The sequence below is a fragment of the Actinoplanes sp. NPDC051405 genome (assembly GCF_055586185.1).
Map to the genome: position 1 here is coordinate 1 of NZ_JBVJIR010000007.1, position 110,455 is coordinate 110,455.

The window sequence follows — 110,455 nt, forward strand, 5'->3', positions numbered from 1 at the left end:
CAGAAGATCCTCACCCTGCGCTTCTACGGCAACCTGACCCAGTCGCAGATCGCCGACCAGGTGGGCATCTCCCAGATGCACGTCAGCCGCCTGCTGGCCCGGGCGCTGACCAAGCTCCGCGGCGAGCTCGAGCCGATGCTGTAGCCGCGGGCGGACACGAAAAAGCGCCGTCCCACCGGGACGGCGCTTCTTCTGTGCCTCAGGAAGCACTGGCTCAGGAAGCGCCGCTGGTCTGCCAGTTGAGCCGGGTCAGCAGCTGGCGGGCGCCGTCGGCGACGTCCGCCTCCACGACCACCGCGTACTGGCCGGCCTGCAGCGAGCTGCGCGAGGTGAAGTCCCGGCGCCCGCCGGTCATGGCCTGGGCGATGGCGCCGAAGATCGCGCCCCAGGCCGCGCCGATGAGCAGGCCGACGAAGATCAGCCCGAACCAGTTGGAGTCGCTGAAGATGCCGAGGAACAGGCCGATGAACAGGCCGAACCAGGCACCGCTGGCCGCGCCCGCGAGCGCCGCCCGCACGGTGGTCATCCGGCCCAGCACGTTCTCCACCAGGCGCAGGTCGGTGCCCACGATGCTGGTCTTCTCGACCGGGAACTGGTTGTCGGACAGGTAGTCGACGGCCTGCTGGGCCAGCGCGTAGTCCGGGTAGGTGGCCACCGACACGGTCGGTACGGCGGTCGCGCCGGCGGTCGGATCGGCGGCCGGCATGGCCGGGACGCCGGCCGGACCCGGCGGAACAGCGCCGCCGGTGGCGGGTGGGGTGGTGTGCGGGTTCTCAGGGGCGGTCATGGCTGGATACCTCCTCAGTCGGCGGCCGGCGCGGAGTGCGCGGACGCCAGGGTGGGCGGGGCTCCCACCGGCCGGTCACCGGCGGCGAGCCGCACCCAGATCGCGAAGACCCCGGCGACCGCGGCCGTGATGGCCGCCGAGCCGGCGAAGAACGCGAACCGGCCGGAGACCAGATCCGGCACGACCCGCTCGGAGAGCAGGACGGCGCCGATGCCGAGCAGGCCGGCCGTCGCGGAGAGTGCGCCGATGCCACCGAAGAGCAGCATCGCGAGCCTGTTCGGCCGGGCCGTCACGCCGGTGATCCGCGCCCGGCGGGCCCGGACCAGCGCGGACGCGCCCGCGCCCCAGGCCAGCACGACCAGCAGCGCCGCGACGGTGTCGCTCGGCCGGTGCCATTCGGCCCAGACGGTGGCGATCGCGATGATCGTCACGTAGGCGGCACCGATCAGCGCCACCGTGCCGCGGATGGCGAACGGCAGCACCAGGATCAGGGCGAACGCCACCGAGGCGGCCGCGGTGGTGTGGCCGCTCGGGAACGAGTTCGGCGCCGGGAAGCCGTCCAGGTCGGGGCGGGGCAGGCGGTTCTTGAACAGCCGGGTGCTGGCGTTGGCCCCGATCACCAGCAGGCCGGCCGCCAGCGCCAGGTCGACCCGGCGGCGGATGAAGCCGATCGCGGCCGCGGCCACGCAGACCAGTACGAGGCTGGCCAGAGTCGTGCCGTTCAGGGCGCGCTCCAGCACCTGCACCACGCGCTCGTGCCGGACGTCGGCGCCCCGCATCATCATCGTGTCCACGGTCTGCCCGAGCGGGGTGCGCACGCAGGCCAGATAGACCCCGGCCACGCCGGCCGCGGCGAGCAGCGCGACGAACGCGTGCCCGACCACGTGCCAGAAACCCCGGCCCGGCCGGCCGGCCGGTGCGGGTTCCGCGCTCTCTGCGGGGCGGGATGCCAGGGCCGTCATCGGCGGTGTCCTCCAGTACGTCACGAGTGGGCGGTTCCGCTTTGCCCAGACGAGTCACATCTCAAGCACGTCCGCGCCGCGGATCATAGTCCCCCCCTGTCACATCCGCCCCACCCAGCACATTCCCGCCCCCGGCAACCCGGATGCACCCGCCCGTAGCCCGGACCCGCAACGCCGCCCCGCGACCTTCAGACCAACGCCGAAACACCGACGCCGGCTGCGATGAAGGGGATGTTCATGCTGCACACCGCCCGCCGACTGCTCACCGCGCCGCTGCTGCTGGCCGCGCTCGGAGCGGGGCTGATCGTGGCGCCCGGCGCCGCCGAAGCGGCCGGGGTGTCCGCCACCATCCACGTCGGGAGCACGCTCAAGGTGCGCTCAGGGCCCTCGCTGACCGCCAAGGTGGTCGGCACGGTCCGCAACAAGCAGAAGGTCACCGTCGCCTGCTACGTGCCCGGCCAGAAGGTCAAGGGCTCGCTGCGGACCACCACCTCATGGGACCGGCTGGGCGCGGGCCGCTACGTCTCGCACGGCTACGTGAAGGCTGCCCGCTCGCTGCCGCGCTGCGCCGTGAGCTCGCCCTCGGCCGTACCGACCAAGACCAAGACCTCCGGCACCTCCCGGTACGTCATCGGCACGGTCAAGAGCACCGACGGAAGCGTGAACCTGCGCTCCGGCTCGGCCACCACCGAGTCCGTCACCGGTACGATCGCCAGCGGCGCGAAGATCGACCTGTCCTGCGCCGTCACCGGTCAGTACGTGGCCGGCACGGTCCGCTCGACGAACCAGTGGGACCGCACGCCGACCGGCTCGTACATCTCCCACGCCTACGTCTACTCCGGCACGTTGCCGGTGTGCGCGGGCTCCCCGGCCCCGGCGCCGTCGGTGACACTGACCCCGGCCGAGTTCATCGCGGCTTCGGTGCCCGGCGCGCAGCGCGGCTGGCGGGATTACGGCGTCCCGGCGTCGGTGACCATCGCGCAGGCCATCCTCGAGTCCGGCTGGGGCCGCAGCGGCCTGGCCTCGGTGGACCGCAACTACTTCGGCATCAAGTGCCAGAACGGCAGCTACGGCAAGCTCGCCAACGGTTGCCACGTGTACCGGACCAACGAGTGCACCAAGGCCGGCAGCTGCTTCGCCACCTCGGCCAGCTTCCGGACGTACGCCACCCAGTCGCACTCGTTCCGCGACCACGGCAGCTTCCTGCGGGTCAACAACCGGTACGCCGGGGCGTTCGCGCACACCAAGGACGCCAACAAGTTCATCTGGGCGGTGTGGAAGGCCGGGTATGCCACCGACCCGAACTACTACACCAAGGTCACCGGCATCATGGCCTCCTACAACCTGTACAAGTACGACACCTGGAAGTGAATCGTCCTCACCCCCGTCGGCGGAACCACGTCGGCGGGGGTGATTCGCGTCTTATGCTCCTTTCGGTGGGAAGTCGCGGTGCCAGAGTGCGAGACGGCGCGACCGGAGCGTGGTCAGGACGCTTCGTCGGCCCGCTGCTCGCCGCCATCGTGCTCGTGGTCGGGCTGGCCGCCACCCTGCTCACCGCCGGCACCCTGCGCTCCGACCAGCGCGAGAGCGCGGACCGGGTGATGGACCAGCGCACCTCGGTGGCCCGGGTGGCCGTCGCGGGTGAGGCCGGGCGCTATCGCAGCCTGCTGCAGGCCGTCGCCGCCGGGCTGGGCACCAACAGCCGGATCACCGCGACCGACTTCGCCGCCGCCTCGGCCCCGCTGGAGACCGCCGGCCTGCTCGGTGTCAGCACCGTCGCCTTCGTCGTGCCGGCGCGTACCGAGGCTGTCGCCCGGACCGAGGCGTTCTGGCGCGCTCGCGGGGCCACCGGGCTGCGGCTGGCGCCCAGCAGCACCCATGCGGAGCACTACTTCTCGATCTTCCAGCGCACCCTGAGCAACGGCACCGCGGCCACGGCCGGCATCGACGTGGCGCCGTCCGCCGAGGGCACGGCCGCGCTCGTCGAGTCCCGCCGGACCGGCCGGCCCGCCGTCTCCGACACCTACGTGCTGCTGCGCGACCGGGGTATCCCGCCGGACCGCCAGCAGCTGTCGTTCCTGTTCGCCGCCCCCGTGTTCGCCTCAGCCACGCAACCCGGGCGGTTTCCGGAGTTCCAGGGCTGGGTGGCGCTGGGCCTGCGCGGTCAGGACTTCCTCGGCAGCGTGCTGGGCGCGGCCAGCCAGGGGCTGATCGACGGCGAGTTGTACGCCACCAACGGCGACGGGCGGCGGGTGCGGGTGGCCGCGTACGACGCGCCGGGCGGGCGGGACCTGGTCCGGCAGGCGACGTTCCCGGTGGCCGACCGGCAGTGGACGCTGGTCACCGCGGCCGACTCGGGCAACCTGCCCGGCGCGCACACCAGCATGCCGCTGATCGTGCTGGCCGGCGGCCTGTCGATCACGTCCATGCTGGCCTGCCTGGTGTGGATCCTGGCCACCGGGCGGTCCCGAGCCCGGGCCCAGGTGCTGGTGGCGACCGAGGAGCTGCGGACCGCGGAGGCCGAGAGCCGCCGTCAGGCCGGCCTGCTCGGCGCGATCATGGCCAGTCTCGGCGACGGGGTGGGGGTGGTCGACGAGTCCGGCGCGTTCCTGCTGCACAACCCGGCGGCCAAGGCGCTGCTCGGCGTCCCCGACGACATCGACGGGCCGGAGGAGTGGCAGCAGCACTACGGCCTGTTCCGCCCGGACGGGCACACCCCGTTCCCGGTCGAGGAGATGCCGCTGGTCCGGGCCCTGCGCGGGGAGTCCTCCGACGACGTCGAGATGATCATCCGCAACCCGCACCGCCCGGACGGCATCCTGGTCAGCGTGGACGGCCGGCCCCTGGACGCCAACGCGGCCGGGCGCCACGGAGCCGTCGCCGTCTTCCACGACATCACCGAGCTGCGCCGCTACGAGACCGACCTGGCTGTCTTCGCCGGGGTGGTCGCGCACGACCTCAAGGCGCCGCTGGCGGTCATCCGCGGGCATTGCGAGGTCGCGGCGGACGAACTGGCCGACGCCCCCGAGGGCCCGGAGGTCTTCGAGGCGCGCGCCGCCCTGGACCGGATCGCCAACAACGCCGACCGGATGGCGGCGCTGATCGACACCCTGCTGGCCTACACGACCGCCCGCGACGCCCCGCTCAAGCTCGGCGTCGTGCCGCTCGGCCCGCTGGTCGCGGACGTGATCGAGCAGCGCCTGGCGAGCCCGCGCCCCGGTGGGCCGCCGCCGCCCGACTTCTACGTCGGGCCGCTGCCCGATGTGCACGCCGACCCGGCGATGCTGCGCCACGTGCTGGACAACCTGATCGGCAACGCGCTGAAGTACGTCCCGGCGGGCCGGCACGCCCGGATCGACGTCACGGCCCAGCCGGGGTCACCGGGCTGGACCCGGATCGAGATCGCCGACCGCGGCATCGGCATCCCGGACGAGGACAAGCCGAACATCTTCGAGTCCTTCCACCGGGCCGGCACCGCCGCCGGCTACGCCGGCACGGGCCTCGGGCTGGCCATCTGCCGCCGGATCGTGGAGCGCCACGGCGGCACGATCGGCGTCACCGACAACCCCGGCGGGGGTACGCGTTTCCACTTCACCCTGCCGCTCGCCGTCACCACAACCGCGCCCGACCAGACTGCTGGAGTTCAGGCTGCCGGCGATCTGGCTGCGCTCGACCGGGCGCTGGCCGAGCGCGCGGCCGTCGAGGGGTCGACGCCGGCGCCGCTGTCCGGGGTCAGGCCGGCCGCGGCGGCAGCAGCGCCGCCACGCACGCCAGGAGCTGAGCGGGCAGGAACGGCTTGAGCAGCGTCGCGTTCGCGCCCACCTCGGCCGCCCGCTCGTCCCCGGGCAGCATCGAGCCGCTGGCCAGCACGACCGGGATGTGCTTGAGCCCGGCGTCGGCGCGGATCGCCCGGCACAGGTCCAGCCCGGTCATCCGCGGCATGTCGACGTCGGTCACCACGATGTCCGGGCGATGCTTGCGGACCGCCTCCAGGGCCGCGGCGCCGTCGCTGGCGACGACGACCTGGTGGCCGGCCCGCTCCAGAGCGCGCTGGAGCACGAACCGGATGTCCTCGTGGTCCTCTGCGACGACGATCATGGCACCTCGGTCTCTCATGGCCGGACACCCGGCCGGAAGCTGTCGGAGAGATACCGAATGAGACGCCTGCCGGGAAACGGGCTGCCCCGGCACTGATCCCGGCGGCCGCGAACATCGTGGTCTGATCCGGCGCCACGTGGGCAAGATGGAGGGCATGACGATTCCCTCCGTACCGCTGGGTGGCCCGGTCGACATGCCGCTGCTCGGCTTCGGGACCTGGCAGATCCGCGGGAGTGCCGCGTACGACGCGGTGCGCGAGGCGCTGGAGGCCGGCTACCGCCACCTCGACACCGCCACCATGTACGGCAACGAGGCCGAGGTCGGCCGGGCGCTGCGCGACAGCGGCGTGCCCCGCGACGAGGTCTTCGTCACCACCAAGCTGCCGCCGGACCGGGCCGGCCAGGAGCGCGCCACCCTGGACGCCAGCCTCACCGCGCTCGGCCTGGACGCCGTCGACCTGTGGCTGATCCACTGGCCGCCGCGCCGGGGCAAGTCGGTGCAGGTATGGCGCGAGCTGCTGACCGCCCGGGACGAGGGCCGGGCCCGGGCCGTCGGGGTCAGCAACTACGGCACCGAGGACATCGACGAGCTGATCACCGCCACCGGCCAGAAGCCGGCGGTCAACCAGATCCGCTGGGGTCCCAAGCTGTACGACGCCAAGCTGGTCGCCGAGCACCGTGAGCGGGGTGTCGTGGTCGAGGGCTACTCGCCGTTCAAGACCACCGACCTGCACGACCCGGTGCTGACCCGGATCGCCACCGCGCACGGCGTCGACCCGGCCCGGGTGGTGCTGCGCTGGCACGTGCAGCACGAGATCGTGGTGATCCCCAAGAGCGCCACCCCGGAACGGATCGCCCGCAACGCGCAGATCGACGGCTTCGTGCTCAGCGACGAGGAGATGACGCAGATCGACGGGCTGTCCCGGGTGTGACCGGGCCGGTGTGATGCGGACGGCGCGTTAATCATCGGGCGTTCCGGGCCGGATCTGCCTATTGTTGACGCGCCATGTCTGTCACACCCGTCAGCCCGGACCTCGCCGAGCTCCGCCGCCGCCTGTCCGAGCTGCTGCCGCGCGACGAGCGCCGGCTCCAGCGCCGCATCGAGGGCACCCGCCGGATCCGCGACGAGGTCGCGCGGGCCGCCGTGCTGACCGAGATCGCCGCCGAGGTGACCGAGGCCGAGCAGCGGCGCGCGGCCCGCCTGGCCGCCGTCCCGCCGATCACCTATCCCGACGAGCTGCCGGTCAGCCAGCGCCGCGACGACATCCTGGCCGCCATCCGCGACCACCAGGTCGTGGTGATCGCCGGCGAGACCGGCTCGGGCAAGACCACCCAGCTGCCCAAGATCTGCCTGGAGCTGGGCCGGGGCGTACGCGGCCAGATCGGGCACACCCAGCCCCGCCGGATCGCCGCGCGCACGGTCGCCGAGCGGATCGCCGAGGAGCTGGGCACGCCGCTGGGCTCGACGGTCGGTTACAAGGTCCGCTTCACCGACCAGGTCACCGACGAGACCATGGTCAAGGTGATGACCGACGGCATCCTGCTCGCCGAGATCCAGAACGACCGGATGCTGCGCCGCTACGACACGCTGATCATCGACGAGGCGCACGAGCGCAGCCTCAACATCGACTTCATCCTCGGTTACCTGGCCCAGCTGCTGCCCAAGCGCCCCGACCTCAAGCTCATCATCACGTCGGCGACCATCGAGACGCAGCGCTTCGCCGAGCACTTCGCCGGCCCGGCCGGTCCCGCCCCGGTCATCGAGGTCTCCGGCCGCACCTACCCGGTCGAGGTGCGTTACCGGCCGCTGGTGGAGTCGACCGGTGACGAGGACGAGGGGGAGAGCCGGGAGGAGCCGGTCGACCAGGTGGACGGCATCGCCGCCGCCGTCGACGAGCTGGGCCGCGAGAGCAGCGGCGACATCCTGGTCTTCCTCAGCGGCGAGCGGGAGATCCGCGACACCGCCGACGCGCTCAACAAACGCGATCTGAAAAGCACCGAGATCGTCCCGCTCTACGGGCGGCTGTCCGCCGCCGAGCAGCACAAGGTCTTCCAGCGGCACACCGGTCGCCGGGTCGTGCTGGCCACCAACGTCGCCGAGACCTCGCTGACCGTGCCGGGCATCCGCTACGTCATCGACCCCGGCACCGCGCGCATCTCCCGCTACAGCAGCCGGCTCAAGGTGCAGCGGCTGCCCATCGAGGCGGTCTCGCAGGCCAGCGCCAACCAGCGCAAGGGCCGCTGCGGGCGCACCTCGGACGGCATCTGCATCCGGCTGTACTCCGAGGAGGACTTCGAGTCCCGGCCGGCCTTCACCGAGCCGGAGATCCTGCGCACCAACCTCGCCTCGGTCATCCTGCAGATGACGGCGCTGGGCCTCGGTGACCTGGCCGCGTTCCCGTTCATCGACCCGCCGGACAAGCGCAACGTCACCGACGGCGTCAAGCTGCTGGAAGAGCTCGGCGCGCTGGAGCAGCGCAAGCTGACCCCGATGGGCCGCCAGCTGGCCCAGCTGCCGGTCGACCCGCGGCTGGCCCGCATGGTCATCGAGGCCGACAAAGAGGACTGTCTGGCCGAGGTCATGGTGATCACCGCCGCGCTGTCCATCCAGGACCCGCGCGAGCGCCCGGCCGACAAGCAGCAGCAGGCGGACGAGAAGCACGCGCGGTTCGCCGACAAGGAATCCGACTTCTTCAGCTACCTCAACCTCTGGCGCTACCTGCGTGAGCAGCAGCGTGAGCTGTCCGGCAACCAGTTCCGCCGGCTGTGCCGCAGCGAGTTCCTCAACTACCTGCGGGTCCGCGAGTGGCAGGACATCTACTCGCAGCTGCGGCAGGTGGTCCGTACCCTCGGGCTCACCCTCACCGAGCGCGACGAGCTCGCCGGGGCCCAGCCGGTGCACACGGCCCTGCTCGCCGGTCTGCTCTCGCACATCGGCCTCAAGGACACCGACAAGCGGGAGTATCTCGGCGCCCGCGGCGCCAAGTTCGCGATCTTCCCCGGGTCGGCGCTGTTCAAGAAGCAGCCGCGCTGGGTGATGTCGGCCGAGCTGGTCGAGACCTCGCGGCTGTGGGGCCGGGTGAACGCGCGGATCGAGCCCGAGTGGGCCGAGAAGCTGGCGCCGCACCTGGTCAAGCGCAGCTACAGCGAGCCGCACTGGGAGAAGAAGCTGGGCGCCGTGATGGCGTACGAGAAGGTGACCCTCTACGGGCTGCCGATCGTGCCGCGCCGCAAGGTCGGCTATGCCCGGGTCGACCCGGCGCTGTGCCGCGAGCTGTTCATCCGCCACGCCCTGGTCGAGGGCGACTGGGAGACGCACCACAAGTTCTTCGCGGAGAACGCCAAGCTGCTGGCCCGGATCGAGGAGATCGAGAACAGGGCCCGCCGCCGGGACATCGCGGTGGACGACGAGACCGTCTTTGCCCTCTACGACGCCCGGATCCCGGCCGACGTGGTCTCCGCCCGGCACTTCGACGCGTGGTGGAAGAAGGCCCGCCACGACAATCCCGACCTGCTCACGTTCACCCGGGAACTGCTGGTCAACGCGGGCCGCGACGCCGTGGACCCGGGCGCGTACCCCGACGCCTGGCTGGTCGACGGGGTCCGGCTGCCGCTGACCTACCAGTTCGAGCCCGGCGCGGCCGCCGACGGCGTGACCGTACGGGTGCCGCTGCCGCTGCTCAACAAGCTCGACGCCGACGACTTCGGCTGGTCGGTGCCGGGCCTGCGCCGGGAGGTGGTGATCGCGCTGATCCGGGCCCTGCCCAAGCAGCTGCGGACCAGCTTCGTGCCGGTGCCCGACTGGGCCGAGGCGGTGCTCAGCCGCATCCCGGCCCGCCGCGGCGCGCTGCCCGACGCGGTCGGCGACGAGCTGCGCCGGCTGACCGGCACGGTCGTGCCGCGCGACGCCTGGCGGCCCGACCAGGTCCCCGAGCACCTGCGGATCAACTTCCGGGTGGTCAACGAGGACGGTGCCGTCGTGGGCGAGGGCCGTGACCTCGACGTGCTCCGCGCGAGCCTGGCGCCCAAGGTGCAGGCGACCATCTCCGCGGCCGCCGGGGCCATCGAGCGCCGCGGCATCACCACCAACGACTTCGGCAAACTGCCCCGCTCGATCGCCCAGGTCCGCGGCGGCTACGAGGTGACCGTCTATCCGGCGCTGGCCGACGAGCGCGACAGCGTGGCGGTGCGCGTCTTCGAGACCGAGGAGGAGCAGCGGGAGGCGATGCGGGCCGGCACCCGCCGGCTGTTGCTGCTAACCCTGCCGCCGGCCGCCCGTTTCCTGCAGGGCCGGCTGGACAACCGGGCCAAGCTGGAGCTGTCGCGGGGCAACCCGTACCGCTCGATCGCCGAGCTGCTCGACGACTGCGCCGGCGCGGCCGTCGACAAGCTGGTCGCCGACGCCGGTGGCCCGGCCTGGGACAAGGAGTCCTTCACGAAGCTGCGCGAGGAGGTCCGCGCCGACCTGGTGGACGCGGTCGCCAACGTGGTGACCCAGGTCCGGGCCGTGCTCGCCACCGCGTACGACGTCGAGCAGCGCCTCGGCAGCACCCGCGACCCGGCCCTGGTGCCGGCCCTGGCCGACATCCGGCAGCAGCTCAAGGGCCTCGTGCATCCCGGCTTCGTGACCGGGACCGGCTGGAAGCAGCTGCACCACCTGCCCCGCTACCTGCGCGGCATCACGCACCGCCTGGACCGCCTGGCCGGCAACCTGCCGCGGGACCGGCAGCTGATGAGCCAGGTCCACGAGATCGAGCGGGAGTACCGCGAGCTGCGCGCCGAGCTGCCGGTGGGCGGCCCGGCCGACGAGGGGCTGCGGGAGATCCGCTGGATGATCGAGGAGCTGCGGATCAACTTCTTCGCCCAGGCTCTCGGCACCGCCTATCCGGTGTCGGACAAGCGGATCTACAAGGCCATGGATCAGCTTCCCGGATAGGTCTGTTGTACCTTTCGCGGTGGTTTCTCCGGCTGCGGGGTGCGTCCCGGGCAGCGGTCGGGTGCCGTTCGGTTACCCGGCTGTCAACCGGTGGTGCGAGGCCCTAGCGTCCTTCCCATGACGAACGAATTCCTGGCCTTCGCCCCGGTTTCCACCGCTCCCGCCGCCGACCCGGCCCGCGCGCTGCTGGACGAGATGATGGCGCGGGTGGGTGTCGACGGCCTCGCCGCCGCGCTCGGTGACGCCGGCCTGCTCGCCCAGGTCGACCAGCATGCCGCCGCGGTGCGCGACGCCCTGCGGGACGCCGGCCGCGCGGTCGACGCCGAGGGGCTGGCCGCGTACGCCAAGTCGATCCTCGCCGCCGCGGTGCGGATGGGCCGGCCGGTGCCGGAGCCGGGCCACGCGTACGTGTCGGGCACCGCCTGGCTGGCGGCCGAGTGGCACCTGATGCGCCTGGTGGCCGTCTGCATGATCGCCGAGTCGGCCGGTCTGCTGTAGAGATCACCCGAAACGCTGACCCTCCGATGATCGCGGCGTAAAGAGTATTCCGTACCTTTTGTCCTATGCGTTTCGCCGCCTCACTAGCCCTCGCGATGACGGCCCTGCCGGGCATCGCCGCCTCCTCGCCCGCGCTCGCCGCCGCGCCGGCCGCGCCCGCACCGGTCACCGTCGCCCGGTACACCTTCGACGCGGGCGTCAGTGCCACCGGCCGCGTCGCCGAGAACTCCGGCCGCGGGACCACCCTTACCGTCCGCACCGCGGACCAGGGCCGGGTCACCTTCACCGGCACCACCGCCGACAAGGACGCGTCCTTCCCCGCCGCCTGCGCCGCCACGGCCAGGACCTGCCCGCGTGCCCTGCTCGAAGGCACCGACGATCCCGACCTCGACCCGGGCACCCGCACGTTCCGCTGGGGCGCCTCGGTCCGCCTCACCCGGGCCCAGGTGACCGGCTCGTCCAACGTCGTCCAGAAGGGCGTCGTGGACACCGACAGCCAGTGGAAGATGCAGATCGGCGCCACCCGCGGCCGGGCCCAGTGCGTCGTCGTCGGCCGCGGCTCGGCCCAGGTCTACCTGGTGCGCAGCAGCGTCGGTGTCGCCGACGCCAAGTGGCACACCGTCATGTGCCAGCGCTCGGGCGCCACCCTCAGCGTGTACGTCGACGGTCAGGAACGCGGCCGGCTCGCCGTCCCCGCGACCCTGTCGATCTCCAACAATCTGCCGCTGCGCATCGGCGGCCCCAACTTCAACGCCAAGAGCGACATGTACCACGGCCTGCTCGACGACGTGTACGCCCGCCTGGGCTGACCGAGCGCGCCCGGCGCAGACACGCGGCGGCGACCAGGCAGGTCACTGGCTGGGCCGGCCTGACCGCCACCACCGCGCAGGGCAGGGGCCGGACCCGGCAAGGTCCGGCCCCTGCCCGCCGTCGCCGGGCGCTGTCGCACCGCTCTGCCATCATGCCGGGCATGGATCTGGAGTTCACCGGTGACATCTGGTACTGGCGGGGGCCGGCACCGTGGTACTTCGTGACCGTGCCGGAGCCGGAGTGCGTCACGCTGCGCTCCTGGTCGTACGCCAGCTACGGCTGGGGCATGATCCCGGTGGTCGCGCGGATCGGCGGCACCGCCTGGGAGACCTCGCTGTGGCCCAAGGACGGCCGGTACGTCGTACCGGTGAAGGCCCATGTCCGGCGGGCCGAGGAGCTCGACGAAGGGGTCACCGTCGCGGTGCGGCTCGCCGTCCGCGACCAGGCGTGAGCGTCACGACGGCGCCCGCCAGCCGCGCGGCGTGCTCGCGTCCCGCCGCATGACCACGGGGAAGACACTCGAGTAGGCCTGCCAGGACGGCTGCGCGCGGGGCCGCGGGGCCGCCGCCGAACGCACCAGCGCCGCCAGGATGTCCTGCCCGGCCCGGTGCAGCTGCGGATCGGTGACCAGGCCCTGGGCGTCGACGGCGGCCGGATCGAGCGGCACCCGGATGCAGGCCGGGCGCAGCAGCCGGGCATTGCCGTAGCTCAGGGCGGTCTGCAGCGCGGTGAGTGCGCTCTCGTCCTGCCCGGGCGCGGCCACCGAGAGCCACGCGGCCGGTCGGCCGTTGAGGTCACCGCCGTCCACCAGCCAGTCCAACAGGTTCTTCAGACTGCCCGGCAGAGACCCGGCGTACTCCGGGGTGCTGAACAGCAGGGCCTGCGCGGCGTCGACCTCGGCGCGCAACCGGGCCACCGTCTCGGGCACCGGCTGCTCCCCGGGCACGAACGCCGGCAACGTCCGCAGACCGTCGTAGAGCGTGGCGGTGAGATCCGCCGGAGCGGACCGCGCCACCGTGCGCAGGGCGGCAGTGTGCAGTGAACCCGCACTGGTGCCGCCCGTGATCAGCAGGATGCGCGTCATGCCGAGACGATAAGGCCGCGCGCTCACGTTCCGGCCGCGACGCGGCGGGGTCGGCGGCCGCCGATCATGTGGTCCGGTTCACCTTCGGGCTCAGTCCCGCAGCGCGGCGAGCGCCCGGCGGACCTGATCGAGCGGCGCGTCACCGAGCGGACGCAGCACGATCGTGCCCGCACCGGCGGCCCGCAACGCCGCCACCCGCTCCGGCACGATCGAGGCCGGCCCGATCATGGTGAACAGCTCGGCCGGTTCGGCGCCCAGCCAGGCCGCCTGGGTGGCGAGCATGTCCCGGGTGGCCGCGGCGGCCCGTCCGGCGTCGTCCTCCACGTGCAGGTAGGCGAAGACGATCAGCTCGTGCGCCGGGCGGTCACCGGCGGCGCGGCCACGCTCGATGTGCTCCCGGGACGCGGCGATCCGGTCCGGGCCGATGCCCTCGGCGATGATCGTGCCGTCGGCGAACCGGCCGGACAGCTCCAGCGACTTCGCCTTGACCACCCCGGTGACCAGCGGCGGCACCTCGGCCGGCGGGTGCACCAGCCGGACGCCGTCAATCGTCACCTCCCGGCCGCGCATCGTGACGGTCTCCCCGCTGAGCAGGGCGTGTACCCCGACGATCGTCTCCTCCAGCAGCGCCAGCTTGCTGGCGGGCTCCGCGCCCACCTGGCGCATCCAGTCCGCGACCCCGTGCCCCAGGCCCGGAACCAGGCGCCCCGGGTAGGCCCGCGCGAGCATCGCCAGCTCCATGGCCAGCAGCGCCGGGTTGCGCAGCGCCACCGGGGCGATGCCGATGCCCACCCGCAGGGTGTCGGTGGCGGCGAGGGCGACGGCGGCGGAGCTGATCGAGCCGGCCCAGCCCAGGTCCTCGACCACCCACAGGTCGTCGGCGCCGGCCTCCTGGACCGCCGCGGCGAACCCGGCCAGCTCCTCGGGCGCCCGATCGCGGTCGAACATGACACCGATCCGCGGAGTGGACGGGAGACGATTCGCAGACATCGCGCGAGTCTATGCAGAGCGGCCGCTTCTACGCTGGACCGATGCCGCAGCCTGAGCCGCGCCGGGACCCGATCGTCGTCGTGCCCTACCGCGAGGAGTGGCCTGCCTCGTTCGCCGACCAGCAGGTCCGGGTGGAGGCGGCGCTGCGGCCCTGGCTCGTGGGCCGGGTCGAGCACATCGGCAGCACCGCCGTTCCCGGGCTCGCCGCCAAGCCCATCATCGACATGCTGGCCCGCATCGAGGACCACGGGCGCAGCAGCGGCCTGATCGACGCGCTGGCCCGGATCGGCTGGGTGCACGCGCCCGAACGCGGCGACGCCGAACGCCGGAAGTGGTCCTGCTGCTTCCCGTCGATCGCCTGGCGCACCCACCACCTGCACATCGTCGAGGACCGGGCGCCGGACTGGCCGCAGCTGCTCGCTTTCCGTGACCACCTGCGCGGCCACCCGGACGACGCCGCCGAGTACGCCCGCCGCAAAGCCGCCCTGGCCGCGGCCGACGACCGGGACCGGCCGCGGTACCGGGCCGGCAAGGCGCCCTTCATCACGGAGCTGCTACGGCGCTTGACCTGAAGCCGCGTTGAGGTTGGAGCCTCTCCTCGGACGACAGTCGAGCGGAGGTGGTCAGGGTGCGGGTGGTCGAGGTGGCCCGGTTCGGTGGGCCCGAGGTGCTGGTGGCGGTGGACGCGCCGGATCCGGTGCCCGGTCCGGGGGAGGTCGTCGTCGAGGTGGCCGCCGCGGACGTGCTGTGGGTCGAGACGATGATCCGCCAGGGGCAGGGTGGGGACTACTTCCCGGTGCGGCCGCCGTACCGGCCCGGTAGCGGGGTTGCGGGCACGGTGGCGCTGGTCGGTGCGGGTGTCGACCCGGCCTGGGCCGGGCGCCGGGTGGTCACGCGGACCGGGCCGCACGGTGGTTACGCGGAGCGTGCGCTCGAGCCGGCCGAGGGGCTGATCCCGGTGCCGGACGCGGTCGCGCTCACCGACGCGGCGGCGCTGCTGCACGACGGGGTCACCGCGCTGGGGCTCATGGACATCGTCGCCGTCAAACCGGGGGACCGGGTGCTCGTCACCGCGGCCGCGGGCGGGCTGGGCACGCTGCTGGTCCAGCTGGCCCACGCGGCCGGCGCCGAGGTCGTCGCGGCGGCCCGGGGCGTGCGCAAACTGGAGCGGCTCGGGCCGCTGGGCGCCGACCTGGTCGTGGACTATTCAGCTCCGGACTGGACCGGGCGGGTCGGGGGTGTGGACGTGGTGCTCGACGGCGCGGGCGGGGCCTACGGGCGGGCCGCCCTCGGGCTCGTGTCGCCCGGTGGCCGTTTCTCCGGGCACGGCATGCCCGCGGGCTCCTTCGTGGGTCACGGCGAACCGGTCGCGGCGGGTGTCACGGTGACCGGCATCGAGAGCGTGCAGTTCGGGCCGGACCAGTTCCGGTACTACGCCGCCGCCGCGCTCGGCGAGGCGGCGGCCGGGCGGCTCCGGCCGCTGATCGGGCAGACGTTCCCGCTGGAACGGGCGGCCGACGCGCACGCCGCCGTCGAGGCGCGGACCGCGATCGGCAAGACGCTGCTGACCCGCCGATAGGAGGCGGCGGGCCGGGACCGGAGGATCCCGGCCCGCCGCGGGCCGGTCAGCTGCGGCGGAACGCGTAGCTGCGGGCCGATCCGCCGGTCGCCCGTCCCGCGTGGTCGCGGTCGGAGCGCAGGCGGGCCGCCACCCGGGCGTCGCGCAGGCCGTGCCGCGCTGCGGTGCCGCCGGTGGCGGGCTGCTGGTCCGCCGGGCCGGTGACGGTGTCCGGCAGGGACACCGCCGCCGTCAGGTGCCGGCGGGCCAGGTCGTCAGGATCGACGTGTACGGAAAAGGGTTGGTCAGGCATGGAGCTACCTCCTCGATGGACGAGGCGAAACGGTGCAAGCGATGAAGTGGCACAGCGGCACGCGCCGGAGACGGCACGGCGGGCCCGAGTCCTCAGGGCCGGGATCTACGCGGGTCAGCGTCAGGAGATCATGCCCGTACGCTAGCGCCGGGCCGGACGGCGGTCCACCGATTTACCGGCGCAGCGTGGCCACACCCGCGTCGATGATCCTGATCGCCGCCGGATAGTCACGGAGCTGGTCGCGCATCAGCGTCAGCCCGATCTGCAGGGCCACCGGCGGCACCTCGCGGGCCTCCAGCACCGCCGCGGTCCACGCCACGAAGTCGGTGAAGACCTGCTCGTCGGCCACGTACAGGGCCGCCGCCAGGAAGTCGACCACGTGGCCGAGGTCGTCGAGCGTCGAGTCGTACTGCCGCTGGCTGTACGCGCCCATCGGCGGGTACGCCGCCGTGAGCCGGGTCATCGCGGTCTGCACCAGCTCACCCCGGTGCCGCACCAGGTACGTGTATTCGTCGTCGCCGAGAAACGCCGTCTGGTACGGGTCCTCGATCGCCGGCGGCCACTCCCTGGCCAGCCGCCGCACCGCACCCTCGGCGTCGGCCGCCCACGCGTCCGCGCCCAGGCGCTGCGCCCAGCGCCCCTCGGGACCGAAGCCCGGACCGCCGGCGATCACCGGGACACCGACCGAGCGGCAGGCCGTGATCGCCGCGTGGGCCCGCGGCAGCCGGGTCGCCAGCATGCAGCTCAGCGCCACCGCGTCCGGGCCGGTCTGGTGCAGGTGGGTGACCAGGTGCGGGCCCGGCACGTTGGCGCCGAGGAAGTCGACCCGCCAGCCGTCCAGTCGCAGCATCTCGCCGAGGATGCGGACCGGCAGGGCGTGCCACTCGCCGTCGACGCAGGCGACCGTGATCCGGCCGCGGGTCGGGCGCACCGTGCTGCGGGCCGAGACGGCGGCCAGGGCCCGTTCGCTGATCGCGGTGGCCGCGTGCTCGCGGGCGATCGACCACTCGTTGGCCGCCCAGAGCTCGCCGACCCGGTTCTGGGTGCGGGCGATCAGGTCCAGCATCACGCGGGCCGGATCAACGCCGTTGTCGAGCAGGGCGGTGACGATCTCGACGGCGCCGTACTCGTCGCCGTCGCCCACCAGGCGCAGATACTGCTCACCCACACCGGGGTCGTCCAGGGAACGCGGGGGAGTGGTGGTGGAGACGGTCATCAGCGGCTCCGGCCCCGGCGGTCACCCCGCCGGGCATCGATGGCGAACGGCGAGACGGGGGAGGCGCCGGTGTCCATCAGGCTCAGCTTGGTGCGCGACGGCGCGCGCACGGCGAGCATCGCGATGTCGTCGCGGACCCCGCCGTGCACCCAGTCGGAGACGAGCTGGCGGACCCGTTCCACCGCTGCCGCGCCGGGCATGCCGGCGCAGCTCGCGAGGGCGTCGCGAAGCCTGCTCTCGCCGTACTGCTCCGTGCCGCTCGGGCCGCCGCGGGCCTCGGTGAGACCGTCGCTGTACAGCAGGCAGAGCTCGCCCGGGGCCAGCTCGACCATGGCCGGGCCCACGGTGATGTGCGGGACGACCCCGATCAGCGTGCCGGAGACCGGGACCGGCTCGACCGTGCCGTCGGCGCGCAGCACGAGCGGCGCGGGATGCCCACCGGTGGCCAGGCACATGCGCACCCGGCCGTGCTCGGCCCGGCTGATCGCGGCGACGACCAGGGTGACGAAGCGGTGCTGGCGGCCCGAGCCCAGCAGCGCGCGGTTGAGCACGGTCAGCATCGCGGCCGGGTCGGCGTCGACCAGCCGCAGCGCGCGCAGTGTCTGGCGAACCTTGCCGGTCAGGACGGCCGCCTCGGGACCCTTGCCGCAGACGTCGCCCAGCGCGACGACCGTCTCCGGGCTGTCCTCGACCGGGCCGAAGACGTCGTAGAAGTCGCCGCCGATCCGCAGCGCGTCCTTCGCCGCCTGGTAGGAGCCGATCAGCTCGACGCCCTCGGGCTGCGGCAGCTCCGGCGGCAGCAGGTCGGCCTGCAGGATGGCGGTGGTGTCGACCTGGTCGCGGTAGAGGGCGGCGGCGGAGATCGCGGCGCCCGCGCGGGCGGCGAAGATCCGGGCCAGCATCTCGTCCTCGGCGGAGAACACCGCGTCGGGGCCGCGCCGGGCCAGGATCAGCGCGCCGGCCGGCTCGGCGTTGCCCGGCAGCGGCGTCACCAGCAGGGCGCCGACCGGGCCGAAGCCCTCGGGCAGCAGCCACGCCGGCACCTGCGAGGCGTCCAGCCAGCGGCTCGGGATCGGCGGGAAGCCGCCCAGCGCCTCTTCCAGGCCGGGGACCTCACCGAGCACACTCTCGCGGAGCATGCCCTCCTGCACGGACTCGCCGGCGATCAGCCGCATCCACTCGTTCTGCCGGCGGCGGGCCGGCAACACCACGACCGCGGCGTCGGCCAGGTGGGCCGCAGCCAGCTCGACGGTGGTACGCAGGCAGCGCCGCTGGTTGAGCGAGGCGGACAACCGGCGGCCCGCCTCGGCCAGGAACAGCGTGCGGTCGCGTTCCGCCTGGAACTCCTGGGCGCGGGCGATCTCCTCGGTGATGTCCTGCAGATACCACCCGTAGTGCTCGTCGCCGAGCGGGCGGCGGTGGCCGAGCAACTGCCGGCCCTGGTGGTCGCCGGTGAAGGTGCTGGTGCCCTCGGCGATCGCGCGGGCGAGCCCGGCCAAGGGGCTGTGCGCGGCCGTGACGCCCGGCCGCACATCGGGCAGCATGGCCTGGGCCGCGGCGTTGACCAGCACGATCGTGTGATCCTCGGCGGTGCACAGCAGCACCGCCTCGCCGGCGGCGTCCAGCGCCGCGCGCAGCAGGGCGGGCGCGGGGGCGAGGACCGGAGCGGCCGGTATTCGGGTGTCCATGTCCGTACCCCTTCCTCTCCCCGCCGGACGGTGACGATCCCGCCCAGCCTACGCGGTGCGGGAGGATCCGGCTCTGCTCAGACGGGCGACTACGCGGCGGGTGGTCGGGCGGCGTCGCCGGCCAGGTCGACGAGCACCGGAGCGTGGTCGGAGGGGCCTTTGCCCTTGCGGGCCTCCCGGTCGATCACCGCGTCGGTGACCCGGCCCGCCACGTCGGCGGTCGCATAGACCAGGTCGATCCGCATGCCCTTGTTCTGGTGGAACATGCCGGCCCGGTAGTCCCAGTAGGTGAACGGCCGGTCGCCCTTCATGGGCCGGGGCACGACGTCGGTGAGACCGAGCGCCCGCAGCGCGGCCAGGGCTTCGCGCTCGGGCGGGGTGACATGGGTGGAGCCGGCGAAGACCTTGATGTCCCAGACATCGTCGTCGCTCGGGGCGACGTTGAAGTCCCCGGCCACCACGGCGGGCCCGCTCGTCGCGGCGAGCGCGTCGCGCAGGGCGGCGAACCAGGCCAGCTTGTACGCGTAGTGCGGGTCGTCCGGGGTGCGCCCGTTGGGCACGTACACCGAGGTGAAGCGGATGCCGGCGCAGGTGGCGCTGATCGCGCGGGCCTCCGGCTCGGGGAAACCGGGCTCGCCGTCGAAGCCGTGCCGCACGTCGGCCAGGCCGACCCGGGAGAGCAGGGCGACGCCGTTCCAGCGGCCCTGGCCGTACGCGGCGGTCTCGTAGCCGAGCGCGGCGACCTCCTGCTCGGGGAAACCGTCGGCGGCGACCTTGGTCTCCTGCAGGCAGAGCACGTCGGGCCGGGCCTGCTCGAGCCAGTCCAGCAGCCGGGGCAGCCGGGCCTTGACCGAGTTCACGTTCCACGTGGCGAAGCGCATCCACTCAGCCTGCCAGCGAGCGACGGTGTCGATGTCGCCGGGTCATGGGTCGCCGGTCAGTGCTCCGGGGTGCGGCGGTCGGCGCGCATCGGCGCGGAGCTGCTCCGGACGGCCAGGAGCAGGGCGGCGGTCAGTCCTGAGGCCAGTAAGAGCAGCACGGCCACCAGCCAGAGCACGGACCCCTCGGATCCGATCAAACTCGTCATCATGTCGCCTCCTCCGGTCCCCATGTGATCGGCCCGGCGCCGCCGAAGGCAAGGATCCGGGCGAGCGAATAATGCCGGACTTGTCGGCGGGACGCCAGGGGCTGAGGAGACGTTTGTCACCTCATGGGGATGACGGTACCCGCTGGGCCGCGGGTTCACCCGGGAGGAGCGGGGGCGTACCGCCGGGCGCCCCAGTGGGTGGCGAAGTCTCCGGCCCCCACCCCCGGCCCCCACAGCCAGCCCTGGCCCTGGGTCACGCCGACCGCGGCGAGCGCGTCGCGCTGGACCCGGGTCTCCACCCCCTCGGCCACGATGCTCAGGCCCAGCGCCCGGCTCATCGCCACCACGGCCCGGACGATCTCCTCGTCCTCACCGCTCTCGCCGAGCCCGGACACGAACGACCGGTCGATCTTGACCCCGGTGACCGGGAAGCGGCGCAGGTAGCCCAGCGCCGAGAAGCCCGTGCCGAAGTCGTCGACGAGCAGCTTGAGGCCGAGCTCGCGCAGCTCGTACAGCACCCGGGCGGTGACGCTGCCGCCGTCGGCCATCACCGACTCGGTCATCTCCAGCGCCACGGCCGCCGCGGGCACCCCGTGCTGGAGCAGCTCTCCGGCCACGATCAGGGGCAGTTCGGCGTTGCTGAGCTGGCGCGGCGAGACGTTGATGGACAGGTAGAAGTCGGATCCCACGGTGCCGTCCGCGCGCCAGGTGGCCAGCTGGCTGAGCGCCTCGTTGCGTACCCAGGTGCCGAGCGTGCCGATCAGGCCGGCGTCCTCGGCGACCGGGATGAAGGTCATCGGGGGGATCGGGCCGCGCTGCGGGTGGTTCCACCGCACCAGGGCCTCGGCGCCGATCGGCCGGCCCGTCTCCAGCCGTACGATCGGCTGGTAGACGACGCTGAGCTGGCCCTCCACCAGGGCCGTGCGCAGCGCGCCCTCCAGCTCGATGCGCTCGCGGACCCGGTCGTGCATGGAGGTGTCGAAGATGGTGGCCCGCCCGGGGCCCTCGGCCTTCGAGCGGTACATCGCGGTGTCGGCGTCGCGCAGCAGGGCCTGGGCGGTCACCTCGGGGGAGTCGTCGCCGGGCGCGTGCGCGATGCCGATCGACGCGCTGATCACCACCTCGGTGTCGCGGACCCGCAGCGAGCCGGCGAAGCAGCCCTGGATGATGTCGACCAGCCGCAGCGCGCCCTGCTCGTCACCGAGGTAGGCGACCAGGAACTCGTCCCCGCCGACCCGGGCCAGCATCGTGCCGGCCGGGATCGCCGCGCGCAGGCGGGCCGCGACCTCGATGACCAGCTGGTCACCCGTGTCGTGGCCCCAGGAGTCGTTGACCCATTTGAAGCCGTCCAGGTCGAGCAGATACACCCAGATCCGCCGGGGGCCCGGCGGGGGCACCGTGCCCAGCAGCCGCTCGATCTCGTGCGAGATCATCCGGCGGTTGGGCAGGCCGGTCAGCGGGTCGTGCATCGCCTGGTGCTCCGAGTGCAGCTGCGCCGCGACCTGCGCCTGGACCGCGGAGACGGCCCTCAGCAGCAGCAGCGCGACGATGGCCAGGCCGCAGGCGCCGATCAGCGCGCGGTATTCCGGCGAGTTGCCGCCGACCAGCACCAGCAGCACGAACGGGGTGGACACGGCGGGCACCAGCAGGGTCATCCGGCGCCACGACCAGGCCTGCACCGGGTGCCGGGTGGCGCGGCCCAGCCCGACCACCGAGGGATGCAGCGCGCTCACCCCGAGCAGCACGTACGCCAGCAGGAACGGCACGTCCAGCAGCGGTGACGTGTAGGTCTTGCCCTCCACGCCGATGATCCCGTACGCCACGTCGCCCACGACCATGAGCGCCATCCCGCCGATCAGCGCCGTCAGGCTCACCGGCCAGGTGCGCGCGGTGAAGGTCAGGTTGATGCCCAGGGCCAGCAGCACCACGTCGAACAGCGGGTAGAGCCCGGCCAGCACCGACTCGATCGCCGGCCGGTCGGCGATCGCCGCGGCCGGCGCCGCGAGCAGCAGCGCGCTTGCCAGCCCGCCGGCCAGGCAGACCATGAGCCCGTCGAGGACCGAGTGCCGGGCGATGCCGCCCCGCGAGCGCAGCAGCATGGTGAAGGACGTGCCGATCAGGACGTAGCCCGGCACGGTGAACGCGTCCGCGATCAGCGGCCGGCCGACCACCAGCGGCCGGACCACCACGCCGACCAGGAACAGCAGGGCCGCGGCGCCCATGAACAACCAGGCGGCGCGGGGCTCGGCGCCGAGGCGGCGCGGGGCGGAGAAGCACGCCCAGACCGTGCCGGCGCCGATCGCGGCGAAGCAGGCCACGCTGACCGGTTCGGCCAGATTCAGGGTGTACAGGGCCGTGGCGAGCACGCCGGCGATGCCGAAGAGCTTCCACCGTCGCCGACCCCGTGTCGACGGAGCTGCGGTCAGCACCCGTCATCGCCCCCTGGCCAGTCAGCTCATCAGCGCTCCCGCCGATGGCACCGTACCCGCCGGCGACCTGTCCCCGGCAGGGTTTCCGTGGACAAACACTGTCGGACAGGCGCACCTGCGCAGCAACTGCTGAGCCACCGCGCCCAGCAGTGAGCCGCCGCTGACGCCCCGCGGACCCACGATCATCATCCGGGCTCGACGCGACGCGCGGATGAGAATCGGCGCAGCTTCGCCGACCAGGATCCGGCGCCGGGCGCCCTCGAGGCCCTCGACGCCGGCCACCGCGGCCTCCAGCAGGAGCCGGCCGGCCTCCCGCTCGCCCTCGTGGCTCACCACGTGCGTGACCTCCACCGGGGCGTGCCGGCGGCGGGCCTCCGCCGCGGCCAGCCGCAGGGCCAGCATCGAGCTCGGCGAGCCGTCGACAGCGGTCAGCAGCGGGCCGGCCGGCGGGCGGTTGCCCCGGGCCACCACGACCGGGCAGCGGGCCCGGGCGACGGTCTGCACGAGCACCGAGTCGGCCGGCAGGCGTGGGCTGAGGGCGAGGTCGTCGTCGCCGAGCACGATCAGGTCCGCGGCGCGGCTCTGCCGCAGCAGCTCACGGACCGGCAGGCCGTCGGCGAGCAGGCCCTCGACGTGCACACCGGGCACCGTGCGGGTGGCGGTGGCGACCGCCTCGGCCACGATCCGCCCGGCCTCGTGGCGCGCCGTGGCCCAGTCGGGTGCATCATCGAAGGAGCGCGGGCCGGGCCAGGAGAACACGTGCACGATCCGCAGCGATTGACCCCGGGCCACGGCCTCCCGCGCACCCAGCCGCGCGGCGGCCAGCCCCGAGGAAGTGCCGTTGACGCCCACGACGACAGGAGCAGGGCCGGGTATCCGCATCGGTTCACCACCTCCGCACCGCGACGACGCGGTCCACAGACCATTATCTATGGTGTTCCTGGGAAGGCGGTCGTGATCAATCCCTCAGCGGTCGACCGTCTGATGACCCGTTCAGGTTGAGGGTTTACGGTGAACGGCAGGTTATTGGCGACATCTGCCGGTGAAGTGAGGGAAATACATGACGGATGTCAAGCTCGACCACCCCGGTGGCCAGTTGTCCATGCCGGTCCGCCCGGCGGTCGAGGGTCCAGGCGGCATCGACGTCAGCGCGCTGCTGAAGGAGACCGGATACGTCACCCTGGACCAGGGCTTCGTCAACACGGCTTCCTGCGCGTCGGCGATCACCTACATCGACGGTGACGCCGGCATTCTGCGCTATCGGGGCTTCCCGATCGAGCAGCTCGCGGGCAAGGCCTCGTTCCTCGAGGTGTCGTACCTGCTGATCCACGACGCGCTGCCGACGCCGGCCCAGCTGGCCGAGTTCGGCGACAAGATCCGCGTGCACACGCTGCTGCAGGAGGAGATGCGCGCCTTCTTCTCCGGCTTCCCGCGCGACGCGCACCCGATGGCCGTGCTCTCCTCGGCCGTCACCGCGCTGTCGACGTTCTACCAGGACGCGCTCGACCCGACCGATCCGGAGCAGGTCGAGATCTCCGGGATCCGGCTGATGGCGAAGCTTCCGACGATCGCGGCGTACGCGTACAAGAAGTCCATCGGCCACCCGCTGCCGTACCCGGACAACTCCCTGGACTACGTCGAGAACTTCCTGCGCATGACGTTCGGGCTGCCCACCGTGAACTACGAGGTGGACCCGACGCTCGCCAAGGTGCTCGACATGCTCTTCGTGCTGCACGCCGACCACGAGCAGAACTGCTCCACGTCGACCGTGCGGCTGGTCGGCTCGGCGCAGGCCAACCTGTTCGCGTCGGTGTCCTCGGGCATCAACGCTCTGTCCGGCCCGCTGCACGGCGGCGCCAACTCCGCGGTGCTGGAGATGCTCGAGGGCATCCGCGCCGACGGCGGTGACGTGGACGCCTTCGTGCGCCGCGTCAAGGCCAAGGAGAAGGGCGTGAAGCTCATGGGCTTCGGCCACCGGGTCTACAAGAATTACGACCCGCGCGCCGCCATCGTCAAGAAGGCCGTCCAGGACGTCATCTCCACGATGGACCGACCCGACCCGCTGCTCGACATCGCGCTGAAGCTCGAGGAGATCGCCCTTGCGGACGACTACTTCGTCTCCCGCAAGCTGTACCCGAACGTCGACTTCTACACCGGCCTGATCTACAAGGCCATGGGCTTCCCGACCAAGATGTTCACGGTGCTGTTCGCCCTCGGCCGACTGCCCGGCTGGATCGCCCAGTGGGCCGAGCAGAACGCCGACCCGGCCACCAAGATCGGTCGCCCGCGCCAGCTCTACATCGGCGAGACCGAGCGGCAGTTCATCCCGATCAACGAGCGCTGATCGGTCGTTTCGTGTCCCAGCCGCCCTCCTGATCAGGAGGGCGGCTGCGGCTTTTCCAGCCACTGCGCGATTCGGGCCGTGCCGTCCTCGTCCGCCAGCCGGGCCGCGACGGCCGCGGCCCGCGCCGCGTAGCGCGGCTCGGTCGTGACCGACCGGAGAGCCCGGGCCAGGCGGTCGGCCGTCAGCTTCGGCAGCGGTACGGGCGGCGGCGCCACCCCGAGCTCGTGCAGCCGCCGGGCCCAGAACGGCTGATCGGCCAGCACCGGTACGCCCACCGCCGGCACTCCCGCGCGTAATCCGGCAGCGGTCGTCCCCGCCCCGCAGTGGTGCACCACCGCGGCCATCCGCGGGAAGAGCCAGTCGTGCGGCAGCGCACCGACACTCAGCACGTCCGGCCCGTCCTCGACGCGCAGCCCCGACCAGCCCGCCTGCACGACCGCCCGCACTCCGGCGGCGCGCACGGCGGCCAGCACGGGCACCGCGAGGCGCTCCCCGTGACCCGGGGCCATGCTGCCGAAGCCCACGAACACCGGCGGCGGCCCGGCGGCGAGGAACCGCTCGACCTCGGCGGGCGGGCTCCAGCCCGGCGGGCGCTCAGGCCACCAGTAGCCGACCACTTCCTGCGAGGCCGGCCAGTCCGCGGGCCGGGGCACCACGCTGGGGCTGAAGCCGTGGAAGGTCGGCCACCGGTGCTGCTGGTCCCGTTGCAGCGCGGCCATGCCCCGGCGGGGCAGGCCGAGACGCCGGCGCAGCTCGCGGACCGGCCCGGCATAGAGCGGGTGCGCCGCGGACTCCAGGAAGCGCCCGGTGAGCCGGTTGCCCGTCCGGCCCAGGGCACGGCCGCCGACCAGCACCGGCCCGAAGTCACCGGTCGGGAAGACCGGTTGCAGAAAGACCCCGGCCCACGGGATGCCCGCCGCCTCGGCCACCTGATAGCCCAGCGGTGCGACGACCGTGGAGAACAGCACCGCCTCGGCGCCGGTCTGCTCGACCGCCCGCACGATGCCGTCGCCCAGCTCGGCGACCAGCGGCCGGGCGATGCGCAGCAGCCGCAGCAGGGCCCGCGGCCCGGTGCCCGAGCCGGTGCCGTCCTGGCCGCGCGCCCGCGGCAGGATCTGCCGCAGATCGCCGGGCAGGGCCACGAACGGCAGGTCGACGAGCTCCCGGAACGGCTCGTGGGTGGCCAGCGTGACGTGGTGGCCGGCGTCGCGCAGCCGGGCGCCGAGTCCCGTGTACGGGGCCACATCACCGGTCGAGCCGGACGTCACGATCAGCACCCGCATGCCCCGAGGATACCTGCATGCCTTGACGGTTATATAACCGCGGTGGAATAGTCGGTCCCGTGCCCGTGGACGCCATCTCCGTACTCGCCGAGCCGACCCGCCGGCGGATCCTCGACGAGTTGCGGCTGGCCGACAGCAGCGTCGGCCAGCTGGTCGAGAAGCTCGCGATGAGCCAGCCGGCCGTCTCCAAACACCTGAAGGTGCTGCGCGAGGCCGGGTTCGTCGCCAGCCGCACCGCCGCCCAGCAACGCATCTACTCCCTCGAGCCCGGACCGTTCCGTGCGCTCGACGCCTGGCTGGCGCCGTACCGCCGGTTGTGGACCCGGCACCTGGACGCCCTGGAACGCCACCTGGAGGAATCATGAAGGCCGACTTCGACCCCGGCCCGCTCGCCGACGCGACCGTCGTCGCCGACGGCGGCGGGTCCTGGACCCTGATCTTCGTGCGGGCCCTGCCGCACCCGCCGGAGAAGGTGTGGGCCGCCCTCACCGACCCCGAGCGCCTCGACCAGTGGGCCCCGTTCGCCGCCGCCCGCGACCTGTCGCGCACCGGCGAGACCACCCTGGCGATGGTCGACGGTCCGGATCGGACGGACCTGCCCGCGACTGTGCTGCGCGCGGACGCGCCCACCCTGCTCGAATACACGTGGGGCGACGACCTGCTGCGCTGGGAGCTGACCCCGGCCGACGGCGGCACCACGCTCACCCTGCGGCACACCTTCGCCAAGCGTGACGAGGCGCCGATGTTCCTGGCCGGCTGGCACCTGTGCGTCGCCGTGCTGGCGCGGCTGCTGGCCGGTGACCCGGTCGGGGTCATCCGCGGCCGCGACGCCACCGCCCACGGCTGGGAAGAGCTGCGCGCGGCGTACGCCCGGAAACTGGCGGGCTGACCGGCAACCTTTCCCCGCCCGCCGGTGTCAGGCAGGGTGACGGACGGGGAGAGGCAGGCCATGCACGACGGGTTCGACGACTTCGTACGCAGCCGCGGCACCGGCCTGCTGCGGATCGCGTACCTGCTCACCGGGGACCGGCACAGTGCCGAGGACCTGGTGCAGGAGGTGCTGGAGCAGATGTACGTGAAATGGCGCCGGATCCACAGCATGCCGGAGGCGTACGCCCGCCGTGCCCTGGTCAACCGGGCCGCCAACCGCTGGCGCCGCCGGGGCCGCCGCCCGGAGGCACCTCTGGGCAGCCACGACGTCGCCGCGCCGGACCACAGTGAGCACGTCGTGGTCCGCGACACCGTGGTGGAGGCGTTACGGGCGCTGCCGCCACGGCAACGCGCGGCGGTGGTGCTGCGCTACCTGGAGGACCTGCCGGTCGCCGAGGTCGCGCGGGCACTGGACTGCTCCGAGGGCAACGTCAAGAGCAGCGTGTCCCGGGGCCTGACCCGGCTGCGGGCTGCCCTCGACCCCGTCACCACGACCACCGAACGGGGACGGGCATGACCGACACCGACATCCGTACCGCGCTGGAGCACGCCACCGGTGACCTGCGGACCCCGCCCGACCTGCTGGACCGGGTGCGGGCCGGTGGCCGGCGGCGGGTGGTGCGACGCCGTACCGTGCTCGCCGCGGGCCTGGCCACGATCGCCGCCGGCGGCACCGCCGGCGCCCTGATCTCCGGTGACGACGGCGGTGCGGCGCCGGTCGCCTCGGCCCTGCTCGACCACCCGACCCGGGGCGACCTCAAGCGCGACGCCGCCTTCCTCGACCGCGTCCGCCAGGCCTGGCGCGACCACCTCGGCGGCCTGCAGGTGCGCGGTGAGCCGCACGTCGCGTGGGCCGGCCTGGCGCCGCACGACAGCCGGGTGGCGGTCGTCGCGCAGCGGGTGCCGCAGCGGGTCGCGTCCCCGATCGGCCAGATCAGCCACGGCCTGACCGGCTTCGTCGAGCAGACACCGGACGGGCTGCGGGTCATCTCCCTCGAAGAGATGCTCACCGGGGCCACCAACGCCACCGCCGCGCTGCTCGGGCCGGACCGCGACGTGCTGATGGTCCTCGACGACGGCCGCGGCATCCGGTACTCGCCGGCCGTCGCCTACACCGGGCGGGGCAAGATCAGCCGCACTTTCACGCCGCTCGACTTCCGGACCCACGACGGCGTGGCTTTCGAGGCCACCGCGCAGTCGCGGAGCCTGATCCGGGTGGCGCTGCGTGCCGACGTACCCGACTCGCAGGGTGACCGCTCGGTCGGCCTGGTCAATCTCTCCCGGCTGATCGAGGAAGCCGGCCGCGGGGCGCCGCCGGCCGGTACCGCACGCCGGGCCCGGCTGCTGACCGGCCCGGCGTCCGAGGCGGACGATCTGTGGGACCTCGCCGGCCGCGACGGCTACGACGACCGGTACGGCTATCGGATCACCCCACCGCCCGCCGACACCTGGATCCTGCGAGGGACCACCGGCGACGGCCGCCGGTTCGTCGTGCAGACCCTGACCAGCACCGACGATCGCGTACGCCTGTTCCTGTCGCTGGGCGGCCCGGAACCGGTGCTGCGCGGCTTCCCGGACCCCGCGGCGCCCCTGCCCGTGCAGGTACGGCTGCCCGACGGCCAGGGCGTCGTGGTCGCCGCCCCGGGCAGACTGCGCTACCGCGTGGCCGGCGGCACCTGGCTGCCCATCACCGGCGATGCGGCGCTGCTGCCCGCCGCGGCCGACGAGGCCGAGGTGACCACCGCGCGAGGGCAGGCGGTCCGGGTGCGACTCGCCTAAGGTCGGGGGACAGGTGTCCGGTCCCGCCGCCGGGGGTCCGTAACCGGCTCTCCGCCATGCGGTTCCGCCGCGGGCTTGAGGTGCGCGGTGATCGGGCATGTCTGTCGGCGATCAGGGAGGCTGCATGGACGTCGTCATCGGTATCGACACCGGAACCACCGCGACCAAGGCCATCGCCGCCGGGCCGACGGGTGAGGTGCGCGCGATGACCAGCGTGCACTACCCGCTGTCGGTGCCCGGCCCGGGACAGGCCGAGCTCGACCCGGTGAAGCTGCGCGACGCCGCGATCGAAGCACTGGTCACCGTGGCCAAGGAGGCCCGCGAGCGCGGTGACCGGGTCATCGCCGTGAGCCTCAGCGCGTTCCTGCACGCGCTGGTCCCGATGAACGCCGACGGCACGGCCCGCGGACCGCTGATCACCTGGGCGGACAACCGGGCCGCCGGGCAGAGCGACCGGATCGTGGCGTCCGGCCGGGCCAAGGACCTCCAGGCCCGCACCGGTACGCCGGTGCACCCGATGTCGCCGCTGACCAAACTCGCCTGGTGGGGTGCCACCGACCCGGCTGTCCTGCGGGACACGCCGCGCTGGGGCGGCGTCAAGGAGATCGTCCTGGCGGGGATCGCGGACGAGGGGTTCCTGCTGGACCTGTCGGTCGCCTCCGGCACCGGAATGTACGACATCCACCAGCGGCGCTGGGACCCCGAGGCCCTGGAGCTGGCGGGGATCCAGGAGAGCCGGCTGGCCGAGGTCGTACCGACGACCCGGCAGCTGCGCCTCAACCGGGAGGTGGCGGTCGCCGCCGGGCTCCCGCCGGACCTGCCCCTGATCATCGGTGCCGCCGACGGGCCGCTGGCCAACCTGGGCGTGGGCGCGACGCCGGTCGGGGTGGCGGCCGTGTCCCTGGGCACGAGCGGCGCCCTGCGCACCGTCGTGCACGGCCCGACCGCGGACAAGGCGGGCCGGTTGTTCTGCTACGCGCTGACCGAGGACCGGTGGGTGGTCGGCGGCGCGATCAACAACGCGGGATCCGTGGTCCGCTGGGCCGGCCAGACCTTCGCGGGCGGCTTCGACCGGCCGACCGCCGAGGGCGAGGACGCCGACGTCCGGGACGCGGCCCTGCTGACCGAGGCGGCGGGGGTGGCGCCGGGCAGTGAGGGGCTGCTCTGCCTGCCGTACCTGCTGGGCGAACGGGCGCCGTGGTGGCGCGGGGGGATGCGCGGGGCGTACATCGGCCTGCGCCGCGAGCACGGCCGGGCCCACCTGGTCCGGGCCGCGGTCGAGGGGGTGTGCCAGCAGCTGGCGCTGGTCCGGGACACGTTCGCCGACGAGGGCATCGCGATGACCGAGGTCCGGGCCACCGGTGGGGCGGTCGCCTCGGAGCTGTGGGTCGGCATCCTGGCGGCGGCGCTGGACCTGCCGGTGGCGATCGCCGACACGCCGGAAGGGACGGCCCTGGGTGCCTGCCTGCTGGCCCGGCACGCGCTGGGGGAGCTGCCGGACCTGGACGAGGCGGCGGCGCTGGTGGCGATCACCGAGCACGAACGGCCGGACCCGGAGAACGCCGACCTGTACCGGCGGATGCGGCCGTTGGTGGAGCAGTCGGCGCTGGCGGTCACGGATGTGCTCAAGGAGCTGGACAAGCTCGCTCCGGAGCCGCTGCCGGACACGGAGAAGGCGCTGCCGGGAGTCGGCTGAGCGGCTGTCCCCCGCCCGGGGTCCTGCCCGGCCCGCCCGCCGGCCCGGGATCCTTCCGACCGGGGGCCGGCGGCCGTCGCCGGGGCATTGAGCTGGGCGTGGGCCGGGTGGTGAGGATGCCCACGTGACCCCGCGTTGACGGCGTGCCGGGCCGTGAGAAAGAGTGGCTCGCGAGCGGCAGTGGAGGAACCCGGTGGGAGACCGGGACGGTCCCGCCACTGTGACCGGGGTTCGTCCCCGGAAGTCAGGAGACTCCGGCCGCTCGTACCTTCCACACGCGGGCGCGGACCCGCGGAAAGGACCGGGCGTGACGCCGTACCCGTTCTCTGCCGTCGTCGGCCTCGACGACCTGCGGCTCGCGCTGCTGCTGACCGCCGTGTCCCCCGCCGTGGGCGGGGTCCTGGTCCGCGGCGAGAAGGGCACGGCCAAGTCCACGGTCGTCCGTGCCCTGGCCACCCTGCTGCCCGAGGTCGACGTGGTCCGCGGCTGCCGCTTCGCCTGTGATCCCGCGGCGCCCGACCCCGGCTGCCCCGACGGGCCGCACGAGCCCGGCGCGCCGCACGGCCACCGGCCCGCCACGCTGGTCGAACTGCCCGTCGGTGCCACCGAGGACCGGGTCGTCGGCACCCTGGACATCCAGCGTGCGCTCGCCGACGGCGTCAAGGCGTACGAGCCGGGTCTGCTCGCCGCGGCCCACCGCGGTGCCCTCTACGTCGACGAGGTCAACCTGCTGCCGGACCACCTGGTGGATCTGCTGCTCGACGCGGCGGCGATGGGCCGCGCCCACGTCGAGCGCGACGGTGTGTCGGTCAAGCACGCGGCCCGGTTCCTGCTGGTCGGCACGATGAACCCCGAGGAGGGCGAGCCCCGCCCGCAGCTCGTGGACCGGTTCGGCCTGGTCGTGACGGTCGCCGCCCCGCGCGACGCGAAGCTGCGGGCCGAGGTGGTCCGGCGCCGGCTGGCGTACGAGGCCGGCCCGGATGCGTTCGCGGCCCGGTTCGCGGCCGATGAGCAGGCCCTGGCCGAGCGGATCCTGGCGGCTCGGGAAGCGGTGCCGTTCGTGCAGCTGCCGGACGCCGAGCTGGACCGGATCGCCCGGGTGTGCCTGGCCTACGGCGTCGACGGGATGCGCGCCGACATCGTGGTGGCGCGGTGCGCGGTCGCCCTGGCGGCGTGGCATGGTCGCGATCGGGTGACGGCCGAGGATATCCGGGACGCGGCGCGGCTGGCGTTGCCGCATCGGCGTCGCAAGGATCCGCTTGATCCGCCGGGTACGGATGAGGAGCGGTTGGAAGAGGCGCTGGATCAGGCCGCTCAGGATGATCCGGACGAGGATCCGCCGCCCGGTGACGGTCCTGACGGGCCGGATTCCGGTGGCCCTGATTCGAGCGGGCCTGATTCTGGCGGCCCGGACTCCGGCGGGCCCGATTCTGGTGGTCCGGATTCCCGCGGTCCCGATTCCGGCGGTCCCGGCTCCGGTGGCCCGGACGGTTCCGGTGGGCCTGGGCGGAGGGGCGAGCCTTCCGGCCCGGTCGAGCAGGCTCCGGGGGATGCCGGTGAGGCGCCGGCCGATGATCAGCGCAAGGTGAGCGGGGGTGCGGCGGCTCAGGCGGGTGTCGCCTACCGGCCGCGGACGCTGCGGATCGCTGCTCGCGGTGAGGGTGGGCATGCCGGGCGCCGGTCGCCGGCCTTCGCGCGGCGCGGGCGGGTGGTCGGCTCGCGGGTTCCGCGCGGCAAGCTCGCCGGTGCGCCGCATCTGCCGGCTACTTTGCGAGCTGCCATCCACCGCGGTGCCGCCGCATTGCCGCTACCGGGTCCTCGGCTCACCGCGCCGGGTGGGCAGGACGGCCGGGTACTCGACCGCGCGCCTGTTTCCGGTCCCGCTGGTCCGGTGGGCAGGCGGGCCGCGGTTGTGCGGCGGATGGGGTTCGTGCAGCCGCGTGACCTGCGGGAGGCAGTGCATGTCGGGCGTGAGGCCAACCTGGTGCTGTTCGTCGTGGACGCGTCCGGGTCGATGGCCGCGCGGAAGCGGATGACCGTCGTCAAGACCGCTGTGCTTTCGCTGCTGCGGGACGCCTACCAGCGGCGGGACCGGATCGGCATGATCACCTTCCGGGGGTCGACCGCGGATCAGGTGCTGCCGCCCACGTCCAGCCACGAGGTCGGGGTGCTGCGGCTCGCCGGGTTGCGTACCGGTGGGCGTACCCCGCTGGCCGCCGGCCTGCGCGCCGCGGCCGCGACCATCGCCACCGAGCGCCGCCGTGATCCGCGCCGGCGGCCGCTGCTGATCGTCGTCACCGACGGGCGCGCGACCAGCGGGCCGGATCCTGTGCTCGTCGCGCCGGCACTGGCCGGCGTGGCGGCGGTGGTTGTCGACTGCGAGGCCGGGCCGATCCGGCTCGGTCTGGCCCGGCGGCTGGCTGCGGCCCTCGGTGCCGATGTCATGCCGCTCGACGCCCTTGCCGCCAACCCGGCCTCCACCCCGCTGGGGAGGGTCGCGTGATGCCGTCTTCCGCGGTCGCCTCGCCGGTTCCCGCGGTCGCCTCGCCGGTCTCCGCGGTCGCCCCGCCGGTCTCCGCGGTTGCCCGGTGGGTGTCCGCGCCGACCTCGCGGGTTTCCGCTCCGACTTCGCGGGTTTCCGCTCCGACCTCGCGGCCGGGACGTGGTCGCGTGTCGTTCATCTCGCTGAGGAAGGCTGCCTGATGCCGCAGGGACAGGTCACCACCGTGCCGCAGGATGGGCTCACCACGCGGCAGCGGCGCCGGCAGGCGGTGCTTGCCGTCCACACCGGACACGGCAAGGGGAAGTCGACCGCCGCGTTCGGGATGGCTCTGCGGGCGTGGAGTGCCGGCTGGTCCATCGGTGTCTTCCAGTTCGTGAAGTCCGAGAAGTGGCGGGTCGGCGAGGAAGCCGCGCTCAAGGCTCTCGGGCAGGCCGGCGGGCCGAGCGTGGCCTGGCACAAGATGGGTGAGGGCTGGTCCTGGATCCAGCGGGCCGGCACCGAACGCGATCACGCCGCCGAGGCGGCCGAGGGCTGGGCGCAGATCAAGCGGGACCTGGCTGCCGAGACCCACAAGTTCTATGTGCTCGACGAGTTCACGTACCCGATGAAGTGGGGTTGGGTTGATGTCGCCGACGTCGTCGCGACGCTCGCGGAGCGGCCCGGCACCCAGCACGTGGTGATCACCGGCCGGGACGCGCACCCGGACCTGCTCGCCGCGGCCGACCTGGTCACCGAGATGACGAAGGTCAAGCACCCGATGGACGCCGGCCGCAAGGGACAGCAGGGCATCGAATGGTGAGCATCCCGCGGGTGGTCATCGCCGCGCCGGCCTCCGGGCACGGCAAGACCACGGTGGCCACCGGGCTGCTCGCCGCGTTCGCCGCGCGGGGCCTGAGCGTGGCCCCGTTCAAGGTCGGCCCGGACTACATCGACCCGGGTTACCACGCGCTGGCGGCGGGCCGGCCCGGACGCAACCTCGACCCGGTGATGGTCGGCGAGGAACTGATCGGACCCCTGTTCGCGCACGGTTCGGCCAGCACCGACCTGGCCGTCGTCGAGGGTGTGATGGGGCTCTACGACGGGCGTACCGGTGCGGGCGACACCGGGTCGACCGCGCACGTCGCCGGCCTGCTCGACGCGCCGGTCATCCTGGTTGTCGACGCCGCCGCGCAGGGCCGTTCGGTGGCCGCGCTGGTGCACGGCTTCCGCAGCTTCGGCAACGTCCGCCTGGCCGGGGTGATCCTGAACCGGGTCGGCTCCGACCGGCACGAGTCGATCCTGCGCGAGGCGTGCGAGGAGGTGGGCACGCCGGTGCTGGGGGCGATGCGCCGGGCGGATGCCGTCGCGGCCCCGTCCCGCCACCTCGGCCTGGTGCCCGCGGCCGAGCGCCGCACCGAGGCGACCACGTCGGTCGCCGCCCTGGCGTCGCTGGTCACGGCGTCGGTCGACCTCGATGCGGTGCTGGCCGTCGCCCGCACCGCGCCGCCGCTGACGGCGACGCCGTGGACCCCGCAGGCCGCGGACCCGGTGCCGGGCCGCCCGGTGGTCGCCATCGCGGGCGGACCGGCGTTCACTTTCGCGTACGCGGAAACGGCCGAACTCCTGGCCGGCGCCGGCGCGGAGGTCGTGACGGTCGACCCGCTCCGCGACGAGACCCTGCCGGAAGGCACCCGCGCGCTGGTCGTCGGCGGCGGCTTCCCGGAGGTGTACGCGGCAGAACTGTCCGCGAACGAGCCTCTGCGCGTGGCAGTGGCGTCACTGGCGGCGGTGGGCATGCCGATCACGGCGGAATGCGCTGGGTTGTTGTGGCTGTGCCGGACTTTGGACGGTGCACCGATGTGCGGGGTGCTGGACGCTGACGCTTCGATGACGCCGACGTTGACGCTGGGGTATCGCGACGCGGTTGCGCTCACCGATAGTCCGCTGTTCCCGGCCGGGTCGCGGATCACGGGTCATGAGTTCCATCGGACGATGGTGCATCCGCGGTCGGGGTTGTTGCTGGAGCCGGCTGGGGGAGCGGCTTGGGCCTGGCGGGGGGCTGATCCGGAGGGTTTCGCGACGGGGAACCTGCATGCTTCGTATCTGCATCTGCATTGGGCCGCGGCGCCGGCTGTCGCACGGCGGGTGGTGGCGCAGGCGGCCGCGGTGAGGCCGATCGCGGTGCCGTGATCCATGCGGGGCTGGTAGCGGCCATTGTGGTCCGCGGCCGGTCGCGGGTGTCGCAGTCAGTGTGTTGAACGGCAGCGGCTCACCCTGTGGCAGCCAGATCGCGGCGAGGATGACCCCCGGCCAGCCGGCCGGGGCGATCAGCCGATCCGCGTGTTGATGGAGAGGTGGTCGGCTCCGGCACCGACGGGCGGCAGATCCTCGTGTCGCTCCGACGGTCGCCCAAGATCTGCCGATGGACAAGTGGGCCAGGATCCTAGGAAGTCCTGCGCGAAGTGGCGGGCTCCGCATCTCAATCAAGGTGCAGTTCAGGGCGCAGTTTCTCGGCCGCTGGGTCGGCGTCGTTCGCCGGCGAATCAGCTGGCGCTCGGGGCTCCGGTCCCATGCTGGACCGGTGGTCAGCCCGGCCCAGCTCGGACTGGACCGGTGGTCAGCCCAGCCCAGCTCGGACTGGGCCGGTGGTACGCTGCAGCGCAGCTCAGAATCGCGCCGGGCAAGACCTACCGGCGCTACAGCAAAGGTGTCCGGCTCGCGATGGCGACGGTCTGGCCGTCGCCGGAGCGGAAGTGCCGCGCTGAGGACGGTCTCGCCGGCGCCGCAGCCGCGGTGTTGGATCGTGGGTGACGGTCTCGCCGGCGCCGCAGCCGGGGTGTTGGATCGTGGGTGACGGTCTCGCCGGCGCCGCAGCCGAGGTGTGGGATCGCGGCGGCGGCCCCGCCGGCGCTACAGCGGGTTCGCCAGGATCGCGCCGGCGACCGTGTCGACGTACCACCGCTGGAACTCGTCGCTCGTCCAGCCGCGTTCGCGGACCAGCCGGTCGTAGTTGCGGACGTCCTGCGCCAGCCACAACACGTCGGCGATCTTGTCCGTGTCCAGGTCGTCCCGCAGCTCGCCGGTGGCGGCCAGATCCGCGGCGAACATCGTCATGCCGCGCTGCCGGTCCTCGAGGTTCTTGCGCCACACCGCCGCCGCGTCCGGGTCCGCGGTGGCGGCCCCGGCCAACGCCAGCATCACCTGCGCCTGACGCTCGTGGGTCTCGGCGAGGTGGCGGGCGAAGCGGGCAAGCCGGGCCCGAGCCCCGCTGAGCGCGCGGATCTCCGCCACGAACGCCCGGTCCGGCAGTGCCACCGGCGCGTCGTCACCGGCGATCGTGACGTCGACCAGTTCGGAGAGCAGCTGCCGCTTGCTGCCGAACACGGCATAGAGCGTCTGGACGGCCACCCCGGCCTCGGCCGCCACGGTGGTGAGCCGGGTCGCCGCATAGCCGGGGTCGACGAACAACGTGGCCGCAGCGTCCAAGATCGCCCGCCGTGTCTGCCTCGCCTGTTCCTGTCGTCGAGCTGACGTGTAAGCCCTGCCGCCGGTCACCGGTTCAGTGTAGTAATCTATTCGATAGAGCTTCACTCTAATCAACGACGAGAGGGCGCACGCGATGCCGTTCGGTGTGGTGCAGGAGATGCCGGGAGTCAGCGAAGCGGAATACCGACAGGTCGAGAAGCACCTGGGCCCGGATCGGCCGCCGGGCCTGCTGGCCCACGTGGCCGGGCCGAGCGACGTCGGCTGGCGCATCATCAACATCTGGGCGGACGAGGCGGCGTTCCGCGCGTTCCAGTCGCAGCGCCTGGTCCGCGCCGCGGGACTCGCCGCCCAGGAAGACGGTTTCGACCCGACGAAGGCCGCATCGTTCAGCTCGCTGAGCGTCGACGGCGCCGAGATGCCGTTCTGATGGCACGCGCGGCGCAGCTGCGTGCCCGCAACGCCGGCTTCTGGGAACAGGCCGCGCCTGGCTGGATCCGGCATGCCGACTGGCAGGACGAGTTCGGTCGTCCGCTGGGCGCGGCGGCGCTCGAGCGACTGGGTGCGGCCCCCGGAGAGCGGGTGCTGGACGTCGGTTGCGGCTGCGGTGGTACGACGGCTGAGCTCGCGACGGCGGTCGGGCCCACTGGTGTCGCCGTCGGCGTCGACCTGTCCGAGGCGATGGTGGCGGCCGCGCGGCACCGGTTCCCCCAGCCGCGCTTCGCGGCGAGCGACATCGAGACGATGGGTGCGGTGCCGGGAGCGCCGTTCGACGCGGCGTACTCCCGGATGACGGTCATGGTCCTGGCCGACCCGGTCGCCGGCCTCACCACAATCGCGCAGTCGCTTCGCCCCGGCGGCCGGTTCGCCGCAACGGTATTCCGTGACGCCGGGACCGTCCCGTGGCTGCCGGCTGCCGTGTTGGGCGCAGCTCCGCATGTGGGAGATCTGCCGCCGTTGCCGCTCGGGAACGAGCCGGGGCCGTTCGCCTTCGCGGATCCCGCACGGACCGAGCGCCTGCTCACTGCCGCAGGCTTCGGCGCCGTGATGATCGAACCGCACGACGTCACGCTGAACCCGCCGGACGAGCCGGACGCGGTCGCTGAGTGGTTGATCGAGATCGGGCCGGCCGGTGCCGCCTACCGAGAAGCCGCCCCTCCGGCGCAGGCGTCGGCCCGAGCGGGTGCGGCGCGGCTGCTGGAACGCTTCCGTACTCCGGGTGTCGGCTACTGTCTCCCGGCCGGTATCTGGCTCGTGTCCGCGGAGTTCGGCGGCTGACATCCGTCCCCGTCGTAATCGTGGCTGCGCCTCGATCGGCAACCGGTCGATGCGGGACTGCTCCTGAGCCCGCCTCCGGAACACCCGACCCTCGTCTCCATGGGCCATCCGGCCGCCGATCGGGGCGGTACCCGGCTCCGCCGTCCGGTCGCAGTGAGGTGTGGACCGGCGCGTCGGCATCGATGTGGATCCGGGAGCCGGCGGGGTGACTGCGGCCTGCGACCAGTCGAACCCCAAGGCTGGCGCACGAACAGAATGGCGCCGGCGTACGGTCCGGGGGTGAGCGTGACGGGCAGCCTGGTCCTCGGCCTCGGGGCACGGGCCGGCGTACCCGAGGAAGAGCTGGCTGCGACGATCGACGCCGCGCTGCGGCAAGCCGGTCTGGAACCCGCCCGGATCACCGCCCTTGCCACGCTGGATCGGCGCGCCGCTGAGGCCGGCGTCCAAGCCGTCGCCCAGCGGTACGGCTGGCCGGTCACCCGATTCGCCGCGGCCGCGCTGGCCGCCGTCGACGTGCCGCACGCCTCCGGAATCGTGGCTACGGCGACCGGCACTCCGAGCGTCGCGGAAGCCGCCGCGCTGCTGGCCGCCGGCCCTGACGCCGTTCTCGTCCTGCCCAAGACGACTTTCCCCAGATCGACTGTGGCGATCGCTCGCGGCAGCGTTGACCCCCACGCCTAACGCCACCATTGCGGTTCGTCGAGCAGGTGCGGTGTCAGACCGTGCCGTTCCGCGAACCAACGACTGAGCTGGGTGCGCAGCACAAGTTGCTCGCTGGCCGCGTGGGACACGCCGATCAGCGTCATCGTCGTGCCGGCCGCGAAGGCCCGGACGTCGGCGTACTTACGGCGGCCGTAGTCGCCCTCGATCCGTACGTGGATCTCGCCGGTCAGCCAGGCCTGGGCACCCCGCTCCTCCGCCGCCGCCATCTCGGGCACCCGGTCGCCGATGCCGCCGACCACCGCGATCCGCTCGATGACCGGTCGCTGCCGGCCGGCGACCTCCACGAGATCAACCTTGAAGACCCGCCGGGCCGTGGCGACGAGCTCGGTGCTGGACAGCGGCGGCACCCGGCACAGCAGACCCGCGAACCCGTTGCCGTAGGGCCAGAAGCCGCCCTCCACGGTGCCGCCGAGCGCCTCCACGATCGCGGCCGCCGTGCCGACCTCGCGTGAGGTGTCCATCGGTGCGTGGACGGCGTACATGCTCAGCCCGCGTCCGGTGATCGCGGCGAGGTGGCGGCTGCCGATCGGCACGAAGCCCTCGGCCCAGCGTCCGTCCGGGTGGCCGTTGCGCACGTCGATCGGATGGTGGGTGATCAGCAGGTCGCCGGGACGGGCGAGCGCCAGCCACTGCTCCAGGACCTCCGCGGACGGGAAGCAGGCGGCGAAGACCTGCCCGACCTGCGCCCGGCCGCGGATCATCAGACCGTTGAACTTCTCGGCGAATTCCGGCGTGGCCCAGCGCCGCCAGTCGACGCCGGCCTCGGCGTAGACCCGGGGGAGGTGCCGGCTCATGGCGATGTCGGGCGCGGCTGAGGCGAGCTCGAACAACCGGTCGAGATCATCGACGACGGTCTGCAACTGCGCCATGGCGGTGACGGTAGCTCGGTCGGTCACGGCCGCGGATCCCAGCGAACCGCCCGGACGGCAAACGGAGCCACCGCGGCCGCAACGATGACCAGGGCTGCCACCGCGGCGAGGCCCCCAGCCGTGCCGATGCCGGGCTCGTCCCAGCCGAGCCGGGTCAATTGGGTCACCGCAGCACCTGGCAGCCCGAGCATCCACCATTCCACCTCGGACACCGGGGTCCTGGCGGCCCAGAAGGCGCCGCCGAGGAAGGCCAACGCCAGCGGGGCAGTGGTCAGCTGCGCCAGCTCCGGAGCCGGCGTCCAGGCGGAGGTCACCACGGCGAAGATCCCCGCCAGGAGAACGCCCGCAGCAATGGCGATGACCGGCGCCCAGGCATGGATGGGTAAGTGTCCGCCGCCCGCGACGACCATGACGGCGCCCTGCAACAGCATCAGCAACGCGGACGGAAGCAGAACCCCGGTCAGCACAGCCGTGTCCGACGCGCCGGAAAGGCGCAGCCGCTTGAGAACCGACTGCGAGCGCCGTGCCACCAGGGTGGTCGTCCCCGCCGTGTACGTCGTCAGCGCCAGCAGCACCGCCAGCTGCAGGCCGGTCGCGGTGCCCCGGCCGGCCCGCCCGGTGTCGTGCTCGGCCCACACGATCAGCAGCCCCAGCGCCACCGGCAGCACCGCCCCCATCACGAGCGCCGGCACGCTGCGGCTCAGCATCCGTAGCTCCGCCCCGGCGATCAGCGCCCACGCCGGCGCCCTCATCGGTGCGTGCTCCCATGCACCAGGTGCTTCACCAACCCGGGCATCCGCGGATCGGCGATTGTGACCACGCCGCGGTGCAGCACCGCCACCCGGTCGGCAAGCGTCTCCGCCTCCTCCAGGTGATGGGTTGTCATCACCACGGTCGCGCCTCGCAGCAGTCGGCACCGCAAGACGTCCCAGGTGTGCAATCGGGCCTCAGGGTCCAGGCCGGACGTCGGTTCGTCCAGCAGCAAGAGCTTCGGGTCGCTGCACAGCGCGACAGCCAGGTCGAGGCGGCGCCGTTCGCCACCGGAGAGCCGGCGCACCCGCACGCCGGCGCGATGCTCCAGGTGCACTTCCTCGATCAGGGCGTCCGCGCGCGCCGGCGGGAGTCGCCGATGCAGGCCCAGCCACAGCCGCACGGTCTCGGCGACGGTGAGGTCCGGGGCGCACCCGCCCTCCTGCAGCACCACGCCGACATCGGGCGCCAGACGACGGCGTGACCGGTACGGATCCAGGCCGAGTATCCGCACCGTCCCGGCGTCGGGCCGGCGCAACCCGAGCATCGCGTCGAGCAGGGTGCTCTTGCCCGCCCCGTTCGTGCCGATCAGCGCGACCAACTCGCCTTGCCCGACCTCAAGATCCGCGCCCCGCACCGCTTGGTACGAGCCGTACGACAAACGCACGTCACGGCAGATGACTGGATTCATGGCGTTGACTCTCGTCGGCCCGGCCCGGGCGCTGTAGTGCCGTTCGCCCACCAGTCCCGATGACAGATGTCATCAATACCTCCGTAGGTGTGGGCGGCCTCGATTCAGACCCGCAAGATGAACCGGTGACCGCATCCATGCCCGAGCACCCGAGACCGGGTCTGCTGGCCCTGCGCCGGCTGACCTGGTGGGTGACAGTCGCCTGCCTGGTGGTCTTCGCCGTGCTGGTCACCGCGGAGTCCGGCACGGTGGTCGTCGGGGTGCTCGCGTTCGCGGTCTGCGCGGCAGCAGGCGTCCTCTTCGCCGCGCCCGTCCTCGGGCGCCCCCTCCTGCATTCGGTCTATCGGCGCGGACTGGTGGTCAGCACGGCGGTGGCTGCCAACGCCGTGCTGGTGGTCTCCCGAGCCGTTGCGGACGGCGGCTTTCCCTGGCCGCTTCCGCTGGCCGCGCTGCTCGCCGGCGCCCATGCCGGGAGTCGCCACCCGTGGCGGATCGTCTGGCCCGCCGGTCTCAGCCTTGCCCTTGCCGCGTCGCTGCTGGGCTCGTGGTGGGGCGGGCAACTGTCATGGTCAGGTGCGGTCCAGGATGCGGCGATCGTGGCGCTGGGCGCCTGGGGCCTGCTGGCCCAGGTGTGGATGCTGCGAGTGGCCGAACGCCTGGACCGCGCCCGCCGGCTCGAGAGTGCGGCCGCGGTGACGGGGGAGCGGTTGCGGTTCGCCGCGGATCTGCACGACATCCAGGGGCACAATCTGGAGGTCATCGCATTCAAGAGCGAGCTCGCCGAGCGACTGGCCGTCGCCGACCCGGAGCGGGCGGTCGCCGAGATGCGCGAAGTGCAGAATCTGGCCCGGCAGGCGCTGGGGGACACCCGCGCGGTGGTGCAGGGCTACCGCCGGGTGACGCTGGAGACGGAGATGGGCAACGCGGCGCGGGTGCTGACATCGGCCGGCATCGACTGCCGCATCGAGCGTGACGCCGGGCTGCCCGACCTGCCGGACGAGGCGGCGATGTTGATCGGTCTGGTCGTTCGGGAGGGCACCACGAACGTGCTCCGGCACAGTGCGGCGCGCCGGTGCACGATCGCCCTGACCGCCGAGGCCGGCTCGGTGCGCCTGCTGATGGAAAACGACGCGCCGCTGGGTGCCCGACCCGGCCCGGCGGGAGGCCTGGCGGCCCTGGCCGAGCGGCTGGCCTCGGCCGGGGGCGCGCTGCACTGGCACACGGCCCCGGGCGAGTTCACGATCGAGGCGACGGTGAAGCGATGATCAGAGTGCTGCTGGCTGACGACGAGGACCTCATCCGGGGCGCCGTGGCGGCCCTCCTCGGCCTCGAGCCCGATCTGACCGTCGTCGGAGAGGCCGCCGACAGCGTCGCCGCGGTTGCCGTGGCACTGCGAACGCGGCCCGAGGTGGCCGTGCTGGATCTGGAGATGCCGCCCGGCGACGGACTGCAGGCGGCGGCCGAGATCCGCGAACGCCTGGCGATCCCCGTCATCCTGGTCACCCGGCATGCCCGCCCGGCCGTGTTGCGCCGCGCACTGGCGGCCGGCGTCGCCGGGTTCGTGCCGAAGACCACTCCGGCCGCCCGGCTCGCCGTGATCATCCGGGCGGTGCACGGCGGGCGCCGCTACATCGACCCGGACATCGCGGCTTCGGCGCTCACCGAGGACGAATGTCCGCTGACCACCCGCGAGCTCGACATCCTGCGGGTCGTGCGCAGCGGTGCCCCCATCACGGAGATCGCCGCGGCCGTGCACCTGGCGCCCGGGACCGTGCGCAACTACCTGTCCACCGCGATGGCCAAAGTCGGAGCAGCGACGCGACATGCGGCCGCCCATCACGCGTGGGAGCAAGGGTGGATCTAGACCACGAGGCGCGACGCGCCCGACAAGCAAGGCGGTGGTCAGCCCCCGTCGAAGGCGTTGGCCGGCCCTTCATCCACGAGACTCTTCGTCATGACGTGCTCCCGGCGGACACCGTCAGGCATGAGGTCCCCGAGCTCCCCCATGTCGTGGAAGCCGTTGGCCGATAGAGCGCCCAGGCATTGCCGTTCCCCTCCACCACGGCCAACCGCAACGTCACCGCGCCTGCTGAAGGCATAGCCCGCCTCGCGCAGCGCCTCGAGTCGCAGCTCCCGCCAGATCTGCCAGTCGTCCGGAGCCAGCACACGCGTCTCGGTCATCTCGTGCACGTTGCCGCATCCGGCGACAGCAGACAACCGAGTATCCGGCGACCCCGGTGCGGACCCAGGATGCCCCTAGAATGGGGACTCGCCAGAGGGGAGGGGTGCGATGTCACTCCTGCGGTCAGCCATCGGCACGGTGCTGCGACGCCTGCGCCACCAGCAGGGTCGCACCTTGCAGGACGTCGCGGACGCTGCCGGTGTGTCGCTGCCGTACCTGTCGGAGATCGAGCGTGGCCGCAAGGAGGCCTCCTCCGAGATCCTCGCCAGCATCTGCGCCGCCCTCGGCCTGCCGCTGACCGACCTGCTCGAGCAGGTGCGCGCCGAGTTGCTCCGCACCACCCCGGTGACCACCCCCGTGCGCGCCCCCAGAATGCGCGTGACCTGCGGCTATGCCCTGGGCAGATCTGCCCACGGCAGAGATCGTCGCCGGCCCCCGGGACGCGCCGCAGGATGGGTCGTATGCAGACCGACCAGGCTCCCTTCGGCGCCCAGCTCTACGACGCACTTCTAGCCGAACGCATCGTCTTCCTCGGCACCGAGGTCACCGACGCGAGCGCCAACATGGTGTGCGGGCAGCTGCTCCTGCTCGCCGCCGCTGACCCGCGCCGTGACATCCAGCTCTACATCAACTCGCCGGGCGGCTCGGTCAGTGCCGGGCTCGCGATTTACGACACCATGCGGTTCATCAAGAACGACGTGGCCACCATCGCCATGGGCATGGCCGGTTCGATGGGACAGTTCCTGCTGACCGCGGGCACCGCCGGCAAGCGGTTCGCGCTGCCGCACGCGCGGATCATGATGCATCAGCCGTCGGGCGGCTTCGGCGGCACGGTCGCGGACATCACCATCCAGGCCGAGAACATGCTGTACGTCAAGCGCAAGGTCCAGGAGCTGATCGCCCGTCACAGCGGCCGCACGATGGCCGAGGTCGAAGCCGACTCCGACCGCGACCGCTGGTTCACCGCCGAGCAGGCCGTGGCCTACGGCCTGATCGACGAGGTCATCACCGAAGCGGCCGCGGTGGCCGCATGACCCAGCGGGGCGGCAGCGGCCGCGGTGGCCCGTGATCCAGCGAGGCGACCGCGACCGCGACGGCGGTGGCCCTGTGACTCAGCGACGCACCGTCGCCCGGCGGATCTCGGTGCGCAGCGCGGGCGGCCCGTCCAACGGAGCCGGATCCTCAGCCGTCGGTGTCACGCCACCGGCAGCGACCCGGTCCAGGGTCCGCAGCCCGCCCCGCTCCACACTGCCGAAGATCGTGTAGTTCGGCCGCAACGCCGAGTTGCCGTAGACCAGGAAGAACTGGCTGCCGTTGGTGTCCGGGCCGGCGTTGGCCATGGCCAGCACGCCGCGGGCGTACACCTTGCGCTCGCCGGTCGGATCGGTCGGCGCGGGTGGCAGGTCCGTGGGCAGTTCGTCGCCGTAGCGGTAGCCGGGGCCGCCGGAGCCGGTTCCGCTCGGGTCGCCGCACTGTAGAACCAGCAGCGTCGGGTACGCGGTCAGCCGGTGACAGATGGTCCGGTCGTAGAACCGGTGCCGGACCAGGTGCACGAAGCTCTGCACCGTGCACGGCGCCTGGGCCCGGTCCAGCTCCAGCGGGATCGGGCCGAGGTTGGTCCGCAGCAACACGTCCACGGTGCCGCGATCGGGGGTGTGCCGTGGATCGCGGGGCAGCGGCACCGGCCGCACAGCGGGATCGTCCGGCGTGGGCGTGTACGCACACGGCCCCTTGGTGGGCGCGGTGGGATCGGTGCCGTGCGCGGCAGCGGGGGCGGCACCGACCACACCGGCCGCGAACACCGAGACCAGGACGAACGCCAGACGTCGCTTCATCATCCCCCCGGTCTAATCGATCCACTTAAATACGTCAAGACGCCCCGAAAGACGATCAGGAGACCGGCCACTCGTGGACCGGGATGTTCTCGTGCATCGGCGGCAGATACCGCCGCAGCATCTCGTGCAGAGCCGCCTGCCGGTCCAGCCCCTCACCCTCCAGCGAATGCAGAGTCTCCACCTGCCAGGTCGCCCCGTTGCGCCCGGTCAAGCAGCGCTGCTCGATGATTCCCAGCAGCCTGTCCCGCTCAGCCGCCGACACGCCCCACTTGTCCAACCCCTCTTTCGCCAGCGGCAGCAGCCGGCGCAGCACCAGCTCGGACACCGGCACATAGCCCAGCCCGGGCCAGAACACCGACGCCGCGATGCCGTGCCGGGCGCAGGAGTGGAAGTTCTCCTCCGCGGCGCTGAACGACATCTGGGTCCAGATCGGACGCTCGGCCTCCGCCAGCATCCGGACCAGGCCGTAGTAGAACGCCCCGTTGGCCACCGTGTCGACGACCGTCGGGCCGGCCGGCAGCACCCTGTTCTCCACGCGCAGGTGCGGGCGGCCCTTGACCACCGCGTAGATCGGCCTGTTCCACCTGTACACCGTGCCGTTGTGCAGGCGCAGCTCGCTGAGCTCCGGGGTGTCGCCGCTCTCCAGGATCTGCTCCGGGTCGTCCTCGTCGCAGATCGGCAGCAGCGCCGGGAAGTAGCGCACGTTCTCCTCGAACAGGTCGAAGACCGAGGTGATCCAGCGTTCGCCGAACCACACCCGGGGGCGTACGCCCTGGGCCCGGATCTCCTCCGAGCGGGTGTCGGTGGCCTGCTCGAACAGCGGGATCCGGGTCTCGCGCCACAGCTCGCGGCCGAACAGCAGCGGCGAGTTCGCGCCCAGCGCCACCTGGATGCCGGAGATGACCTGGGCCGCGTTCCAGTACGCCGCGAACTGGTCCGGGCTCACCTGCAGGTGGAACTGGGTGCTGGTGCAGGCCGCCTCGGGCGCGATGGTGTCCGTGGTGACGGCCAGCCGGTCGATGCCGTCGATGCGGATGTCCAGGTCCTCGCCGCGGGCCGCGAAGATCTGCTCGTTGAGCAGCTTGTAGCGCGGGTTCGCCGACAGCGAGTCGGCGGTCATGTGTTCCTTGCGCAGCGTCGGCAGGATGCCGATCATCACCATGTGCGCGCCCACGCTGCGGGCGTGCTGCTCCGCGTTGTTCAGGCTGGCCCGCAGTTCGCGTTCCAGATCCGCGTTCTCGTCGCCGGCGATCCGCCGCGGCGCCACGTTTATCTCGACGTTGAACTGGCCCAGCTCGGTCTGGAAGTCCGGGTCGGCGATGGCGCGCAGCACCTCGGCGTTGCGCATCGCCGGGTCCGCGTTGTCGTCGACCAGGTTGAGCTCGACCTCCATGCCGGTCAGCGGCCGTTCGAAATCGAAGCGCGAGTCGCGCAGCATGGTGGCGAAGACGTCGAGACTGCGCCTGATCTTCTGCCGGTACTGCGATCTGTCCTCGCGGGTGAATGTCCTCTGGTCGACCTCTTCGCCCACCGCGCACCGCCCCTCTGCCTGCATCTATGATCTCGTGGACAACCCGTCGGCGCATCAGAAGAACGCGTCGAACCACTCCGGAGGTTTCCGCGTGCGTCGCATACCTGCCCTTTTCGTCGCCGTGGCAATCGCCGAGGCATGCAGCTGGGCAGCGCTGCTGATCGGGATGTTCTTCAAGTACGTCGTCGTGCGCAACGAGATCGGCGTGCAGATCGCCGGGCCGATCCACGGCGCCTTCTTCATGGCCTACCTGGCCGTCACCGTGGTGCAGGCCCGGGTGGCCGGCTGGAAGTGGTGGGTCACGCTGGTCGCCCTGGTCTGCTCGATCCCGCCGTTCGCGACCGTGGTCTTCGAACGCTGGGCCCGTTCGCGGCGCCTGCTCACCGCCGCAGCAGAGCCCGCAGCGCAGTCGTGAGCGCCTGAGGGTTCTCCTCGGCCATGTGGTGGCCGCTCTGGATCGGCACGCCCTGCACGTCGTCGGCCCATTCCCGCCAGATCGCCAGCGGGTCGCCGTAGAGTTCCTCCATGTCGTCGCGGGTCGACCAGGCGAACAGGGTCGGGCAGGTGATCCGCCGGCCGGCGGCCCGGTCCGCGTCGTCGGCGGCCCGGTCCCCGCGCAGGCCCGCGCGGTAGTCGCAGCACATCGCGTGCACCGTCGCCGGGTCGTAGATCGCTTCGCGTTCCTCCGGCGGCACGGCGTCGCCGAGGCCGTACCAGGCGTGCGGGTCGGCGTTGATGACCCGTTCCGCCGGCTTCGCCGTCTGGCCCAGGAAGAACCAGTGCCACCACCGGGCCGCGAAACGGGCGTCGGCCCGGGCGAGGGCTTCGCCGATGGGTACGCCGTCAAGCACCGCCAAATGACTCACCACCCCCGGATGGTCCAGGGCGAGCCGCATGGCCACGTAACAGCCACGGTCGTGCCCCGCCACGGCGAAACGCTCGTGCCCCAGCCGGGCCATCAGCGCCACGATGTCGGCCGCCATGGCCCGTTTGCCGTACCCGGAGAAGTCGTCGCCCGCCGGCGGTTTCGACGACCGGCCGTAGCCGCGCAGGTCCGGGCAGACCACGGTGTGCTCCGCGGCCAGCGCGGGCGCGACCTGCTGCCAGGTGACATGCGTACGCGGATGCCCGTGCAGCAGGACGACCGGCGGGCCGCTGCCGCCGTGGCGCACCCGCAGGGTCGCCGCCCCGACGTCGATGTGGTCCAGAGTGAAGCCTTCGAACATGACCATGAGCGTTACCCGGCCTTTACAGAACGAAGCATCGCATCGAGACTGATCGTTGTCTTGAGGCCCTCAGGGAGGCAACGATGCGCAGATTCGGCCCGATCGTCGCAGCGTCGGTCCTGCTCGCGGCGGGCCTCTCGGCCCCAGCCGCGGCGCAGCGGCCCGCGACCGGATGGAGCACCGCCTGGGCCACCGCGCCGGCGGCCGCGGTCGCCGGCGTCGAGCAGGGGTACGCGGGCTTCACGATCCGCAACGTCGTGCACACCACGATCGGCGGCGCCACCGTACGGGTCCACCTGTCGAACCGCTTCGGCACCCAGCCCGTGCTGATGGGGCACGTCACCGTCGCCCTGTCCGCGCACACCGGCGGGCGCCGCGACGGCACCATCGACCGCAGCGACGGTACGGCGCAGCCCGGCACCCTGCGCGACGTGCTCTTCCACGGCCGCGGCTCGATCACCGTCCCGGCGCGCGCCGAGGTGGTCAGCGACCCGGTGCCGCTGCGGGTCGCCGCCGACCGGGACCTGCTGGTCACCACGTGGACGCCGCAGCCCTCCGGCACGGTCACCTACCACCCGGCCGCCATGCAGGACTCGTTCTTCACCCGGGGCCCGGCCGACCACGCCGCGGACGAGGCCGCCGCCGCGTTCACCGAGACCACCCGGGTCTGGCACTACGTGAGCGGGGTCGACGTGCGGGGCGGCCCGGGCACGGTGGTCGCGCTCGGCGACTCCATCACCGACGGCGTCACCTCCACCTGGGGAGCGAACCGGCGCTGGACCGACTACCTGGCCGCCCGGCTGGCCGGCAGCCCGGTGCCGGACTACGGCGTGGCCAACTCCGGCATCAGCGGCAACCGCGTGCTGCTGGACAGCAACGCGCCGAACTACACGATCTACAGCAGCTTCGGCCCCAGCGCGCTGACCCGGCTCAACTACGACGTGCTGGAACGGGCCGGCGCCCGTTCGGTCGTCGTCTTCGAGGGCATCAACGACATTCAGCAGACCCCGCACCAGGACGACCCGGAACAGATCATCGCCGGGCTGGCGCAGATCGCGGCGCAGGCCCACGACCGCGGGCTGCGGGTCGTCGGCGCCACGATCATGGCCTGGAAGGGCTGGGGATCCTGGACCCCCGAGCTGGAGAAGACCCGGGTCGCGGTGAACGAGTGGATCCGCGCCGGCGGCGACGGCACCCTGGACGGGCTCGCCGACTTCGACGCGGCCACCCGGGACCCGGCCGACCCCGAGCGGCTGCTGCCCGCGTTCGACAGCGGCGACCACCTGCACCCCAACGACGCGGGGGACAAGGCGATGGCCGCTGTCGTGCCGCTCGCCCGGCTCTGAGCTGGTCAGCTGGTCAGCTGATCCAGGCCGCCACGAGCACGGCGGTCAGCGCCAGGCCCAGCCCGGCCTGGATCAGCAGCCCGGGACCGAAGTGCGACCACAGCGTCGGGATGCGCGGGGTCAGCGGCTGCATCGTGGTCAGGTTCAGGACCTGCTCCAGCTTCACCGGCAGATCCGGGTCCTTCTGCGCCCGGGTGCGCAACTGCACGAGGTCGCCGCGGTGCAACGCCGACTGTGGCAGCTGACCGTGCATCTCCACCTCGTACGTCTGGCCCAGGTCGTCGCGCAGCCGTACCGGGGTGACCAGGTATTCCGGGCCCTTCTTGAGGTCCTTGAACTTGCGCCGCGCGCCTCCGCCGCCGCTGCGCAGCAGGGCCAGGAGCAGCGCGCCGAGCGCCTGCGTGATCGTGGCCGCGACGAACACGGCGACCAGCAGCGGCTGGGCGACCTTGACCTCGCGGGTGTAGGAGGGCCGGAACCCGAGGAACCGGCCGGTGATGACGGGACCGGCGTGCCGGAGGATCCGCTCGCGGTAGAGCTCGGTGTCGTCCATGGGGATATCTCCTGGGGTGGGGAGATGCATGTCCCTCAATCGTACGGAGAGCTACCTATTCAACACAGTGAGTGAATTCTGGATCACGGCTCACCCGCTGCTGATCTCTCCGTTTGGCGCTGATCCCACCGGGCATCCCTCAATCCCGCTTGCCCATTAGGACGTGCCGCATGAAGATGCCCTCTGCCCGCGGACCGGTTTCGGCCGCCGTCATCGACGCCCTCGCGCGCTCGCCGTACGACTTCACCCTCGACCCGGGCGACGTCGGCCACGAGGACCTGCACCTGACGCTCTTTGTGCTCTACGAGCTGCACTACCGCGGCTGGGACGGCGTCGACGACCAGTGGGAATGGCACCCCGGGCTGCTGGCGCTGCGCGCCCGCCTGGAGGCCCGCTTCGAGGCGGACCTGCGCGAGCTCGTCGGCGACCCGGCGCCCGCCGACGACGTGCCCCGCACACTCGTCGCCCTGACCTCCGACAACAGCGGCCCGTCGCTGTCGGGCTACCTGCGCGGCCGGGCGACGCTGGAACAGTTCAAGGAGTTCGCCACCCACCGCTCGATCTACCACCTGCGCGAGGCCGACCCGCACACCTTCGCGATCCCCCGGCTGGGCGGCAAGGCCAAGGCCGCACTCATCGAGATCCAGATCGACGAGTACGGCGGAGGCGTCGCCGACCGCATGCACCAGGAGATGTTCCGCAGCACGATGACCGCGCTCGGCCTCGACACCGAGTACGGCGCGTACGTGGACGTGGTGCCGGCGACGACCCTGGCCAACAACAACCTCATGTCGCTGTTCGGGCTGCACCGCCGGTGGCGCGGGGCGCTGCTGGGCCACCTGGCCGCGTACGAGATGACCTCGACCGGCCCGAACCGCGCGTACGGCAACGGCCTGCGCCGGCTGGGCGGCGACGCGGACGGCACCCGCTTCTACGACGAGCACGTGGAGGCGGACGCGGTGCACGAGCAGATCGCCGCGTACGACATGTGCGGTTCGTTCTGCAAGGCCGAACCGGAATCGGCGGGCGACGTGCTCTTCGGGGCCCGGTGCGTGCTCAAGCTGGAAGAGAAGTGGGCGGAATACATCCTCGAGCGCTGGGCGGCGGGGGAGAGCTCCCTGCGCGGATGAGCCGGCGCCGGCTGCTCCCAGTGCTGTGAGCGGTCAGGCGTCGTCGGTGCTGCGGGGGGCGGCACTCTCCCGGCCCACGCCGGCCCGAAAGCCGATGGCCTTGTGCGTGCCGTCGCAGAACGGCTTGATCGCGGACTTGCCACAACGGCAGAGCGCGACGGTGCCGCGGCCGGGATCGATGACCTCACCGTCGGGGGTGGTGAGCGTGAAGTTGCCCCGCAGCAGCAGCGGCCCGTCCTCGTACGGGATCACGGTCGCGCCGCGATCATCCACCGATCCACTCATGGCGGGGGAGATGCCCCGGGGCGCTCGCACGAAACACCGCACACCACGGGCCTGTCCGCCGTCCGTCTACCGATTGGCCGAAACGGTCACGGCGCGGTCCTGGACACGGTGAACTTGGAGCGAACGCCTGTCGCGGGCGATCTACGGGGGTGGGACAGCATGGCGCTGATCGGCATGAAGTACGTGAATCCTGACAGTGTGCTCGCGCGTACGGCGTGGGAGATGGTCCAGACCCACGCGGGCGGCCTGGGCCCCCACGAGGGCATGACCGTCTGCCCGGTCTGCGGCGAACCCCTGCCCTGCACGGCAGGCCGCGCGGCGGCAGAGGTCGTGGCGGCGGCCGGTCTGGCCGAATCGTCCGGGCTGGTCGAGGCGGCCCGGCAGCAGGGCCAGGACTCAGGGTCACCGCTGGGTCTGAGCAGTACGGCCGAGCGCCCGGCGCCCGCGGTGGGGGTGGCGCACCCGCCCATGGCATTCACGCCGCCGGAGGAGTCGCTGCCGGAGCCGGCCTACCGCCCGAACCCCCAGCCGGCGTTTGATGGTGCCCGCCCGCAGCCAGTCACTGAAGCCGGCGCGGGGGCGCCGGCATCCGGGCTGAACCCGTCCGGAAATACGCCGTCCGGGCTCATTCCGCCCGGTCCGGAGGCGTTCGGCTCGGCCTCGGCGGCCAGGTCCGCCGCCGGTCTGTCGTATCCGCAGGCTTCCTCGGGGTCGCCGGCTTCCGACGAGCCGTCTGGTGGCCGGACGTTGTTCGGCCAGGCTTCATCTGCGCAGTCCTCCTTCGGTGATCCGGTGGCTGGCCGTCCGCAGCAGGACCGCGACGGCGATCCCAGCGGTCTTGGCGCCGGTCGCCCGAAGGCTGAGCGCGCGGATATCGGTGGGCCGGAGGCCGGTGGTCCGGAGGCCGGTCGTCCGGAGGGTGGTCGCTCGGAGGGTGGTCGCTCGGAGGGTGGTCGCTCGGAGGCCGGTCGTCCGGAGGGTGGTCGTCCGGAGGGTGGTCGCTCGGAGGCCGGTCGCTCGGAGGGTGGTCGCTCGGAGGGTGGTCGCTCGGAGGGTGGTCGCTCGGAGGGTGGTCGCTCGGAGGGTGGTCGCTCGGAGGGTGGTCGCTCGGAGGCCGGTCGCTCGGAGGCCGGTCGTGAGGACCTTGGTCGGGTGGACGTGGGCCGCGCTGGGGCCGGTCGTGTGGACGCTGGCCGGGTGGATGTCGGTCGCGTAAGCGTCGGTCGCGCGGAAGTCGGCGCCCCGGGCCCGGGCCAACTCCAGGCGGGTGGCCAGGATGCTGGCGGTCCGGGTGCTGGTGGTCCAGATGCCAGTGGTCCGGATGCCGGTCGACTGGGCGCCGGTCGTCCCGGTGCCGGTGATCTGGGTGCCGGTCGTCCGGGTGCTGGGCGCCCGGGCGATGGCCTCCCGGATGCTGGCCTTCCGCACGCAGGCCACTCGGATGGCGGCCTTTCCGGGGGCGGAAGTGGTCGCCCGGAAGGCAGCCGGACCGCGCCCTCCGAGCAGAACGCCGGGCAGACGAACGCTGGGCGGCCCGCCCCGGCCGGTCCGGCCCCGGACGTGGACCCGCTGCTGCTCGGCCCGCCGCTGTTCGTCCAGCAGAACCGCCCGCTGGACGCTCCCCGTTTCACCCCGTCGGTACGCATCCCGGAATCGGCAAACGCCACCCAGAACCCCCTGTCGTCGACCGCCGCCAACGGCACGGCCCCGCACCCGCCCGGCGCGGGCACCACCCAGCCGCCGGCTGCCCACCAGCCCGACCGCAAACCCCACCCGAGCCCAACCCCGCAGCCCGCCGGACAGCAGCCGGCCGCTCAGCAGTCGGCCGCCCAGCAGCCAACGCCCCCGCAGGCCGGCCTCCAACAGCCCGCCGCCTGGCCCGCGCAGCCCGCTGCCCAGCAAGCTGCCGCCTGGCCCGCGCAGCCTGGCGCTCAGCAGCCCACGGCTCAGCAGTCCGCGGCCCAGCAGTCCGCGGCCCAGCAGTCCGCGGCCCAGCAGTCGGCGGTCCAGCAGTCGGCGGTCCAGCAGTCCGCGGTCCAGCAGTCCGCGGCCCAGCAGCCCACGGCCCAGCAGCCCACGGCCCAGCAGTCCGCGGCCCAGCCCGGCGTGCAGCAGCCGGCCGCCTGGTCCGCGCAGTCCAGCGGCCAGCGGCCCACGGCCCAGCAGCCCGACGTTCGGCAGCCGGCCGCCTGGTCCCCGCAGTCCGGCGGCCAGCAGTCCGCAGCCCAGCAGCCAGGCGCGCAGCACCCGGCCGCCTGGTCCGCGCAGCCCGGCGGCCAGGAGCCCGGCGGCCAGCAGCACGCCGCCGAGCAGCCCACGGCCCACCAGCCCGCCGCCCAGACAGCCGCCTGGCCTCCGCAGCCGGGCCCTGCGCGGCAAGAAGGAACGGACACCCCAACCGGATGGACGGGAGTGCTTGCCACACCCACCCACCAGAACAAGCCAGACCACCCCGACCCGTCCCCGCCGACCGGCGGACCGGCCCGATCCGGGGTCGAGGACCAGTTCGCCCGCCCGGCCCAGCCCGTCGCCCCTCCCCAGAACCAGTTCGCCGCCGCCCCGGCACCCTTCGCCCGCCCGGGCGACACCGACCAGACCCCGGCGAACGGTCCAGCCGCCCCGATCCCCGGCTGGCAGGGCGCCCCGACCGCGGACCACTCCGCCGGCCCGAACGAACCGGCCGGCCCCACCGCCGGTCAGCAGATCAACCCGGCGGCGGGCTCAACGCCATGGGGCCCGGGCCGACCGGGCGACCAGGGCACCGGCCACCCCGGAGCCCAGCCCCGCCAGTCCAACCGCCCCCCACTCGAACCACCCCAGATGGGCCAGCTCAACCGCCCCTTCGAACCCGCACCCGCAGCTCAAGAGCCCGCAGCCCAGCGGCCCGCACCCCAAACGCCCGCAGCACAAGAGCTCGCGCGCCAAGAGCCCGCGCGCCAAGAGCCCGCAGCTCCCCAAGGCCCGGCGAACGGCCACGAGCCCCAGCCCCAGCCCTGGGGATTCGGCCCGGCTCAGGGAACGGGACAGCAACCAGGCCGGCCAGGCCCCACCACCCAGCCCGGCCTCAGCGGCTCCCCAGCACCCGCCGGCACCACCCGTCCACCGCTGGAACCCCCGCAGATGGGCCAGCTCAACCGTCCCCTCCCGCCCACCGACACGCCGTCGGGTCTGCCCACTCGGGGCGCTCCGCCGGTTCCGGTTGCTCCGGCCGGTGCTTCGGACGACGATGCACCCAGTGGTCTTCCGCGCCGCCCGCAGGACCCGGCCGGGGAGCAGCCCAGGGGACATCACAACGGCTGACCCGCAAGCACCGCGGGACAATCAGCACCACCGATCAGTGGTTTGTGTTTCGGCGTCGAAGGGGTCGGGCAGTACGGTGACCGAAGGGGTCGGTCCTGGGGGTTTCACGGTCGGCTCGGAGTCGGCATCGGGGTCGCGTGTCGGGGTCCCGTTCCGGATGCGTGATCTTGGGGGATGCATGTCTGCGCATGACTACGTGCAGCCATCTGGTGAGCGCGCGCTCGAAGACCTGGATCTGGCTGCCACCACCTATGCGGAGCGTCTCGAGCCGGCCGATGCCCTCACCCGCGAGGAGTTGCGGGACGAGTTCGTGGCGCTCTGCCTGCCGTTCGCCGGGCGGATGGCCCGCCGTTACCGGGGCCGGGGCGAGGCCCTCGAGGATCTCGAGCAGGTGGCGCGGCTCGGCCTGGTCAAGGCCATCGACCGGTACGACCCGCAGCGGGGCTCCTTCACGGCGTACGCGGTCATCACGATCTCCGGTGAGATCAAGCGGCACTTCCGCGACCGGACCTGGGGTGTGCACGTCCCCCGGCGGGTGCAGGACCTGAGTCTGGAGGTCGGGCACGCCATGATGGTGCTGACCACCGAGTTGTCCCGCCGACCCAGCACCGCTGAGCTGGCCGCGCATCTGCGGTTGCCGGAGTCCTCGGTGCTGGAGGCGCTGGAGTCCTCCGCCGGATATTCGCCGGCTTCGCTCAATGCTCCGGCCGGAGTGGACGGCTCGGCGGAGTTCGGTGACCTGATCGGTGGCGCCGACGCGGACCTCGAGGCGATCGACGACAAGATCACCGTCGCCGGGTTGTTGCTGCGGCTGCCGTCGCGGGAGCGTCAGATGCTGGCGATGCGGTTCTACGGCAACCGCACCCAGGCGGAGATCGCCGCCGAGCTGGGCATCTCCCAGATGCACGTGTCGCGGCTGCTCAGCCGGGCGCTGGGCTGGCTGCGTGAGGCCATGCTGAGCGACACGCTGCCGCGCTGGGAAGGCGCGCACAATGCGGCCGACGGCCACGGCATGCAGATCACTGTCTCGCACCAGGACGGGGTTCTCACCGCACGGATCCGCGGCGAGGTCGACCGCGACACAGCCGGCCGGCTGCGGACGAGTCTGCGGCATGCCATCGCCACCGTCGGTGCCGATCGGCTGGTCGTCGACCTGTCGGCGGTGCCGCTCGTGGACGCCGCCGGTGTGGCTGCCCTGGTCGACGCCTCGTCCGCGGCTGCGGTGGCGCAGGTGGCCATGGCTCTGAGGGGCGCTCAGCCGTACGTGTCGCGCATTCTTGCCGTCTCCGGCCTGCACAACCTGCTGGACAACGAGCTCCGGTAAGGACGTCAGCTCACCTGCAGGGACGCCCAGACGACCTTGCCGTCGTCGGTCGGCAGCCAGCCCCAGGAATGCGCGGAGGCCTTCACGAGCAGCAGCCCCCGGCCGCGCATCGTGGCGGAGCCCTCGCCCGAGGGCAGAACCGGCTCAGCGGCCGCGCCGTCGCGGACGGCGATGTGCAGGAAGCGCGGCCGCAGAGTCAGGCGCAGCGTCATCATGGTGTGCGCGTGGTCGACGACGTTGCTGGCCAGCTCGCTCGCCACCAGGCTGGCCGGGGCGACCAGGTCGGGCAGGTCCCAGCGCAGGCAAGCGTCCGTTGCCACGTTGCGCGCCTGCCGGGCGGCGCCGGAGATCGGCAGCAGCTCGTCGCTGAGCACGGACAACGTTTGCCGTTCGGCCCCGGCTTGCTCGCGGGCCGCCTGGAGCGTGGCGAACTGGGGCACGGACCGGTAAGCCGCAGCGCGCAGCTGATCACCGGTGTGAGGATCCGGGGCGCACAGCAGCATCGGGATGCCGGGCCAGCGGGAGGCCTGACGGCGTACGGCGACGAAGACGTTCAGGGCAAGCGGATCCGCCAGTGTCATCCGGGACAGGTCGACCAGCAGCGCCTCGGGCTGCTCGGCCAGGCATTTGAGCAGGCGCAACCGCAGATCGGCGACGTCACCGAGGCCGAGGATCCCGGCCAGTTCGGCGATCAGGCGGCGACCGTCGTCGCGCACGGTGCAGTCGACAGACACCGCTACCGACCTCCTGAACTCAGTCCCGGACGTGGCGGCATACCCGAGGCATCGGAACTCAAACGGTATCGGCCGTCGCGTCGAGCATCGCGTCCGCCTCCATGACGATGATGGCGCCGTCGTTGTCCCTGGTAGAATCCCGGGCTGCGAGCGGGGTCGCCGCCACCCGTACGGTGATCGGCCGGCCCCGCCGGTTGACCGCCTCCACCTCCAGCTCCGCCGCGCCGCCCTGCGCGCCCAGCACCCCGCGCAGCAGGGGCCGGAGCTGCTCGAACGGCAACCCGATGTCCAGGTTGAGGAAGTGCTCGCCGACCACCTCGTGCGAACGCAGTCCCCACAGGTCCTCGGCGCGCCTGTTCCAGACCCGGATCCGCATGTCGTGGTTGACGACGACGACACCGGCCCGCAGGCTGGCCAGTACGGTCTCCAGGAACGCGTTCGCGTCGTCGAGCTGCGCGGTGCTGATCCGCAGCTGGTCGTTGATGTTCTGCAGCTCCTCGTTGGTCGACTGGAGCTCCTCGTTCATCGTCTCCAGCTCTTCGTTGGTGGACTGGAGTTCCTCGTTGGTGGTCTCCAGCTCCTCGACCGTGGACTGGAGTTCCTCGTTGGTGGTCTCCAGCTCCTCGTTGGTCGACTGGAGCTCCTCGTACGCGGCTTCGAGCTGCTGGTGGGCCTGCTCCAGGTCGTCCTGCAGGCGGCGGGCCGCGGTGACGTCGTTGAAGACGATGTTGACCCCGAGCAGGCTGCCGTCGGCCGCGGTCAGCGGGCTGATCTCGATCTCGAGGTGGATCAGCTCGCCGCTGCGGACGTACTCGACGTCGCCGACCCGCAGGGTGCGGCGCTCGACCTGCGCCTGCTCGATGTAGCGGCGCAGCTCCACCGGGCGGTACGACAGGTCGAGGTCGCGGAACGGCCGGCCGATGTCGCGCGATGACACTCCGAACAGGCTGTCCAGCCGGTTGTTGGTCAGCGCGACCAGGCCGTCGGAGGTGAGCCCGAGCTGGGCCACCGGGCTGGCGGCGAACGCCTCGTTGCGCAGCTGGTCCAGGCCGAGGACGTGGTTGGCGGTGCCGGGCAGCTGGTCGCCGAAGACGGCCCCGGCCTGGTACGGGACGCGGGGCACGCGGCGGAAGATCCGGCGTTTGAGGTCGACCGGCGTGAAGATGCTGCCGTGGCTGAGCAGCATCTCGGCCTTGCCCAGCAGCAGGATGCCGCCGTCGGCCAGGGCGAAGTGGAAGCGCGAGAGGATCTTGGTCTGGGTCTCGGCGTTGAAGTACATCAGGGTGTTGCGGCAGGCGAGCAGGTCGATGCGGGAGATCGGCGCGTCCTGGACCAGGTCGTTGCGCCCGAAGATGACCGAGCGCCGCAGGTCCTTGCGGAAGGTGAACCGCTCACCGGTCCGCTCGAAGTACTTCTCCCTCAGCTCCGGCGGGACCGCTTCCAGCGCCTGCTCGCCGTAGGTGGCCTGGCGGGCCTCGGCGAGCTGCTCCTCGTCCACGTCGGTGGCGTAGATCTTCACCCGGTCGCGGAACCCGTCGATGCCCAGCGTCTCGGCCAGCACGATCGCCAGCGTGTAGGCCTCCTCGCCGGAGGCGCAGCCGGCCGACCAGATCCGGATCGGCGCTGCCGGCGCCCGGGCCGTCACCAGGGGCTCGAGGATCTCGGCGCGCAGATGGTCCCAGGCCTCCGGATCGCGGAAGAAGCCGGTGACGTTGATCAGGATGGTGTTGAACAGGGCCGTGAACTCGTCCGGGTGCACCTGGAGGTGATCGGAGTAGTCCTGGTAACCGGTGATGCCGACCTGCGCCATGCGACGGTCGACCCGGCGCATCAGACTGGACCGCTTGTAGCCGGTGAAGTCGAAACCCCGCGACTCTTTGAGGTAGACCAGCAGCGCCTCGAAGTCGGGGTCGGTGGGAATCATGGTGGCCTTCCGTCACATGGTTGCGCGGCGACGCTACCGCACGTCGGACGGCAACTCGTCCGGATGATCCCGGGGGGCGGCCGTGTCGGGATCGCGGTCGGGCATCGATCCGAGCCGGGCGATCAGCCGGCGGATCGTCGCGCCGGCCGCATCGGCGTCGGCCGCGATGTCGTCGAAGCGGGCCCCGATGCCGGCCCGCCGGTGGGTGCGGTTGGCGGCCATCCGGCGGCTCAGCTCGGACTTCTCCTCCAGCGCCCGCAGCGCCATCCAGAGCGCGCCCTCGAGCGCGATGGCCTGCTCGTCCAGCAGGCTCTCCGGTGACCAGGCATGGCCCACACGGCACCGGTAGCGGGGGACCGGGCCGTCGTTGATCTGGAACAGCCCGCCGCCACAGGCGGGACAGCCGAAGCCGGCCGGCGGGGCGAACTGGTCGGAGGTGACCGAGGACAGGTCGGACATCGCCACCTCGGTGTCGAGCAGGCTGTCGGCGGGCAGCCGCGGATCGTCGGGCAGGGGCATGGCGGTCAACTCCGCGAGGAGGCCGCCCAGCTTGGCGGCGGGCGCGACGTGCTCGGTGGGCGTCTGGGCCAGGGCGGCGAGCGGCATCGAGGAATACAACGCCTCGGCCGGATCCTGCACCACCGCGGTGCCGCCGCGGGCCACGATGCTGGCCAGGCCGGCCGCGCCGTCGTCACGGGCGCCGGAGAGCACCACGCCGATGCCGCGCGGACCGGCGGCACGGGCGACGGAACGGAAGAGCGGATCGACGGCCGGCCGGTGGCCGTTCTCGGCGGGGCCGTGCGACAGCCGCAGGTGCCCGTCGAGCAGCAGCAGGTGGTGGTCGATGGGCGCGACGTAGATGTGACCGGGCCGGACGTGCTCGCCCTCGACGACGGAGGCCGCGGGCAACGGCCCGCTGCGGTTCAGGATCGAGGGCAGCGCGCTGGAGGCGTCGCGGGGCAGGTGCAGGACGACCAGGATCGACGCGGGCAGGTCCGGCGGCAGGCCGGCGACCAGGGCACGCAGGGACTCCACCCCGCCGGCGGACGCGCCGACAGCGATGACGTCCCGGTGCCTGGCTGTCACACTGCAGCTCCCGCCGTCAGATGGGTCCACACCACCTTACCGTCGGACACCGGCAGGACCCCCCACGCATCGGTCAGCTCCCGGACCAGCTGCAGGCCGCGGCCGCCGGCCTCGCCGACCTCGGGCGCCTTGGGCCGCGGCAGCAGCCGGCTGCCGTCCCGGACGGTCAGGCAGACCCGCCCGTCGCGCAGCCCGACCGTGAACTCCATGGTGGTGTGCGCGTGCCGGACCACGTTGGCGACCAGCTCGGTGGCGACCAGCGCGGCAGTGCCGGCGAGCTCGCGTCGGTGCCACGAGGTGCAGGCCTGGGTGACCAGCTGGCGTACCTGCCGGCAGGCGTCCGGGACCGGCCGCAGCCGGACCCGGATCCGCCGGGGCTCGGGCTCTTCCTTGGTGCCTTTCAGGGCGTCGGCGCAGCTGGCCGCGGTGCTCACCGCGGCGCAGTCCGGCCAGGAGGCGATGATCCGGGCCGTCTCGGGCCCGGCCCCGCAGAGCACGATGGGTACGGCCGGCCAGTCGGCCGTCCGGCACACCACCGTGCTCAGCACGTCCAGCGCGACGGGATCGGGGATCTCGAGGGCGGACACGTCGATGAGCAGTGCCTCGGGCTGCGCGGACAGCGCGTGGGCGACCGCATGCTCCAGCGCTTCCTTCGTCATCGCGTCCAGCACGCCGCTGACCCGCAGGATCGCCACCGGGAGGTGCTGCTCCGGCCGGCAGACCAGCTGGCTCGTCATCCGCCCCCCTCCATACCGACGCGCCGTATCCGTCGCGTCGTCCGCGATCAGTGCCCTCGAACCCACCGGGGCAAACGCAAGGAGCGGCATCACACCCCGACGGCGGCCCCGTCCCGTACCCGTTCGTAGAGGCCGAGATAGGAGGATGCCATCACCGCGGGGGTGAACCTGCGGGCAGCCTCCTCCCGGCAAGCGGCCTCGGAGATCGTGCCGGCCGCCGCCACGAGCTCGCCCAGCTCCTCCTCGTCGGAGGTGAGCAGGCCGGTCCGCCCGTGCTCGATGAGCTCGGGCAGGCAGCCCCGGGCGATGCCGATCACCGGGGTGCCCAGCGCGAGCGACTCGACCACCGCCGTACCGCCGGGCTCCTCCCAGCGCAACGGGAAGAGCGCGGCCCGGGCCCGCGCGACCAGGTCGTCGCGGTCCTGCCCGGTCACCGTGCCGACCCAGCGGACCCGGTCGCCGTCGACGTGCGGGGCCACGTGCTCCTGCCAGAACCGCACATCGGGATTCTGCGCCGCCGCCGGGCCGGCCGCGGCGAGATCCTCGGGACGGTGGTACGGCCCGACGGGCCCGGCCAGCACGAGGTCGAAGCCGGCACTGTGCGCGAGCCGGGCCGCCAGGTCCTGGCCCTTGCCGGGATTGATCCGGCCCAGCACGACCGCGTAGTCCTCCTTGGCGACCGGGGCGCGCAGATCCGCCCCGTCCGCCAGCGGTGTCGCGAGATGCACGTGGCCGACGGCGTGCGCCCGCAGCGCGGCCGGGGCGTGAGTCAGCTGGTTCGCCGAGACGCCGTTGACCCGGACCCGGTCGCCGCCGTCGAAGGTGCCGTAGAGCTCGGGGTGCTTGGCCAGATCCCAGTGCAGGGTGTGCAGGCCGGGTGGCGAGTCCGGGCCCAGCGCGGCCAGGGTGGCCAGCCCGGCCGCCTCGACGTGGTCGTGCACCAGGTCGATGTCGCCCTCGGCGAGCCGGCGCCGCACGGCGTGCAGGTGCGCGGGCACGATCCCGCACACCTGGTTGTACGGCCGCTGCAGCTGAGCGAACTGGCCGGTCTCGAAGACGGACACCCGCTCGTCCACCGCCAGTGTGCTCTCCGTCACGGTGGCGAGCACGACCTCGACCCCGAGCCGGCGCAGCTCGGGTACCAGGGTGGCGATGACGTTCTCGATCCCGCCGTAACCGTTCGGGGGGACCGGGAGCCACGGCCCCGCGTTCATCAGGACTCTCATGCGGCCGGCACCGACCTGCGCGCCACCGTGTTCAGCGGCGGCCGTTCCGTGACGCCCACCTCGCTGAGCACGATCTCCCGGTCCAGGTGCGGCAGGTTGTCGGCGCCACCGCGGCGGAACTGGGTGAGCAGCGTCGAGGGCGGCAGCGCGTCGGTGACCAGGCCGCGGCGGTGCAGCCGGGACCACGCGGTCACCATGATCTGGGCCGACATCCGGCCCAGCGCCTCGGTGCCCTGGTGGCGGTGGAACCGCTCGCCGAGGTCGACCTGGGCCAGCGCGTCCAGGCCGACCAGGTCCAGCAGGTCGATGAGCATCGCGATCTCGACGCCGTACCCGGAGACGAAGGGGATCCGTTCCAGGGTCGTGCGGCGGCCCGCGTACTCGCCGGCCAGGGGCTGGACCACGCCGGCCAGGTCCGGCCAGAACAGGTTGATCAGGGGGCGCGCGGCGAGCTCGGTGACCCGGCCGCCGCCGTCGGTCTCGACGCCGGTGTTGCTGACCAGCGGGCGGTGGTAGAAGCCCTTGACGAACTCGACCGACGGATCGGTGAGCAGCGGCCCGAGCAGGCCGGTCACGAAGTGCGGGGAGAAGTCGCGCAGGTCGCCGTCGACGAAGGCGACCACGTCACCGGTGCTGGCCGCGAGACCGGCCCAGAGCGCGTCGCCCTTGCCCTCCATCCGGGGCAGGCCGCGGGTCACGTCGTCCTGGTGCACCACCCGGGCCCCGGCCGCGCGCGCCACCAGGGCGGTCGCGTCGGTGGACCGGGAGTCCACCACCAGGATCTCGTCCACCAGCGGCACCTTCACGCTCAGGTGCTCGTGGATGGTCGACACGATGGCGCCGACCGTCGCCTCCTCATTGCGCGCCGGGATCACCACGCTGACGCGGGTGGCCTTCTTCGCGCGGGCCAGTTGCCGGGATGTCCATTGTGTGGCGTTTCCGGTCCGGTAGGCCGCCCAGGCCTCGACGATGGGTGACGCGGTCGGTGCAACGTTCGTGCGCGAATGCCGCATGGGCACACCCCCCAGTTGACGATCAACAGCGAAGCGCGGAACTTTCCCATGACAGGCCGCCTCCAATCTTGCCGCGGGGTAACGGCTGGATGTCCGCCGGCTGCGGAAAGACCTGACGTTTCACATTTGCCGTGGCGGAGAAGTCGAGAGGCCGCAGGACGGTGTCGACGATCGGGGAGGGCTCATGGCCGGGACAAGAGTGGGAATGATCGGCGCCGGCGGTGTCGCGCAACGGCATGCCAGGGTGTTGTCCGGGCTGCCGGGTGTACAGGTGGTGGGCGTGACGGACGTCGTTCCGGCGGCGGCGCAGAGCCTCGCGGACGCGCACGACGCGCGGGTGTTCCCGGACGTCGAAGCGCTCCTGGGATCCGGTCTGGACGCGGCGTACGTGTGCGTGCCGCCCTTCGCTCACGGCGACGCGGAGCGGGCGGTGGTGGCCGCTGGACTGCCATTGTTCGTTGAAAAGCCTATTTCGCTTGATTGGGATACGGCCACCGAAATCGCGGCCCTCGTTTCGAAGAGTGAGATCGTGACAGCGGTTGGTCACCATTGGCGTTACCTGGCGATTGTTGAACAAGCGCGCGCCCTGCTGAAGGACCGGCCGGTTCGGCTCGTGACCGGCGCCTGGCTGGACAAAGTGCCGCCGGTGTCCTGGTGGCCACTCCAGGACCGCTCCGGTGGCCCGGTCGTCGAGCAGGCCGCCCACGTGCTCGACCTGGCCCGCCACCTGGCCGGCGAGGTCACCGAGGTGACGGCGGTCGGCAACGGCACGCCGCCGCCGGTCGACGGGGCCGACGTGGACGGCGCGACCGCCGCCACGCTGCGCTTCGCGAGCGGTGCCGTGGGGACGCTCGCCGCGACGTGCGTGCTGGGCTGGAAGGAACGTGCGGGCCTGGAGGTCTACGCCGACGGGCTGGCCCTGGCGGTGACCGAGACCGGGCTGGTGGTCCGCGACGTCGACGGACCCCGCACAGTGGACAGTGATCCGGAGAGCGCGCGTATCGCCGTGGACCAGGCGTTCATCGACGCGGTCCGGGGCGACGGTGACGACGTCCGGGTGCCGTACGCGGAGGCGCTGCGTACCCATGCCGTTGCCCTGGCCGTCGCCGAGGCCGCAGCCACCGGCCGGGCCGTCACCCCCCGCACCGCGGAGGTCTCGCATGTCTGAGCGCAACATCATCGTGACCGCGCCCGGCCGGCTGGCGGTCGCCGAGGAGGAGCCGGCGCCGCTCGCGGACGGCCAGTTCCGGGTCGCGACGCTGTTCAGCGGGGTGTCGGCCGGCACCGAGCTCAGCTACGTCAAGGGCACCAACCCGGCTCTGCACCACGGCTTCGACCCGGTGCTGGGGCTGTTCGGCGGTCCGGTCGAGCAGCCCTTCCCGGTCACCCGGCTCGGGTACATGGAAGTCGGCCGGGTCGAGCAGAGCCGTACCCCGGCGGTCGCCGAGGGAGCGGTCGTGGCGATGACCTACGGGCACCGCACCGGCTACACCGGCGATCCGCTGCGCGACCGGGTCGTGCCGTTGCCGGCCGACCTCGACCCGATGCTGGGCATCTACGTCGCCCACATGGGCCCGATCTGCGCCAACGGCCTGCTGCACGCCGCCGCCGACCTGCACGGCACTGCCGTGCGCGGCCTCGGCGACGGCGTGGCCGGCCGTCGCGTCGCGGTCACCGGCGCCGGGGTGGTCGGCCTGCTCACGGCCCTGTTCGCGCGGGCCCACGGCGCGGCCTCCGTGGTCGTGCTCGACCCGACGCCGCAGCGGCGCGCGGTCGCCGCCGCGCTGGGCCTCGAGACGCTGGATCCCGAGGACGGTGACCCCGCGGTCACCCTCAAGACGGCGTGGCGGCACACCGCGGACGACCGCGGCGCCGACATCGTCTTCCAGTGCCGCGGTCAGGCCTCGGCGCTGCAGCTCGCCCTGCGGCTGCTGCGCCCCCAGGGCACGGTGATCGACCTGGCCTTCTACCAGGGCGGCGCCGACGAGGTTCGGCTCGGCGAGGAGTTCCACCACAACGGGCTGGGGCTGCGCTGCGCCCAGATCGGCCGGGTGCCCCGCGGCCTGGCGCCGACCTGGGACCGCGAACGCCTCTCGGCCGCCACGATCGACCTGCTGCGCGCCGACGGCGACCTGATCCGCAAGCACCTCGTCTCGGCCGTGGTGCCCTTCGACGAGGCGTCGCAGTTCCTCGACGACCTGGCCGCCCGCCGCCGCCAGGAACTCCAGGCGGTGCTGGCCTGCTGAGAGAGTGCTGAGCGACACCCTCGCTCGCCGGCCGGGCGCGGCTACGCTCGGCGCATGGCCGTGCGGAGGGTGGGACTACCCGCACTGCTGCCATACCTTCGCGAGCATCGCGGCACGCTGGCCGTGGTGGGCGGGCTCTCCCTGGTCACCGCGGTCACCGCGCTCGTGCAGCCGGTGCTGGTCCGCTCGGTGCTCGACGGCATCGGGGCGAAACAGCCGATCAGCGGTGCGGTGGCTCTGCTGATCGCGCTGCTGCTCACCGGGGCCGCGCTCGGCGGCCTGCGCGACTATCTGCTCCAGCGCACCGCCGAGGGGCTGGTGCTGACCACCCGCCGCCGGCTGGCCCGGCACCTGCTGCGCCTGCCCATCGCGGAATACGACGCCCGCCGCACCGGTGACCTGCTCTCCCGGGTCGGCGCCGACACCACCCTGCTGCGCGCGGTGGTCACGTCCGGGCTGTTCGAGATCGTCACCGGCACGGTCATGGTGGCCGGCGCGACCGTCGCCATGGCGGTGCTCGATCCGCTGCTGCTGGGCGTGGCCCTGTGCGGGCTCGCCGTCGGCATGGCCGTCGCCATCTCGGTCTCGCGCCGGGTGCGGGGGCTGTCCGAGCTGACGCAGGAACGGCTCGGCGAGATGACCTCCGCCGTCGAACGGGCCATCTCGGCGGCGCGCACCATCCGGGCCAGCGGCGCCGAGCAGCGTGAAGCCGAGACCGTCACCCGCAGCGCCACGGAGGCGTACGAGGCGGGCATGCGGGTGGCCCGGCTGCGCGCGCTCATCGGGCCGGCCTCCGCGGCGGCCACCCAGGGCGCGTTCCTGCTGGTGCTCGGCGTCGGCGGGGCCCGGGTGGCGTCGGGGGCGATCAGTGTCGGTGACCTGGTGGCGTTCGTGCTCTTCCTCTTCTTCCTGGTGCTGCCGCTGGGTCAGGCGCTGAACGCGTACACCCAGCTCCAGACCGGCCTCGGCGCTCTGCAGCGCATCGAGGAGGTCCTGGATCTGCCGTCGGAGACGGCCGGCGACAGCCCGGCGCCGGCCGGACCGGACGGCGACGGGGAGGCGGCCGTGGTGCTGGAGAAGGTCAGCTTCGGTTATCCCGGCGGGACCGAGGTGCTGCGCGACGTCTCCTTCACCGTGCCGGCCGGCAGCCGGATCGCCCTGGTCGGGCCGTCCGGCGCGGGCAAGTCCACGGTGCTCGCTCTCATCGAGCGCTTCTACGAGACCACTTCCGGCGCCATCCGGGTCGGTGGCACCGACATCCGGCAGCTGCCGCGCGAGGCGTTGCGCCGCCGGCTCGGCTACGTCGAGCAGGAAGCCCCGGTGCTGGCCGGCACCCTGCGCGACAACCTGCTCCTCACCGCGCCCGGCGCCGACGAGCAGCGCCTGCTGGACGCGCTGGAGCAGGTCAATCTGGGTGCGCTGGCGACCCGCACCCCCGACGGCCTGGACGTGCAGGTGGGCGAGGGTGGGGTGCTGCTCTCCGGCGGCGAGCGCCAGCGCCTGGCCATCGCCCGGACGCTGCTGGCCGGCGCTCCGATCCTGCTGCTGGACGAGCCGACGAGCAATCTCGACGCCCGCAACGAGGCGTCGCTGCGCGAGGCGATCGCGGCGGCGTCCTTCCAGCGCACCTTGATCATCGTTGCGCACCGGCTGAGCACGGTGGTCGACAGCGATCAGATCGTGGTGCTGGAAGCGGGCCGGGTCGTCGCCGTCGGCCCGCACGAGCAGTTGCTGGAGACGAGCCCGCTCTATCGGGAGCTCGCCGCGCACCAGTTGCTGGTCAGCTGAGCCCTGGGCGAAACAGGCGGGAGTCGGCACCACGTTTCAAGGTAAGTGAAGTACCGTAACCGCCCATGGGTGTGTCGCAGCGGTTCAAGAACCGGTTCCGTAAGTTCCTGCAGCGTCCGGGCACCACGGTCGATCTGGCGCCGCTCGAGCGCCGGCTGCCGGCCATCGAAGCCCGTGAGGAGGCGCTGCGTGAGCTCGACGACGCCGCGCTGACCGAGGCCGCCGCCGCGGCGGACGACTACACCGAGATCTGCGCCGTGGGCCGCGAGGCGGCCTGGCGCGCCCTCGAGCAGCGGCCGTACGACGTGCAGCTGGTCGGCGCGATGGCGCTGCTCTCCGGCAAGGTCGCCGAGATGGCCACCGGTGAGGGCAAGACGCTGACCGCCACCATCGCCGCGTACGGCCACGTGCGGCGGGGCAACGGCCCGGTGCACGTGCTCACGGTCAACGACTACCTGGCCCGCCGCGACGCCACCTGGATGGAGCCGGTCTACCAGCTGCTGGGCCTGTCCGTCGGCTGGGTCACCGAGACCTCCACCCGCGAGGAGCGCCGCGAGGCGTACGCCGCGGACGTCACCTACGTCTCGGTCAGCGAGGCCGGCTTCGACTACCTGCGCGACCAGCTCGTCACCGACCTCGCCGACCGGGTGCAGCGCAAGCTGGCCACGGCCATCGTCGACGAGGCCGACTCGATCCTGATCGACGAGGCCCGGGTGCCGATGGTGCTGGCCGGCAGCATCTCCACCGAGAGTGACCCGGTGCACGACGCCGCCGCGCTGGTCCGCGACCTGCGCCCGGGCAAGGACTACGAGGTGGCCGAGGACGGCCGCAGCGTCGCTTTCACCAACGCCGGCCTGGAGGCGCTGGAGAAGAAGATGGACATCGACCTGTACGCGGACGACCAGGTCGAGCAGCTCTCCGCGGTCAACGTGGCCCTGCACGCCCGGGCCCTGCTGCGCCGCGACGTCGACTACATCGTGCGGGACGGCACCGTCGAGCTGATCGACGAGATGCGCGGCCGGGTCGCCCAGCGCCGCCGCTGGCCCGACGGTCTCCAGGCCGCCGTGGAGGCCAAGGAGGGGCTCAGCGCCACCGCCGAGGGCGAGGTCCTCGACACGATCACCGTCCAGGCCTACATCGCGCTGTACGAGACGGTGTGCGGCATGACCGCCACCGCGGTGCACGTCGGCGAGCAGCTCCGCGAGTACTTCAAGCTCGAGGTCGCGGTCATCCCGTCGAACACGCCGAACATCCGCGAGGACGAGCCCGACCGGATCTACTCCGCGCACGACATGCGCGACGAGGCCCTGGTCGAGGAGATCAAGATCGCCCACGACAAGGGCCGCCCGGTGCTGATCGGCACCCTCGACGTGAAGGCCTCCGAGCTGCTGGCCAAGCAGCTGGCCGCGGCCGGGGTGCCGAGCAACGTGCTCAACGCCAAGAACGACGACGAGGAAGCGGCGATCATCGCCGAGGCCGGCGCCCTGGGCGCGGTCACCGTCTCCACCCAGATGGCCGGCCGCGGCGTCGACATCCGCCTGGGCGGCAGCGACGGCAAGGACGCGGAGAAGGTCGCCGAGCTGGGCGGCCTGTACGTCATCGGCAGCGGCCGGCACGACAGCCGCCGCGTCGACGACCAGCTGCGGGGCCGCGCGGGCCGGCAGGGCGACCCCGGTGGTTCGGTGTTCTTCGTCAGCCTCGAGGACGACCTGATCACCCGGCACGCCGGCGACATCCTGCCGTCCTCGCCGCGGATGGACATGGACGGCGTCGTGCACGACGAGCAGGTCGAGTACGCGGTCGAGCACGCCCAGCGCGTCGCCGAGGGCGTCAACCACGAGATCCACCGCAACACCTGGCGCTACAGCGTCGTGATCGAGGAGCAGCGCCTCGCCCTGGCCCAGCGCCGGGAACGGCTGCTCACCTCCGAGGTCGCCGCGATCATGCTGCTCGAGCGGTCGCCGGAGAAGGCCAAGGAGATCGACGAGGACGTGCTCTCCGACGCCGCCCGGTCGATCGCGCTCTACCACCTCGACCGGCTCTGGGCCGAGCACCTGGCCGAGCTCTCCGAGGTGCGCGAGGGCGTGCACCTGCGGGCGCTGGGCAAGCTGGACCCGCTCGACGAGTTCCACCGGGCGGCGGTGCCGGCGTTCCAGAAGGTCTTCACCGAGATCGAGGCGCGCACCATCGCCACGTTCGAGGAGCTCGACCTCAGCGACGGCTACCACCCGGAGCAGGCCGAGATCGTGCGCCCGAGCGCGACCTGGACGTACCTGGTGCACGACAACCCGTTCGGCTCCGAGCTGGACCGGCTCATCGCCGCCGTCGGCCGCCGCCTCACCTCGGGCGGTTAGCAGCCCGCTCAGGTGTGCGGGACGTCCGCACGGTGGGCGGCGAGGATGTCGCCGCCGAAGTCGCCGTGCGGACGGCGCAGCACGCTGTGCGCGTGGTTGCCGTCGTCGCTCGTGTTGTCGAACTCGATGAGCAGGTCGTCGGCCTGGATCCGGTAGTAGTGCCGGGTGCCCGGGCCGGGCGGCCCTTCCCAGGCGAAGTGCACGTCACCACCGGCCGGGTCGAGGGCCGCGGCCAGCTCGTCCGGCAGCCGGCCCAGGTGCACCGCGACGAGCTGGTCGAGCAGGGCCCGCTCGCCCGGGCGCAGGTCGGTACGGGCGATCCCGGCGGGGGACAGCGGAACGCTGACCGGCCGGGTGGCCGAACGGATGTCGGACGGGGCCTCGTCAGCCACCACCGCCCGGCTGCGGGCCGCCGCGGGCATCGACCGCAGCAGCTCGTGGGCGAGGTCCTCCTCGATGGCCAGCGGGCGCAGCACCGTGCGCCCGGCGGTGTCGACCCGGGCCGGGTTCGCGCCCAGGAACACCGGTGCGGGGGAGACCCGGTCGCCGGCCACGGTCATGCTCACCGACAGGTGGTGACCCTCGAAGCGCCAGCCCCACTCGTCGTCGGCGGGCGCGCCGAAGACGATCACTTGATAGTCCTCGCTGTGCCGCCCGCGGGCCCAGCCCTCCCGGCGGTCGAGGATCTCCTCGAGCGCCAGCACGGTCATGGCCTGCGCGTACGCCGACGGGCTCAGCGCGGTGGCGAGCAACCGGTGCGCGGCCTTGCGAGCGCCGATGCCGAGGTCAGCCAGGCTGAGCCCGGGCCTCGGGCGGGGCCGGTACTCGATCCAGCGGCGCGCCCGGTCGTCGTCGAAGGCGGCAGCGGCCCCCGGCCCCTCGGCGGTTGCCAACAGAGCGGCGGCCGCCGTACGCATCTCATCCGCGAGCGTCACGGTCACTCCCCACGCAGCAGTGCGGCCATTTCCGGCAGGTTGAAGAACGCGGCTGTCTCGACGGCGGACGGGCTGCCGGCGGCCGGGTCCGCGCCGGCGGCGAGCAGCGTCCGGACACTGTCGGCGTTCTTGCGGAACACCGCGGCGGCCAGGGCGGTCTGACCGCGGTCGTTGACCCGGGCCGGGTCGGCGCCGTGCTCGAGCAGCATGGCGACGGTCGGCGGATGGTTGTGGTACGCCGCCAGAATCAGCAGCGTGTCGCCCTTGTCGTTGGTCAGATTGGCCGGCAGCCCCTGGGACAGCTGACCGGAGAGCTCCTCGGCCGACCCGGAGCGCGCGAGGTCGAACATCCGGTGCGCGAAGGCGATGGTTTCGGCATCCAATTCCTCGGGCATGCGGGCCAGCCTACGGTGCTAATGTCTTCCGCACATTATCCGGGGGTGAGCGGTGAGCGACGGCGTCTACGTGGGCCGGGCCGGGCCGGACGGTGCGGCCAACCAGGGCTGGCTGCTCGGCCATTTCATGCCCAAGGGTGACCTGTTGCACAGCGTCGACGTCGAGGTGAAGTGGGGCGTGCACCCGCCCGGCGATCGGCGCGCGGCGTGGGCCACCGACGAGGTCCGTACGGCGCTGCTGGTGCTGATCCGGGGAGCTTTCGACATCGAGTTGCGCGACCGTACGGTGCTGCTGCGCGAGCCCGGCGATTACGTCGTCTGGGGCCCCGGGCAGGACCACTCCTGGCAGGCCGGGGACGTGGAGACGGTGGTGCTGACCGTGCGCTGGCCGTCGTTGCCGGGCTGGCGCCTGCCGCCGCCGGCGCCCTGATCGCTCGCGTTCCCGCTTTATTTGTCGCCGAAGACAAACGGATGCCCGCCGTTAACCGCCACGCCGGTATTCGCATTCCTGGTGCGCGAAAACACGATGCATCGAACGGTTATGGAACGAGTTTCCCACAGTGTGGATGCCACCTTGACCCGGCAACCGCAAGGCCGGAAATATCGACCGCGGTTTAAGCGTGCATTAAATCGCGCCCGTTGTCGGGTGCGTGGTTTCCATTCTTCGACGCAGGAGGATTCATGGCGGTCACCGCCCTGTCGGCACGCACGGGACGACATGCGAAGGGGTCGGGCCGGCTGGCCGCGATCCGCCGCGTCGCCCCCGCGCCCGTGCCTCCCGCCGCCCTCACCATCACGCTCAACATCCCGCTGACCGGGGACGCGCTGCCGCCGCAGGCGCACCGGCTCATCGAGGCGGTCCGTGAGCTGGTCGAGGCCGGTCAGGGCTCCGTGGCCGTCGAGCCGCCGGCGGCCGAGCGCGTCACCGGGCCCGGTCCGGCCGCGCACCACGACGGCACCATCGAGGTGCGGCTGCTGACCTCGTCGCGCCAGGTCCTCGTCGACGGCGAGCTGCTGCCGCTGACCCGGCTCGAGTTCGACCTGCTGCTGTTCCTGGCCGACCACCCGCGCCGGGTGTTCAGCCGCACCCAGCTGCTCACCGCGGTCTGGGGCTACGAGCACACCGGCGAGCGCACGGTGGACGTGCACGTGCGCCGCCTGCGGGTCAAGATGGGCACCCAGCTGCCCCTGATCACCACCGTCTACGGCGTCGGCTACCGCCTGGCCGACGAGGCAAGGATCGTGGTGCTGCCGCACGACTAGGCTGGCCGGGTGCGGGTGCGTCCGGTGTCGATCGAGGTCCTGGTCGAGGAGCTGGCCGACCGGCTGGCCGCGACGGCGACGGACGGCCGGCTGCGGGTCGCCGTCGACGGCGCCGACGCCGCCGATCCCGCGGCGCTGGCGGACGCTCTGGTCGATCCGCTGCGGATCCGGGGCCGCTCAGCGGTACGCGTACGCACCGACGACTTCCTGCGACCGGCCTCGCTGCGCCTGGAGTTCGGCCGCACCAACCCCGACTCGTTCTACCTCGGCTGGCTGGACGAGGCCGGCCTGCGCCGCGAGGTCCTCGACCCGGCGGGCCCGGGCGGCAGCGGGCGCATCGTGACCCGGCTCTGGGACGCCCGCACGGACCGCGCCACCCGCGAGCCGTACAGGGAGCTGCCTCCGGACGCCGTGGTGATCGTCAGTGGGCCCCTGCTGCTCGGCTCCGGGCTGCCCTTCGACGTCACCGTCCATCTGCATCTCTCGGCGGCCGCGCTGGAGCGGCGCACCGAGCCGGAGCAGCGCTGGACGCTGCCCGCGTACGCCCGTTACGGCGCGGAGGTCGACCCGGCCGCCTTCGCCGATCTCGTGGTCCGGCTCGACGACCCGCGGCGCCCCGCGGTCGTCGTCGGATCATGAATGAATCGCTCGCCACACCCCCACTGAGCTGCGACGCGAAAGCTGGATCGCCTAGTCCGTGGCGGTAACGTGCACTGACAGTTATGCTGCGGTTACTTTTTTGCGAGGGTCCCGTTTGGGATCTTCGGCGGTGGGTATCTGCGGGCTCCACGGTGCGACGCCAAGGGCCGGCGCGGGGGACGTCCACCGGCAGGGGCAGAGGGAAGGGCAGGGGGAGCACATGCTCGTCAACAGCGCGGTCATCACGGGTAAAGGTGCCGACACCGCCAAGGGTCGCTCCAGCGATGAGGTCGACCAGATCCGGGAATTGCTGCGGGCCCGGTTCGACGATCTGACGGCCGAGTACGAGGAAGCCGTCGCCGAGAACCAGAAGCTCCGGCTCGTCGAGATCGGCGACGCCGCCGGTGACGACCAGGCGGACAGCGGGTCCAAGACCGCGGAACGCGACGCGGCGTCGTCGCTCATCCGCACTCTGCTCGACCGGCGGACGCAGGCGGAACACGCCATGCAGCGCCTGGAGGACGGCACGTACGGCAACTGCGAGGGCTGCTCCAAGCCGATCCCGGTGGAGCGGCTCGCCGTCTTCCCGTCGGCCACCTCGTGCGTGGCCTGCAAGTCCAACCGCGAGCGGCGCGCGGGCTGACGTCAGGCTTGATCCGGTCCGTCGCCCGCACGTGGGCGGCGGACCGGCCGTATCGGGGTTAACTTGGCCTGATGGGCGAGATCCGGGTCGGCACCGCTTCATGGACCGACAAGACACTGCTCGAGTCGGGCTGGTATCCGCAGACCGCGAACACCCCGGAGAAGCGGCTGGGGTATTACGCGAAGCAGTTCCCGATCGTCGAGGTCGACGCGACCTACTACGGGCCGCCGGCCGAGCAGACCACCAAGCTGTGGGCCGAGCGCACCCCGGACGGCTTCACGTTCAACATCAAGGCGTTCAGCATGCTGACCGGCCACCCCACCAAGGTGTCCGCGATCTACAAGGACCTGCGCCCGGAGACCGACAAGAAGAACGTCTACCCCGGTGACCTGCCGCCGCAGACGTACGAGGAGATCTGGACCCGCTTTTTGAGCGCCCTGGATCCGCTGGTCGAGGCGGGCAAGCTGGGTGCGCTGCTGTTCCAGTTCCCGCCGTGGTGGGGGATCCGCCGCGACAACAAGGACTATCTGCGCGAGGTCGCCGCCCGCTGCAAGCCGCTGCGGCCGGTCTTCGAGTTCCGCAACGCCTCCTGGTTCGACGGCGACAACGCCGAGGAGACCCTGGAGTTCCTGCGCCGGCACGAGCTCCCGCTGGTCTGCGTCGACATGCCGCAGGGCCACAAGTCGTCCGTGCCGCCACTGATGGCCGCGACGGCTGACCTGGCCGTGGTGCGCTTCCACGGCCACAGCGACAAGTGGACCAGCAAGGACATCCACGAGAAGTTCGGCTACCGGTACTCCGAGAAGGAGCTGCGCGAATGGGCGCCGAAGCTGCGCGCCCTGGCCGACGAGGCCGAGCAGACCCACGTCCTGATGAACAACTGCGCGGGCGACTACGCCCAGCGCAACGCCACCCAGCTGATCGAGCTGCTCGACTAGAGCTCGTCCCAGGGCACGGTCTCCCAGGCTTCCTGCAGCGCCTCCGCGAGCTGACCGTCGTCCTTGAGCGGCAGCTCGTCGATGCTGGCGATGGGCTGCGCCGGGCGGTGCGAGTTGGCCGCCGCGGCCGCCGCGAAGCCGCTGAGCTCCTCCGCGTCGATCGGCCGCAGCGTCCACGGCGTTCCGTTGATCGACATGGCGATCTGCAGCAGCACCATGGTCACACCCTTGAGCACCGGCGCGTCCGGCCACACCACCTGCGCGCCGTCCCAGAAGGCCACGTTCCACGACGTGCCCTCCCGGACCCGGCCGTCGTGACCCACGAAGAGCGCGTCGTCGAAGCCGGCCAGCCGGGCCTCGCGCAGCCGGTAGTTCAGGCCCATCGTCGCCACGTGCTTGTGCTCGGGCAGCTCGCGTTCGTAGCGCACGGTCTGCACCCGTAGCGGCGGGCGGGGTTCCGGCGGCGCCGGCTCGGAGACCGACACCAGCACGTCCGGCGGGGCCTGGTCGTCGGAACCTGGCACGAAAGTCACCCGTACGGAGGCGTCGCGGACGTCGCCGAGGGCATGGCGGATCAGCCCCAGCAGCCGGTGCTCCTCGGCCACCCCGATGCGGTGACCGAACAGCTCCTCCGCCCCGTCGGCGAGCCGGGCCAGGTGCAGGGCCAGGCCACGGACCCGGTGGTCACGCACCTGCATCGAGGTGTAGTGCCCGTAGTTCACGCATGTGATCCGGTGCAGCTGCGCCAGGTCCGGCGTCCGGCCGTTGAGCTCGACGTTCACCACCTCATCAACCTACGGCGTCCGGGTGACCTTGATCCCGCGGCGGCGGGCCTGCGCGGCCATCGCGGCGGCGTCGGTGACTGCCGCGCCGCCGGGATCGTTGTTGAAGAAGACATACGTGGGTACGCCGGGCAGCCGGTCCAGCCAGGTCGCCAGCGACGTACGCCCGTAGTGCGGCCATGGCGTCGCGCGCCCCTCGTGCATCCGCAGGTAGCCGAAGTCGGCGGTGACCCACAGCGGTGTCACCGGCCGCCCCTTGCGGTCGGCCCAGCTCAGCGCCGCGTTGTGCCGGCCCAGCAGCTCGCGGACCTCGTCGGTCCACCACGAGTCGTGCCGCGGCTCGACGGCGACCTTGACCTCCCGGGGGAACAGCCCCAGCGTCTCGTCGAGCGCCGCCACATCGATCTTGAGCGTGGGCGGGAGCTGGAGCAGCACCGGGCCCAGCTTGTCACCCAGTGCCTCGGCGCGGCCCAGGAACCGGGCCACCGGCTCGGCGGGCTCCCGCAGCCGCTTGATGTGGGTCAGGTAGCGGCTCATCTTCACCGCGAACACGAAGCCGTCCGGCGTACGCGCCCGCCACTGGGCGAAGGTGTCGCGTTCCGGCAGCCGGTAGAAGGCGTTGTTGACCTCGACGGTGTCGAACGACTCGGCGTACTTCTCCAGCCAGAGCCGCTGCGGCAGCTTCGGCGGATACAGCCGGTCCTCGCCGCGCCAGTCCTTGTACTGCCAGCCGGACGTTCCCATCACCAGCACGCCGTTGTGTTACCCACGTCGCGGCCCGGTTAGACGTGATCCACGCAGGGTAGGAGCAGATCTCCACCTGCCCCAGCGTCGGGGCGACACGAAGGAGCTTTCCATGCGACTCAGCGACGACGACATCACCGGCGGCAGCGGCGTTTCGGGCGAGGGTGTGGCCGACGGCGGCGCCAACCCGAACGGTCACGACGGTGGCGCGGACGGCGGCGCGGGCGAGGGCCCGGCTGACGGTGGCGCGAACCCGGCCGGTCACGACGGCGGTGCCGATGGTGGCGCCGGTGCCGAGGGCCCTGCGGACGGCGGTGCGAACCCGGCCGGTCACGACGGTGGCGCGGACGGCGGCGCGGGCGAGGGCCCGGCCGACGGTGGCGCCAACCCGGGCGGCCACGACGGTGGCGCCGACGGCAGCGCGGTCTGAGGCTGAAGGCCATGACGAACCATGCGCCGGGCGGCACCGAGGACCGCCCGGCTCTGGCCCGGGCGATCGCCGTCGACCCGGCGAAGTTCGCCGAGGCCTACTGGGGGCGCCAGCCGCTGCTCACCCGGGCCGACGAGCTGGCCGGGCCGGACGGCTTCACCGACCTGCTGTCCCCGGCGGCGGTCGACGAGCTGCTCAGCGAGCGCGGCCTGCGGACCCCGTTCCTGCGGGTGGCCGACAAGGGCACGGTGCTGCCCGCCTCGTCCTTCACCGGCAGCGGCGGCGCCGGCGCCGAGGTCGGCGACCAGGTGATCGACGACAAGGTCATGCGCCTGTACGCCGACGGCGCCACCCTGGTCCTGCAGGGCCTGCACCGGATCTGGCCGCCGCTGACCGACTACGCCCGCCGGCTGGGCGCGGAGTTGCGGCAGCCGCTGCAGGTCAACGCCTACCTGACGCCGGCCGGCAACAAGGGCTTCGCCACCCACTACGACACCCACGACGTGTTCGTGCTCCAGGTGGACGGCACCAAACGCTGGCGCATCCACGAGCCGGTGCTGCCCGAGCCGCTCGAACGTCAGGCCTGGGGCGGCCGCGCGGACGAGGTCGGCGCGGTGGCCGACGGCCCGGCGGCCCTGGACGTGGTCCTGGCCCCGGGCGATGCCCTCTACCTGCCCCGCGGCTGGCTGCACTCGGCCCAGGCCCAGGGCGAGCGTTCTCTGCACCTGACCTTCGGCGTCCGCGCCCTGACCCGGTACGCCCTGGTCGAGGAGCTGCTCCAGCTCGCGGCGGAGGACCAGCGGCTGCGCGCCACCCTGCCGTACGCGATGGACGTCGCCGACCCGCAGGCCGTCGCACCTGAGCTCACCGCGACGGTCGAGGCCCTGCGCGACTGGCTGCTCACCGCCGACCCGGCCACCGTGGCCGCCCGGCTGCGCGACCGGGCCTGGCCCGCCGAGCGCCCCGCCCCGGTCCGGCCGCTGGCCCAGCTGGAGTTCGCGGAGCGCCTCACCCCGGACGACCGGATCACGGTCCGCGACGGGCTGCGCTGGCAGCTGCACGAGGACGGTCCCGAGCACGTGGTGCTCCGGCTGACCGGGCGCACGCTGCGGTTCCCGGCCTACTGCGCCGCCGCCGTGCGCACCGCGCTGGACGGCACGCCGCATCGTGTCGGCGACCTGCCGGAGCTGGACGACGATCACGACCGGTTGGTGCTGACCCGCCGCCTGCTCCGCGAGGCCCTGACCGTCCCGGCGACCGCCTGACGTCCCGGGCGCCGCCCTACCGGCGCCCGGGCCCCCGCTTTCCCGCGCGCTCGCGCCCCTCCCAGGCCCGGCTACGCGTCGGCCCGGCTGGTCGGCCTCAGGCGGCGGTGCTGCCCCTGGCCAGAGCCAGCACCAGCCCGGCGGCGATCAAACTGGCGATCAGCACGGTCGCCACCGCCGACGCGTCCAGCTGCACGGTCCGCCGGTCGGCGACCCGCTTGGCCGTGACCACTGCCAGGATCGGCCCGAGCAACGCGACGACCAGCGCCACCACCGGCAGCCCGGCCGCCCAGTCACCCCCGGCCTCGCGGCCCGCCCACCGCAACGTCGACCACGCCGCCACCCCGACCGCGCCGCCCAGCGCACCCAGCACGACATAGAGCAACGACGCCCCGCTGCCGGGCTTGCGTGGCGCGGGCTTCCAGGCCGCGGTGGCCTCGGCCTCCTGCAGGTAGTCCTCGGCGTCACGGTCGCGCTGGTGCGGCACGGCCGGCTGCGGGGCGTGCGCACCGAAACGCTCGGCCACCCGCCCGGCCTTGTGGGCGAACTCGGCCCACAGCACCGCGGAGCGCGCGTCCACCTCTTCCCGCGCGCGCTGCGCCGCCCGCCACGCCACCTGGGTCTGGAGGATGCGCTGGTCGGCGGCCCGGACGGCGTTGTCGGCCTCGATCGCCCGGCTGTCGTGCCAGGCGCGGGCCTCGGCCCGGTGCGCGGCGGCCTCGTTGTCCAGGTTGGTCAGCTTGCGCACGACGCTGCGGTAGTCCGGCGTGCGCCGCTCCACCGTGCCGTCGTTCTCCGGCGCGGTCATGACGGCCCGTACGGGATGATCACTTCGGCGCCGCGGTGCACCGAACGGTCGAAGTGCAGCGCCCGCCAGGGCCGTGGATACCAGTTCGGCGAGCCGTGCCCCGGGTAGTACGGCGACAGCTCACTGCCGTGCACGTCCAGCGCCACCCACGCTCCCACGGTGTCGGTCCTGGTCCCCTGCCCGCCGAGGGTGTCGCGCAGCAGCGCCGCCCCGCGCCACCAGCCGATCACGTGGATGCGGCGTTCCGGGCCCTGCCGCATGATCCGGCGCAGCATCTCGTTGCTGCCGCCGGGCGCCGCGTCGACCGCGTACAGCAGCAGGAACCACGGCTTGTCGGCGGCCGAGCCGAACTCGGCCCGTTCGGCCGCCAGCTCCAGCAGGCTGTCCACGTTGTCGTTGTCGAAGTAGCCCGTCTCCACCGGCAGGTGCGGCTTCAACGCCTCGACCGCCACCGCCGCGTCGGTGTCCAGGCACGCCACCGAGAACTGCGCCGCCCCGGGCGTGAACTGGGCCGCGAGCGAACGGGCAGCAGTGCCCAGCACCGCGCAGGCCTCGTCGACCCGGGTGCCCAGCACCGCGATGGTCCGGCCCGGCGCGCGGCGCAGCACCGTCTGCGCGGAGCGCGACTCGACATCGATGGTCTCGCCGAGCAGCACCACCGGCGCGGCCACCGTGGCCGCCGGGGTGAACCGGCGGAACTCGGGACTGTCCTCCAGCCGGGGGATGGCGTCACCGTCGAACAGCCGCGGTGCGGGCAATTCCGCCGGCCGGTGCCGCCACAGCCGGTGCTGCAGCTCGCTCCAGCGTTCCCGGTTGCCCGCGTCCGGCACCCGGACCACCCGGTTCGCCTCGACCGCGCCGGAGTCGGCGTTGACGACCGCGTGGTAGCGCGGCAGCGCGTCAGCGGCCTGGTTCGTCTCGGCCAGCACGCGCCGGGCCCGGGGCAGCGCGATCCGCAGCGAGAACTGCGCGACCAGCGCGGGCCGGCCCCACAGCGCCTCGATGCCGGACACGTCCTGGCTGGCCAGCACCAGGTGGATGCCCTGGGAACGGCCGCGCCGGGCCAGGTCCTCCAGCAGGTCCACCGCCTCGGCGGCCACCGCGTCGCGGCCGGAGAGCAGCACCTGGAACTCGTCGACCACGGCCACGATCCGCGGCCAGGTGCCTTCCGGGTCCTCGGCGCGCAGCTCGGCCAGGTTGGTCACCTCGTGCCGCTTGGCCGCGTCCGCCCGGCTGCGCAGCTCGGCGCCGAGGAAGCGCAGCAGGGCCAGGCCGAACTCCCGGTCGGTGTTGACGTTGACCCCGACCAGCCGGACGTGCGGCAGCCAGCTCGGGTCGCGCCGGCCCGGGGCGAACCGGGCGAAGGACACGCCCTCCTTGAAATCGAGCAGGTAGAAGGCCAGCTCGGCGGGGGAGTAGCGGGCCGCGAGCGCGCCCATCCAGGCATAGATCAAATTCGTCTTGCCGGTGCCGGACGGCCCGGCGATCAGGGCGTGCGGCGGATAGTCGCTCAAGGTCACGTGCACCGGGGCGCCCTGCGGGTTGTCGCCGAGCGGCGCGGTCAGCGCGCGGGCCGAGCTCTGCTGCCACTCGTGCTCGGGCAGCAGGCTGTCCAGCGCGACCGGGGCCGGCCCGGCCGCGACCTCGTCGGCGATCTCCCGGCAGGTGCGGGTCACCACCGACGCCGACGGGCCGGCATCCAGGCGCACCGGAAGGTCACCGCAGCCGCTGAGGCGCCCGGCGTCGCCTTCGGCCGCCGTGACGACCTCGATCCCGGCGGCGGGCCGCACCGGGAAACCCCGCATGATCAGGTGTACGCCGCAAGCAGCCCCCGTGCGCAGCAGCCGGTCGAGCTGGCCCCGTTCGTGCCGCGACAGCTCATCGGCGCGCCCGGCGCCCAGCAGGATAGCCACCCGCCACGGCTCGGGCCGCCGGCCGGTGGCCGAGGCCAGCTCCCGCAGCGACGAGTGCTCGCCGGCCAGCACGGTCTCGTTGATCCGCCGGACGTGGTCGACGAGCTCGTCCAGCAGCGCCGGGAGCCCGCCGGGGCCGACGAAGCTCAGCACCCCGGCCGGGGCCAGCGGGGCGAAGCCGGCCAGGCCGCCACCGAGCTGCTCGGGGTCGTACCCGGTGAGCCGGACCCGGCCCGCCTGCACGCTGCCCAGGGCCCGCAGCAGCAGGCTGGCGACGACGTCGTCACCGATGCGCTCGTCGCCCTCGACCACCACGTGCCCGTGGTCGAGCAGCGGCACCAGCGCCGGCACGTCCCCCTCGTACGGCAGCAGCAACCGGCCCACCCGCAGCTCCGGCGCCGGGGCCTGGGTGTCGGCCGGGGTGGGCCGCCACTGGTCCCAGGGCAGGCCGGCGGCACCGGGCGCGGCCAGTACAGCCGTCTCGGCGGCGGCGCCGGCCAGCGCGGCGAGGTCCCGTTCGTGCTGCTCGTCGATCTCCCGCAGCCGCTTGTCGCGTTCACCGGCGAGCCGGATCCGGCGCTCGCGGGCGGCGGCGACGACCCGGGCCCGCCGCGTCACGGCCGCCTCGTACGCGCTCTGGGCCGCCTCGAGGGCGTCGTCGGCCGCGCCGAGGGCGTGGGACAGCGCGGCGCGGACCTCGACGACCTGCTGAGCCTTGGTGTCAGGCATCGACGCCGCGGGGTCGCAACGGCTCGGGTGCGCCCGGGTCGAGCGTCGCCGGATCGCGGCCCAGGCGGGCCAGCAGCACCCCGGTCAGCACGCTGGCGGTGACCGCCGAGTCGGCCGGGTGGGCCGGGGCCTGCTCGGGTGGCTTCGTCCGGCAGATGCGGGCGAGCAGAGTGTCCAGCACGGCGGGCGGGGTGCCGGGCAGCAGAGACTTGACCCGGCCGCCGGCGGCGCCGCGCAGCCGCTGCAGGTCGTCGGGCCCGGGCTCGTGGCCCAGCAGGTCCCCGGCGAGGCGCTGCAGCACCGGCGAGGTGACCGCGGACAGGCCCAGCCCGGTGGCCGCGTTGACCCCGTGCAGATCCCGGCCGAGTCGCGCGCGGTCACCCGAGCGCACCCCGGCGGCGACCTTGCGCAGCAGCTCGGCCGTGTTCTGCGGGCGTTCGGGCGTGTTGCTCTCCTGCGCCGGGGGCGGGGCCTCGCCGGTCAGCTTCTCGACGCGTTCACGCCACCAGGGGCCGAGCTTCTCCGGCGGGGGCTGCTGATCCTGCTGCTCGGGTGGCCCAGCCGGCTCGTTCTGCTTGTCCTTCTTCTGCTCCTCCAGACCGGCTTTCCAGTCGCGGTCCGGTGGCGCGCTCGCATCGGCGGACAGGCCCAGCGCGGCCAGATAGGCCGCGATCGCGTCCTGGGCCAGGCGTAGGGCAGCCGCGGCGTGCTCGGCGTGCTCGGTGGCATTGCCCAGCTGCGGTACGCCGATCGGGTCGATGGAGGTCTGGCGCACCCAGTTCAGCAGCTCGGTGGCGCTGCGCAGCCGCTCCATCGCTACCGTGACCAGGCCGGTCGGCAGTTCGTCGGACGTGGCGCGGAGCTGGGCGCCGAGTTCCTGCAGCAGCGACATCGCGTTACAGCGTCGCCGTGTAGGTCTGCGCCTGCTCGACCGCGAGCAGCGTGGCGCCGAGGCATTCCTCGAGCTGCTGGTCGGCCTGCGACAGGGAGGCGTGCGCCGCACCGACCGCGTCGTTGGCGCTGCCGTCGAGGGCCGCGGCCAGGCTCTGCTGCGCCTCGCCGAGCTTCTCCCGGGCCGCCTGGATCGCCGCCTGACCCTCCGTGACCTGTTGGAGTGCGGCATCCACAGCCGCTCTGACCTCGGCGACGCTGGCCACTCGTGCAGCCTCCTGCGATATCGACACGGCGGTAAAGACCCAGAATAGTCGTCCACGATGGGGCGGTCGTGCCCGCACGCCCCTTTCGCGAATTCATGCTCGCACGCCCACCGGCGCCGCGGCAGCCGGGCCCACCCGGTGGCTCGTCACCCGGCTGTGCGTGACACTCAGCAGGACCGCCGTACGGGCCGCGAACCCCCTATGACCAGCACGATCGTCTGATCACGTCCCTGGCGACGCCCGCTCTGCCCGAGCGCCGCCAGGACGTTGAGTGATCACTTAGCGGCCGTTGCGCCAGACGTAGATGGCGGCCACGGCGAGCGTGCCGGCGATCAGTACGCCCATCACGACCATGACCGCGACTGCCGCCGCGTTCGCCCCGGAGTTGATCGAGGTTGTGGCGAGCGCGGCCAGGGTTGTCCCTTGCGCCCCGGCGGCGATCAAACATGCCTGCACCACTCCGGGTCCACGCAGCTCACGGCCTTGCGGCGGGGGTTCTGTGGGGTCCGGTGGACTGCTTCCGCGCTGTTCTATGCTCATGGGGACGTGTGTCCTTTCGGAACGGTAGGACGGGCCGGGAGGGATTCGTCGTCACGAGCGCCTGCGCCAACAGGTGTCCTCGTGAGGAGGGCGGTATCGCGGTAGCGGTGCCGCCCTCTTCGTCGCGATCGAACGATCGCTTTGCCATGCCCTCAGAATAGTGGCCCCCGCTGGGGCGGTCGTTCCCGCACGCCCCATTTGCGATGCCCTCGGCCCGCCGTCCTCCACCGGCGCTATCTCGGGACGCTGCTCGGTCCGCGTACCTCCGCGCCCAGCGCGCTCACCCGCTCCCGCAGCCCCCGGTCGGCCGTCACCACGACGGTCCGCCGGCCGGCGCCCTCGGCCGCGACCACCGCCACGATCGTGTCGTCCCCGGAGCCGGACGCGCGCACGACCCGGACCCCGTCGACCGCCGGCACCTCCCGGGCGCGGCCCTCGACGACCAGGACCACCTCGACCGGTCCCGGAAGATCCTCCAGCCCCGCGGCGTTGAGACCCACGAGGCCGTCGCGCAGTCTGGCGGTGGCCCCCGCACGGTCCCGCCACCAACCGTCCGGCTTGGAGCCGAGCACGTTGGCGGCGTCGACGACCAGCAGCGGGACGCTCATGTAAGGAGCGTCTCACACCGGAATCAAACGCTCGTTCAGGGCGCTGTGCACCTCGGGCCGGCGGCGACCTCGCCGCCCCCGACCAGCAGTATCAGGAGAGAAGAGATCATGAGCATCGGACCCCTGGGGCCGGGTGGCCCCGGTGAATGGGACGACCTGTTCGCCCGCTTCTTCGGGGCGGCCGAGCCACGACGGTCCGCGCAGCGGATCGACATCACCAGATTCATGAGCGCGGACGCGCGTGAGGTCCTGTCCGTCGCCGCCCGCCGCGCCGCCGAGGTGGCGCCGGCCGGAATCGGCCTCGCGGACCTCGACACCGAGCACCTGCTCTGGGCGCTGCTCCAGCAGGAGCCGCAGCAGGCCCTGGTCCGCCGGGCCGGCGCCGACCCGGCCGCGCTGCTCGCCGAGCTCGGTGGCGCCACCCGCGCGCCGGGCGCCCAGCTGCCCGACCGGATCGCCCTGACCCCCGCCGCCAAGCGCGCGCTGCTGGACAGCCTGCAGCTCTCGCGGGCCGTGGGCGCCTCCTATGTGGGTCCCGAGCACATTCTGATGGCGCTGGGCCTCAACCCGGACTCCACTGCGGGCCGCCTGCTCGCCGCGCGGATCGACCCGCGCACGTTGCAGCAGGCCGAGCCGCAGCCGGGCCGGGGTGGTCCTGGTGGCCGCGGTGGTGAGCCCGGCAGCCCGGGCAGCACCCCCACCCTCGAGCAGTACGGCGTGGACCTGACCGAGCTGGCCCGGCGCGGCGAGATCGATCCGGTCATCGGCCGGGCCGACGAGATCGAGCAGGCCGTCGAGATCCTGTCGCGGCGTACCAAGAACAACCCGGTGCTGATCGGTGAGGCCGGTGTCGGCAAGACCGCCGTCGTCGAGGGCCTGGCCCAGCGCATCGTGGACGGTGACGTGCCGCAGACCCTCGCGGGCAAGCGCGTCATCCAGCTCGACCTGGCCGGTCTGGTGGCGGGCACCCGCTACCGCGGCGACTTCGAGGAGCGGCTCAGCAAGGTCATCGACGAGATCCAGGAGAGCGGCGACGGCCTGGTCGTCTTCCTCGACGAGATCCACACCCTGGTCGGCGCCGGTGGCGGTGGCGGCGAAGGTGGCGGCATGGACGCCAGCAACATGCTCAAGCCCGCCCTGGCCCGCGGCCGGCTGCGGGTGGTCGGCGCGACGACGCTGGACGAGTACCGCCACATCGAAAAGGACGCCGCCCTGGCCCGGCGCTTCCAGCCGGTCCTGATCGGCGAGCCCAGCGTCGAGGACACCGTGGCGATCCTGCGCGGTCTGCGCGACAACTACGAGGCGCACCACCAGGTGCGGATCACCGACGAGGCGCTCGACGCCGCGGCGGAGCTGTCCGACCGCTACATCACCGACCGGTTCCTGCCGGACAAGGCGATCGACCTGATCGACCAGGCCGGTGCGCGGGTGCGCCTGCGGGTCAAGACCCCCGCGGCGGACGTGCGCGAGCAGGAGCGGCGCCTCGAGCAGCTGGCTCGCGACCGCGACCAGGCGGTCGCCGCGGAGAACTACGAGAAGGCCTCCGCGCTGCGCGACGAGATCAACACCATCAAACAGCAGATCGAGGGTACGGACGTTACGGGCTCAGCCGTGCCCCAGGTGACGTCGGAGGACATCGCCGAGGTCGTGTCCCGGGCCACCGGCATCCCGGTCGCGCAGCTCACCGAGGAGGAGCGCGAGCGGCTGCTGCGCCTCGAGACGCACCTGCACGAGCACGTGATCGGTCAGGACGAGGCGGTCTCCGCCGTCGCCGAGGCGGTCCGGCGTTCCCGGGCCGGGCTGGGTGACCCGGACCGGCCGGTGGGCAGCTTCCTGTTCCTCGGCCCGACCGGTGTCGGCAAGACCGAGCTGGCGCGCACCCTCGCGGACGCCCTGTTCGGCGACGCCGAGCGGATGGTCCGCTTCGACATGAGCGAGTTCCAGGAGCGGCACACCGTCTCCCGGCTCGTCGGTGCGCCTCCCGGCTACGTCGGCTACGACGAGGCCGGCCAGCTGACCGAGGCTGTGCGGCGCCGGCCGTACTCGGTGGTGCTGCTGGACGAGATCGAGAAGGCGCACCCGGACGTGTTCAACATCCTGCTCCAGGTGCTGGACGACGGGCGGCTGACCGACAGCCAGGGACGGACGGTGAGCTTCAAGAACACCGTACTGATCATGACGAGCAACATCGGCTCGGACATCATCAGCGGCACCAAGCGCACCCTGGGCTTCGGCACCGGCGACGACGGCTCGGCCGTCGACGACGGCCTGCGGGAGAAGCTGGACCGGCGGCTGCGCGAGCAGTTCCGGCCGGAGTTCATCAACCGGATCGACGACATCATCGTCTTCCGGCAGCTGGAGACCGAGCAGCTGCGGCAGATCACCGAGATGCTCCTGGAGGAGACCCGGCGGCGCCTGCACGCGCAGGACGTCACGCTGGACATCACCCCGGCGGCGATCGACTGGCTGGCCGAGCGCGGCTTCCAGCGCGAGTACGGTGCCCGGCCGCTGCGCCGCACGATCCAGCGCGAGCTGGACAACCGGCTCTCGCGGCTGCTGCTCAGCGCCGACCTGGCGCCCGGGCAGACGGTACGGGTCGACGCGGCCGAGGGTCAGCTGACCTTCGACGTGCAGTCGCCCGCACCGGCGGCCACCGCCTGACAAGTCAAACGGAACGCCCCGGTTCTCCTCGGAGAGCCGGGGCGTTTCTCATGCCGCCGCGAGGTGCGCCCCGCCGAGCTGCGGATAGTCCTCCAGCCACTCGATGTAGAGCGGGTTGCGGGCCACGACCTCGTTGTAGGTCTCCGCGGCCATGGTCATCAGCCGGGGCGCGACCCGGGCGGCGGTGCTGTCCGGGTGCCAGCCGAGGACCTGCCGCCAGCGCAGCGGCGCGCCCTGCAGCGGGCGGTGGGTGAGCCCGGCCGGGGGCCGGAACGTCGGCTGGCACAGGGCCAGCGCCAGCCCGGACTCCACCATGTCCACGCAGCCGCGGATGTCGGTCTCCAGCATGCGGCGCGGGGTGAAACCCGAGCGGGCGCAGCAGGCCGCGAAGCAGTCGGCGAAGCAGCCGTCGCCGGTGCCGGCCACCCACTGCTCCTCGGCCAGCTCGGCGAGGTCGACGTCGACGCCCTTGGCTCCCGGGTGGTCCTCGGGCATGAGCACGCACACGGCGTCGACCGCGATGGTCTGCCACACCAGGCCGTAGTCGGCCGACGGGATGGCGTCACCGCAGACGCCCACCTGGGCGTAGTCGAGCTTGCCGGCCAGCACCATGCCGCAGAGCTCGTCCACGTAGTACGACGCGTGGGTGCTGATCTGGGCATCGGGCTGGGCCTCGGAAAGCCGGTGCACCATGCCGCCGATGACCGGTCCGCCGATGCCGCCGATCCGGTACCGGGTCATCACGTTCTCGTCCGCGCCGGACCCGGCCAGCCGGGCGGCCTCGTCCTGCAGGCCCTTCATCGCGGGCAGCAGCACCCGGGCCCGGGAGAGGACGAGTTCACCGAGGGCGGTCGGGCGGGCTCCGCGCCGGTCACGTTCGAAGAGCGGCCCACCCAGGGTCCGCTCGATGCGTTGCAGCTGGGCGGTCAGCGCCGGCTGGGCGAGTCCCAGCAGCGATGCCGCCTTCGTCACGCTGCCCGTCTCCGCGATGGCACAGACCACCTTGAGATGCCGCAGCTCCAGGTTCATAGCGTGACGGTAGGACGTTCGCGGGATATCGGCTAGACCTTCGGCCAGCCAAAGATCCTCCACTTGTGACAAATAGGTTAACCAAAAGGACAGAACCAGCTAACCCGTACGCTGTTACCGGCACGTAACGTGAGATCGCTTTCACTATCCGTGAATTTACCGTCCACTTTGTGCTTTGTTCAGAGATCCCGCGGGTACGTCGTCCGCCGGCTCATCATGTCGCGCACCTTGTCCACCACGGCCACCGCCGGATCGACCACCTTGTTCCACGGCGGCGTCGCCGGAGTGCCCGGGTGCGGACGCGTCGGTGCCGCCTCCTCGGCCAGCTCGACCCGGTTGCCGAGCCGGATCAGGTCCTCCACCGGAGCCATCTGCAGCAGCAGCGGCAGCAACTCGCCCGCCGCGGCGTCCGCGTGCCGGGTGAGACGCCGGCAGACGTCGGCGGCGCGATCGGGCCGGTTCTCGTCATCGGCCGCCTCGAGCAGCCGCAGCGCCTCCAGCAGAGCCCGGTCCTCGGCGATCTCCCGGTCCACGAGCGCGTAGCCGTCCGGCACGGTCGACTTGATCGCCGGGTAGAGGTACTGCTCCTCCGCGGACAGGTGCCGCGACAGCTCCGCGCTGATCACCTGGGCCACCGTGCGGCGGCGCGCCGAGTCCGTACCCTCGCCGGTGAGCTCGTCGCAGAGCGCGAGCAGCTCGCGATGCTCGCGGTTGATGAGGTCGACGACGTTGGGTCCGGTCGTCTCACCGCCCACGGGCGGCAGCGGAGGCAGCTGAACAGACACTGTGCTTCCTTTCGGCGGAGCCCGGCGGGTCGGGCCCGTCTTACCCGTACCTGATCTCCGGCCAAACGCGCCCGGCGGTGAGCTGGTAAGAAGAGCGGATGGAACCAGTCCCCGCCGCCGACGAGGTCGTCGAACTCTGCCGCGACCTGCTCCGGATCGACACCAGCAACACCGGCGATCCGCGCACCACCGTCGGCGAACGCGTCGCCGCCGAGTACGTGGCGGCCAAGCTCAGCGACGTCGGCATCGAGGTCGAGCTGCACGAGTCCGCACCCCGGCGGGCCAACCTGGTCGCCCGCATCCCGGGCGCCGACCGCAGCCGCGGCGCCCTGCTCGTGCACGGGCACCTCGACGTCGTCCCGGCCGACGCCAGCGAGTGGTCGGTGCCGCCGTTCTCCGGCGAGGAGAAGGACGGCTACCTGTGGGGCCGCGGCGCGATCGACATGAAGGACTTCGACGCGATGACGCTCGCCGTGGTCCGCGGCTGGCAGCGCACCGGCTACGTCCCGCCCCGCGACATCGTCCTGGCCTACACGGCCGACGAGGAGGCGGGCATGGAGTACGGCTCGCAGTTCCTCGTCCGCGAGCACGCCGACCTGTTCGAAGGGTGCACCGAGGCGATCGGGGAGGTCGGCGGCTTCTCGTACACGGTCAACGACGACCTGCGTCTCTACCTGATCGAGACCGCCGAGAAGGGCATCGACTGGCTGCGGCTGCACGCCAAGGGCCGCCCGGGGCACGGCTCCTTCGTGCACGACGACAACGCCGTCACCGCGCTCGCCGAGGCCGTCGCGGCGGTCGGCCGGCACAAGTTCCCGATGGTCGTCACCCCGACCGTGCGGTCCTTCCTCGAGCAGGTGTCCGAAGCGCTGGGCGTGGAACTCGACCCGGACGAACCCGAGCTGGCCATCGCCAAGCTCGGCCCGATCGCCAACCTGATCGGCGCGACCGTGCGCAACACCGCCAACCCGACCCGGCTCGAAGCCGGCTACAAGGACAACGTGATCCCCGGCAAGGCGTCGGCGACCATCGACTGCCGTACCCTGCCGGGCCAGGCCGAGGTCTTCCTCGAGCAGCTGCGCGGGGTGATCGGCCCGGACATCGAGATCGAGCACATCTCCCGGCAGGGAGCCCTGGAGACCGGCTTCGACGGTGCGCTCGTCGAGGCCATGGGGGCCGCGCTGCGCGCCGAGGATCCGGGTGCACGCACGGTGCCGTACATGCTCTCCGGCGGCACGGACGCCAAGGCGTTCAGCACCCTGGGCATCCGCTGCTTCGGCTTCGCACCCTTGAAGCTGCCGGCCGACCTGAACTTCTCCGCGCTGTTCCACGGCGTCGACGAACGGGTTCCGGTGGAAGGACTACAGTTCGGCGTGCGTGTGCTCGACCGACTGCTGCAGGCGAGCTGATGAAAGGACTTTTCACACCATGACCGACCAGCACGCGGATCTGGACGCCGCTCTCGAGCGCGTCGTCGAGGCCGCGAAAGCCCACCTGGCGGCAGTCAAGGCCGCCCAGGGGCGGGTGGATGACGACGATGTGTGGCAGGCGTACGTCAACCTCAACAACACGTCCTTCGCGTACGACGAGCAGCTGCTCGAGGCGTTCGGCGAGGTCACACCGTGGGACGTCGAGTCGATCGACCCGGACGAGGCCGACCAGCGCTTCGGTACGGTCGCCGGCCTCGACGGCAGCGGCTCCGACCCGCACCCGCGGGTGATCTCGGTGCGCCAGCGCCGCGACTACCGGGTGCCCAGCGTCTCGGCGCTGCTGCGGGTCGCCGACGCGGCCCGCCGCAACCTGGTGCCGGCGGACGAGGAGGCCGGCGAGGTCGAATCGGTCGGCGAAGCGGTCCTGGAGCTGCTCCAGGCCGGCGACGGCTCGCTGTCCTCGCTCGACGTGCCGGAGCTGGAGCCGCTCGACGGCCTGCTCACGGTGAGCGAGGTCACGGAGCCCCTCGACCTCGAGGCCTTCGAGGACGAGGACGGCGCCGGACCGTTCGCCCCGGCCCCCGACGACCTGCTCGTCGGCCGCCTCGACGAACACCCCTTCACCGAGGACGAGGAAGACGAACACGCCGGCCACAACCACTGAGTTGTGACAGGCCGACAGCCGCCCGCCTCCATGAGGCGGGCGGCTGTTTTTGACTTCGGCTAAGTGATCAGGCCGGGTTGCAGGTTGCTCTGGACCTTGCGGCGGAGCATCACCTGCCGGGTTCCGTCCCGGAAGAGCTGGACGCGGGCCAGCTCCCACCCCGAGAATTCCGCCTGGATCGCCAGCTGCGCCGCGGCGGTCAAGCGATCGACATTCGATGGCAACCGGAGCGGCGCGTACTCGTAGTCCATGCGTCCTAATATGCCCCGGCGCCCGGCATGTCACCAGTCCCCGGGCCGGTCAGGCCCTCTCTCTCGGGGTAGCCGACCGGCACCGCCGACACGTCGTCGAGCGCGTCGGCGATCTCGCCGGGCAACACCAGCTCCTCGCTCTGCAGCGCGCCCTGCAACTGCCCGGCCGTACGCGCGCCCAGGATCGGCGCGACCACTCCCGGCCGGTCCCGGATCCACGCCAGCGCCACCTCCAGCGGCGACACGCCCAGGCCGCCGGCCGCGATCACCACCGCCTCGACGATGCTCGAGCTGCGGGGCTCCAGGTACGTCTGCACGAACGGCGCCAGGTGCTCGGTGGCGGCCCGCGAGTCCAGCGGCCGGCCGTTGCGGTACTTGCCCGTCAGCACCCCGCGGCCCAGCGGCGACCACGGCAGCACGCCGATGCCCAGCGCCGCGGCGGCCGGCAGCACCTCGCGTTCGACGCCGCGTTCCAGCAGCGAATATTCCACCTGGGTGGCGACGATCGGGGCCCGGGTCGGGAACGCCTGCTGCCAGGCGGCGGCCCGCGCGGTCTGCCAGCCGGCGAAGTTGGACACGCCCACGTAGCGGACCCGGCCGCTGTTGACCGCGTGGTCCAGCGCCGACAGGGTCTCCTCCAGCGGTGTCTGCGGGTCGTAGCCATGCACCTGCCACAGGTCCACGTAGTCGGTGCCGAGCCGGCGCAGCGACTGGTCCAGGCTGCGCAGCAGGTGGCCGCGGGAGCTGTCGCGGCGGCGGAAGCCGTACTCGCCGAGGCCGGCCTTGGTGGCGATCAGCACCTCGTCGCGGGGCACCAGGTGGTCGATCAGGGAGCCGATGACCGTCTCGGCGTCGCCGTCGCCGTACACGTCGGCGGTGTCGATCAGCGTGCCGCCCGCCTCCAGATAGAGCTTCAGCTGGTCGGCCGCGTCGTCGGGGTCGGTGTCCCGGCCCCACGTCATGGTGCCGAGGGCCAGCCGGGAGACCGCCAGCCCGCTTCGGCCGAGCGGTCGCTGTTGCATGGGTGAACCTTATTCAGCCGGGCCCGGCCGCGAAACGCTCGTGGCAGCTCAATAGGGCCGCGATCCGTCGGGTTGACGACCGAACACCGCGAAGATCACTGAGCGTGTTCGCCTAGGCTTCGTAGCGCGGAGCATCGGTGCTCTCGCGGAAGAAACGGGAGGACCCGTGCGGCTCGGACTCAGCCTCGGATACCAGACCTCGTGGACCACGCCCGCCGATCATCTCGCCATGGCCCAGGAGGCCGACCGGCTCGGCTACTCGGTGGTCTGGGCGGCGGAGGCGTACGGCTCGGACTCGCCCACCATGCTGGCCTGGATCGCCGGCCAGACGCAGTCGATCGACGTCGGTGCGGCCGTCATGCAGATCCCGGCGCGCAGCCCGGCGATGACCGCGATGACCGCCGCGACCATCGACACCCTCTCCGGCGGCCGGTTCCGCCTGGGCCTGGGCGTCTCCGGCCCGCAGGTCTCCGAGGGCTGGCACGGCGTGCGCTTCGGCAAGCCGCTGGGCCGCACCCGCGAGTACGTCGACATCGTCAAGCTGGCCATCGCCCGCAAGCCGGTGGCCTACGACGGCGAGCACTACACGCTGCCACTGCCCGACGGCCCGGGCAAGGCGCTGCGGCTGGGCTTCCACCCGCCGCGCGAGCAGATCCCGATCTACCTGGCCGCGGTGGGCCCGAAGAATCTCGAGCTGGCGGGCGAGATCGCCGACGGCTGGCTGGCCATCTTCTTCGCACCCGACGCCGCGGGGGAGTATCTCCAGCACGTCGAGCGCGGCCGGTCCAAGAGCGGGGCCGGGCTGACCGGCTTCGACGTGGCGCCGACCGTGCCGGTGGTGGTCGGTGACGACATCGCCGCGGGAGCCGACCAGATCCGGCCGTACGCCGCGCTGTACGTCGGTGGCATGGGCAGCCGCGAGCAGAACTTCTACAACCAGCTCGCCGTCCGGATGGGCTACGCGGACGCCGCCAAGGAGGTCCAGGACCTCTACCTGGACCGCAAGCCGCGGGACGCGGCCGCCGCGATCCCGCAGGACTTCATCACCCGGACCTCGATGATCGGCCCCAAGGCCCGGATCACCGAACGCATCCGGGAGTACGCCGCCGCCGGCGTCGGCACGCTCTCCATCAGCCCGTACGTGGGCGACCTGGAGAGCGGCATCGCCACGCTGCGCACCGTCGCGGAGGCGTACGAGGCGTCGGGCGTGGCCGAGTAGCCGTGGCCACCGTCCTGCTGCTCCGCCACGGGCGGACCACCGCCAACGCCACCGGTGAGCTGGCCGGCCGGCTGCCGGTCGAGCTCGACGAGGCCGGCCGGGGCCAGGCCCAGCGGGTCGGTGAGCGGCTGCGCAAGCTGCCGCTCGCCGCCGTGGTGACCAGCCCGCTGATCCGCTGCCGGCAGACCCTGGAGCTGGCCCTGCCCGACATCGTGCCGGAGGTCGACGAGGGCCTGATCGAGTGCGGCTACGGCGACTGGGAGGGCCGCCCGCTCAAGGAGCTCACCGGCGAGCCGCTCTGGCCGGTCGTCCAGCAGCACCCCAGCGCGGCCGTGTTCCCCAACGGCGAGGCGATGGCGGCCATGTCGGCCCGCGCGGTCGCCACCATCCGCCGCTGGGACGCCCAGGTGACCGCCACGCACGGCCCGGAGGCGCTGTGGCTGGCGTGCAGCCACGGCGATGTGATCAAGGCCATCGTGGCCGACGCGATGGGCCTGCACCTCGACGAGTTCCAGCGCCTGGTGGCCGATCCGGCCTCGGTGAGCGTGATCCGCTACACCCCGACCCGCCCGTTCCTGGTGCGGCTCAACGACACCGCGGACCTGTCGGCGCTGATCCCGCCGAAACCCGCCGAGGGCGCGCTCCCGGAGTCCGACGCGGCCGTGGGCGGTGGCGCGGGCGGCGGCGCATGAGTACGGCCGGTAACCGGCGTGTTACCACAGCGTGCGTACGCGTTGCGCCCTCGGCGAACCCCGCCGGTGGGCGGAGCGTTCACGCACGCGGGCGGATAGGGTCGAACCCATGACCCACCAGGTGCATGCCTTCGAGCCGCCCGAGCGGTTCGTCGCCGGGACGGTGGGCGAGCCGGGGGACCGGACATTCTTCCTCCAGGCCCGCGGTGGCGGCCGGGTGGTCAGCGTGGCGCTGGAGAAGGTCCAGGTGTCGCTGCTCGCCGAAAAGCTGGAGGAGCTGCTCACCGAGGCCAGCCGGCGGTTCGGCGTCGACCTGCCCGAAGCCCCCGTGCTCGCGATCAACGACAACGAGCCGCTGGACACCCCCGTCGACGAGGAGTTCCGCGTCGGCACGCTCGGCCTCGCCTTCGACGTCGACACCACCACGGTCGTCATCGAGGCGATCGAGGCCGGTGAGGGCGACGCGGAGGTCGAGCTCGGCGAGGACGACGAGGACACCGACGACGACCCGATCGCCGACGACGAGGACGACGAGCCCGACGACGACCTCGACCGGCTGCGCGTCCGGCTGACCCCCGAGGCGACCCGCGCGTTCATCGACCGCGCCCGGCGCGTGGTCGCGGCCGGCCGCCCGCCGTGCCCGCTCTGCGGCCAGCCGCTGGACCCGGCCGGTCACCTCTGCCCCCGGCACAACGGCTATCACCGGTGACGACGGAGCCGGCCAGCGTGCTCGCGGAGGACGACGCCCTCGAGCTGCTCGCCCGCGGCGAGATGGAGCTCGAGGGCCGGCTCGTCGACGCCTCCAACACGACCCTGCGGGCCGAGATCACCCTCGACGGGCTGACCCGCCGCTGCGTCTACAAGCCGGTGCAGGGCGAGCGCCCGCTCTGGGACTTCCCGGACGGCACGCTGGCCGGGCGTGAGGTGTCGGCGTTCCTGGTCTCGCAGGCCACCGGCTGGGGGCTGGTGCCGCCGACGATCCTGCGTGACGGACCGCTCGGCCCCGGCGCCTGCCAGCTCTGGATCGACGAGCCGGAGGACGCCGAGTCGCTGATCGGCTTCGTGCCGGCGTACGACGTGCCGCCGGGCTGGTTCGCGGTCGCCTCGGCCCGCGACGAGGACGGCGACGCGTACGCGCTGGCCCACGCCGACGACCCGCGGCTGTCCCGCCTCGCGGTGCTGGACGCGGTGATCAACAACGCCGACCGCAAGGGCGGCCACGTGCTGTACGCCCCGGACGGCCGCATCCACGGCGTCGACCACGGCGTCTGCTTCCACGTGGAGAACAAACTCCGTACGGTGCTGTGGGGCTGGACGGGCAAGCCGATTCCGGCCGACTCCGTCGAGGTGCTGACCAAGCTGGGCGAGCGGCTCGACGGCGCGCTGGGGGCGTCCCTCGAGGAGCACCTGACGCTGACCGAGGTGCAGCACGCGCGGCTGCGCGTACGCCGGTTGTTGCGCGCGGCCCGCTTCCCGCGGCCGCCGCAGGACTGGCCGGCCGTGCCCTGGCCGCCGGTCTGAGGCTTTACTCACGCCGGGCGGATTTCTGTCGGTGGCGCTGGATAGGCTCCTGACCATGGACGCATGGACCGGGCACGAGGTGCCGAAGCTGCCGGGGACCGCGACGCCGCCGGCGCTGTACGACTCGGCCCGCCGGTCGGTGCAGCCCACCACCCCCGGCGACGCCGCGACGATGTACGTCTGCGGCATCACGCCCTACGACGCGACCCACCTCGGTCACGCGGCCACGATGATCACGTTCGACCTGGTCCAGCGGGCCTGGCGCGACGCCGGCCTCGACGTGCGTTACGTGCAGAACGTCACCGACATCGACGACCCGCTGCTGGAGCGGGCCGCCCGCGACGGTGAGGACTGGGTGGTCCTGGCGATGCGGGAGACGGCTCTGTTCCGCGAGGACATGGAGGCGCTGCGGATGATCCCGCCGGCGCACTACGTCGGCGCGGTCGAGTCCATCCCGGCGATCGCCGCGCACGTGCGCGAGCTCATCGACTCCGGCGCGGCCTACCGCCTGGAGGACGGCACCGGCGACGTCTACTTCACGATCGAGGCGGCCCCGCGCTTCGGCTACGAGTCCCACCTGTCCCGCGAGGAGATGCTGACGCTCTCCGCCGAGCGTGGCGGCGACCCGGAGCGCCCCGGCAAGCGCGACCCGCTCGACCCGCTGCTGTGGCGCGGCGCCCGCGACGGCGAGCCCGCCTGGGACGGCGGCGACCTCGGCCCCGGCCGCCCCGGCTGGCACATCGAGTGCGCCACCATCGCCCTCGGCCTGCTCGGCGAGACGATCGACGTCCAGGGCGGCGGCAACGACCTGCTCTACCCGCACCACGAATGCTCGGCCGCGCACGCCGAGCGCCTCACCGGCACGGCACCGTTCGCCCGGCACTACGTGCACGCCGGCATGATCGGCCTGAACGGCGAGAAGATGTCGAAGTCCAAGGGCAACCTGGTCTTCGTCTCCCGCCTGCGCGCCGACGGCGTGGACCCGATGGCGGTCCGGGTGGGCCTGCTCGCCGAGCACTACCGCACCGACCGCCAGTGGACCGACGACGTCCTCAAGGCAGGTCAGCAGCGCCTGGCCCGCTGGCGCGAGGCCGCGGCGGCCCAGGCCGGCCCATCGGGCGAGGGCCTGCTGGCGGCGGTCCGCGAGGCCCTGCACAACGACCTCGACACGCCGGCGGCCCTGGCCCTGGTCGACGCCTGGTCCGAGGCGGCGGTGTCCGGCGCGGGCGACGACGCGCAGGCCCCGGCGCTGATGGCCCGGACGGTGGACGCCCTGCTCGGCATCCGCCTCTGAGCGACCGCTGCCCGGCGGCGCGAGAGCTTGCCGTCTCCGTGGCGACCGCGGACCGGGTCTCCTCGGTGTTGGCCATCTTCCTCAGTCGTCTCGACGACCTTGCGCACACCGATGCGTTGACCCGCGGCTTCGCCCGGCGGCTTCGCCCGGCGGCTTCGCCCGGCGGCTTCGCCCGGCGGCTTCGCCCGGCGGCTTCGCCCGGCGGCTTCGCCCGGCGGCGGCTTCGCACAGCGGCGGGACGTGGCCCGGCGGCGGGACGTTGCCCTTGGGTGGGGTGAGCTGGGCGGTATGACGCAGCCCGGGGAGCTGCTCGGCCAACTGCGGGCGGAGCTGCCTTCCCTGCGTGAGCGGGTCAGCGCGTCCGGCCTGCGGCTTTCGGAGTGGCGGTTGCGGCACCGGACGCCATCGAGGCGCTGACGGAGAATTCCGGCGACCTTGAGCGGCCCCGCCCGGATCACCGGTCAGGCGCTGCGGGTGGCGACCGAGCTGGACCGGGCGTGCCCCCGCCGCGCGGACATGAGACGTGGTCGGCGTTCGAGGTCCGGAGCCACGCGGACATCGCCGACCTCCCTACCGGCGCGCCGGAGGACTTCTTCGCGAGCCGCGCACGGACTCCGGTGGCTGGGCTGCCAGACCAACCTCACGGGCCAGTACACCTAGAGGTCGAGCACGACGGCCCCGCGCGGACGTGCGGAGCAGATCAGCACATCCCCGTCGGCCGGCGGATCGACCGGCTCGGTGGTGTAGGCGACCTCTCCCGACAACAGCCCCGTCTCGCAGGTGTGGCAAACCCCGGACCGGCACGACCACCGCACCGGCACATCACAGGCCTCAGCGAGTTCCAACAGGCTGTCCCGCCCCGCGGCCCAGGGCACGGTCAGCCCGCTGCGCGCAAAAGACACCGCCGGTCCGTCTCCCGGCTCGCCCGCCGGAGGATGCGGCGCCCGGGTTGCCACCGCGCTGATCCCGGGCGTGATCCCCGGCCCCGCCCCGAAGATCTCCGTGCTCACCCGGTCGGCCGCCACCCCCACCTCCACCAGCGCCGCGGTCACATCGGTGAGGAACCCGGCCGGACCACACAGGTAGGCGTCGGCGTCCACCGGCACGCCCAGCGCACGAAGGGCGTCGAGCGACAACCGGCCCGCACTGTCGTAGTCGCGCCCCACCTGGTCCAGGGCGGCGCGGGGCCGGCTGTAGAAGACATGGGAGCGGGCATGGGGAAGACGCGCCAGCAACTCGGCCGTCTCGGTCGCGAACGGCCGGTCGCCGCCGTCACGCGCCGCCTGCAGCCACCACACCTCCCGGTCGGACCGCTGCGCCGCGAGCGCGTACAACATGGCCAGCAACGGTGTCGCCCCCACACCGCCGCTGATCAGCAGCACCGGGGTCGACGCCGGCCGCAGCACGAACGTCCCCCGCGGCGCGGCCGCGTCGATCAGATCACCGGGGTGGACGCGCGCATGCAGGTAGCCACTGGCCACACCGTGCGGCTCCTGCTTGACGCTGATCCGGTAATCGCTGCCGTCCGGTGGCCCGGACAGCGAATAGCTGCGGATCAGTGGCGGCTGCTCGTCGTCCGGTCGCAGCCGTACGGTCAGGAACTGCCCGGGCAGCGGGGCCGGGACCGGCTGCCCGTCAGGGTCCGCCAGCCGTACCGAAGCGATCGTGCTGCTCTCCGGCTCGACCGCCGTCACCCGCAGCGGGCGGAATCCGGCCCAGGCCGGCGGCGGCGCGACAGCGACGAGCCCGGCGTTGCCGGTCGTCGCCGCGGGCCGGCTCACCATCGCCCGGAACGAGCCCTGCCAGCCGGGGCTCAGCGCGGGAATCCGCAGTGCCCGCTCGATCCGGTCGGCGGGGTGGCCGGGCAGGTACAGCAGACCGTCCACTTCGGCCACGGTCATTCGTTCCGGGCCGTCGGTGACCTTGATGATCTCGTCGCCGGCCCGGATGTCGCCCTCCCGCAGCACCCGGAAGTAGAAGCCCGGCCGGTGATGCTGCACGAGCAGCGCCGGCATCCGGGGGTCGGCGAGCCGGATCCCGACCCGGTAGCAGGTGACCCGCGGCTGGGTCACCTCGAACAGCGCCGTCCCGATCCGGTAGCGGTCACCGATGCACACCTGGTCGTCCGGCAGCCCCTCAACGGTCAGGTTCTCGCCGAACTGGCCGTAGCCGAAGTCGTCGCGGCCGAGGAGCCGCTGCCAATACCGGTACGACTCCAGCTGGTACACAAAAACGGCCCGGTTCTCGCCACCGTGCCCGCCGAGGTCACCCTGCCCGTCGCCGTCGATGTTCAACCGGCGCACTCTGGCCGGGCCGCCGACCGGCTGTTTCCAGATCCCGGTGTGGACCGTCCGTCCCTGCCACAGCACGTCCTTGGGCAGACCGACGTTGACCGAGCGCAGCATCGCCACTCCGCCATCCTGCACCCGCCCCGCCCGGCAGGGAACAAGAACGGGCCTCAGCGAGGCCGGCCGCCGGCCCGGACCAGACCTGACTCGTACGCGTAGACCACCGCCTGCACCCGGTCCCGCAGACCGAGCTTCATCAGCACCCGCGCCACATGGGTCTTGACCGTGGCCTCGCCCACCCCCAGCTCCGCCGAGATCTCCGCGTTGGACATCCCCCGGGCCAGCAGCCGCAGCACGTCCACCTCGCGCGGGGTCAGCTCGTCCAGCTCGGGTGCCGGCGCCGGCCCCGGACGCCCCGCGAACGCCGAGATCACCCGGGTCGTGACAGCCGGGTCGAGCAGCGCCTCACCGCCGGCCACCACCCGGATCGCGGTGATCAGGTGCTCCGGGGAGGACACCTTGAGCAGGAAGCCGCTCGCCCCCGCCTGCAGCGCCCGGTACAGGTTCTCGTCCGTGTCGAAGGTGGTCAGCACGATGATCCGGGGCGGGTGCGGCGCCGCCAGCAGGGTCCGGGTGGCGCTGAGCCCGTCCTGGCGGGGCATCGCGATGTCCATCAGCACGACGTCCGGGCGCAGGCGCCGGACCACGCTCACCGCCTCGGTGCCGTCGCTGGCCTCGCCCACCACGGTCAGGTCCGGTTCGGTCTCGATGACCATGCGCAGCCCGGCCCGCAGCATCCGCTGGTCGTCCGCGATCACCACGGTGATGCTCATCGGCTCACCTGCACCGGCACCGGCAGCCGCGCCCGCACCGAGAAGCCACCCTCGGGGCGCGGCCCGGCCGTCAGCTCGCCGCCGAACAGGGTCACCCGCTCGCGCATCCCGATCAGGCCCTGGCCGCCGCCCGACGGGGAGTGCGCCGCTTTGCCGTCGTCCTCCACTGTCAGGTGCAGCCCGTCCGCCCGGAAGTCGACGGTGACCGTCGCGCTCGCGGCGCCGGCGTGTTTGAGCACGTTGGTGAGGGCCTCCTGCACGATCCGGTACGCGGACAGATCCACCGCCGGCGGCAGCGTCACCGCCTCGCCCCCGCGACGCACGCCGACCGCCAGTCCCGCCTCGCGTACCTGGGCCACCAGCTCGTCGAGCCGGTCCAGCCCGGCCGGCGGGGCCGTCTCCGCGGCGTCGCCGCGCAGCAGTCCCAGGGTGCGGCGCAGCTCGCCGACCGCCTCGCGCCCGGACACCTCGATGCTCCGCAGCAGTTGCGGGTCGACGTCGAGCCCGGCGTCGAGGCGGCGCCGCACCACCCCGGCCTGGATGACCATGACGGTGACGCTGTGCGCCACCATGTCGTGCAGCTCGCGGGCGATCCGGACCCGTTCCTCCATGACCGCCTCGCGGGCCTGCTGTTCGCGGATCGACGCGCGGACCGCGGCGGTGTCGGCCACCCGCCGGTTCTGCCACGCGACCGCGACGCCGAGCGCGTAGGGCGCCAGGCTGAAGAAGAACGCGGCCATCGGGTCCGTGCGGTCGTTCTCCCAGTAGACGACGCCGGTCAGGAAGACGAAGAGCCCGGCGGCCGCGGCGCGCAGCCGGGCCCGGCGGTCCGCGTCGGGAGCGGGGAAGATCTGACCCGCCGTGTACGCCGCGATGATCATCGCCACCAGCTGCCACAGCCGGTAGCTGACCGGCGAGTCGTCGTAGAACACCGAGCTCGCGCTGACACTGCTGGCCGCCATGGCGAGCACCGGCACCAGCCGCCGCAGCAGGACCAGAGCGGCGAACAGGGTCAGCGCGTACGGCCACCAGGCGCCCGGCATCCGGACGACGTACTCCTCGACGAGGGCGAACACCGTGAAGGCCGCGGCCAGGGCGAGATCGAGCGGCCGCAGCCGCCCGGCGAGCGTCCGGAACACCCCCTGACCGTACGGGCTGAGCCCCGTCCCGGAGACCGCCTCGAGGCGGATACGCCGTCCACCTCACGGGGGACGCGCGGTCCCTCCCGATACGGGCGACGCCGGCCCCCGCCGTTCGTAACGTCTGCCGCCGACAACGGTGAGGACAAGCCGGCAACGGTGAGGACAAGGAGATCACGATGTGGCGTAAAGCTGCCGCCGTCAGTCTGGTGACGGCGCCGATCCTGCTGGCGGTGGCCACGGGCGTCGACCCGGCGCTCGGCAACGACCAGGGCTACGGCGTCTACCGCCAGCACCCCGCGGCGACGCAGTGGCATTCCCTGCTGCTGCACTGGGCCTGGGTGCTGTTCGTGCCCGGGTTGCTGGGCCTGCTCGCCCCGATCCGGCGCCGGGGCGCGGTGCTGGCCCGGATCGGCTGGGTCGCGGTGGTGCTCGGCCTGGCCACCTTCTCGGCGCTGATGGCGTTCGACTTCTTCCTGCTCGCGCTGGAGCAGACCCTGCCGGACGCGCAGGTCGCCGCGGTGGACACCCGGTTCCAGGAGCAGTTTCCGACGGTGGCCGGCTGGCAGTGGCCCGGGCTGGCGGGCTGGGCGTTGTCCCTGCTGCTGGTGCCGATCGCCGCTGCCCGGGCGCGGGTGATCAACTGGTGGACGGCGGCGGCCGCGCTGGTGGGTACGGCGCTGTACTTCGCGTTCGCCATCTCACCCGTACCGGTGAACCTGCTCGGTCCGGTGGTGCTGATCGGCGCGTATGCGGCGGCGGCCCGGCAGTTGCTGCGGCCGCGGCCGGCGGCCGCCGAGCCGGACTCCTTCGGGGCCTTCCGCCGCCGCGCGAGCTTCGCCTGCCTGTACGCCGCGCCGGTGGTGTTCGGCGCCGGCCTGGCGACCGCCCCGGACGGCGACTACGTGGCCCAACCCGTGCAGACGCAGGTCAGCGCGTTGCTGCTGCATCTGGGCTGGTTGCTGTTCGTCCCGGCCATGCTGGTCGTGGCGTCCCACGGGCGGCGCTTCACCCAGATCGCGGCCGGGATCACCGTGGTGGCCCTGCTCAACTTCAGCGCCCTCATGGTGGGTGACACCGCGGACCTGTCGGCGCGGCAGGTGCTCGGTGAAGGTCCGGCCGACCGGGTGGCCGACGCGCTCGGTGGCCTGTCGTTCTTCACCTTCGGCTGGGCGCTGCCGGGCATGGTGCTGAGCCTGCTCGGCCTCATGGCGGTGCCGATCGGGGCGGCGGTCGACCGGCTGACCCGATGGTGGGTGGCGGTGCTCGCGGTCGCGGGGGTGGCGATGTTCCTCATCGTGCCCCTGGGTCCGGCCGGGGTCACCGGGCCGCTGCTGCTGCTCATCGCGTTCGGGCTGCTCGGCCGCGATCTGCGCCGGCCGCGGGGTGCCGCTGACGAGCCGGTCCCGGTGGTCGCCGCCGCGGCATGAGGGCCGCCCGGCAGCCGGAGGGGGCTGCCGGGCGGCACCGGTCACGCGGCGTTCAGCGCCGGGTAGTCGGTGTAGCCCTCGTGGTCGCCGCCGTACGCCTTGCCGTAGTCCGGAGTGTTGAACGGTCCGCCGGCCGCCAGCCGCTCCGGCAGGTCCGGGTTGGCCAGGAACAACGCCCCGTACGAGATCAGGTCCGCGTCGCCGTTCTCGATCTGCTTGAGCGCCTCGGGCCCGGTCCACGCCCCCGGGGTGTACGGGTTGAGGATCAGCGTCCCCTTCCAGTGCGCCCGCAGCACCGGCGTGAATTCGGTGTCCGGCCCCTCCGCGACGTGCAGGTACGCCAGCCCCAGCGGCGCCAGCGCGTCGACGAGGGCCAGGTACGTCTCGCGGTGGTCGTCCTCGGCGATGTCGTTGAACGGGTTGGCGGGGGAGATGCGCAGCCCCAGCCGGTCCGCGCCGATCGCTGCCGCAACGGCCCGGGCCACCTCGACCGTGAGCCGGATCCGGCCCTCGATGGTGCCGCCCCAGTCGTCGTCGCGCCGGTTGGCGTTGGTGGACAGGAACTGGTGCAGCAGGTAGCCGTTCGCGCCGTGCAGCTCCACCCCGTCGAAGCCGGCCTCGATGGCGTTGCGGGCCGAGGCGGTGAAGTCGGCGATCGTCTCGGCGATGCCGTCGGCGTCCAGCGGCTCGGGCTCGACGAAGTCCAGCGGACCCTCAGCGGTGTAGACCTGACCGGCCGCCGCGACCGGGGAGGCGCCGACCGGGGTGGCGCCGTGCAGGGCCGGGTGCCCGATCCGGCCGGTGTGCATGAGCTGGGCGAAGATCAGGCCGCCGCGCTCGTGCACCGCCGCGGTGATCGGCCGCCACGCTGCCACCTGCTCGTGCGTGTGCAGGCCGGGGGTGTTCAGGTACCCCTGCCCGACCGGCGAGGGCTGGGTGCCCTCGGTGATGATCAGGCCCGCGCCCGCGCGCTGGCCGTAGTACGTGGCCATGAGCTCGGTGGGGGTCGCGCCCGGTCCGTACGCCCGGCTGCGGGTCATCGGGGCCATCACCACCCGGTTGCGCGTCGTGTACCGGCCGAGCGGGGCCCCGTCGAATGCGCTGGTCATGACTAACTCCTGTCCTGGACAGCTAATTTGCTGTCCAGGACAGGTAAACACGGCGCCGGCGCCTTTATTGCCGGACCGTCAGGTGATCAGGGACACAGCTCCGCCGGTCTACGCTGAACTGCATGAATGAGCGATCGGGCGCCCCGAGTGCCGCCGCGGGCGGGCCGATCAGCCACACCATCTTCCGGCTGGCCCGCATCCATTCGCAGCTCGCCGGCCGGCTGCTGCGCGAGGCGGGACTGCACGCCAGCCAGGAGCTGATGCTGATGGTGCTCTGGGACGCCGGCCCGCGGCGGCAGACCGAGCTCGGTGCCGTGCTCGGCATGGACTCGGCCGGCACCACCCGCGTCGTGCACCGCCTGGAGCAGGCCGGCTTCGTCCGCCGCCGGCCCGACCCGTGTGACCGGCGGGCCACGCTGGTCGAGGTCACCGCGGCCGGGCAGGCCCTGCGGACGCAGGTCGAGTGCATGTGGACGCAGCTCGAGGAGCTCACCGTGGGGGACATGTCGCCGGCTGAGCAGCAGGTGGCGCTGGACACCCTGTTGCGGCTCGAGCGCAACGTGCTGGAGACCGAGCCCGGTAGCCGTGTCGGTCCGGCGGCGGCCAGGCGCAACGTCACGCGAGAGTGAGGCCCGGGTCCGGATCCGGCTCGGGGACCGGCGCCGGGATGCGGTATTCCTCGGTCAGGGTGGTCATCGGCCCCGGCCAGGTCGCCTGGGCCACCTCGATCGGCTTGCGGGTCTCGTCGAACGCCACGTGCAGCAGGTGCAGCACCGGGGTGTCCGGGCGGATCTGCAGGATCTCCGCTTCCTCGCGGCTGGGCTGCCGGGCGCTGATGGTGTCGGTCGCCGACGCGTAGCGCCGCCCGATCGCCTCCTCGGCCTCCTGGTAGAGCGGCCGGCCGAACGCCTCGGCCCGTTCCAGCGAGGTCCCGGTCGCGTCGGTCACCCGGAACCAGGACGCGCCGACCTCGACGGTGGCGTCGTCGGCGCGGACGAGATGCCGCCGGACCAGCATCTCCGTGCCGTCGCGGACCCCGAACGCGTCCGCCACCTCGGGCGGCGCGGCCTCACGGCCGACGCCGGCCAGCTGCTGGCGGTACCGGGCCGCCAGGTCGGCGTGGTAGCCGCGGTGGGCGCCGTAGCGGCCGCGGGAGAGCCGGTTGAGCCGGCGCCGGGTGCCGCGCACGTACGTGCCGGAGCCCGGCTTGGTGATCAGGATGCCCTCGACCCGCAACTGGTCGACGGTGCGTTGCACGGTCTGCTTGGCCACGCCGAACATCTCGGCCATGGCGGGGATCGAGGGGAGCCGCTCACCGGGAGCCCAGTCCCCGCGGCGGATGCGTTCCCGCAGCTGGGCGGCGATCTGCCGGTGTGGGAACTCGGCGGCGCCGGGGTTGATCGTCATGGCGGTACCTCCTGACCCTAGGTTCCTAGGATGACTTACGCAGCGTGCCCCACGGGACAGCGACACGCGGGAAAGTCGGTCGACCACGGCGGCGCGGGCATCGAGCATGGTCAGCATGCTGAGTCCCGAGATCCTCGAGTACTACGAACGTGGCGGCGAGCGGCTGCGCCTGACCGCCGGCACCGGCCGCCTGGAGTTCCTGCGCACCTGGGACGTGCTGAGGAGGGTGCTGCCACCCGCGCCGGCCCGGATCGTCGACGTCGGCGGGGCCACCGGGGTCTACGCGCGCCCGCTGGCCGAGGCCGGTCACACCGTACGGGTGATCGATCCGGTCCCGGACCACGTGGCCGCCGCCGGCGCCCTGCCCGGAGTGACCGCCGTCCTGGGTGACGCGCGGACGCTGCCCGAGCCCGACGCCAGCGCCGACGCGGTGCTGCTCTTCGGACCGCTCTACCACCTGCCCCGGCGCGCGGACCGCATCGCGGCCTGGCGCGAGGCGGCCCGGGTCGTGCGGCCGGGCGGGGTGGTCGTCGGCGCCGTGATCAGCCGTTTCGCGTCCCTGTTCGACGGCGTGGTCAAGGGCTACTACGCCGAGCCCGAGTTCGTGTCGATCGTCCAGGGGGCGCTGGACGACGGCGTGCACCGTAACGAGGGCGGGCAGTCGCGGTGGTTCACCAGCGCGTACTTCCACCGGCCCGAGGAACCGGCCGCCGAGGCGACCGAGGCCGGGCTCACAGGGACGCGCACGGTGGCGGTCGAGGGCCCGGTGTGGATGACCGGTACGCGGCTGACGGAGTTCCTGGCCGACGAGCGGCTGACCGGCATCATGCTGGACATGCTGCGCCGGGTCGAGGACGAGCCGAGCCTGTTCGGCGCGAGCAGCCACCTGCTGACCATCGCGCGCCGGCCTGCCCCCTAAGCTGTCCCCCGTGGAGGCTCTGCGGTTGATTCTGCGCTACGCGCACCTGATCGGTTTCGCGCTGCTGCTCGGCGGGGCGATCGCGCAGTTCGTCTCGGCGAAGCTGCGGATCAACCCGGCGATGTTGTGGGGCTCGATCATCCAGGTGCTGACCGGCCTGGCGCTGGCGGCACCACTGCGCGGTGGCGGCGACGACGAGCCGGCCCCGGCGAAGCTGGCCGTGAAGCTGGTGCTCGCGATCCTGATCTTCATCATGGTCTTCGCGTCCCGCAAACGCGCCGACGTGAACCGCGGCCACTTCATCGGCATCATCGCCCTGACGCTGATCAACGCCGCGGTCGCCACCTTCTGGCGCTAGCGTTCCAGGACGGGCGCCAATCCGTCCAGGAGGCGTTGCAGCCCGAACTCCATCAGCCGGTCGACGTCGAACTCGAGCGCCGGGTCGGCCACGGCCCGGTGCATCAACGGGTAGCGGCCGCTGCCGAGGATCTCGCCGAGCCGGTTCTGCTGGGAGTCCAGCCACTGCTCCTCGTCCATCCCGGTTTCCTGCTCGGCCTGGGCCTCCTCCTCGATGTTGACGGCCGTGCCGCGGACATAGTTGGCCACCGTGACCGCGGCCAGGAAGAGCACGTCCGGGGCCAGACCGTGCCCGTCGAGGGCGCGCATCGTCCACTCCGTGTGGGCCATCGCGCGCGGGGCGAGCAGCGGCCGGGTGAAGGAGACCGCCTGGGCCAGCCAGGGATGGCGACGGTACATCGACCACTGGAGCCGGGCCAGCGCCTCGACGCACGCGCGCCAGCCGTCCGTGCCGGGGGAGAGCGCCGGCAGGGCGTCGCCGGCGAAGACTGTGTCCATCATGAACAGCAGCAGCTCCTCCTTGCCGGACACGTGCCGGTAGAGCGACATCGTCGGCATGCCCAGCTCGCCGGCGAGGCGGCGCATGGAGAGCGCGCCGAGGCCTTCCGCGTCCGCGATGGCGACGGCGGTGCGCACCACCCGCTCGCGATCCGGCGGCCCGGCGGTCCCGGCCCAGTCCGACCGCATCGGCTTCGACCCGGTCTGGGCCGGCCCGGTCTGGATCGGTCCGGTCTGGATCGGTCCGGTCTGGATCGGCTGCGAATGGCCCGGCCGGGCGAGGGCCGGCTGGAGGTGGGCCGGGGTGGCGGCGACGACCGTGCCGACGCCGGGCCGGGGCCGGACCAGGCCCTGCTCGCGCAGGGTGGCGATGACCTTGGTGGCGGTCGCCATGGCGATGCCGTGGTCGGCGATCAGCTGCCGGGTGGACGGGACCCGGTCGCCGGGCGCGAGCTCGCCGGCGGCGATCCGGGCGGCGATCCCGGCGGCGATCCGGCGGTACGGCGGTACGGCGCTCATCACCCCTCCTCAGCACTAGTGCGCTCCACCCTAGTGCACTAGTGAGCGCCGATGAATACGGGTGCTAGCACCACTTGAGGCCATAGTAGTGCGCTCGTACGGTGTACCGAGAAGCCAACAGGAGGGCTCATGATGACTGACGCCGTACGCCTCGAGACGCTCTACAAGACCTATGACGACACCGGCACCGCCGTCACCGCGCTCGACGGTGTGACGGCCTCCTTCGGCGCGGGCACGTTCACCGCGGTGATGGGTCCGTCCGGTTCCGGCAAGAGCACCCTGCTGCAGTGCGCGGCGGGTCTGGACCGCCCCACCGCCGGCCGGGTGTTCCTGGCCGGCACCGAGTTGCAGGCCGGCCAGGACACCGCGATGACCAAGTTCCGGCGCACCCGGGTCGGTTTCGTGTTCCAGGACTACAACCTGCTGCCCGCGCTGACCGTCGAGCAGAACGTCCTGCTGCCGTCCCGGCTGGCCGGCCGCCGCGCCGACCACGCCCGGGCCCGTGCGGTGCTGGACCGCCTCGGCCTGCTGGACCGCCGTGACGACCTGCCCGAGCGGCTCTCCGGCGGCCAGCGGCAGCGGGTGGCGATCGCCCGGGCGCTGATCGGGGAACCGCCCGTGATCTTCGCCGACGAGCCGACCGGCGCCCTGGACCTGCGCAGCGCCCGCGAGGTGCTGACTTTGCTGCGGGCGGCGGTGCACCAGCACGGCCGTACCGTCGTCATGGTCACCCACGATCCCGTCGCCGCCGCGTACGCGGACTCGGTGCTCTTCCTGGCCGACGGCAGGCTGGCCGGCTCGCTGAGCGCGCCCACGGCCGAGGCCGTCGCGGAACGCCTGGCCCACCTCGGTGACCTGGTCGGCGCCGGTGCGGAGGCCGTCGCATGATCGCCGTCGCGCTGCGCGGCCTGCGGCACCGCCCGGGCTATTTCGTGGCCACGTTCCTGTCGGCCTTCCTCGGCGCCACCCTGCTGATGACCTTCGCGGCCATGCTCGACACGGCCGAGGGCGCGGACACCGTCAGTGCCGAATCTCTGTCCACGACCGCGGCCGTGGCGGGCGGCTGGTGCCTGATCATCGTGATCTTCGCGGTCACCTCGACGCTCAGCCTCGCCGTGCGCCGGCGCGCGGAGCAGACGGCTCTGCTGCGCAGACTCGGTGCCACCGGTCCGCAAGTGGGCCGGATGATCGTCGGCGAGGCCGCCGCGGTCGCCCTGCTGGCGTCGGCGGTGGCCGTACCGGTCGCTCTGGTTCTGGGCCGGCTGCTGCTCACGCTGATGCAGGACACCGGCCAGGTCGCCGCCGCGGTCGGGTACGCGTTCGGCCCGGTCGCGCTGGGCGTGGGCTTCGGCGTCACGCTGCTGGGCTCGGTCGTCGCGGCCATGGCGACGGTCCGCCGGACGGCCGGACCGGCCGGCGCCCGCCCCGAGCGCCCCCGGGCCCGCCGCGTCGCCGGCGTGGTCTTCCTGCTGATCGGCACGAACTGCTCGGTGCTGACCGCGACCCTGATGGACGGCAAGGGCATCGACGCGATGCAGACGGCCGGCCAGGCCGGCATCTGGGCCTCGATCGGCCTGGCCCTGTTCGCGCCGGAACTGCTGCGCCTGATCACGGCCGTGCTGGCGGGCCCGGTCCGGCTGGCCGGCGGCGCGGCGGGAGAGCTGGCGGTCCTCGGGGTACGGCAGCGCACCCGCCAGCTCGCAGGCGCGGTGCTGCCCGTGGCCCTGTTCACCGGCATCGCCACCGGCACGGTCTACATGCAGGGCATCGAGGACGACGCGGCGGCGGGAACGATCCAGCCCGCGTACGCCCAGGACATCCAGACCCTGAACTACGTCGTGGTCGGCATGATCACGGTGTTCGTGGCGGTGATGCTGGTCAACACCCTGATCGCCGCGACCACGCACCGGCGCCGCGAGTTCGCCCAGCAACGGCTGGCCGGCTCGACGCGGGGTCAGCTGCTGGCCATGGTCGGGCTGGAAGGCCTGCTGGTGACGGCGACGGGGGTGCTGTCGGGCTCGGCGGCGTCACTGTTCACGATCCTGCCGTTCGGCTCGGCCCGGGCCGACCGGGTGTGGCCGGACGCCACGCCGGTCGCCTACGTGATCATCGTGGCGGTGGCGGTCGCGCTGACCGGGCTGTCGCTGCTCGGCACGACCCGCCGTACCCTCCGGGGCCCGGCCGTCGCATCGATCAGATCCTGAGTGTCTGTTTTCCCAGCAGCCTCTGCCCATGGGCGGAGGCTGCTCGGCGTGTTCGGCCGATGCTGTCAGCTATATAGCTGCTTTCAAGGGTATTCCTTGGTGAACGCCGCTGCCGACTGCTGAAGACGAAACGGATGGCGTCATTCCTCCGGGGGACGAGGCCATCGTGATCGCCGCCGAGCGCCCCAACATCCGGCTGCGGATCGTCGGGATGTCCCAGGGCGCCAAGCTCGGCATGCTGGGCGCGTTCACGGTGCTGGATCTGAGCGATGACGGGGTCGGCGCCGTCCTCTACCGCGAGTCCGGCACCACCGACCGGATCGTGCAAGATCCCGAAACCGTCAGCTCCTACCAGGTTCGACGATGTCTGGCCGCATTGTTACAGCGAGGACGACTCTTTATGGCTCGTCCGTACGGAGGCCATGGCGCTTCGGGCGTCGCTGATCCGCCAGCCCTGACCGGGAAAGGACCCTGCTGCCCGGCCACCCGCACGAACCCGTTCCGGGGACCGTGCGGGTGAGCCATGTCTACCAGGAGCCGGCGGTCGGGCCGGCCGAGCCGCCGCGGCGGCGCAGATACTTCTCGAACTCGGTGGCGATCTCGTCGCCGGTCAGCGGCTTGATGCCCTCGTCGCCGACCCGTTCCTCCAGCTCGCGGACGTAGTCACCGAGCTCGGTGTCCTGCTCGGCGGCGGCCCGGACGCGCTTCTCCCACTCGTCGGCCTCCTCCGCCAGGTCGGCCAGCGGCACGGGCAGGTCCAGCACGTCCTCGAGCCGGCTCAGCAGGGCGAGCGTCGCCTTCGGACACGGCGGGTTGTTCGCGTAGTGCGGCACGTGCACCCAGAACGACAGGGCGTCCACGTCCGCGCGGTCGGCCGCCTCCTGCAGCACGCCGACGATGCCGGTCGGGCCGTCGTAGCGGGTCGGGACGACCTTGTACTTCTCCGCGACCTCTTTCTCCGTCGCCGAGCCGCTGATCGGCAGGGGCCGGGTGTACGGCACGTCCGCCAGCAGGGCACCCAGCAGCACGATGCGGTTCACCTCGAGGCTGTGACAGACCTCCAGGATCTGCTCGCAGAAGGTGCGCCAGCGCATGCTGGGCTCGATGCCGCGGATCAGCACCACGTCACGCTCGGTGCCGGGCGGGCTGGCCACGCTGAACCGGGTGGTCGGCCAGTCGATCTTGCGCGTCTCACCCTCGGTCATGGTGATCGTCGGCCTGCTGACCTGGAAGTCGTAGAACTCCTCCGGGTCGATGGTGGTGATCTCGCGGGCCTGCCAGACCTGCTCGAGGTGCTCCACCGCAGCCGTCGACGCGTCGGCCGCGTCGTTCCACCCTTCGAAGGCGGCGATCGCCACGGGGGAGCGCAGCAGGGGTAGACCGTCGAACTCTGTCACGGTGCCAACCTTTCGTACCTCACGTACGCAAAGCCTACGTGTCCGTGTCTGATCCCACCCGGCGGCCGCGCCGACCCTCGTCATCGCGTGGAGAGCCCGGTCACAGTGAGTCCACCTGTCGGACACCGACACTCGGCGATTGGGGGATGTGCCATTAGCCTTGCAAGGTGCAGAACTCCTTCCTTGCCGCGCTGACCGATCGCATCCTCGTCGCCGACGGGGCGATGGGCACGATGCTGCAGGCCGCCGACCTCGACGTGGACACCGACTTCCAAGGTCTCGAAGGCTGCAACGAGATCCTCAACGTGACCCGCCCCGACGTCGTCCGCGGCGTCCACGAGGCCTATCTGGCCGCGGGGGCGGACTGCGTCGAGACCAACACCTTCGGCGCCAACCTCGGCAATCTGGGCGACTACGACATCCAGGACCGGATCCGGGAGCTGTCGCAGGCCGGTGCCGCGGTCGCCCGCGAGGCGGCCGACGCTCATTCGACCCCCGAGCAGCCCCGGTACGTCCTGGGCTCGATCGGTCCCGGCACCAAGCTGCCCACCCTCGGCCACACGCACTACACCACGCTGCGTGACGCGTACCACGAGAACGCGGCCGGCCTGGTCCTGGGCGGCGCCGACGCGCTGATCATCGAGACCTGTCAGGACCTGCTGCAGACCAAGTCGGCGGTGGTCGGCGCGCACCGGGCGATGGCCGAGGTCGGGCGCAAGGTGCCGATCATCTGTCACGTGACCGTGGAGACCACCGGCACGATGCTGCTGGGCAGTGAGATCGGTGCGGCGCTGACCGCGCTGGAGCCGCTGGGCATCGACCTGATCGGACTGAACTGCGCGACCGGCCCGGCCGAGATGACCGAGCACCTGCGCTACCTGGCGCAGTCGGCGAGCGTACCGGTGTCGGTCATGCCCAATGCCGGCCTGCCGGTGCTGGCCGCCGGCGGTGCCTACTACCCGCTGACCCCCGACGAGCTGGCCGAGGCGCTGGACCGCTTCGTCCGCGAGTACGGCGTCTCGCTGGTCGGCGGCTGCTGCGGCACGACGCCCGCGCACATCGAGGCTGTCGTCAGCCGCGTCCGCGGCCTCAAGGCCGCCCCGCGCGAGCCGCAGCACGCGCCCGCCGCCGCGTCGATCTACCACGAGGTGCCCTTCCGGCAGGACGCCGGCGTGCTGATGATCGGCGAGCGCACCAACGCCAACGGCTCCAAGGCGTTCCGCGAGCCGATGCTGGCCGGCGACTGGCAGGCCTGCGTGGAGATCGCCCGCAGCCAGGCCCGCGACGGCTCGCACCTGCTCGACCTGTGCGTCGACTACGTGGGCCGCGACGGCACCCAGGACATGCGCGAGCTGGCCGGCCGCTTCGCCACCGCGTCGACCCTGCCGATCATGCTGGACTCCACCGAGCCGCAG

At 72.7% G+C, this 110,455-nt stretch carries 109 protein-coding genes and 1 riboswitch (1 of these 110 cut by a window edge); of the genes, 59 read left to right on the forward strand and 50 right to left on the reverse strand.

Translation table 11 applies throughout. The annotated features are described in order from the left end of the window. A partial coding sequence (locus tag ACZ6S4_RS16500; RefSeq protein WP_451916490.1) for a sigma-70 family RNA polymerase sigma factor occupies positions 1-144 on the forward strand: 144 nt, incomplete at its 5' end. Between the two features lie 70 nt (positions 145-214). On the opposite strand, the gene ACZ6S4_RS16505 is transcribed toward ACZ6S4_RS16500, so the two are convergent. Further along, on the reverse strand, positions 215-787 hold the full coding sequence (locus ACZ6S4_RS16505; protein ID WP_465475762.1) for a general stress protein: 573 nt from the start codon (positions 785-787) through the stop codon (positions 215-217). A gap of 14 nt (positions 788-801) precedes the next feature. Further along, positions 802-1,749 (reverse strand): phosphatase PAP2 family protein, encoded by a 948-nt coding sequence (locus ACZ6S4_RS16510; RefSeq protein ID WP_465475763.1) that lies wholly within the window; start codon positions 1,747-1,749, stop codon positions 802-804. Positions 1,750-1,986: 237 nt separating this feature from the next. Between ACZ6S4_RS16510 and gsmA the strand changes: the two genes are divergently transcribed. Continuing rightward, positions 1,987-3,120 carry a sporangiospore maturation cell wall hydrolase GsmA gene (gsmA, locus tag ACZ6S4_RS16515; RefSeq protein ID WP_465475764.1) on the forward strand — a complete coding sequence of 378 codons (1,134 nt, stop codon included), beginning with the start codon at positions 1,987-1,989 and terminating at the stop codon, positions 3,118-3,120. Positions 3,121-3,206: 86 nt separating this feature from the next. Continuing rightward, positions 3,207-5,549: an ATP-binding protein gene (locus ACZ6S4_RS16520; RefSeq protein WP_465475765.1), complete on the forward strand. Its 2,343-nt coding sequence runs from the start codon at positions 3,207-3,209 to the stop codon at positions 5,547-5,549. Here the strand turns inward: ACZ6S4_RS16520 and ACZ6S4_RS16525 are convergent. After that, the gene (locus ACZ6S4_RS16525; protein WP_360544131.1) at positions 5,482-5,847 is read right to left on the reverse strand and encodes a response regulator; all 366 of its coding nucleotides are present in this window, start codon (positions 5,845-5,847) and stop codon (positions 5,482-5,484) included. The two genes, ACZ6S4_RS16520 and ACZ6S4_RS16525, sit on opposite strands and share 68 nt — an antisense overlap. A gap of 145 nt (positions 5,848-5,992) precedes the next feature. On the opposite strand from ACZ6S4_RS16525, the gene ACZ6S4_RS16530 reads away from it, so the two are divergent. The 5 genes from ACZ6S4_RS16530 (at position 5,993) to ACZ6S4_RS16550 (ending at position 12,541) form a co-directional block, all read left to right on the forward strand. Then, positions 5,993-6,778, forward strand: coding sequence for an aldo/keto reductase (locus ACZ6S4_RS16530; protein WP_465476080.1), 786 nt, complete (start codon positions 5,993-5,995; stop codon positions 6,776-6,778). A 74-nt stretch (positions 6,779-6,852) separates the two neighbouring features. Next, a complete protein-coding gene (gene hrpA, locus ACZ6S4_RS16535; RefSeq protein ID WP_465475766.1) occupies positions 6,853-10,782 on the forward strand; it encodes an ATP-dependent RNA helicase HrpA in 3,930 nt (1,309 codons plus the stop codon). A gap of 117 nt (positions 10,783-10,899) precedes the next feature. Continuing rightward, positions 10,900-11,280, forward strand: coding sequence for a DUF6401 family natural product biosynthesis protein (locus ACZ6S4_RS16540; protein ID WP_360544127.1), 381 nt, complete (start codon positions 10,900-10,902; stop codon positions 11,278-11,280). A 65-nt stretch (positions 11,281-11,345) separates the two neighbouring features. Beyond that, positions 11,346-12,089, forward strand: coding sequence for a LamG-like jellyroll fold domain-containing protein (locus ACZ6S4_RS16545; protein WP_465475767.1), 744 nt, complete (start codon positions 11,346-11,348; stop codon positions 12,087-12,089). Positions 12,090-12,250: 161 nt separating this feature from the next. Further along, positions 12,251-12,541, forward strand: a complete 291-nt coding sequence (locus ACZ6S4_RS16550; RefSeq protein WP_451916481.1) for a DUF1905 domain-containing protein — start codon at positions 12,251-12,253, stop codon at positions 12,539-12,541. A 3-nt stretch (positions 12,542-12,544) separates the two neighbouring features. On the opposite strand, the gene ACZ6S4_RS16555 is transcribed toward ACZ6S4_RS16550, so the two are convergent. Then, complete coding sequence (locus ACZ6S4_RS16555; RefSeq protein ID WP_465475768.1) at positions 12,545-13,174, reverse strand: NADPH-dependent FMN reductase; 630 nt, start codon at positions 13,172-13,174, stop codon at positions 12,545-12,547. A 90-nt stretch (positions 13,175-13,264) separates the two neighbouring features. Then, on the reverse strand, positions 13,265-14,164 hold the full coding sequence (locus ACZ6S4_RS16560; RefSeq protein WP_465475769.1) for an LLM class flavin-dependent oxidoreductase: 900 nt from the start codon (positions 14,162-14,164) through the stop codon (positions 13,265-13,267). A 41-nt stretch (positions 14,165-14,205) separates the two neighbouring features. Here ACZ6S4_RS16560 and ACZ6S4_RS16565 point away from each other — a divergent pair, with 41 nt between their 5' ends. After that, on the forward strand, positions 14,206-14,736 hold the full coding sequence (locus tag ACZ6S4_RS16565; RefSeq protein ID WP_465475770.1) for a GrpB family protein: 531 nt from the start codon (positions 14,206-14,208) through the stop codon (positions 14,734-14,736). Positions 14,737-14,792: 56 nt separating this feature from the next. Next, complete coding sequence (locus ACZ6S4_RS16570; RefSeq protein ID WP_465475771.1) at positions 14,793-15,743, forward strand: zinc-binding dehydrogenase; 951 nt, start codon at positions 14,793-14,795, stop codon at positions 15,741-15,743. Positions 15,744-15,789: 46 nt separating this feature from the next. Here ACZ6S4_RS16570 and ACZ6S4_RS16575 read toward each other — a convergent pair whose 3' ends face one another. The 7 genes from ACZ6S4_RS16575 to ACZ6S4_RS16605 all read right to left on the reverse strand — a co-directional run bounded on the left by ACZ6S4_RS16575 (position 15,790) and on the right by ACZ6S4_RS16605 (position 23,337). Beyond that, a complete protein-coding gene (locus ACZ6S4_RS16575; protein ID WP_465475772.1) occupies positions 15,790-16,035 on the reverse strand; it encodes a hypothetical protein in 246 nt (81 codons plus the stop codon). Between the two features lie 172 nt (positions 16,036-16,207). Beyond that, positions 16,208-17,251 (reverse strand): cobalamin B12-binding domain-containing protein, encoded by a 1,044-nt coding sequence (locus tag ACZ6S4_RS16580; protein WP_465475773.1) that lies wholly within the window; start codon positions 17,249-17,251, stop codon positions 16,208-16,210. After that, on the reverse strand, positions 17,251-18,939 hold the full coding sequence (locus ACZ6S4_RS16585; RefSeq protein ID WP_465475774.1) for a PP2C family protein-serine/threonine phosphatase: 1,689 nt from the start codon (positions 18,937-18,939) through the stop codon (positions 17,251-17,253). The genes ACZ6S4_RS16580 and ACZ6S4_RS16585 overlap by 1 nt, the downstream gene beginning before the upstream one ends. An 89-nt stretch (positions 18,940-19,028) precedes the next feature. Then, positions 19,029-19,820: an exodeoxyribonuclease III gene (locus tag ACZ6S4_RS16590; protein ID WP_465475775.1), complete on the reverse strand. Its 792-nt coding sequence runs from the start codon at positions 19,818-19,820 to the stop codon at positions 19,029-19,031. 56 nt (positions 19,821-19,876) lie between these two features. Then, the gene (locus tag ACZ6S4_RS16595) at positions 19,877-20,029 is read right to left on the reverse strand and encodes a hypothetical protein (RefSeq protein ID WP_465475776.1); all 153 of its coding nucleotides are present in this window, start codon (positions 20,027-20,029) and stop codon (positions 19,877-19,879) included. 152 nt (positions 20,030-20,181) lie between these two features. Continuing rightward, positions 20,182-22,392, reverse strand: coding sequence for a putative bifunctional diguanylate cyclase/phosphodiesterase (locus ACZ6S4_RS16600; protein ID WP_465475777.1), 2,211 nt, complete (start codon positions 22,390-22,392; stop codon positions 20,182-20,184). Between the two features lie 84 nt (positions 22,393-22,476). Further along, positions 22,477-23,337: a universal stress protein gene (locus tag ACZ6S4_RS16605; RefSeq protein WP_465475778.1), complete on the reverse strand. Its 861-nt coding sequence runs from the start codon at positions 23,335-23,337 to the stop codon at positions 22,477-22,479. 178 nt (positions 23,338-23,515) lie between these two features. Here ACZ6S4_RS16605 and ACZ6S4_RS16610 point away from each other — a divergent pair, with 178 nt between their 5' ends. Further along, positions 23,516-24,799 (forward strand): citrate synthase, encoded by a 1,284-nt coding sequence (locus ACZ6S4_RS16610; protein ID WP_465475779.1) that lies wholly within the window; start codon positions 23,516-23,518, stop codon positions 24,797-24,799. 32 nt (positions 24,800-24,831) lie between these two features. Here the strand turns inward: ACZ6S4_RS16610 and ACZ6S4_RS16615 are convergent, their stop codons facing one another. Next, positions 24,832-26,082: a glycosyltransferase gene (locus ACZ6S4_RS16615; RefSeq protein ID WP_465475780.1), complete on the reverse strand. Its 1,251-nt coding sequence runs from the start codon at positions 26,080-26,082 to the stop codon at positions 24,832-24,834. Positions 26,083-26,141: 59 nt separating this feature from the next. On the opposite strand from ACZ6S4_RS16615, the gene ACZ6S4_RS16620 reads away from it, so the two are divergent. The 8 genes from ACZ6S4_RS16620 to ACZ6S4_RS16655 all read left to right on the forward strand — a co-directional run bounded on the left by ACZ6S4_RS16620 (position 26,142) and on the right by ACZ6S4_RS16655 (position 35,159). Beyond that, a complete protein-coding gene (locus ACZ6S4_RS16620; RefSeq protein WP_433718720.1) occupies positions 26,142-26,447 on the forward strand; it encodes an ArsR/SmtB family transcription factor in 306 nt (101 codons plus the stop codon). Next, positions 26,444-26,971 (forward strand): SRPBCC family protein, encoded by a 528-nt coding sequence (locus ACZ6S4_RS16625; RefSeq protein WP_465475781.1) that lies wholly within the window; start codon positions 26,444-26,446, stop codon positions 26,969-26,971. Before ACZ6S4_RS16620 ends, ACZ6S4_RS16625 begins: the two co-directional genes overlap by 4 nt. A gap of 60 nt (positions 26,972-27,031) precedes the next feature. Then, positions 27,032-27,529 (forward strand): SigE family RNA polymerase sigma factor, encoded by a 498-nt coding sequence (locus ACZ6S4_RS16630; protein WP_465475782.1) that lies wholly within the window; start codon positions 27,032-27,034, stop codon positions 27,527-27,529. Further along, positions 27,526-28,791, forward strand: coding sequence for a hypothetical protein (locus ACZ6S4_RS16635; RefSeq protein WP_465475783.1), 1,266 nt, complete (start codon positions 27,526-27,528; stop codon positions 28,789-28,791). Before ACZ6S4_RS16630 ends, ACZ6S4_RS16635 begins: the two co-directional genes overlap by 4 nt. Positions 28,792-28,915: 124 nt before the next feature. After that, on the forward strand, positions 28,916-30,487 hold the full coding sequence (locus ACZ6S4_RS16640; RefSeq protein WP_465475784.1) for a gluconokinase: 1,572 nt from the start codon (positions 28,916-28,918) through the stop codon (positions 30,485-30,487). Between the two features lie 148 nt (positions 30,488-30,635). Then, a riboswitch (cobalamin riboswitch) is annotated at positions 30,636-30,763 on the forward strand. A gap of 31 nt (positions 30,764-30,794) precedes the next feature. After that, positions 30,795-32,990 (forward strand): VWA domain-containing protein, encoded by a 2,196-nt coding sequence (locus ACZ6S4_RS16645; protein WP_465475785.1) that lies wholly within the window; start codon positions 30,795-30,797, stop codon positions 32,988-32,990. A 199-nt stretch (positions 32,991-33,189) separates the two neighbouring features. After that, on the forward strand, positions 33,190-33,789 hold the full coding sequence (cobO, locus tag ACZ6S4_RS16650) for a cob(I)yrinic acid a,c-diamide adenosyltransferase (protein ID WP_433718712.1): 600 nt from the start codon (positions 33,190-33,192) through the stop codon (positions 33,787-33,789). Beyond that, positions 33,783-35,159, forward strand: coding sequence for a cobyrinate a,c-diamide synthase (locus tag ACZ6S4_RS16655; RefSeq protein ID WP_465475786.1), 1,377 nt, complete (start codon positions 33,783-33,785; stop codon positions 35,157-35,159). Before cobO ends, ACZ6S4_RS16655 begins: the two co-directional genes overlap by 7 nt. Before the next feature lie 720 nt (positions 35,160-35,879). On the opposite strand, the gene ACZ6S4_RS16660 is transcribed toward ACZ6S4_RS16655, so the two are convergent. Next, positions 35,880-36,455 (reverse strand): TetR/AcrR family transcriptional regulator, encoded by a 576-nt coding sequence (locus tag ACZ6S4_RS16660; protein ID WP_465475787.1) that lies wholly within the window; start codon positions 36,453-36,455, stop codon positions 35,880-35,882. Between the two features lie 133 nt (positions 36,456-36,588). Here ACZ6S4_RS16660 and ACZ6S4_RS16665 point away from each other — a divergent pair, with 133 nt between their 5' ends. The 3 genes from ACZ6S4_RS16665 to ACZ6S4_RS16675 all read left to right on the forward strand — a co-directional run bounded on the left by ACZ6S4_RS16665 (position 36,589) and on the right by ACZ6S4_RS16675 (position 38,411). After that, positions 36,589-36,882, forward strand: a complete 294-nt coding sequence (locus ACZ6S4_RS16665) for a hypothetical protein (protein WP_360544077.1) — start codon at positions 36,589-36,591, stop codon at positions 36,880-36,882. Next, a complete protein-coding gene (locus ACZ6S4_RS16670) occupies positions 36,882-37,730 on the forward strand; it encodes a methyltransferase domain-containing protein (RefSeq protein ID WP_465475788.1) in 849 nt (282 codons plus the stop codon). Before ACZ6S4_RS16665 ends, ACZ6S4_RS16670 begins: the two co-directional genes overlap by 1 nt. A gap of 279 nt (positions 37,731-38,009) precedes the next feature. After that, positions 38,010-38,411 (forward strand): cobalamin biosynthesis protein, encoded by a 402-nt coding sequence (locus ACZ6S4_RS16675; RefSeq protein WP_465475789.1) that lies wholly within the window; start codon positions 38,010-38,012, stop codon positions 38,409-38,411. On the opposite strand, the gene ACZ6S4_RS16680 is transcribed toward ACZ6S4_RS16675, so the two are convergent. From ACZ6S4_RS16680 to ACZ6S4_RS16690, 3 genes are read right to left on the reverse strand one after another with little or no spacing between them, the layout of a single operon-like run. Beyond that, positions 38,408-39,322, reverse strand: coding sequence for a Nif3-like dinuclear metal center hexameric protein (locus ACZ6S4_RS16680; protein WP_465475790.1), 915 nt, complete (start codon positions 39,320-39,322; stop codon positions 38,408-38,410). The genes ACZ6S4_RS16675 and ACZ6S4_RS16680 overlap by 4 nt on opposite strands. Positions 39,323-39,345: 23 nt before the next feature. Continuing rightward, positions 39,346-40,074 (reverse strand): ABC transporter permease, encoded by a 729-nt coding sequence (locus tag ACZ6S4_RS16685; protein WP_465475791.1) that lies wholly within the window; start codon positions 40,072-40,074, stop codon positions 39,346-39,348. Continuing rightward, complete coding sequence (locus ACZ6S4_RS16690; RefSeq protein ID WP_465475792.1) at positions 40,071-40,814, reverse strand: ABC transporter ATP-binding protein; 744 nt, start codon at positions 40,812-40,814, stop codon at positions 40,071-40,073. Before ACZ6S4_RS16690 ends, ACZ6S4_RS16685 begins: the two co-directional genes overlap by 4 nt. A gap of 74 nt (positions 40,815-40,888) precedes the next feature. Here ACZ6S4_RS16690 and ACZ6S4_RS16695 point away from each other — a divergent pair, with 74 nt between their 5' ends. Then, the gene (locus ACZ6S4_RS16695; RefSeq protein WP_465475793.1) at positions 40,889-42,028 is read left to right on the forward strand and encodes a sensor histidine kinase; all 1,140 of its coding nucleotides are present in this window, start codon (positions 40,889-40,891) and stop codon (positions 42,026-42,028) included. Further along, the gene (locus ACZ6S4_RS16700) at positions 42,025-42,627 is read left to right on the forward strand and encodes a response regulator (protein ID WP_465475794.1); all 603 of its coding nucleotides are present in this window, start codon (positions 42,025-42,027) and stop codon (positions 42,625-42,627) included. The genes ACZ6S4_RS16695 and ACZ6S4_RS16700 overlap by 4 nt, the downstream gene beginning before the upstream one ends. A gap of 38 nt (positions 42,628-42,665) precedes the next feature. On the opposite strand, the gene ACZ6S4_RS16705 is transcribed toward ACZ6S4_RS16700, so the two are convergent. Next, a complete protein-coding gene (locus tag ACZ6S4_RS16705; RefSeq protein WP_465475795.1) occupies positions 42,666-42,944 on the reverse strand; it encodes a hypothetical protein in 279 nt (92 codons plus the stop codon). Between the two features lie 109 nt (positions 42,945-43,053). Here ACZ6S4_RS16705 and ACZ6S4_RS16710 point away from each other — a divergent pair, with 109 nt between their 5' ends. Both ACZ6S4_RS16710 and ACZ6S4_RS16715 read left to right on the forward strand, forming a co-directional pair. Next, positions 43,054-43,458 carry a helix-turn-helix domain-containing protein gene (locus ACZ6S4_RS16710; protein ID WP_465475796.1) on the forward strand — a complete coding sequence of 135 codons (405 nt, stop codon included), beginning with the start codon at positions 43,054-43,056 and terminating at the stop codon, positions 43,456-43,458. Further along, positions 43,398-43,979 carry a ClpP family protease gene (locus tag ACZ6S4_RS16715; RefSeq protein WP_433718683.1) on the forward strand — a complete coding sequence of 194 codons (582 nt, stop codon included), beginning with the start codon at positions 43,398-43,400 and terminating at the stop codon, positions 43,977-43,979. Before ACZ6S4_RS16710 ends, ACZ6S4_RS16715 begins: the two co-directional genes overlap by 61 nt. Before the next feature lie 78 nt (positions 43,980-44,057). On the opposite strand, the gene ACZ6S4_RS16720 is transcribed toward ACZ6S4_RS16715, so the two are convergent. Together ACZ6S4_RS16720 and ACZ6S4_RS16725 are read right to left on the reverse strand one after the other, a co-directional pair. Continuing rightward, complete coding sequence (locus tag ACZ6S4_RS16720; protein ID WP_465475797.1) at positions 44,058-44,783, reverse strand: peptidylprolyl isomerase; 726 nt, start codon at positions 44,781-44,783, stop codon at positions 44,058-44,060. Between the two features lie 52 nt (positions 44,784-44,835). Then, positions 44,836-46,311, reverse strand: a complete 1,476-nt coding sequence (locus ACZ6S4_RS16725; RefSeq protein WP_465476081.1) for a glutamate-cysteine ligase family protein — start codon at positions 46,309-46,311, stop codon at positions 44,836-44,838. A 91-nt stretch (positions 46,312-46,402) separates the two neighbouring features. Here ACZ6S4_RS16725 and ACZ6S4_RS16730 point away from each other — a divergent pair, with 91 nt between their 5' ends. Continuing rightward, positions 46,403-46,726 (forward strand): DUF3817 domain-containing protein, encoded by a 324-nt coding sequence (locus ACZ6S4_RS16730; protein ID WP_465475798.1) that lies wholly within the window; start codon positions 46,403-46,405, stop codon positions 46,724-46,726. Here the strand turns inward: ACZ6S4_RS16730 and ACZ6S4_RS16735 are convergent. Beyond that, positions 46,692-47,537 (reverse strand): alpha/beta fold hydrolase, encoded by an 846-nt coding sequence (locus ACZ6S4_RS16735; protein WP_465475799.1) that lies wholly within the window; start codon positions 47,535-47,537, stop codon positions 46,692-46,694. The two genes, ACZ6S4_RS16730 and ACZ6S4_RS16735, sit on opposite strands and share 35 nt — an antisense overlap. Positions 47,538-47,620: 83 nt before the next feature. On the opposite strand from ACZ6S4_RS16735, the gene ACZ6S4_RS16740 reads away from it, so the two are divergent. Beyond that, on the forward strand, positions 47,621-48,883 hold the full coding sequence (locus ACZ6S4_RS16740) for an SGNH/GDSL hydrolase family protein (protein WP_465475800.1): 1,263 nt from the start codon (positions 47,621-47,623) through the stop codon (positions 48,881-48,883). Positions 48,884-48,896: 13 nt separating this feature from the next. On the opposite strand, the gene ACZ6S4_RS16745 is transcribed toward ACZ6S4_RS16740, so the two are convergent. Beyond that, complete coding sequence (locus tag ACZ6S4_RS16745; protein WP_465475801.1) at positions 48,897-49,436, reverse strand: hypothetical protein; 540 nt, start codon at positions 49,434-49,436, stop codon at positions 48,897-48,899. Positions 49,437-49,606: 170 nt separating this feature from the next. On the opposite strand from ACZ6S4_RS16745, the gene ACZ6S4_RS16750 reads away from it, so the two are divergent. Continuing rightward, the gene (locus ACZ6S4_RS16750) at positions 49,607-50,566 is read left to right on the forward strand and encodes an iron-containing redox enzyme family protein (RefSeq protein WP_465475802.1); all 960 of its coding nucleotides are present in this window, start codon (positions 49,607-49,609) and stop codon (positions 50,564-50,566) included. A 33-nt stretch (positions 50,567-50,599) separates the two neighbouring features. On the opposite strand, the gene ACZ6S4_RS16755 is transcribed toward ACZ6S4_RS16750, so the two are convergent. After that, complete coding sequence (locus ACZ6S4_RS16755; RefSeq protein ID WP_465475803.1) at positions 50,600-50,851, reverse strand: CDGSH iron-sulfur domain-containing protein; 252 nt, start codon at positions 50,849-50,851, stop codon at positions 50,600-50,602. A gap of 784 nt (positions 50,852-51,635) precedes the next feature. On the opposite strand from ACZ6S4_RS16755, the gene ACZ6S4_RS16760 reads away from it, so the two are divergent. The 3 genes from ACZ6S4_RS16760 (at position 51,636) to ACZ6S4_RS16770 (ending at position 55,475) form a co-directional block, all read left to right on the forward strand. Continuing rightward, entirely contained in the window at positions 51,636-52,067 is a 432-nt protein-coding gene (locus ACZ6S4_RS16760) for a histone H1-like repetitive region-containing protein (RefSeq protein ID WP_465475804.1), read from the forward strand. A 344-nt stretch (positions 52,068-52,411) separates the two neighbouring features. Next, complete coding sequence (locus tag ACZ6S4_RS16765; protein ID WP_465475805.1) at positions 52,412-54,151, forward strand: hypothetical protein; 1,740 nt, start codon at positions 52,412-52,414, stop codon at positions 54,149-54,151. Positions 54,152-54,329: 178 nt separating this feature from the next. Continuing rightward, positions 54,330-55,475, forward strand: coding sequence for a SigB/SigF/SigG family RNA polymerase sigma factor (locus ACZ6S4_RS16770; protein WP_465475806.1), 1,146 nt, complete (start codon positions 54,330-54,332; stop codon positions 55,473-55,475). A 5-nt stretch (positions 55,476-55,480) separates the two neighbouring features. Here ACZ6S4_RS16770 and ACZ6S4_RS16775 read toward each other — a convergent pair whose 3' ends face one another. The 6 genes from ACZ6S4_RS16775 to ACZ6S4_RS16800 all read right to left on the reverse strand — a co-directional run bounded on the left by ACZ6S4_RS16775 (position 55,481) and on the right by ACZ6S4_RS16800 (position 62,195). Continuing rightward, a complete protein-coding gene (locus tag ACZ6S4_RS16775) occupies positions 55,481-56,209 on the reverse strand; it encodes an ATP-binding protein (protein ID WP_465475807.1) in 729 nt (242 codons plus the stop codon). 58 nt (positions 56,210-56,267) lie between these two features. Continuing rightward, positions 56,268-58,133, reverse strand: coding sequence for a CheR family methyltransferase (locus tag ACZ6S4_RS16780; RefSeq protein ID WP_465475808.1), 1,866 nt, complete (start codon positions 58,131-58,133; stop codon positions 56,268-56,270). A 33-nt stretch (positions 58,134-58,166) separates the two neighbouring features. Next, on the reverse strand, positions 58,167-59,219 hold the full coding sequence (locus ACZ6S4_RS16785; RefSeq protein ID WP_465475809.1) for a chemotaxis protein CheB: 1,053 nt from the start codon (positions 59,217-59,219) through the stop codon (positions 58,167-58,169). Then, a complete protein-coding gene (locus ACZ6S4_RS16790) occupies positions 59,216-59,956 on the reverse strand; it encodes an ATP-binding protein (protein ID WP_465475810.1) in 741 nt (246 codons plus the stop codon). Before ACZ6S4_RS16790 ends, ACZ6S4_RS16785 begins: the two co-directional genes overlap by 4 nt. A gap of 89 nt (positions 59,957-60,045) precedes the next feature. Beyond that, a complete protein-coding gene (locus ACZ6S4_RS16795; protein ID WP_465475811.1) occupies positions 60,046-61,182 on the reverse strand; it encodes a glycosyltransferase in 1,137 nt (378 codons plus the stop codon). Next, positions 61,179-62,195 (reverse strand): glucosyl-3-phosphoglycerate synthase, encoded by a 1,017-nt coding sequence (locus tag ACZ6S4_RS16800; protein ID WP_465475812.1) that lies wholly within the window; start codon positions 62,193-62,195, stop codon positions 61,179-61,181. Before ACZ6S4_RS16800 ends, ACZ6S4_RS16795 begins: the two co-directional genes overlap by 4 nt. Positions 62,196-62,379: 184 nt before the next feature. Between ACZ6S4_RS16800 and ACZ6S4_RS16805 the strand changes: the two genes are divergently transcribed. The 4 genes from ACZ6S4_RS16805 to secA2 all read left to right on the forward strand — a co-directional run bounded on the left by ACZ6S4_RS16805 (position 62,380) and on the right by secA2 (position 68,583). Continuing rightward, positions 62,380-63,363 (forward strand): Gfo/Idh/MocA family protein, encoded by a 984-nt coding sequence (locus ACZ6S4_RS16805; protein ID WP_465475813.1) that lies wholly within the window; start codon positions 62,380-62,382, stop codon positions 63,361-63,363. Continuing rightward, positions 63,356-64,441, forward strand: coding sequence for a zinc-dependent alcohol dehydrogenase (locus ACZ6S4_RS16810; protein ID WP_465475814.1), 1,086 nt, complete (start codon positions 63,356-63,358; stop codon positions 64,439-64,441). Before ACZ6S4_RS16805 ends, ACZ6S4_RS16810 begins: the two co-directional genes overlap by 8 nt. Positions 64,442-64,495: 54 nt before the next feature. Further along, positions 64,496-66,229 carry an ABC transporter ATP-binding protein gene (locus ACZ6S4_RS16815; protein WP_465475815.1) on the forward strand — a complete coding sequence of 578 codons (1,734 nt, stop codon included), beginning with the start codon at positions 64,496-64,498 and terminating at the stop codon, positions 66,227-66,229. 65 nt (positions 66,230-66,294) lie between these two features. Further along, positions 66,295-68,583: an accessory Sec system translocase SecA2 gene (secA2, locus tag ACZ6S4_RS16820; RefSeq protein ID WP_465475816.1), complete on the forward strand. Its 2,289-nt coding sequence runs from the start codon at positions 66,295-66,297 to the stop codon at positions 68,581-68,583. Between the two features lie 8 nt (positions 68,584-68,591). On the opposite strand, the gene ACZ6S4_RS16825 is transcribed toward secA2, so the two are convergent. Next, positions 68,592-69,500 (reverse strand): DUF3500 domain-containing protein, encoded by a 909-nt coding sequence (locus tag ACZ6S4_RS16825; protein ID WP_465476082.1) that lies wholly within the window; start codon positions 69,498-69,500, stop codon positions 68,592-68,594. 20 nt (positions 69,501-69,520) lie between these two features. Next, positions 69,521-69,913, reverse strand: a complete 393-nt coding sequence (locus ACZ6S4_RS16830; protein WP_465475817.1) for an ankyrin repeat domain-containing protein — start codon at positions 69,911-69,913, stop codon at positions 69,521-69,523. A gap of 52 nt (positions 69,914-69,965) precedes the next feature. On the opposite strand from ACZ6S4_RS16830, the gene ACZ6S4_RS16835 reads away from it, so the two are divergent. The 5 genes from ACZ6S4_RS16835 (at position 69,966) to ACZ6S4_RS16855 (ending at position 73,396) form a co-directional block, all read left to right on the forward strand. After that, the gene (locus ACZ6S4_RS16835; RefSeq protein WP_465475818.1) at positions 69,966-70,343 is read left to right on the forward strand and encodes a signal peptidase I; all 378 of its coding nucleotides are present in this window, start codon (positions 69,966-69,968) and stop codon (positions 70,341-70,343) included. 362 nt (positions 70,344-70,705) lie between these two features. Beyond that, complete coding sequence (locus ACZ6S4_RS16840; protein WP_465476083.1) at positions 70,706-71,176, forward strand: winged helix-turn-helix domain-containing protein; 471 nt, start codon at positions 70,706-70,708, stop codon at positions 71,174-71,176. A gap of 9 nt (positions 71,177-71,185) precedes the next feature. Then, positions 71,186-71,815 (forward strand): nucleoside/nucleotide kinase family protein, encoded by a 630-nt coding sequence (locus ACZ6S4_RS16845; protein WP_465475819.1) that lies wholly within the window; start codon positions 71,186-71,188, stop codon positions 71,813-71,815. A 220-nt stretch (positions 71,816-72,035) separates the two neighbouring features. Further along, on the forward strand, positions 72,036-72,458 hold the full coding sequence (locus tag ACZ6S4_RS16850) for a TraR/DksA family transcriptional regulator (RefSeq protein WP_360830648.1): 423 nt from the start codon (positions 72,036-72,038) through the stop codon (positions 72,456-72,458). A 71-nt stretch (positions 72,459-72,529) separates the two neighbouring features. Continuing rightward, positions 72,530-73,396, forward strand: a complete 867-nt coding sequence (locus ACZ6S4_RS16855) for a DUF72 domain-containing protein (RefSeq protein WP_465475820.1) — start codon at positions 72,530-72,532, stop codon at positions 73,394-73,396. Here the strand turns inward: ACZ6S4_RS16855 and ACZ6S4_RS16860 are convergent. Beyond that, positions 73,393-74,181: an aminotransferase class IV gene (locus tag ACZ6S4_RS16860; RefSeq protein ID WP_465475821.1), complete on the reverse strand. Its 789-nt coding sequence runs from the start codon at positions 74,179-74,181 to the stop codon at positions 73,393-73,395. The genes ACZ6S4_RS16855 and ACZ6S4_RS16860 overlap by 4 nt on opposite strands. 9 nt (positions 74,182-74,190) lie before the next feature. Continuing rightward, positions 74,191-74,922 (reverse strand): DUF72 domain-containing protein, encoded by a 732-nt coding sequence (locus ACZ6S4_RS16865; RefSeq protein ID WP_465476084.1) that lies wholly within the window; start codon positions 74,920-74,922, stop codon positions 74,191-74,193. 112 nt (positions 74,923-75,034) lie between these two features. Between ACZ6S4_RS16865 and ACZ6S4_RS16870 the strand changes: the two genes are divergently transcribed. Both ACZ6S4_RS16870 and ACZ6S4_RS16875 read left to right on the forward strand, forming a co-directional pair. Next, positions 75,035-75,352, forward strand: coding sequence for a BatC protein (locus ACZ6S4_RS16870; RefSeq protein ID WP_465475822.1), 318 nt, complete (start codon positions 75,035-75,037; stop codon positions 75,350-75,352). A gap of 11 nt (positions 75,353-75,363) precedes the next feature. Further along, a complete protein-coding gene (locus ACZ6S4_RS16875; RefSeq protein ID WP_465475823.1) occupies positions 75,364-76,617 on the forward strand; it encodes a cupin domain-containing protein in 1,254 nt (417 codons plus the stop codon). A gap of 97 nt (positions 76,618-76,714) precedes the next feature. Here ACZ6S4_RS16875 and ACZ6S4_RS16880 read toward each other — a convergent pair whose 3' ends face one another. The 6 genes from ACZ6S4_RS16880 to ACZ6S4_RS16905 form a co-directional block, all read right to left on the reverse strand. Continuing rightward, complete coding sequence (locus ACZ6S4_RS16880) at positions 76,715-77,425, reverse strand: hypothetical protein (RefSeq protein ID WP_465475824.1); 711 nt, start codon at positions 77,423-77,425, stop codon at positions 76,715-76,717. Beyond that, complete coding sequence (locus ACZ6S4_RS16885; protein WP_465475825.1) at positions 77,422-80,067, reverse strand: FtsK/SpoIIIE domain-containing protein; 2,646 nt, start codon at positions 80,065-80,067, stop codon at positions 77,422-77,424. The genes ACZ6S4_RS16880 and ACZ6S4_RS16885 overlap by 4 nt, the downstream gene beginning before the upstream one ends. Beyond that, on the reverse strand, positions 80,060-80,959 hold the full coding sequence (locus tag ACZ6S4_RS16890) for a hypothetical protein (RefSeq protein WP_465475826.1): 900 nt from the start codon (positions 80,957-80,959) through the stop codon (positions 80,060-80,062). The genes ACZ6S4_RS16885 and ACZ6S4_RS16890 overlap by 8 nt, the downstream gene beginning before the upstream one ends. Before the next feature lie 4 nt (positions 80,960-80,963). Further along, the gene (locus ACZ6S4_RS16895) at positions 80,964-81,224 is read right to left on the reverse strand and encodes a hypothetical protein (protein ID WP_023364464.1); all 261 of its coding nucleotides are present in this window, start codon (positions 81,222-81,224) and stop codon (positions 80,964-80,966) included. Positions 81,225-81,503: 279 nt separating this feature from the next. Further along, positions 81,504-81,683 carry a hypothetical protein gene (locus ACZ6S4_RS16900; RefSeq protein ID WP_465475827.1) on the reverse strand — a complete coding sequence of 60 codons (180 nt, stop codon included), beginning with the start codon at positions 81,681-81,683 and terminating at the stop codon, positions 81,504-81,506. 314 nt (positions 81,684-81,997) lie between these two features. After that, positions 81,998-82,372: a PIN domain-containing protein gene (locus tag ACZ6S4_RS16905; protein WP_465475828.1), complete on the reverse strand. Its 375-nt coding sequence runs from the start codon at positions 82,370-82,372 to the stop codon at positions 81,998-82,000. A 108-nt stretch (positions 82,373-82,480) separates the two neighbouring features. Between ACZ6S4_RS16905 and ACZ6S4_RS16910 the strand changes: the two genes are divergently transcribed. Continuing rightward, entirely contained in the window at positions 82,481-85,033 is a 2,553-nt protein-coding gene (locus ACZ6S4_RS16910; RefSeq protein WP_465475829.1) for an ATP-dependent Clp protease ATP-binding subunit, read from the forward strand. 48 nt (positions 85,034-85,081) lie between these two features. On the opposite strand, the gene ACZ6S4_RS16915 is transcribed toward ACZ6S4_RS16910, so the two are convergent. Both ACZ6S4_RS16915 and ACZ6S4_RS16920 read right to left on the reverse strand, forming a co-directional pair. After that, on the reverse strand, positions 85,082-86,062 hold the full coding sequence (locus tag ACZ6S4_RS16915; RefSeq protein ID WP_433718621.1) for a LysR family transcriptional regulator: 981 nt from the start codon (positions 86,060-86,062) through the stop codon (positions 85,082-85,084). A 179-nt stretch (positions 86,063-86,241) separates the two neighbouring features. Beyond that, the gene (locus tag ACZ6S4_RS16920; protein ID WP_465475830.1) at positions 86,242-86,847 is read right to left on the reverse strand and encodes a hemerythrin domain-containing protein; all 606 of its coding nucleotides are present in this window, start codon (positions 86,845-86,847) and stop codon (positions 86,242-86,244) included. 98 nt (positions 86,848-86,945) lie between these two features. On the opposite strand from ACZ6S4_RS16920, the gene ACZ6S4_RS16925 reads away from it, so the two are divergent. Next, positions 86,946-88,256: a M20/M25/M40 family metallo-hydrolase gene (locus ACZ6S4_RS16925; RefSeq protein WP_465475831.1), complete on the forward strand. Its 1,311-nt coding sequence runs from the start codon at positions 86,946-86,948 to the stop codon at positions 88,254-88,256. A 19-nt stretch (positions 88,257-88,275) separates the two neighbouring features. Next, positions 88,276-88,941: a hypothetical protein gene (locus tag ACZ6S4_RS16930; RefSeq protein WP_465475832.1), complete on the forward strand. Its 666-nt coding sequence runs from the start codon at positions 88,276-88,278 to the stop codon at positions 88,939-88,941. A gap of 59 nt (positions 88,942-89,000) precedes the next feature. On the opposite strand, the gene ACZ6S4_RS16935 is transcribed toward ACZ6S4_RS16930, so the two are convergent. Both ACZ6S4_RS16935 and ACZ6S4_RS16940 read right to left on the reverse strand, forming a co-directional pair. Continuing rightward, positions 89,001-89,192, reverse strand: coding sequence for a DUF5703 family protein (locus ACZ6S4_RS16935; protein WP_203771494.1), 192 nt, complete (start codon positions 89,190-89,192; stop codon positions 89,001-89,003). Positions 89,193-89,197: 5 nt separating this feature from the next. Then, on the reverse strand, positions 89,198-90,214 hold the full coding sequence (locus ACZ6S4_RS16940; protein WP_212994108.1) for an aldo/keto reductase: 1,017 nt from the start codon (positions 90,212-90,214) through the stop codon (positions 89,198-89,200). A gap of 166 nt (positions 90,215-90,380) precedes the next feature. Here ACZ6S4_RS16940 and ACZ6S4_RS16945 point away from each other — a divergent pair, with 166 nt between their 5' ends. From ACZ6S4_RS16945 to mshC, 5 genes are all read left to right on the forward strand, one after another. Beyond that, positions 90,381-91,433 carry an LLM class F420-dependent oxidoreductase gene (locus ACZ6S4_RS16945; protein WP_465475833.1) on the forward strand — a complete coding sequence of 351 codons (1,053 nt, stop codon included), beginning with the start codon at positions 90,381-90,383 and terminating at the stop codon, positions 91,431-91,433. 2 nt (positions 91,434-91,435) lie between these two features. Then, positions 91,436-92,125, forward strand: coding sequence for a histidine phosphatase family protein (locus tag ACZ6S4_RS16950; protein ID WP_465475834.1), 690 nt, complete (start codon positions 91,436-91,438; stop codon positions 92,123-92,125). Between the two features lie 109 nt (positions 92,126-92,234). Next, on the forward strand, positions 92,235-92,834 hold the full coding sequence (locus ACZ6S4_RS16955) for a DUF3090 domain-containing protein (protein ID WP_465475835.1): 600 nt from the start codon (positions 92,235-92,237) through the stop codon (positions 92,832-92,834). Then, the gene (locus ACZ6S4_RS16960; protein WP_465475836.1) at positions 92,831-93,646 is read left to right on the forward strand and encodes an SCO1664 family protein; all 816 of its coding nucleotides are present in this window, start codon (positions 92,831-92,833) and stop codon (positions 93,644-93,646) included. The genes ACZ6S4_RS16955 and ACZ6S4_RS16960 overlap by 4 nt, the downstream gene beginning before the upstream one ends. A gap of 55 nt (positions 93,647-93,701) precedes the next feature. After that, positions 93,702-94,940 (forward strand): cysteine--1-D-myo-inosityl 2-amino-2-deoxy-alpha-D-glucopyranoside ligase, encoded by a 1,239-nt coding sequence (mshC, locus tag ACZ6S4_RS16965; RefSeq protein ID WP_465475837.1) that lies wholly within the window; start codon positions 93,702-93,704, stop codon positions 94,938-94,940. Positions 94,941-95,596: 656 nt separating this feature from the next. On the opposite strand, the gene ACZ6S4_RS16970 is transcribed toward mshC, so the two are convergent. From ACZ6S4_RS16970 to ACZ6S4_RS16980, 3 genes are read right to left on the reverse strand one after another with little or no spacing between them, the layout of a single operon-like run. Then, positions 95,597-97,345 carry an MOSC domain-containing protein gene (locus ACZ6S4_RS16970; protein WP_465476085.1) on the reverse strand — a complete coding sequence of 583 codons (1,749 nt, stop codon included), beginning with the start codon at positions 97,343-97,345 and terminating at the stop codon, positions 95,597-95,599. Positions 97,346-97,398: 53 nt separating this feature from the next. Beyond that, a complete protein-coding gene (locus ACZ6S4_RS16975) occupies positions 97,399-98,061 on the reverse strand; it encodes a response regulator (protein WP_465475838.1) in 663 nt (220 codons plus the stop codon). Continuing rightward, the gene (locus tag ACZ6S4_RS16980; RefSeq protein ID WP_465475839.1) at positions 98,058-99,200 is read right to left on the reverse strand and encodes a sensor histidine kinase; all 1,143 of its coding nucleotides are present in this window, start codon (positions 99,198-99,200) and stop codon (positions 98,058-98,060) included. The genes ACZ6S4_RS16975 and ACZ6S4_RS16980 overlap by 4 nt, the downstream gene beginning before the upstream one ends. Before the next feature lie 179 nt (positions 99,201-99,379). Here ACZ6S4_RS16980 and ACZ6S4_RS16985 point away from each other — a divergent pair, with 179 nt between their 5' ends. Continuing rightward, positions 99,380-100,630: a hypothetical protein gene (locus tag ACZ6S4_RS16985; protein WP_465475840.1), complete on the forward strand. Its 1,251-nt coding sequence runs from the start codon at positions 99,380-99,382 to the stop codon at positions 100,628-100,630. A gap of 41 nt (positions 100,631-100,671) precedes the next feature. On the opposite strand, the gene ACZ6S4_RS16990 is transcribed toward ACZ6S4_RS16985, so the two are convergent. Continuing rightward, on the reverse strand, positions 100,672-101,739 hold the full coding sequence (locus tag ACZ6S4_RS16990) for an alkene reductase (RefSeq protein WP_465475841.1): 1,068 nt from the start codon (positions 101,737-101,739) through the stop codon (positions 100,672-100,674). 122 nt (positions 101,740-101,861) lie between these two features. Between ACZ6S4_RS16990 and ACZ6S4_RS16995 the strand changes: the two genes are divergently transcribed. After that, a complete protein-coding gene (locus ACZ6S4_RS16995; protein ID WP_465475842.1) occupies positions 101,862-102,368 on the forward strand; it encodes a MarR family winged helix-turn-helix transcriptional regulator in 507 nt (168 codons plus the stop codon). On the opposite strand, the gene ACZ6S4_RS17000 is transcribed toward ACZ6S4_RS16995, so the two are convergent. Next, positions 102,355-103,146 carry a GntR family transcriptional regulator gene (locus tag ACZ6S4_RS17000; RefSeq protein WP_360543965.1) on the reverse strand — a complete coding sequence of 264 codons (792 nt, stop codon included), beginning with the start codon at positions 103,144-103,146 and terminating at the stop codon, positions 102,355-102,357. The two genes, ACZ6S4_RS16995 and ACZ6S4_RS17000, sit on opposite strands and share 14 nt — an antisense overlap. Positions 103,147-103,261: 115 nt before the next feature. Here ACZ6S4_RS17000 and ACZ6S4_RS17005 point away from each other — a divergent pair, with 115 nt between their 5' ends. Both ACZ6S4_RS17005 and ACZ6S4_RS17010 read left to right on the forward strand, forming a co-directional pair. Further along, on the forward strand, positions 103,262-104,065 hold the full coding sequence (locus tag ACZ6S4_RS17005; RefSeq protein WP_465475843.1) for a class I SAM-dependent methyltransferase: 804 nt from the start codon (positions 103,262-103,264) through the stop codon (positions 104,063-104,065). A 10-nt stretch (positions 104,066-104,075) separates the two neighbouring features. Next, on the forward strand, positions 104,076-104,423 hold the full coding sequence (locus tag ACZ6S4_RS17010; RefSeq protein WP_212994097.1) for a hypothetical protein: 348 nt from the start codon (positions 104,076-104,078) through the stop codon (positions 104,421-104,423). Here ACZ6S4_RS17010 and ACZ6S4_RS17015 read toward each other — a convergent pair. Beyond that, complete coding sequence (locus ACZ6S4_RS17015) at positions 104,420-105,439, reverse strand: TetR/AcrR family transcriptional regulator C-terminal domain-containing protein (protein WP_465475844.1); 1,020 nt, start codon at positions 105,437-105,439, stop codon at positions 104,420-104,422. The two genes, ACZ6S4_RS17010 and ACZ6S4_RS17015, sit on opposite strands and share 4 nt — an antisense overlap. A 132-nt stretch (positions 105,440-105,571) precedes the next feature. On the opposite strand from ACZ6S4_RS17015, the gene ACZ6S4_RS17020 reads away from it, so the two are divergent. The 3 genes from ACZ6S4_RS17020 to ACZ6S4_RS17030 all read left to right on the forward strand — a co-directional run bounded on the left by ACZ6S4_RS17020 (position 105,572) and on the right by ACZ6S4_RS17030 (position 108,163). Continuing rightward, a complete protein-coding gene (locus ACZ6S4_RS17020; RefSeq protein WP_465476086.1) occupies positions 105,572-106,327 on the forward strand; it encodes an ABC transporter ATP-binding protein in 756 nt (251 codons plus the stop codon). After that, complete coding sequence (locus tag ACZ6S4_RS17025) at positions 106,324-107,643, forward strand: FtsX-like permease family protein (RefSeq protein WP_465475845.1); 1,320 nt, start codon at positions 106,324-106,326, stop codon at positions 107,641-107,643. Before ACZ6S4_RS17020 ends, ACZ6S4_RS17025 begins: the two co-directional genes overlap by 4 nt. 166 nt (positions 107,644-107,809) lie before the next feature. Then, positions 107,810-108,163, forward strand: coding sequence for a Scr1 family TA system antitoxin-like transcriptional regulator (locus tag ACZ6S4_RS17030; protein ID WP_465475846.1), 354 nt, complete (start codon positions 107,810-107,812; stop codon positions 108,161-108,163). Between the two features lie 7 nt (positions 108,164-108,170). On the opposite strand, the gene ACZ6S4_RS17035 is transcribed toward ACZ6S4_RS17030, so the two are convergent. Then, positions 108,171-109,040 carry a PAC2 family protein gene (locus ACZ6S4_RS17035; RefSeq protein ID WP_360543951.1) on the reverse strand — a complete coding sequence of 290 codons (870 nt, stop codon included), beginning with the start codon at positions 109,038-109,040 and terminating at the stop codon, positions 108,171-108,173. 167 nt (positions 109,041-109,207) lie between these two features. Between ACZ6S4_RS17035 and metH the strand changes: the two genes are divergently transcribed. Beyond that, a protein-coding gene (gene metH, locus ACZ6S4_RS17040; RefSeq protein WP_465475847.1) for a methionine synthase crosses the window boundary here: on the forward strand, positions 109,208-110,455 show its 5' end (the start). The gene runs 2,277 nt beyond the window's last position; 1,248 of the gene's 3,525 nt are visible here — the first part of the coding sequence; it begins with the start codon at positions 109,208-109,210; its stop codon lies beyond the right edge, outside the window.

Bases quoted from the DNA above. Each gene is read 5' to 3' on its own strand.
- ACZ6S4_RS17025 (WP_465475845.1), top strand. From the start codon at position 106,324: ATGATCGCCGTCGCGCTGCGCGGCCTGCGGCACCGCCCGGGCTATTTC.
- ACZ6S4_RS16705 (WP_465475795.1), bottom strand. From the start codon at position 42,944: ATGACCGAGACGCGTGTGCTGGCTCCGGACGACTGGCAGATCTGGCGG.
- ACZ6S4_RS16625 (WP_465475781.1), top strand. From the start codon at position 26,444: ATGAAGGCCGACTTCGACCCCGGCCCGCTCGCCGACGCGACCGTCGTC.
- ACZ6S4_RS16720 (WP_465475797.1), bottom strand. From the start codon at position 44,783: ATGATGAAGCGACGTCTGGCGTTCGTCCTGGTCTCGGTGTTCGCGGCC.
- ACZ6S4_RS16755 (WP_465475803.1), bottom strand. From the start codon at position 50,851: ATGAGTGGATCGGTGGATGATCGCGGCGCGACCGTGATCCCGTACGAG.
- ACZ6S4_RS16680 (WP_465475790.1), bottom strand. From the start codon at position 39,322: ATGGCGCAGTTGCAGACCGTCGTCGATGATCTCGACCGGTTGTTCGAG.
- ACZ6S4_RS16685 (WP_465475791.1), bottom strand. From the start codon at position 40,074: ATGAGGGCGCCGGCGTGGGCGCTGATCGCCGGGGCGGAGCTACGGATG.
- ACZ6S4_RS16510 (WP_465475763.1), bottom strand. From the start codon at position 1,749: ATGACGGCCCTGGCATCCCGCCCCGCAGAGAGCGCGGAACCCGCACCG.
- ACZ6S4_RS16910 (WP_465475829.1), top strand. From the start codon at position 82,481: ATGAGCATCGGACCCCTGGGGCCGGGTGGCCCCGGTGAATGGGACGAC.
- ACZ6S4_RS16735 (WP_465475799.1), bottom strand. From the start codon at position 47,537: ATGTTCGAAGGCTTCACTCTGGACCACATCGACGTCGGGGCGGCGACC.
- ACZ6S4_RS16590 (WP_465475775.1), bottom strand. From the start codon at position 19,820: ATGCGCTTCGCCACGTGGAACGTGAACTCGGTCAAGGCCCGGCTGCCC.
- ACZ6S4_RS16875 (WP_465475823.1), top strand. From the start codon at position 75,364: ATGACGAACCATGCGCCGGGCGGCACCGAGGACCGCCCGGCTCTGGCC.
- ACZ6S4_RS16915 (WP_433718621.1), bottom strand. From the start codon at position 86,062: ATGAACCTGGAGCTGCGGCATCTCAAGGTGGTCTGTGCCATCGCGGAG.
- ACZ6S4_RS16865 (WP_465476084.1), bottom strand. From the start codon at position 74,922: ATGGGAACGTCCGGCTGGCAGTACAAGGACTGGCGCGGCGAGGACCGG.
- ACZ6S4_RS16850 (WP_360830648.1), top strand. From the start codon at position 72,036: ATGCTCGTCAACAGCGCGGTCATCACGGGTAAAGGTGCCGACACCGCC.
- ACZ6S4_RS16665 (WP_360544077.1), top strand. From the start codon at position 36,589: ATGCCGTTCGGTGTGGTGCAGGAGATGCCGGGAGTCAGCGAAGCGGAA.
- ACZ6S4_RS16905 (WP_465475828.1), bottom strand. From the start codon at position 82,372: ATGAGCGTCCCGCTGCTGGTCGTCGACGCCGCCAACGTGCTCGGCTCC.
- ACZ6S4_RS17020 (WP_465476086.1), top strand. From the start codon at position 105,572: ATGACTGACGCCGTACGCCTCGAGACGCTCTACAAGACCTATGACGAC.
- hrpA (WP_465475766.1), top strand. From the start codon at position 6,853: ATGTCTGTCACACCCGTCAGCCCGGACCTCGCCGAGCTCCGCCGCCGC.
- ACZ6S4_RS16970 (WP_465476085.1), bottom strand. From the start codon at position 97,345: ATGCTGCGCTCGGTCAACGTCGGTCTGCCCAAGGACGTGCTGTGGCAG.
- ACZ6S4_RS16870 (WP_465475822.1), top strand. From the start codon at position 75,035: ATGCGACTCAGCGACGACGACATCACCGGCGGCAGCGGCGTTTCGGGC.
- mshC (WP_465475837.1), top strand. From the start codon at position 93,702: ATGGACGCATGGACCGGGCACGAGGTGCCGAAGCTGCCGGGGACCGCG.
- ACZ6S4_RS16560 (WP_465475769.1), bottom strand. From the start codon at position 14,164: ATGTCTGCGAATCGTCTCCCGTCCACTCCGCGGATCGGTGTCATGTTC.
- ACZ6S4_RS16880 (WP_465475824.1), bottom strand. From the start codon at position 77,425: ATGACCGCGCCGGAGAACGACGGCACGGTGGAGCGGCGCACGCCGGAC.
- ACZ6S4_RS16805 (WP_465475813.1), top strand. From the start codon at position 62,380: ATGGCCGGGACAAGAGTGGGAATGATCGGCGCCGGCGGTGTCGCGCAA.
- ACZ6S4_RS16930 (WP_465475832.1), top strand. From the start codon at position 88,276: ATGACCGACCAGCACGCGGATCTGGACGCCGCTCTCGAGCGCGTCGTC.
- ACZ6S4_RS16670 (WP_465475788.1), top strand. From the start codon at position 36,882: ATGGCACGCGCGGCGCAGCTGCGTGCCCGCAACGCCGGCTTCTGGGAA.
- ACZ6S4_RS16565 (WP_465475770.1), top strand. From the start codon at position 14,206: ATGCCGCAGCCTGAGCCGCGCCGGGACCCGATCGTCGTCGTGCCCTAC.
- ACZ6S4_RS17000 (WP_360543965.1), bottom strand. From the start codon at position 103,146: ATGACGATCAACCCCGGCGCCGCCGAGTTCCCACACCGGCAGATCGCC.
- ACZ6S4_RS16545 (WP_465475767.1), top strand. From the start codon at position 11,346: ATGCGTTTCGCCGCCTCACTAGCCCTCGCGATGACGGCCCTGCCGGGC.
- ACZ6S4_RS16795 (WP_465475811.1), bottom strand. From the start codon at position 61,182: ATGAGAGTCCTGATGAACGCGGGGCCGTGGCTCCCGGTCCCCCCGAAC.
- ACZ6S4_RS16800 (WP_465475812.1), bottom strand. From the start codon at position 62,195: ATGCGGCATTCGCGCACGAACGTTGCACCGACCGCGTCACCCATCGTC.
- ACZ6S4_RS17015 (WP_465475844.1), bottom strand. From the start codon at position 105,439: ATGAGCGCCGTACCGCCGTACCGCCGGATCGCCGCCGGGATCGCCGCC.
- ACZ6S4_RS16580 (WP_465475773.1), bottom strand. From the start codon at position 17,251: ATGACCGTCTCCACCACCACTCCCCCGCGTTCCCTGGACGACCCCGGT.
- ACZ6S4_RS16790 (WP_465475810.1), bottom strand. From the start codon at position 59,956: ATGACGAGCCAGCTGGTCTGCCGGCCGGAGCAGCACCTCCCGGTGGCG.
- gsmA (WP_465475764.1), top strand. From the start codon at position 1,987: ATGCTGCACACCGCCCGCCGACTGCTCACCGCGCCGCTGCTGCTGGCC.
- ACZ6S4_RS16530 (WP_465476080.1), top strand. From the start codon at position 5,993: ATGGAGGGCATGACGATTCCCTCCGTACCGCTGGGTGGCCCGGTCGAC.
- cobO (WP_433718712.1), top strand. From the start codon at position 33,190: ATGCCGCAGGGACAGGTCACCACCGTGCCGCAGGATGGGCTCACCACG.
- ACZ6S4_RS16955 (WP_465475835.1), top strand. From the start codon at position 92,235: ATGACCCACCAGGTGCATGCCTTCGAGCCGCCCGAGCGGTTCGTCGCC.
- ACZ6S4_RS16935 (WP_203771494.1), bottom strand. From the start codon at position 89,192: ATGGACTACGAGTACGCGCCGCTCCGGTTGCCATCGAATGTCGATCGC.
- ACZ6S4_RS16745 (WP_465475801.1), bottom strand. From the start codon at position 49,436: ATGGACGACACCGAGCTCTACCGCGAGCGGATCCTCCGGCACGCCGGT.
- ACZ6S4_RS16855 (WP_465475820.1), top strand. From the start codon at position 72,530: ATGGGCGAGATCCGGGTCGGCACCGCTTCATGGACCGACAAGACACTG.
- ACZ6S4_RS16610 (WP_465475779.1), top strand. From the start codon at position 23,516: ATGACGGATGTCAAGCTCGACCACCCCGGTGGCCAGTTGTCCATGCCG.
- ACZ6S4_RS16505 (WP_465475762.1), bottom strand. From the start codon at position 787: ATGACCGCCCCTGAGAACCCGCACACCACCCCACCCGCCACCGGCGGC.
- ACZ6S4_RS16595 (WP_465475776.1), bottom strand. From the start codon at position 20,029: ATGATGACGAGTTTGATCGGATCCGAGGGGTCCGTGCTCTGGCTGGTG.
- ACZ6S4_RS16890 (WP_465475826.1), bottom strand. From the start codon at position 80,959: ATGTCGCTGCTGCAGGAACTCGGCGCCCAGCTCCGCGCCACGTCCGAC.
- ACZ6S4_RS16770 (WP_465475806.1), top strand. From the start codon at position 54,330: ATGTCTGCGCATGACTACGTGCAGCCATCTGGTGAGCGCGCGCTCGAA.
- ACZ6S4_RS16640 (WP_465475784.1), top strand. From the start codon at position 28,916: ATGGACGTCGTCATCGGTATCGACACCGGAACCACCGCGACCAAGGCC.
- ACZ6S4_RS16940 (WP_212994108.1), bottom strand. From the start codon at position 90,214: ATGCAACAGCGACCGCTCGGCCGAAGCGGGCTGGCGGTCTCCCGGCTG.
- ACZ6S4_RS16825 (WP_465476082.1), bottom strand. From the start codon at position 69,500: ATGCGTACGGCGGCCGCCGCTCTGTTGGCAACCGCCGAGGGGCCGGGG.
- ACZ6S4_RS16540 (WP_360544127.1), top strand. From the start codon at position 10,900: ATGACGAACGAATTCCTGGCCTTCGCCCCGGTTTCCACCGCTCCCGCC.
- ACZ6S4_RS16780 (WP_465475808.1), bottom strand. From the start codon at position 58,133: ATGATTCCCACCGACCCCGACTTCGAGGCGCTGCTGGTCTACCTCAAA.
- ACZ6S4_RS16605 (WP_465475778.1), bottom strand. From the start codon at position 23,337: ATGCGGATACCCGGCCCTGCTCCTGTCGTCGTGGGCGTCAACGGCACT.
- ACZ6S4_RS16630 (WP_465475782.1), top strand. From the start codon at position 27,032: ATGCACGACGGGTTCGACGACTTCGTACGCAGCCGCGGCACCGGCCTG.
- ACZ6S4_RS16830 (WP_465475817.1), bottom strand. From the start codon at position 69,913: ATGCCCGAGGAATTGGATGCCGAAACCATCGCCTTCGCGCACCGGATG.
- ACZ6S4_RS17005 (WP_465475843.1), top strand. From the start codon at position 103,262: ATGCTGAGTCCCGAGATCCTCGAGTACTACGAACGTGGCGGCGAGCGG.
- ACZ6S4_RS16525 (WP_360544131.1), bottom strand. From the start codon at position 5,847: ATGATCGTCGTCGCAGAGGACCACGAGGACATCCGGTTCGTGCTCCAG.
- ACZ6S4_RS16810 (WP_465475814.1), top strand. From the start codon at position 63,356: ATGTCTGAGCGCAACATCATCGTGACCGCGCCCGGCCGGCTGGCGGTC.
- ACZ6S4_RS16985 (WP_465475840.1), top strand. From the start codon at position 99,380: ATGTGGCGTAAAGCTGCCGCCGTCAGTCTGGTGACGGCGCCGATCCTG.
- ACZ6S4_RS16885 (WP_465475825.1), bottom strand. From the start codon at position 80,067: ATGCCTGACACCAAGGCTCAGCAGGTCGTCGAGGTCCGCGCCGCGCTG.
- ACZ6S4_RS16615 (WP_465475780.1), bottom strand. From the start codon at position 26,082: ATGCGGGTGCTGATCGTGACGTCCGGCTCGACCGGTGATGTGGCCCCG.
- ACZ6S4_RS16815 (WP_465475815.1), top strand. From the start codon at position 64,496: ATGGCCGTGCGGAGGGTGGGACTACCCGCACTGCTGCCATACCTTCGC.
- ACZ6S4_RS16750 (WP_465475802.1), top strand. From the start codon at position 49,607: ATGAAGATGCCCTCTGCCCGCGGACCGGTTTCGGCCGCCGTCATCGAC.
- ACZ6S4_RS16995 (WP_465475842.1), top strand. From the start codon at position 101,862: ATGAATGAGCGATCGGGCGCCCCGAGTGCCGCCGCGGGCGGGCCGATC.
- ACZ6S4_RS16635 (WP_465475783.1), top strand. From the start codon at position 27,526: ATGACCGACACCGACATCCGTACCGCGCTGGAGCACGCCACCGGTGAC.
- ACZ6S4_RS16715 (WP_433718683.1), top strand. From the start codon at position 43,398: ATGGGTCGTATGCAGACCGACCAGGCTCCCTTCGGCGCCCAGCTCTAC.
- ACZ6S4_RS16550 (WP_451916481.1), top strand. From the start codon at position 12,251: ATGGATCTGGAGTTCACCGGTGACATCTGGTACTGGCGGGGGCCGGCA.
- ACZ6S4_RS16585 (WP_465475774.1), bottom strand. From the start codon at position 18,939: ATGGACACCCGAATACCGGCCGCTCCGGTCCTCGCCCCCGCGCCCGCC.
- ACZ6S4_RS16975 (WP_465475838.1), bottom strand. From the start codon at position 98,061: ATGAGCATCACCGTGGTGATCGCGGACGACCAGCGGATGCTGCGGGCC.
- ACZ6S4_RS16925 (WP_465475831.1), top strand. From the start codon at position 86,946: ATGGAACCAGTCCCCGCCGCCGACGAGGTCGTCGAACTCTGCCGCGAC.
- ACZ6S4_RS16740 (WP_465475800.1), top strand. From the start codon at position 47,621: ATGCGCAGATTCGGCCCGATCGTCGCAGCGTCGGTCCTGCTCGCGGCG.
- ACZ6S4_RS16575 (WP_465475772.1), bottom strand. From the start codon at position 16,035: ATGCCTGACCAACCCTTTTCCGTACACGTCGATCCTGACGACCTGGCC.
- ACZ6S4_RS16555 (WP_465475768.1), bottom strand. From the start codon at position 13,174: ATGACGCGCATCCTGCTGATCACGGGCGGCACCAGTGCGGGTTCACTG.
- ACZ6S4_RS16700 (WP_465475794.1), top strand. From the start codon at position 42,025: ATGATCAGAGTGCTGCTGGCTGACGACGAGGACCTCATCCGGGGCGCC.
- secA2 (WP_465475816.1), top strand. From the start codon at position 66,295: ATGGGTGTGTCGCAGCGGTTCAAGAACCGGTTCCGTAAGTTCCTGCAG.
- ACZ6S4_RS16710 (WP_465475796.1), top strand. From the start codon at position 43,054: ATGTCACTCCTGCGGTCAGCCATCGGCACGGTGCTGCGACGCCTGCGC.
- ACZ6S4_RS16655 (WP_465475786.1), top strand. From the start codon at position 33,783: ATGGTGAGCATCCCGCGGGTGGTCATCGCCGCGCCGGCCTCCGGGCAC.
- ACZ6S4_RS16990 (WP_465475841.1), bottom strand. From the start codon at position 101,739: ATGACCAGCGCATTCGACGGGGCCCCGCTCGGCCGGTACACGACGCGC.